This is a genomic window from Delftia sp. ASV31, assembly GCF_016428765.1.
GTDB lineage: Bacteria > Pseudomonadota > Gammaproteobacteria > Burkholderiales > Burkholderiaceae_C > Comamonas > Comamonas acidovorans.
In genome coordinates, this window is sequence record NZ_JAELTK010000002.1 from 1 (window position 1) to 114557 (window position 114557).

Sequence of the window (114557 nt, forward strand, 5' to 3'; positions counted from 1 at the left end):
CCCCCCCCCCCCCCCCCCCCCCCCCCCCCCCCCCCCCCCCCCCCCCCCCCCCCTTTTAGATGTGTATAAGAGACAGATCGAGGGCAGTGTGCAGGGGCACCGCGACGGACATGGCTTCGTCATCCGCGATGACGGCGAAGGCGACATCTTCCTTCCCCCCAACGAAATGCGTGCCGTGCTGCACAAGGACCGCGTGAAGGTCCGCATCGTGCGCCAGGACCGCCGCGGCCGGCCTGAAGGCCGGGTGGTCGAGATCATCGAGCGCCCTGCGCACAACATCATTGGCCGCTTCTTGCAGGAAAGCGGTGTGTGGCTGGTGGCGCCCGAGGACAAGCGCTACGGCCAGGACATCCTGATCCCCGCCAATGCCACAGGATCGGCCAAGATCGGCCAGGTGGTGGTGGTGGAACTGACCGAGGCGCCTGCGCTGTTCGGCCAGCCCGTGGGACGCATCATCGAAGTGCTCGGTGAAGTCGATGATCCCGGCATGGAGATCGAGATCGCGGTGCGCAAGTACGGCGTCCCGCACGTGTTTTCCGATGCCTGCCTGGCGCAGGCCAAGGCGCTGCCGGACAGGGTGCGGCCTGCCGACTGCAAGAAGCGCATCGACCTGACCGATGTGCCCCTGGTGACCATCGATGGCGAGGACGCGCGCGATTTCGACGATGCCGTCTACTGCGAGCCCGCCAAGGTCGGGCGCAGCAAGGGCTGGCGCCTGCTGGTTGCGATTGCCGATGTGAGCCACTACGTGACCACGGGCAGCGCCATCGACATTGATGCCTATGACCGCGCCACCAGCGTCTATTTCCCGCGCCGCGTGATCCCCATGCTGCCCGAGAAGCTGAGCAATGGCCTGTGCTCGCTCAACCCCGATGTGGACCGCCTGTGCATGGTCTGCGACATGCTGATCACCGCCAAGGGCGAGATCCATGCCTATCAGTTCTATCCGGCGGTGATGCACAGCCATGCGCGCTTCACCTATACCGAGGTGGCGGCCATCCTGGCCAATACGCGTGGCCCGGAGGCTGCCCGGCGCTCGGAGCGCGTGGGTGACTTGCTCAATCTTCATGGCGTCTACCAGGCGCTGCTCAAGTCGCGCGAGGCGCGCGGCGCCGTGGACTTCGAGACCACGGAGACGCAGATCGTCTGTGACGAGAACGGCCGCATCGAGAAGATCGTGCCGCGCACGCGCAACGAAGCGCACAAGCTGATCGAGGAGGCCATGCTGGCCGCCAATGTCTGCAGTGCGGACTTCATCGAGCAAAGCGGTCGCGTCGGCCTGTTCCGCGTGCACGACAAGCCCTCGCTGGAAAAGCAGGACATTCTGCGCAACTATCTGAAGGCCATGGGGGTCGGTGTGGCGTTGAGCGAGAACCCGGCCACGTCCGAGTTCCAGGCCATTGCCAACGCCACCAAGGACCGTCCCGACGCCCAGCAGATCCACACCATGCTGCTGCGCTCGATGATGCAGGCCTTCTACACGCCCGAGAATTCGGGCCACTTCGGCCTGGCATTCGACGCCTATACGCACTTCACCAGCCCGATCCGCCGCTATCCCGATTTGCTGGTGCACCGCGTGATCAAGGCCGAGCTCGAAGGCACGCACTATCGCCTGCCCGAACTGCCCACCCCCGGAGAAGCCGAGGCCAAGCTGGCCAAGCGTCTGGCATCACGCGTCAGCCCGCCCGGCCAGAAGCCGCGCAAGCGCGCGCCCGCTGCCGAGGTCCAGGCCTGGGAGGCCGCCGGCCTGCACTGCAGTGCCAACGAGCGCCGGGCCGACGAGGCCAGTCGCGATGTCGAAGCCTGGCTCAAGTGCAAGTACATGCGCGAGCATCTGGGCGAGGAGTTCGGCGGCATGGTCTCCGCGGTGACCACCTTCGGCATCTTCGTCACGCTCGACGCCATGTATGTGGAGGGGCTGGTCCACATCACCGAGCTGGGTGGCGACTATTTCCGATTTGACGAGGCGCGCCAGGAACTGCGCGGCGAGCGCTCGGGCATTCGCTATGGCATCGGCACGCGGCTGCGCGTGCAGGTCAGCCGCGTGGACCTGGATGGCCGGCGCATCGATTTCCGCCTGGTGCGCGATGGCGAAGAGCAGCCGGCCTCGGGCCGGCCCGGCAGGGCGCCGGCGCGCACGGAAGCCCATCAGGGCGAAAAATGGGGCCGCCGCGATGCCAAGGAAAAGCGGGCGCAGCGCAACGCGGGAGGCTCCGGCGGTGCAAGGCCTGAGTCTGATGCAGCGGCGTCGGCCGGCAAGCAGGGGCGCAAGGTGTCTAAAAAGGCCATGGTCAAGGGTGTGAACCTGGCCGCGCTGGAAGCTGAATATGCGAATGCCCAGCCGCGCCCGGCTACCTCGGCGCGGCAGAGCGACATGGGCGAGGCGGTTGCGGAACCATCATCCGCTGGCTCCGCTGCGCGACCCCGCAGAGGCCGGGCGTCCGAGGCGCGCAAGTCCGAGGCACGCAAGCCTGCGGCCACGGATGCTGCTGCCCACGGCCTGCCGCAGCTGCCTCCACCGTCGCCGGTGCAGGCACTGCGCGCCTTGGGCAAGAAGGCCTTGGGTGCCGTCAAGTCCAAGGTGACGGGCAACACATCCAAGCCCCGGCGCAAGTCCTGAGGGTTTTTATGCTCCGAGCTGCTGGGCTAGCGCGCTGGCGCTGAACGGGATGTGCGCGGGCCAATGGTCTGCCGCAAATCCATGGCGCCAGGCCGCCAGGGCTGCTGCCTGCGTGGGCTCCAGGCCCTGGGCCCACAGCGCGGCAATCAGCCCGGCGAGCACATCGCCGGTTCCTCCGGTCGACAGGCGGGCGTTTCCCGTGGGATTGATCCAGCAAGGCGGTGCATCACTCTCTCCCTGAGGTCCGGCGATCACGGTGCCGGAGCCTTTGAGTAGCGCGGTGCAGTCGAAGCGTTGCGCCAGCTGCCTGGCGGCGTGCAGCCGCTGTGCCTGGACCTGTGCGGTGTTCGTCTTCAGCAGGCGGGCGGCCTCCAGCGGGTGGGGTGTCAGCACCGTGTGCAGGTTGCGCTGGCGGCGCTCTTTCAGGAGCGAGGCCAGCGATTCATCTTCGGCAACGGCATTCAGTGCGTCTGCATCCAGCACCAGCCTGGGGGCTTGTTCCAATATCTGGGGCAGCCATGCGCGCACCGCCACGCCGCCCCCGCATCCGCAGGCCACGGTGGTGCTGCGCCAGTCCTGCGCTTCAGGGCTGCGCAGCATGATTTCGGGCCAGGGCGCGGTGGCCTGGCCTGACCCGGCCGAGGCATCGAGCAGAGCTAGCATCACGCGCCCCGCGCCACCATGCAGCGCGGCCAGGGCAGCCAGCCAGGCGGCGCCGGTCATGGAAAGGCCGCGCTGTCCCAGCCCCTCTCCGCCAAGGATGGCCACGTCGCCAAAGCTTCCCTTGTGGCTGGCGTGCGGGCGCGGGGCGCTGGCGCCTGGTGAAAACAGTTGTGCGCAGGGCAGGGGAGTGAGGATTGGCTCGCCTTTCGCCAGTCCCGTGTCCAGGTCATCCCACCATATCTGGCCGCAGGCATCGCGGCCACTTCCTGTGAACAGTCCAGGCTGCAGCGTCAGCAGCGCCAGTGTGTGCCGTGCGCTGGCTGGGGCGTTCGGGGGTGCGAATCCAGGCAGGTACTGCCCGGTGTCGGCATCCAGTCCGGAGGCTATGTCCGCGCAAAGGACCGGGCTGTTGCTGGACTGCAGGCTGCGCAGCAGAGTGAGCAGGCGCTCATTCGTGCCGGTGCGTGGGCTTGCGGCATCTGGCTGGCGCAGGCCGATGCCCAGCAATGCGTCAATGCACAAGTCCTGTGGTCCCATGTCGGCGGGCATGTGTTCGGTCCATTGCACGCCGGCTTCGTGGGCGGCGTCCCAGGCGGCGCGTGCATCGGTGGGCATGTGGGCGCGTTCGCGCACGCAGCTGACCAGAATGCGGCAACTGCGGGCCTTTTCTGGCGCCGCATTCAGGCTTTGTTGCAGCCAGGCGGCTGCCTGCAAGCCATCGCCGCCGTTGTTGCCGGGGCCACAGGCTATCCAGATGCAGCGTGCATGGGGAGCGATGGCGCGTGCCAGGCGTGCCAGGCCCGCGCCTGCGCGTTGCATGAGGCTGTGCGCGGGCAGTTTGGCTGCCGCCTGCTGTTCCAGGGTGCGAGTGGCTGCCGTATCAAACAGCGGCAAGGCGGTGGATGTGGGAATGCGCAGCATGGACCGAGCATAGCGGTCCGCCGCCCGGTGGTGGATAGGGCGATCAGCCGAAGCGGCGCGGGTCGAGCAGTGCGCTGTCCAGGAAGCTGGCGCGGTTGTCCATCAGGTCGCTCAGCATGCTCGCGCACCCCTGCGCGATGGCGGCGCCGCAGCTGCCGTGTCCCAGGTTGAGCCAGATGCCGGGCAGTCCGCTGGCGCCCACCAGCGGCAGTCCATCGGCCGTGCACATGCGCGTGCCATGCCAGATCTGTACGCCCGAGGCCAGCACCGCGCTGCCGGGGAAAACCATGTTGAGGCGGTGATACATGCGCTGCAGCGTGGCCTCATGCATGGGGCTGCGGCGGCCCAGCTCTGCGCCGGCCACGATGCGCATGCGCTGGCCCAGGCGGACCAGGGTCATCTGCTCACTCCAGTCCACGATGGCGTGGCGGGGTGCATAACCTTGTTCGCGCAAAGGGGCGCTGACGCCATAGCCGTGCAGGGCGATCATGGGTGGGCGCAGGCCCAGCGGCGTGAGCAGGCCCGTGGCCTCGGCGCCGGCGCAGACGACGATGGCGTCGTGCGAACGGGGGAGGTCTTCGCCCAGCAGCTGCAGGCGTGCGGTGCGCCCGGCGCCGCCGGGCTGCAATCTCTGCACCAGGCGCTGCGTTTCGAATCGTGTTCCTGCCGACTGCGCAGCCTGGCGTTGCATCAGCGTGGCAAGGCGGCCATTGGCTGCGCCTGCCTGTGGGAAATACAGGGCGCCTGCGAGCGTGGTTTCCTCGCCCAGAGCGGGTTCGCGCAGCCGGGTCTGGGTGGCATCCAGTGCCTCGCAGCGCGTGCCGGCCTCGGCCAGTGCGTCCAGCGCAGGCTTGAGTTGTTCGTGCTCGGCCTCGCTGCCCAGCAGCACCAGGCTTCCGGCGACATATTCCGGGTCAAACTCCCATTGCCGCCACAGCGATTGCTGGAACTGCTGGCTGCGCTGCGTGAGCGCCTCCAGCGCCGCCATGGCGGCTGTGGGCACGTTGCCTTTGCGCAGTTGCCGTCCGGCCTGGCGCCATTGCCATAGCCAGCGCAGCTGGGCTGCGAGGTTTCCGGGGCCCATGCGCGGCAGGGCCTGCCGGCCGGGAAGGGCGGGGGAGCGTTCGGCGGTCGAAAGGCCGGGGATGCTCCAGGGCTGGAGCAGGCTGGGGCCCAGCCAGCCGGCATGTCCGAAGCTGGCTTCTTCGGCTGCGGTGCCGTGACGCTCGTAGACGGTGACCTCGTGGCCGGCCTGTGCCAGTGCGTGGGCTGTCGCAACGCCAATGCTGCCGGCGCCCACAATCGCGATGTTCATTTTGGGGTGGAATCTGCTGAAGTGCCCGGATTATCAAGCGGATGCAGCTATCACTACAGGAGTGTGTGCATCTTGTGCAACTGCCGTGGCCGTGAGGGGTGGTGAGAGCTCTTTGAGCGCGAAGCCTCGGTTGAGGGGTGGCGTGTGCTAGAATCTTGCGGCTTTGCTAGGGGTTCCCCCTGATTTTCTCCGGGATTACCGGGGGTCAGGCGAAAGCTTTTGGGTGCGGAGTGTTCGTCAAGAACGCCTGCCCATGCTTGGGGATCCTGCGCAAAGTCAATCGCAAACCAGTCCCTTCAAGGTGTTGCGCCCTGTGTTTCAGGGGGCAATTGTCGGGCTGGATTTTAGACCTAACCTTTGAGGTATTCATATGTCCGTCACTATGCGCGAGATGCTGGAAGCAGGCGTCCACTTCGGTCACCAGACCCGTTTCTGGAACCCCAAGATGGCCCCCTTCATCTTCGGTCACCGCAACAAGATCCACATCATCAACCTGGAAAAGTCGCTGCCGATGTTCCAGGACGCCCAGAAGTTCGTCAAGCAACTGGCGTCCAACGGCGGCACGATCCTGATGGTCGGCACCAAGCGCCAAGCCCGCGAGATGGTGGCTGCAGAAGCCCAGCGCGCTGGCGTGCCCTTCGTTGACCAGCGTTGGCTGGGCGGCATGCTGACCAACTTCAAGACCGTCAAGACGTCCATCAAGCGTCTGAAGGAAATGAAGGCCCAGCAAGAAGCCGGCCTGGAAGCCATGAGCAAGAAGGAACAGCTGATGTTCGTTCGCGAACTGGAAAAGCTGGAAAAGGACATCGGCGGCATCCAGGACATGAACAGCCTGCCCGACGCCATCTTCGTGATCGACGTGGGCTTCCACAAGATCGCCGTGGCCGAAGCCAAGAAGCTGGGCATCCCCCTGGTTGGCGTGGTTGACTCCAACCACAACCCCGAAGGCATCGACTATGTCATCCCCGGTAACGACGACTCTGCCAAGGCTGTGCAACTGTACGCCCAAGGCATCGCCGACGCGATCCTGGAAGGCCGCGCTGCTGCACTGACCGACGTGGTCAAGGCTGCATCCGGCGAGAGCGGTGACGAGTTCGTGGAAGTGGAAGAATCCGCTGCCTGATTGAGCTTGTCCGGCTGAGCGACCTCGTCGCTGAATAAGAAGCGGGGCTCAGGGTAGCCCCGTTTTTTTAGCCGAAATCCTGTAACGAATCGAACTGACATTGGAGAAATACGATGGCTGCAATTACCGCAAGCATGGTGGCTGAACTGCGCGCAAAGACTGACGCGCCCATGATGGAATGCAAGAAGGCCCTGACCGAAGCCGAGGGCGATCTGGTCAAGGCTGAAGAGCTGCTGCGCGTCAAGCTCGGCACCAAGGCTGGCAAGGCTGCCTCGCGCGTGACCGCCGAAGGCGTGATCGCCGCCTTCATCAATGGCAACCAGGGTGCCATGATCGAAGTCAACAGCGAAACCGACTTCGTGTCCAAGAACGACAGCTTCATCGCGATGGCCAATGCCGCCGCCAAGCTGGTCGCCGAGCAAAACCCCGCTGACGTGGCCGCGCTGAGCGCCCTGGCCTATGAGCAGGACGGTTTCGGCCCCACCCTGGAAGATGTGCGCAAGGGCCTGATCGGCAAGATCGGCGAGAACATGTCCTTCCGCCGCTTCAAGCGTTTCGACGGCACCAGCCTGGCTTCGTACCTGCACGGTTCGCGCATCGGCGTGGTCGTCGAGTTCGACGGCGATGCAACCGCTGCCAAGGACGTCGCCATGCACGTGGCCGCCATGAAGCCCGTGTCCGTGACCAGCGCTGACGTGCCTGCCGAGCTGATCGAAAAGGAGCGCACCGTTGCTGCCGCCAAGGCTGCCGAATCTGGCAAGCCTGCCGAGATCGTCGCCAAGATGGTCGAAGGCTCGGTTCAGAAGTACCTGAAGGAAGTCTCGCTGGCCGACCAGGTCTTCGTGAAGGCTGCCGACGGCAAGCAGACCGTGGCCCAGATGCTCAAGGCCGCCAACACCAACGTCAAGGGCTTCACCCTGTACGTGGTCGGCGAAGGCATCGAAAAGAAGGTGGACGACTTCGCTGCCGAAGTGGCTGCCCAAGTGGCCGCTGCCAAGGCCGGCGCCTGATTCGTCTGAGCGCCTGAACCGTTCCCTTCACCATCCACCACCATCCACCTTTCGGAGAAACACCATGTCCAACGCCGCACCGGCCCACAAGCGCATCCTGCTCAAGCTGTCCGGTGAGGCGCTCATGGGCGACGACTCGTTCGGCATCAACCGTGCCACCATCGAGCGCATGGTCTCCGAGATCGCCGAAGTCACCCGCGTGGGTGTCCAGGTGGCCGTGGTGATCGGTGGAGGGAATATTTTCCGTGGCGTGGCTGGTGGTTCGGTCGGAATGGACCGCGCCACCGCCGACTACATGGGCATGCTGGCCACCGTGATGAATGCCCTGGCCCTGGCAGATGCCATGGACAAGCAGGGCCTCATCGCCCGTGTCATGTCGGCCATTGCCATCGAGCAGGTCGTGGAGCCCTATGTGCGCCCCAAGGCCCTGCAGTATCTCGAAGAGGGCAAGGTGGTGGTGTTCGCCGCCGGCACCGGCAACCCGTTCTTCACGACCGATACGGCCGCGGCACTGCGCGGCGCGGAGATCGGTGCCGAAGTGGTGCTCAAGGCCACCAAGGTCGATGGTGTCTACACCGACGACCCGATGAAGAATCCCAACGCGACCCGCTATCACAAGCTGGCTTTCGACGAGGCCATTTCGCGCAACCTGGGCATCATGGACGCCACTGCCTTTGCGCTGTGCCGCGATCAGAAGCTGCCTATCCGGGTGTTCTCCATCATCAAGCCCGGCGCGCTCAAGCGCGTGGTCATGGGCGAGGATGAGGGCACGCTGGTGTACGCTTGAGCGTTTTGATCCCGCGTTTCACAGCTCTTCAAGGAACAAGAACATGACGATTGCAGACATCAAGAAGACCACCGAGTCCAAGATGGGCCAGTCCATCGAAGCGCTCAAGAACAATCTTGCGCGTGTGCGTACCGGCCGTGCCAACCCCTCGCTGCTGGACTCCATCCATGTGGACTACTACGGCTCCATGGTGCCGCTGTCCCAGGTGGCCAACGTGAACCTGCTCGATGCGCGCACCATCAGCGTGCAGCCCTGGGAAAAGAGCATGTCCGCCAAGGTGGAGAAGGCCATTCGCGAAAGCGATCTGGGTCTGAATCCTGCCTCGCTGGGCGATCTGATCCGCGTGCCCATGCCTCCCATGAGCGAGGAACGCCGCAAGGAAATGACCAAGCTGGCCCGCAACGAAGGCGAAGCTTCCAAGATCGCCGTGCGCAACCTGCGCCGCGACGCCAACGAAGCCGTCAAGAAGCTGGTCAAGGACAAGGAAGCCTCGGAAGACGACCAAAAGCGTTGCGAAGCCGATGTCCAGAAGATGACCGACAAGCACATCACCGAGATCGACGCGCTGGTGGCTGCCAAGGAACAAGACATCATGGCGGTCTGAGGCGTTCTGCCTCGCTTGCCTCAGGGCCTGTACCTTTGACAAACCAAGACTCCGGCGCGGTGCCGCGCCATATTGCCGTCATCATGGATGGCAATGGACGCTGGGCCAATCGCCGCTTTCTGCCGCGACTGGCCGGCCACAAGCAGGGCGTGGAATCGCTGCGCCGCTGTGCCCGCGCCTGCGTCCAGCGCGGCGTGCAGGTCCTGACCGTCTTCGCTTTCTCTTCCGAGAACTGGAACCGCCCCGAAGAGGAGGTTTCCGGTCTCATGGGCCTGCTGGCCAATGCCCTTGCCAAGGAAGTGCAGCAACTGAGCCGCGATGGCGTGCGCCTGCACTTCATCGGCGACCGCAGTGGCCTGAGCGAGAAAGTGTGTGCAGGCCTGGCCCAGGCCGAGCAGGTCACCGCACACAACAACCGCCTGGTGCTCAATGTCTGCTTCAACTACGGCGGGCGCTGGGACATTGCCCAGGCCGCAGCCCGGCTGGCAGAGCAGGGCGAGCCCATCACCCCGCAGAGCCTGGACCGCGCACTCGCGCTGGCCCATGTGCCCGACCCGGACCTGCTGATCCGCACTGGCGGGGAGATGCGCATCAGCAACTTCCTGTTGTGGCAGGCCGCGTATTCAGAGCTCTTCTTCAGTGCCAGCCTGTGGCCTGATTTCGACGAGGCCTGCCTGGACGAGGCCATTGCCGCCTTCACTTCGCGCGAGCGGCGCTTCGGCCAGACCTCCGCGCAAGTACACCAATCACAATCGAAGTCGTCCCATCAACAGACGACCTGAACAAGGGGGAGCCATGCTCAAGCAGCGAGTCATCACCGCCCTGATCCTGCTGGCCATCTTGCTGCCTGCGCTGTTCTATCCGACGGGCGTTCCGTTCGCCGTGGTGGTGCTCGTGCTCATGGCAGCGGGTGCCTGGGAATGGGGCCGTCTCAACGGCTTTGGCTCCGCTGGTGCCATCGGCATAGGTGCCATCTGCACGGCGATGTGCGTGGGGACCTGGGCCGCGGGCTGGCTGGAGCGTCCCCTGGCCGCGGTCTGGGTGGTCGCTGGCTCCGCCTGGGTGCTGGGCGGCGCGGCGCTGCTGCGCGCAGGCGTGGCCGGCTGGCCGCGCATTGCGGGGCCTGTGCGACTGGTTGGCGGAGTGCTGGCCCTGTGGCTGGCCTGGGTGGCCGTGGTGCAGGCGCGCATGACGGGCATCAACTTCCTGCTGTCGGTGCTGGTGCTGGTCTGGGTGGCCGATGTCTTTGCCTATTTCGCAGGCCGGACCCTGGGCCTGAAATTCACCAAGTCCAAGCTCGCGCCGTCCATCAGTCCCGGCAAGAGCTGGGAAGGCGTGTGGGGCGGCATGGCCGGCGTGCTGGTGCTGGCCTTGGCCTGGGTCTGGGCGGACCGCCACTACGCGGTGGCCGTGCCCAGTTTCTATTCGTTGCTGTTGGCGCGCGGGGCCTGGTTCCTGCTGCTGGCGGTTGTGTTCATGGCCGCGATGAGCGTGGTCGGCGACCTGGTCGAATCCCTGGTCAAGCGCAGCGTGGGCGTCAAGGACAGCAGTGGTCTGCTGCCCGGCCATGGCGGTGTGCTTGATCGCGTCGATGCCCTGCTGCCGACCCTGCCGCTGGCCATGATGCTTTCCTCTTTCGCGCATTCATGAAGCAGAAAATCACCGTCCTGGGCTCCACGGGCTCCATCGGTACCAATACGCTGGACGTGGTGGCGCGCCACCGCGAGCACTACGAGGTCTTTGCACTCAGCGCGGCCACGCAAGTGGACCTGATGCTGCGCCAGTGCGCCGAATTCAAGCCCGCCTATGCCGTCATGGCCAGCGCGCCACACGCGAAGCTGCTGGCTGAGCAACTGCGCAGCAATGGGCTGGCGACCGAAGTGCTGCAGTCGCCAGACGCGCTGGAGCAGATCGCCTCGCATCCCGAGGTCGATGCCGTCATGGCTGCCATCGTCGGTGCGGCGGGCCTTGCGCCTTGCCTGGCGGCCGCGCGCGCGGGCAAGCGCCTGTTGCTGGCCAACAAGGAGGCTCTGGTCGTTGGCGGCGCACTCTTCATGGACACGGTCAAGCGCCACGGCGCGACTCTGCTGCCCATAGACAGCGAGCATTCGGCCATTTTCCAGTGCCTGCCGGAAGACCGAGCCAGCTGGCCCGATCGCGTGGACAGTCTGCTGCTCACGGCGTCGGGCGGACCCTTTCGCCTGCGCGATCCGGCCACCTTGTCCGAGATCACGCCGGAGCAGGCCTGCGCGCACCCGAACTTCTCCATGGGGCGCAAGATCTCCGTGGACTCGGCGACCATGATGAACAAGGCGCTGGAGGTGATCGAGGCACGCTGGCTGTTCGACATGGCTCCCGACAAGATCAAGGTCGTCATCCACCCGCAGCAGATCGTGCACTCCATGGTGCAGTTCAAGGATGCCTCGGTGCTGGCACAACTGGGCACGCCCGACATGCGCGTGCCCATCGCCTGCGGCCTGGCTTGGCCACGGCGCATCGCCAGCGGCGCGGCGCCCCTGGATTTCGCGAAGCTGTCGGCCCTGACCTTTGAAGAGGCGGATGCCGTGCGCTTTCCGGGCCTGCATCTTTCCTGGCAGGCGCTGCTCGCCAGCGAGGGAACTACGGCGGTTCTCAATGCTTCCAATGAAGTCGCCGTTGCCGCCTTCCTGGAGCGACGCCTGGCATTTGACCGTATCCACGCTGTGAATTTGCGCACTCTCGAAACCTTGCTGCCGCCTACACTGGGCAGCTTGGACGATCTGCTGGCCCTGGACGCCCAGGCCCGCGAAATCGCGCACACCGTGGCGCGGCAGTGGCAGCTGTAATGCCGGCTTCGCGGGCCAGACCGGGTTTCTCGGTGGGCCTGCGGCGGTATCCAGGTGCGCATTGGATTCAAAGGAGTATCAATTGTTGCTGACCGTAGTTGCATTCGTGGTCGCGCTGGGCGTGCTGATTGCCGTCCACGAGTGGGGCCACTACCGCGTCGCTGTGGCCTGCGGCGTGAAGGTGCTTCGGTTTTCCGTCGGCTTCGGTCGCCCCATCCTGCGCTGGAAGCGCAAAGGTTCGGACACGGAATTCGTCATCGGTGCACTGCCGCTTGGCGGCTATGTGCGCATGCTCGACGAGCGTGAGGGTGAAGTCCCTGCCGACCAGCGCCATCTGGCATTCAACACCCAGCCGCTGCGGTCACGTGCGGCCATCGTGGCGGCAGGCCCGGTGGCCAATCTCGTGCTGGCCATTGCGCTGCTGGCCATCGTCAATTGGATGGGCATGCAGGAGCCCGTGGCGCGATTGGCCACGCCGCCGGCGGGCACGGTGCTGCAGATGGCGGGCGTGCAGGGCGGTGATCGCGTGCTGCGCATCGCCTTGGGCGACCAGGAGTGGGAAGAGGTCCGCTCCATCAATGATCTGCGCTGGACACTGACGCGCGCCGCGCTCGATGATGAGTCGGTGCGCATGGAAGTGCTCCAGGGCCGGCGCACCGCTCCGTCCGAACTGCGGCTGGCGCTGGCCGGGCAGGTGCAGGGCGAGCCCGATGCCGCCTTCTTCGAGCGCCTGGGCCTGTTGGGACCCTGGACGCAGCCCGTGCTGGACAAGGTGATTGCCGGTGGTGCCGCCGAAAAGGCCGGCCTGCGCCAGGGCGACCTGGTGCTGCGCGTGGGCAGCACCCCGGTGGATGATGGCACCCAACTGCGCAATCTCATCCGCAAGATGGGTGCATCGGGCCAGGTCCAGCAGCAGGTCTGGCTGGTGGAGCGCGATGGCAGGCAACTGCAGATTCCCGTGCTGCCTGATCTGGGCCGCTCGGAAGATGGCAAGGAGAGCATTGCCCGCATCAGTGCCTACATCGGCAGCGCTCCCGAGATGGCTCTGGTGCAGCGCGGTCCGCTGGAAGGCCTGTGGGCTGGCGTGCAGCGCACCTGGGAGCTTTCGTCGCTGACGCTGCGCATGATGGGCCGCATGGTGATAGGCGAGGCATCGCTCAAGAACATCAGCGGCCCCTTGACCATTGCCGACTATGCGGGGCGCTCGGCCAGCATGGGCCTGGTTCAATACCTCTCGTTCCTGGCGCTGATAAGCATCAGCCTGGGGGTTCTCAACTTGCTCCCCCTGCCGGTGCTCGATGGCGGGCACCTGATGTATTATCTTTGGGAGGGCGTGACTGGCCGAAGCGTGTCGGAAGTCTGGGCCGGGCGCTTGCAGCGTGCAGGCGTGGCGGTTTTGATGATGATGATGTCCGTCGCCTTTTTCAACGATATCAACCGGCTTTGGGGCTAACTTTTCAGCCGTTTTCGGCAAGCCGCAGCGGCGGCAAATCCATTCATGACTAAACGTATCAATCGCCTGGGCGTGCGCGCTGCATCGACCCTGGCTGCCATGGTTTTGGCTGCCAATGCAGCCTGGGCGCTGGAGCCCTTCCGGGTACAGGACATCCGCATCGAAGGCCTGCAGCGCGTGGAGCCGGGCACGGTCTTCGCATCCATCCCGCTGCGCGTGGGCGACCAGTATGACGATGACAAGGGCGCAGCTGCGATCCGCTCGCTGTTCGCGCTGGGATTGTTCAAGGACATCCGCCTCGAAGCCAATGGCAACGTGCTCGTTGTCGTCGTCGAAGAACGACCGACCATCGCCGAGGTGAACTTCGCCGGCACCAAGGAGTTCGACAAGGAAACCCTGCAAAAGGCCATGCGCGATGTGGGCCTGGCAGAAGGTCGTCCCTTCGACAAGGCCCTGGCCGACCGTGCCGAGCAGGAACTCAAGCGCCAGTACATCAACCGCAGCCTTTATGGCGCGGAGGTCGTCACCACGGTCACGCCCATCGAGCGCAACCGCGTCAACCTGACCTTCACGGTGACCGAGGGCGATCCGGCCCGCATCAACGAGATCCACATCGTCGGCAACAAGGCCTTCAGCGAATCCACGCTCAAGGACCTGTTCGATCAGGACACCGGCAACTGGATGAGCTGGTACACCAAGTCGGACCGCTATGCGCGCAACAAGCTCAACGCCGACCTGGAAACGCTGCGCTCGTACTACCTGCAGCGTGGCTACCTGGAGTTCCGCGTGGACTCCACCCAGGTGGCCATCTCGCCCGACAAGCAGACCATCTCGCTGACCCTGAACATCCATGAAGGCGAGCGTTTCGTCGTCTCCGGCGTCAAGCTGGAGGGCAACTACCTCGACCGCGACGACGAGTTCAAGTCCCTGGTCAAGATCAAGCCGGGCGAGCCCTACAACGCCGACCAGGTCACGGCGACGACCAAGGCCTTCACCGAGTACTTCGGCAACTTCGGCTTTGCCTTTGCACGCGTCGAGGCCGTGCCGGACATCGACCGTGCGACCAACCGCGTGGCCTTGGTACTGCATGCCGAGCCGTCGCGCCGCGCCTATGTGCGCCGTATCAACGTCAGCGGCAACAATCGCACGCGTGACGAAGTGATCCGCCGCGAATTCCGCCAATACGAAGCTTCCTGGTATGACGGCGACAAGATCCGCCTGTCGCGCGACCGCGTGGACCGCCTGGGCTTCTTCACCGAAGTCAATGTCGAGACCCAGGAGGTGGCGGGCTCGCCTGACCAGGTGGATCTGGTCATCTCGGTGGCTGAAAAGCCCACGGGTTCGCTGCAACTGGGTGCGGGCTTCTCCAGTGCCGAAAAGGTTTCGCTGTCGTTCGGCATCAAGCAGGAAAACGTGTTCGGCTCGGGCAACTACCTGGGCGTGGACGTGAATACCAGCAAGTACCGTCGCACCATGGTGCTGTCCACCACGGACCCGTATTTCACGGACACCGGCATCTCGCGCACCTACGACCTGTACTACCGCACCGACCGTCCCTACTACGACGATGCGGCCTACAAGATCGTCACCTCGGGCGGCAGCGTTCGCTTTGGCGTGCCCTTCAGTGAGATTGACACCGTGTATTTCGGCGGTGGCGTGGAGCGCTCGGAAATCAAGCCCGGTACCTACCTGCCCCAGGCGTACAAGGACTATGCCGACAAGTACGGCTATGCCAACACCGGCATTCCGCTGACTCTGGGCTGGTCGCGTGACAGCCGTGACAGCGCGCTGGCGCCCAATTCGGGTCTCTACCAGCGCCTGAACACCGAATGGTCGGTGGGTGGCGAGGCCCGCTATGTGCGAGCCAACTACCAGATTCAGCAGTACATCCCGCTGAGCAAGAAGTACACGCTGGCCTTGAACGGTGAACTCGGTTATGGCAAGGGCCTCAATGGCCGTCCGTTCCCGTTGTTCAAGAACTTCTTCTCGGGTGGTCTGGGCTCGGTGCGTGGCTTCGAGCAGGGCTCGCTGGGTCCGCGCGACTCCGCAGAGAACATTGCCCTGGGCGGCTCCAAGAAGGTGACTTTGAACGCCGAGTTCATGGTTCCGTTCCCCGGAGCCGGCAATGACAGGACTTTGCGTCTTTTTACATTCCTCGATGTGGGTAATGTCTACGGCGCCAACCAGAACTTCGATCTCGGGGAGCTGCGTGCTTCCACGGGCCTTGGCATCAGCTGGATTTCCCCGCTGGGCCCCCTGCGTCTCGCCTTTGCTCAACCCATCCGCAAGCAGACCGGGGATAAAATCCAGCGACTGCAATTCCAAATCGGAACCTCTTTCTAATGAAATCTCTATCTAGCCATTTTTCCCTGGCTGTGCTGCTTGGCGCCATGGCTGTTTCTGCGCACGCTCAAGAGTTCAAGGCCGGCTTTGTGAACACGGACCGCATCTTCCGTGAAGCGTCGACTGCCAAGGCTGCGCAGTCCAAGCTGGAGCAGGAATTCTCCAAGCGTGAGAAGGAACTGGTCGACCAGGGCAATACGCTCAAGAGCGCTTCGGAGAAGTTCGAGCGTGAAGCGCCCACCATGGCCGAAAGCCAGCGCGTCTCCCGCCAGCGTCAGCTGGTGGACCAGGACCGCGAGTTCCAGCGCAAGCGCCGTGAGTTCCAGGAAGACCTGAACTCCCGCAAGAACGAGGAACTGGCCCAAGTGCTGGAGCGCGCCAACAAGGTGGTCAAGCAAGTTGCGGAAGCCGAGAAGTACGACGTCATCCTCCAGGAAGCCGTCTACATCAATCCCAAGTACGACATCACTGACAAAGTGATCAAGGCGCTGAACGGCGGCGGCAAGTAAGCCAGCGTCCAGGGCTGCATGCCGTGAGCGTATTGTTGGGTCAGATCCTCGATGCACTTGGTGGCGAACTGGTCGGTGGCGACAGGGAGATGCCCATCTCCCGCATCGCGCCGCTGGATTCCGCCGGGGCCGGGGATCTCAGTTTTCTGAGCAACCCCCGCTACCGCCAGCAACTGGCCGCCTCCGAGGCGGCCTGCGTTATTGTGGCGCCCGCCATGCGTGAGCTGGCGCAGCAGCGGGGTGCCTGCATCGTGGTCCCTGACCCGTATGCCTACTTCGCCAGGGCCACGCAGTGGTGGAAGCGGAACTGCAGGTCTGTGGCGCCGGCCGGTATTCATCCAAGCGCGGTGGTGCATGAGAGTGCCATCGTTGATGCCTCTGCCACGATCGGCCCGCTCTGCGTGGTTGAAGAGGGTGCCACCATCGGTGCCCACACCGTGCTCAAGTCGCGCGTCACCATTGGCGAGAACTGCCATGTGGGGGCGCGCTGTCTGCTGCATTCCGGCGTGGTGCTGGGAGCGGACGGCTTCGGGTTTGCGCCCGAGAACGGAGCATGGGTGAAGATCGAGCAGCTCGGTGGCGTGCGGATCGGCGACGATGTGGAAATCGGCGCCAATACCTGCATAGACCGCGGAGCGCTGGACGACACGGTGATCGAGGACGGGGTCAAGCTCGACAACCTGATCCAGATCGGTCACAACGTGCACGTCGGCAAGCATACGGCCATGGCCGGTTGCGTGGGGGTGGCCGGCAGCGCGCGCATTGGCGCGCATTGCACCGTGGGAGGCGGCGCCATCGTGCTGGGCCATCTGCAGCTGGCCGACAGGGTGCATATTTCGGCAGCGACGGTAGTGACCCGTTCGCTGACACAATCAGGTGTTTACACGGGCATGTTTCCCGTGGATGAAAACGCCAAATGGGAAAAAAATGCTGCGACGCTGAAGCAGCTGCACTCCATGCGCGATCGCATCAAGGCCCTGGAGCGGCAACTGCAGCAATCGGCGGATCAAGGCCATAACGGAACGCAATGATGGATATTCACGCAATTCTCAAGCAACTGCCCCACCGCTACCCCTTCCTGCTGGTGGACAAGGTCACGGAGCTTGAGCGCAATACACGCATCAAGGCGATCAAGAACGTCACGTTCAACGAGCCCTATTTCATGGGCCATTTCCCAGGCCGTCCCGTCATGCCGGGCGTGCTCATCCTGGAGGCGCTGGCGCAGGCTGCCGGCCTGCTGGCCTTCGATGCCATGGGCCAGGTTCCCGACGAAAACAACATCTACTACTTCGTGGGCATCGACGGTGCGCGCTTCAAGCGCCCCGTGGAGCCGGGCGACCAGTTGGTGCTGGAGATCACCATCGACCGCGTTCGCGGCGGCATCTGGAAGTTCAAGGGCGTGGCCCGCGTCGAGGACGAAGTGGCTTGCGAAGCCGAGCTGATGTGCACCATGCGCAACGTGGGCTGACGGGCGCATGGCTGGCATTGAACGCATCCATCCCACGGCACTGATAGATTCCGCTGCACAGCTGGATTCATCGGTGTCGGTCGGCCCCTATGCCGTCATCGGGCCGCATGTGGAAATCGGCGCCGGCACCACGATTGGCGCGCATTGCGTTGTCGAAGGCCATACCCGCATTGGTTGCGACAACCGGATTTTCCAGTTCGCGTCCCTGGGCGCGCAGCCTCAGGACAAGAAGTACGCAGGCGAGCCCACGCGGCTTGTCATCGGTGACCGCAACACGGTGCGCGAGTTCTGTACCTTCAACACCGGCACCGTGCAGGACCAGGGTGTCACGGCCATCGGCGACGACAACTGGATCATGGCCTATGTGCATGTGGCCCACGACTGCGTCGTGGGCAGCCACACCATCCTGGCCAACAATGCCACCCTGGCCGGCCACGTGCATGTGGGCGACCATGTGATCCTAGGCGGCCTGACGGGCGTGCACCAGTTCACCAAGGTGGGCGCCCATGCCATGGCGGGCTTTGCCAGCCATATCTCGCAGGATGTGCCGCCCTTCATGATGGTTGATGGCAATCCCCTGGCCGTGCGTGGCTTCAATATCGAAGGCCTGCGCCGGCGCGGATTCGGGCCGCAGCGTATCCAGGCCATCAAGCAGATGCACCGTCTGCTGTATCGCCAGGGGCTGACCCTGGAGGCCGCGCGCGACGCCATTGGAGCGCTGGCTGGCGAGCAGCCCGAGGCCGCTGCCGATGTATCGCTGATGCTGGATTTTCTGGCCGCTTCGACCCGGGGCATTGCGCGCTGATCCGGCGCGCGAAAGGACGGCATGACAGAGAACGCGGCGCCATTGGCGCGCCTGAGTCCATCGATTGCCATGGTCGCCGGGGAAACCTCAGGCGACCTGCTGGCGTCCTTGCTCCTGGGTGGGCTGCAGGCCCGCTGGCCCGAGGCTTCGGCCTTTGGCATCGGCGGGCCCCAAATGCAGCAGCGCGGTTTTGAGGCATGGTGGTCCTGCGAGCGGCTGGCCGTGCATGGCTACAGCTGGGAAGTGTTTCGCCGGCTGGCCGAGATTCTGAACATCCGCCGGCAGTTGCGCCAGCGCCTGCTCAAGCAGCCGCCAGCCGTTTTTGTCGGCATCGATGCGCCCGACTTCAACCTGGGCCTGGAGGCCGATCTGCGGGCTGCGGGCATCAAGACCGTGCATTTCGTCTGCCCCTCGATCTGGGCCTGGCGTGCCGATCGCGTCGAGAAAATCCGGCGTGCGGCCGACCATGTGCTGTGCATCTTTCCCTTCGAGCCCGAGTTGCTGGCCCGTCACGGCATAGATGCCACCTACGTGGGCCATCCCCTGGCCAGCGTGATTCCGCTGCAGCCCGACCGTGCCGCCGCGCGCCGTCGGCTGGGTCTGCCGGAAGATGGTCTGGTGCTGGCCGTGCTGCCCGGCAGCCGACGCTCCGAAATCCGCTATCTTGCAGCCCGTTTCTTTCAGGCTGCAGCTTTGGTCCGGAAGGCGCTGCCAGCTATTAAAATAGTAGTGCCTGCCGTGCCTTCGCAACTGGACGAGTTGCGGCGCATTGCCCAGGAGTCCGGCATGGCCTCGTCGCTGCACATCGTGCGCGGCCAGTCCCATGATGCATTGGCAGCCTGCGACGTGACGTTGATCGCCAGCGGCACGGCTACGCTGGAAGCCGCGTTGTACAAGCGTCCCATGGTGATTGGCTACAACATGCACCCCTGGAGCTGGCGCCTGATGCGTGGCAAGCAGTTGCAGCCCTGGGTGGGCCTGCCCAACATCCTGTGCGGCGATTTCGTCGTGCCCGAGCTGATCCAGGATGCGGCAACGCCCCAGGCGCTGAGCGCGGCTGTGCTGCAATGGCTGCAGGCGTGCGAACATTCCCCTTCAACCGTCGAGGCGCTGGTACAGCGCTTCACAGCGCTGCACCATGAATTGCGGCGCGATACTGCCGAACTGGCCGCCCATGCGATCGAGAAAATCATTGCCCCCACTGCCGCCTGAACAGGCGTGCCTGCCCTGGCATCCGCCGGGGTTGGTTGCGGGCGTGGACGAAGCGGGCCGCGGCCCGTTGGCCGGCCCTGTCGTGGCCGCTGCTGTCATTCTTGACGATCTCAATCCCATCGAGGGCCTGAACGATTCCAAGAAGCTCACGGCTGCGCGCCGCGAGGCACTCTATGACGAGATCCGTGCCAAGGCGCTGTGCTGCAGCATTGCCGAGGCCTCGGTCGAAGAGATTGATCGCCTGAACATCCTGCAGGCCACGCTGCTGGCCATGCGCCGCGCGGTGCTGGGCCTGCGCCTGAAGCCGGTGCTCGTGCTGGTGGATGGCAACCAGCTGCCCGTGCTGGATGTGCAGGCCGAGGCCATCGTCAAGGGGGACTCGCTGGTGCAGGCCATCTCGGCCGCCTCCATTCTGGCCAAGGTCACGCGTGACCGCTGGTGCGAACGGCTGCATGAGCAATATCCGGAATACGGCTTCGACGGCCACAAGGGCTACGGCACGGCGGCCCACCTTGCGGCGCTGCGCCTGCACGGTGCCTGCGAGGAGCACCGGCGAACCTTCGCGCCGGTGGCCCATGTCGTGAGCATTGCCCGCATGGCCGAGCCTCTGGCCGCTGCCCGCGTGGCAGCTGCGGCGCAGGGCGCGCAAGCCTTGCTGCTGTCGGCCTGAGCGCCTTGCCGTTTCTTTCTGCGCCCGTGGCGCGCTGTTCCCTTTGCCCGAAAGCCTCACCATGAGCCGACAACCCGCCGCCACATTGATCCAGTCCCGTGACAACGTCCTGGTCAAGGATTTGCGCAGGCTTGTCCAGGACAGTGGGGCCTACCGCAAGCAAGCGCGCGTCTGGCTGGAGGGAGACCATCTGTGCCGTGCCGCGCTGGCGCGTGGCATGCAGCCCTCCGTGGCCGTGGTGGCTGAATCCTTCTGGCCGCTGGTGCCGCTGGAATGGTTGCAGGGCGCGGGCAAGTGCGTGGTGCTGGCGGATGCCCTGTTTGCCGAAGTCAGCGGCCTGGAGTCCCCGGCGCGCATCGGTTTTCTGATGGACTGGCAGGCATCGGCGGTCATCCGTGCCGGCGTGGCCACGGTGGTGTTGGATCGCGTGCAGGACGCAGGCAACGTGGGCTCCATCCTGCGCAGTGCCGCTGCCTTCGGTTTCAGCCAGATCGTGGCCCTGAAGGGCACGGCTGCGCTGTGGAGCCAGAAGGTGCTGCGCGCCGGCATGGGGGCGCATTTCGGTCTGCAACTGGTCGAGTCGGCCTCGCCCGAAGACCTGGATGCGCTTGGCTTGCCCCTGATCGTGACCAGTTCCCATCAGGGCGAACTGATCCAAAATGCCGCGCTGCCCTGGCCTTGTGCCTGGGCCATGGGCCATGAAGGGCAGGGCGTTGGCGAGGCGCTGATGCAGCGGGCAGCGCAGCATGTGCGCATCGGCCAGCCGGGCGGTGAGGAGTCGCTGAACGTGGCTGCTGCAGCGGCGATATGCCTGCACGCAAGCAGCGTGAGTGCCGGCTCACGTCAAGGGTAATCCCGCCTCCTGTCAGGAGGCTGAAGCACGACCAGCCTATAATGGGCGGCTTTCAAGCATTCCACACTACGCCTAGCGACGCTTCCTCGCCACCCCCTGCAGACAAGCTATAACCCGCCCGGATCCGTCCGTGCGGCACGCTGGGCGTAACCGTAATTAGAACCGGAGAACCCAGTGCTTTTGTCTCTCAAGGGAGCATTCCCATCCGCCATCCTGGCGCTCGCAGACGGCACGGTCTTTGTTGGCAACTCGATCGGTGCGCAAGGCACCACGGTTGGTGAAGTCGTTTTCAACACGGCAATCACCGGCTACCAGGAAATCCTCACCGACCCCAGCTACTGCCAGCAGATCGTGACGCTCACGTATCCGCACATCGGCAACTACGGCGTCAACGCAGAGGATGTCGAGGCTGGCAAGGTCCATGCGGCGGGCCTGATCATCAAGAACCTTCCGCTGCTGGCCAGCAACTTCCGCAAGTCCGAGACCCTGCCCGACTACCTCACGCGCAGCGGCACGGTGGCGATTGCCAACATCGACACGCGCAAGCTCACACGGCTGCTGCGCGACAAGGGCGCACAAAACGGCGCCATCGTCGGTTTGGCCGCTGGCGAAGAAGTGACCCAGGCGCGCATCGACGAGGCACTGGCTGCGGCCAAGGCGGCCCCCAGCATGAAGGGCCTGGATCTGGCCCAGGTGGTGAGCGCCGCCCAACAGTACGAATGGACGGAAACCGAGTGGAAGCTGGGCGAAGGCTACGGCCAGCAGCAGGCCCCGCGTTTCCATGTGGTGGCCTATGACTTCGGCGTGAAGTTCAACATCCTGCGCATGCTGGCCGAGCGCGGCTGCAAGCTGACCGTGGTGCCGGCCAAGACGCCCGCCAAGGATGTGCTGGCACTCAACCCCGACGGCGTTTTCCTGTCCAACGGCCCTGGTGACCCGGAGCCCTGCGACTACGCCATTGCCGCCACCAAGGAGCTGGTGGAGTCCGGCAAGCCCGTCTTCGGCATCTGCCTGGGTCACCAGATCATGGCCCTGGCCGCCGGCGCCAAGACCTTCAAGATGGCCAACAGCCACCACGGCGCCAACCATCCCGTCAAGGACCTGGACAACGGCCGGGTCAGCATCACCAGCCAGAACCACGGTTTTGCCGTGGAGATGGAGTCCCTGCCCGACACGCTGCGCGCCACGCACATCAGCCTGTTCGACGGCACGCTGCAAGGCCTTGAGCACAAGGACAAGCCTGCGTTCTGCTTCCAGGGCCACCCCGAGGCTTCGCCCGGCCCGCACGATATCGCCTACCTGTTTGACCGCTTCACGGCGCTGATGGAGAAACACAAAAATGCCTAAGCGCACCGACCTCAAAAGCATTCTGATCATTGGCGCCGGTCCCATCGTCATCGGCCAGGCCTGCGAGTTTGACTACTCCGGCGTGCAGGCCTGCAAGGCGTTGCGCGAAGAGGGCTACAAGGTCATCCTGATCAACAGCAACCCTGCCACGATCATGACCGACCCGGCCACGGCCGACGTCACCTACATCGAGCCCATCACCTGGCAGACGGTCGAGAAGATCATCGCCAAGGAGCGTCCCGACGCCATCCTGCCGACCATGGGCGGCCAGACCGCGCTGAACTGCGCGCTGGACCTGTGGCGCAACGGCGTGCTGCACAAGTACAAGGTCGAGCTGATCGGCGCAACTCCCGAGGCCATCGACAAGGCCGAGGACCGCCTCAAGTTCAAGGATGCGATGACGCGCATCGGCCTGGGTTCGGCGCGCTCGGGCATCGCCCATTCGATGGACGAAGCCTGGGCCGTGCAAAAGGAAATGGGCTTTCCCACCGTCATCCGCCCCAGCTTCACGCTGGGCGGCACGGGCGGCGGCATTGCCTACAACCCCGAAGAGTTCGAGACCATCTGCAAGCGCGGCCTGGAAGCGTCCCCGACCAATGAGCTGCTGATCGAGGAATCGCTGCTCGGCTGGAAGGAGTACGAAATGGAAGTCGTCCGCGACAAGGCGGACAACTGCATCATCATCTGCTCCATCGAGAACCTGGACCCCATGGGCGTGCACACCGGCGACTCGATCACCGTGGCACCCGCGCAGACGCTGACCGACAAGGAATACCAGATCATGCGCAACGCCTCGCTGGCGGTGCTGCGCGAGATCGGTGTGGACACGGGCGGCTCCAACGTGCAGTTCTCGGTGAATCCGAAGGACGGCCGCATGATCGTCATCGAGATGAACCCGCGCGTGTCGCGTTCCTCGGCGCTGGCCTCCAAGGCCACGGGCTTCCCCATCGCCAAGGTCGCTGCCAAGCTGGCCGTGGGCTACACGCTGGACGAACTCAAGAACGACATCACGGGCGGCAAGACGCCTGCGTCGTTCGAGCCCTCGATCGACTACGTGGTCACCAAGATCCCGCGTTTCGCGTTCGAGAAGTTCCCCGCTGCCGACAACCGCCTGACCACGCAGATGAAGTCCGTGGGCGAGGTCATGGCCATTGGCCGTACCTTCCAGGAGTCCTTCCAGAAGGCGCTGCGCGGCCTGGAAGTCGGCGTGGACGGCATGAACGAAAAGACCCAGGACCGCGAAATCCTCGAAAAGGAACTCGGCGAGCCAGGTCCGGACCGCATCTGGTATGTGGGCGATGCCTTCGCTGCCGGCTGGACGCTGGACGAGGTGCACAACATCACCAAGATCGACAAGTGGTTCCTCGTGCAGATCGAAGAGATCGTGAAGATCGAACTCGAGCTGGACCAGGTCTACGAGGAAAAGGGCGATGCCGCGCTGGCCGCACTGGACGCCACCACGCTGCGCACGCTCAAGCAAAAGGGCTTCTCCGACCGTCGCCTGGCCAAGCTGCTGCACAGCAATGAAAAGGCCGTGCGCGAGGCCCGCAAGGCACTGGGCGTGCGCCCCGTGTTCAAGCGTGTGGACACCTGCGCTGCCGAGTTCGCCACCGACACGGCCTACATGTACTCCACCTATGACGAGGAGTGCGAAGCCGAGCCGACGAACAAGAAAAAGATCATGGTGCTGGGCGGTGGCCCGAACCGCATCGGCCAGGGCATCGAGTTCGACTACTGCTGCGTGCATGCTGCGCTCGCCATGCGCGAGGACGGCTATGAAACCATCATGGTCAACTGCAACCCCGAGACCGTGTCCACCGACTACGACACGTCGGACCGCCTGTACTTCGAGCCGCTGACGCTGGAAGACGTGCTCGAAGTCGTGGCTGTCGAAAAGCCTGTTGGCGTCATCGTGCAGTACGGCGGCCAGACGCCCCTGAAGCTCGCCCTGGGTCTTGAAAAGGAAGGCGTGCCCATCATCGGCACCACGCCCGACATGATCGACGCGGCCGAAGACCGCGAGCGCTTCCAGAAGCTGCTGCATGAGCTGGGCCTGCGCCAGCCGCCCAATGCCACGGCCCGTACCGAGCCCGAAGCGCTGGAAAAGGCGGCCGGCCTGGGCTACCCCCTGGTCGTGCGTCCCAGCTACGTGCTGGGTGGCCGTGCCATGGAAATCGTGCACGAGCAGCGCGACCTGGAGCGCTACATGCGCGAAGCCGTCAAGGTCAGCAACGACTCGCCCGTGCTGCTGGACCACTTCCTGTCCAACGCCATCGAGTGCGATGTGGACTGCGTGCGCGACCGCGAAGGCGCCGTCTTCATCGGCGGCGTGATGGAGCACATCGAGCAGGCTGGCGTGCATTCGGGCGATTCCGCCTGCTCGCTGCCGCCTTACTACCTCAAGCCCGAGACCGTGGCCGAGATCAAGCGCCAGACTGCCGCCATGGCCAACGCGCTGAGCGTGGTCGGCCTGATGAACGTGCAGTTCGCCATCAAGGAAACGGCCGACGGCGACGTGATCTACGTGCTGGAAGTCAACCCGCGCGCCTCGCGCACCGTGCCCTTCGTCTCCAAGGCGACCGGCATCCAGCTGGCCAAGGTGGCTGCACGCTGCATGGCCGGCGACACGCTGGCCCAGCAGGGCATCACCAAGGAAGTCACGCCGCCGTACTTCAGCGTCAAGGAAGCCGTCTTCCCGTTCGTGAAGTTCCCTGGCGTGGACACCATCCTCGGCCCAGAGATGAAGTCCACTGGCGAAGTCATGGGCGTGGGCAAGACCTTTGGCGAAGCCTTCGTCAAGAGCCAACTGGGCGCCGGCGTCACGCTGCCGACCCAGGGCAAGGTTTTCCTGACCGTGAAGAACGCCGACAAGCCGCGTGCCGTGGCCGTGGCCAAGGAACTGGCAGCGATGGGCTTCGTGCTGTGCGCCACGCGCGGCACGGCAGCGGCCATCTCCGAGGCCGGCATCGAGGTGCAGCTCGTCAACAAGGTGACCGAGGGCCGCCCCCACATCGTGGACATGATCAAGAACGGCGAGATCGCCATGGTCATCAACACGGTGGAGGAGCGCCGCAACGCCATCGCCGACTCGCGTGCCATCCGTACCAGCGCCCTGCTGGCGCGTGTGACCACCTTCACGACCATCTTCGGTGCAGAAGCTGCCGTCGAAGGCATGAAGTCCATGGGCAACATGGACGTGCACTCGGTCCAGGAATTGCACGCCCAACTGCAGGCTGCCTGAGATCCTTCCATTGCCGCTGCGCCTGTTTTTTGATGGCGCGCAGCGAGCGGCACTGTCCGACAGTGCCGCCGGGTTATCCCACCATTTCGGGTGGGTAAACACGGCATAATGGAACGAATCATTCGATGAAACCGCCGCGCGGCAACGTGCGGCGGTTTGCTTTTGGGGTGCAGGTCCAGCCGCAAAGTCGCCGGCCCGCCTGTACCAAAGAAACCGCGCAGCGCGCGGCGTTCGCTGAACATGGAGACTTTTCAATGGCCACCATTCCCATCACCAAGCGCGGAGCCGAGAAGCTCAAGGACGAACTGCACCGCCTGAAAACCGTGGAGCGTCCCTCCATCATCCAGGCCATCGCCGAGGCACGTGCTCAGGGCGACCTGAGCGAAAACGCCGAATACGAGGCCGCCAAGGACCGCCAGGGCTTCATCGAAGGCCGCATTGCCGAGGTCGAGAGCAAGCTGTCGGCTGCCCAGATCATCGATCCCTCTTCCGTGGATGCCGGTGGCCGCGTGGTCTTCGGTGCAACGGTGGAGCTCGAGGATGAAGACAGCGGCGACACGGTCAAGTACCAGATCGTCGGCGAGGACGAGGCCGACCTCAAGCTGGGCCTGATCAACGTCTCCAGCCCCATCGCGCGCGCGCTGATCGGCAAGGAAGAGGGCGATACCGCCGTCGTGCAGGCACCGGGCGGCGAGCGCCGCTATGAAGTGGTGTCGGTGCGCTACCTCTGATGCGTCAGCGCCTGTGCCTCGATCATTGAGGAAGGCCTAAGCCCATGAGCAACCTGTACGAACGCGTTCCCCTGCTGGCTGCTGCCCTGTGGTGGGGCAGTCTGTCGGCCATCGGCTTCATGGCCGTGCCCATGCTGTTCGCCCAATTGCCCACGCCGGCTGTCGCGGGCTTCATGGCAGCCAAGCTGTTTGCCGCGCAGACCTGGGTGTCCATCGCCTGCGCGGCCGTGCTGCTGGTCCTGTCCCGGCGCAACAAGGAGCAGGTCTTGCAGCCCTGGGCCAAGGCCTGTCTGGGCTTTGTGATCGCAGGCATGCTGCTGGCATTTCTGGTCCAGTACGGCGTGTCGCCGCGCATCGTGGCACGCGACAACCTCAAGCTGTGGCACAGCGTGGGCACGGTGATGTATGCGCTGCAGTGGCTGTGTGCGCTCGTCGTGCTGTGGCGCATAGGCAGTCCGTCTCAAGTGAAAGCCGAGGCCACGGCCTGAGCCCGGTCCTGCCGGTTCGGCACCATCCCAAACGAAAACGCCCGCAAGCGCGGGCGTTTTTTTGTGGGTCGAGCTGCTCACTCGTGCCAGTGCTCGGCCACCCAGGTGGCAGGCCGGATATAGCGAAAGCGCCGATTGCGCCGGCCGGCCAACGCGTCAGGCGGGTTGCATTCTCCGTGGAAGATCACCACGCGTGCACCCTCCGGCACGAAGGGCGGCTTCCAATAGTTTGTCGGCCATGCGGGAATGCAGTGGTACTTGAAGCTGGGGCACCAGGCCTGCGGCCAGTACTTGAGCTTGCCCTGCTTGTGCAGCATGTCGGACAGGTAGGCCTGTTCGTTACGGAAGCTGCTGCGGATCTCTTCGAAATGCGTGCGGAAGTAGTCCAGTACCTCGGGGTGGGCACCCAGCTCGAAGCGGTACACCGAGGAATTGCCCGTGATGCGCCAGGGACGCTTGTAGTCGTGGATGATCAGGAATTCGCCGGGCTCGGTGAAAAAATCGTCCAGCGGCCCGGTGATGACCACGTCCACGTCAAGAAACAGCGCCGTGCCGCGCAGGCCATGCAGGTCGGCACTGAAGGTGGCCAGCTTGTTCCAGCCGCGCTCGGGAATGCCGGCTGGCAGGTTCAGCGGCGGAATGGGCAGGCATTCGACTTCGTCACGAATCCCCACGCCGTCATCGGTCAGGCAGACAAGGCGAAAATCGCCCTTCAGATGCCGACGCACCATGGCGTAGAGCCTGTTGACATACTCCGGACCGTACTTCTTGCCCCACTTCATGCAGATCACGAAGCGCTGCTGCGCAGAGGGGGAGGCGGAGGGCGGTTGCGCGGCCTGGGCCACGCTGGCGGCATGGGATGCTACGGTCATGGATGCGGCGGACTCAGTCTGCCTGGCGCTTCTTGACCGACTTCTGCTTGGGCTTGGCGCGCTTGACCTGGCCACCTGCCGTCAGGCGCTGGTTGCCCAGCACGCGGATCTGCTTGACCTCGGGCTTTTGGCCGGAGCGCTTGCTGAACTTGAGCAGCTTGACATCGCGAGGACCGGGCATGCGGTTCTCGTCGACGGCTTTTTCCTTTTCTGGCATGGGGCGCCAGAGCACCAGCAGCTTGCCGATGTGTTGAATGGGTGCAGCGCCAAGTTCGTCGCACAGCTGCAGATACATCTGCTCGCGTGCGGCGCGGTCGTCGTTGAAGACACGGACCTTGATCAGGCCATGTGCGTTAAGGCCGGCGTTGACCTCCTTTTGCACGGCAGCCGTCAGGCCGTCACCTCCGATGAGGACCACGGGGTCCAGGTGGTGTGCGTTGGCGCGGTGTTCCCGGCGCTCGGCGGGAGTCAATTGAATTTGGGGCATGGCCGTATTATCGAGGCTGAAAGAATCCAGCATGAAAGTCAACACAAAAAGCAAGAAGGTCAACAAGGCTTGGCTCAACAGCCACGTCAACGATCCTTACGTCAAAGCCGCCCAGAAGGACGGCTACCGCGCTCGCGCGGCCTACAAACTCAAGGAGATAGACGAGCAGCTCAAGCTCATCCGGCCGGGTGCCACGGTGGTGGATCTGGGCTCTACGCCAGGGGCGTGGAGCCAGTATGTGCGCCGCTGCCTGTCGCCGGAAGGCGCGGCGGTGGGCGCGCTCAATGGCCGGATCATCTCGCTGGATCTGCTGCCCATGGAGCCCATCGAGGGCGTGCAGTTCATTCTGGGCGATTTTCGCGAGGAGCCGGTGCTGGCGCAGCTGCAGGAAGCGCTGGGCGGCGGCAAGGCCGATGTGGTGGTCTCCGACATGGCTCCCAACCTGTCGGGCAACGGTACGACGGATGCGGCGCGCATTGCGCTGCTGGTGGAGCTGGCGGTTGATTTTTCCATCCACCATATGAAACCTGAAGGGGCCTTGGTCGTGAAACTCTTCCACGGCGGGGCCTACGACGACCTGGTGGCGCTGTTCCGGCAGACCTTCAAGGTGGTCAAGCCGATCAAGCCCAAGTCCTCGCGTGACAAGTCTTCAGAGACGTTTCTGGTGGGCATGGGGCTCAGGTAGCCCTGCACAGCCGCCCGGCGCGGCCCTGACGCGGGTCAAGACCGCATTCAAGCTATGGCTGCTATAGAGGGATATAGGCGACCAGCCAGCTTGAAACACCTAAAATGAACCGCAAATACGCTTCGAGCACGCTGGAAGTCGTTTTATCTGTATCCCCATTGGAGCCCCGCTTGAACAATCAGTGGTTTTCAAAAATTGCCGTCTGGCTGGTCATCGCCATGGTGCTGTTTACGGTGTTCAAACAATTTGACACCCGTGGCGGCGCTGGCGCGTCCCATGTCGGTTACTCCGAGTTCCTGGAAGAGGTGCGAAGCAACCGCATCAAGAGCGCCACCATCCAGGAAAGCCCCGGCGGCACCGAGATCGTGGCTACGACCAACGATGACCGCAAGGTGCGCACTACAGCCACCTACCTGGATCGCGGGCTCGTGGGTGACCTGATCAACAACAACGTCAAGTTCGACGTCAAGCCCCGCGAAGAAGGCTCGGTCCTGATGACCCTGCTCGTCAGCTGGGGCCCCATGCTGCTGTTGATCGGCGTGTGGGTGTACTTCATGCGCCAGATGCAAGGCGGCGGCAAGGGCGGTGCTTTCAGCTTCGGCAAGAGCAAGGCGCGCATGCTGGACGAGAACAACAACACCGTGACCTTTGCCGACGTTGCAGGCTGCGACGAAGCCAAGGAAGAGGTCAAGGAAGTCGTGGACTTCCTGAAGGACCCCAACAAATTCCAGAAGCTCGGCGGCCGCATTCCGCGTGGCCTGCTGCTGGTCGGGCCTCCGGGTACCGGCAAGACGCTGCTGGCCAAGTCCATTGCGGGCGAGGCCAAGGTCCCGTTCTTCAGCATCTCGGGCTCCGACTTCGTGGAAATGTTCGTGGGCGTGGGCGCTGCCCGTGTGCGCGACATGTTCGAGAACGCCAAGAAGAATGCACCCTGCATCATCTTCATCGATGAAATCGACGCCGTGGGCCGCCAGCGGGGCGCAGGCCTGGGCGGTGGCAACGATGAGCGTGAACAGACCCTGAACCAGATGCTGGTCGAGATGGACGGCTTCGAGACCAACCTCGGCGTTATCGTCGTGGCTGCAACCAACCGTCCCGACATCCTGGATGCGGCGCTGCTGCGCCCCGGCCGTTTCGACCGCCAGGTGTATGTGACGCTGCCCGACATCCGCGGCCGCGAGCAGATCCTCAATGTGCATATGCGCAAGATTCCTGTCGGCCAGGACGTGAATCCGGGCGTGATCGCCCGCGGCACGCCCGGTATGTCGGGCGCCGATCTAGCCAACCTTTGCAACGAAGCAGCCCTGATGGCCGCGCGCCGCAATGCGCGTACCGTGGAGATGCAGGATTTCGAGAAGGCCAAGGACAAGATCATCATGGGCCCCGAGCGCAAGAGCATGGTCATGCCCGAGGAAGAGCGCCGCAACACGGCCTACCACGAGGCGGGCCATGCGCTGATCGGCAAGCTCCTGCCCAAGTGCGATCCCGTGCACAAGGTCACCATCATCCCGCGCGGCCGTGCGCTGGGCGTGACCATGAGCCTGCCCGAAAAGGACCGCTACTCCTATGACAAGGAGTTCATGCTCAACCAGATCGCCATGCTGTTCGGTGGACGCATTGCCGAAGAAGTGTTCATGAACCAGATGACCACGGGCGCGAGCAACGACTTCGAGCGGGCCACGCAGATCGCACGCGACATGGTCACGCGCTACGGCATGACCGACGCGCTGGGTCCCATGGTCTATGCGGAGCAGGAAGGCGAGCCTTTCCTGGGCCGCTCGATGAGCAAGACCAACAGCATGAGCGAGCAGACGATGCAGAAGGTGGACCAGGAGGTTCGCCGCATCATCGACGAGCAGTACGGACTGGCGCGCAAGCTGATCGAGGACAACTCCGACAAGATGCACGCCATGGCCAAGGCCATGCTCGACTGGGAAACCATCGACGCCGAGCAACTCGATGACATCATGGCCGGCCGCGAGCCGCGTCCTCCCAAGGACTGGGTGCCGCGCAACCCGCCTTCGTCCGGCGGCGGCAACTCGTCCGGCGGCACGCCGGCAGTGGATGCCGACCCTGCGCCTACCACGGCTTGATCTGCTTGCCGCAGAATCTGTCAATCCCATGCAAAGGGCCCCGAGGGGCCCTTTTGCTTTGCTTGCAGGATGTGCTCAATCGCCCGCAGCGGTGGCCGAGCGAGGGACCAGGTCCGGCAAGCGCCTACCTTCAGGAAACCCCATGCCGCATCAATGGCAGACTTCTCGCTTTGTTCTAGACCTTCAGCGTCCACTGGTCATGGGCATCGTCAATGTGACGCCCGATTCGTTTTCCGACGGCGGGCGGCACAACACGGTGGAGCGGGCCTTGCGGCATGCAGAGCAGCTGGTCGGTGAAGGCGCGCACATCCTCGACATCGGCGGCGAGTCCACCAGGCCCGGGTCACCAGCCGTGCCGCTGGACGAGGAATTGCGGCGCGTGCTGCCCGTGGTGCAGGGCGCGGTGCAACTGGGCGTGCCTGTCTCCGTCGATACCTACAAGCCCGAGGTCATGCAGGCCGTGCTGGATCTGGGGGCCGACATCGTCAACGACATCTGGGCGCTGCGCCAGCCGGACGCGCAGCAGGTGGTGGCCGCGCACCCGCGCTGCGGCATCTGTCTCATGCACATGCATGGCACGCCGCAGGACATGCAGACCACGCCCATGCAAGGCGATGCCTTGCCCGCCGTGCGCGATTTCCTGCAGTTGCACAGCGATGCCCTGCTGGCTCGGGGCGTGGCGCGCGAGCGCATTGTCTGGGACTACGGCATCGGCTTCGGCAAAAGCGTGGCACAGAATTTTTCGCTGCTTGCGCGCCAGCAGGAATTGCTGGGCCTAGACTTTCCGCTGCTGGCGGGCTGGTCGCGCAAGGGCTCGCTTGGGCAGGTCAGTGGCCTTGCGCAGGGCCAGCGCATGGTGCCCAGTGTGGCGGCGGCTCTGCTGGCGGTGGAGCGGGGCGCGCGCGTGGTGCGCGTGCACGACGTGGCCGATACGGTGGCGGCATTGACGGTCTGGCAGACCATGCACGACAACAACTGAACAACAAAGGAGCACTATGGCACGCACATATTTTGGTACCGATGGAATTCGCGGCCTGGTGGGCCGATCGCCCATCACCCCCGACTTCGCGCTGCGCCTGGCGCACGCCGTGGGCCGTGTGCTGCGGCGCAAGGAAGCCCGCCCGATGGTGCTGATCGGCAAGGACACCCGGATCTCGGGCTACATGCTGGAAAGTGCCCTGGAGTCCGGTTTCAACTCGGCCGGCGTGGACGTGATGCTGCTCGGTCCCCTGCCCACCCCGGGCGTGGCCTACCTGACGCGCGCCCAGCGCGCCAGCCTGGGCGTGGTCATCAGCGCCAGCCACAACCCTTACTACGACAACGGCATCAAGTTCTTCAGTGCACAGGGCACCAAGCTGCCCGATGCCTGGGAGGAAGAAGTCGAGCAGGCGCTGGCCGAGGAGCCTGTCTGGGCCGACTCCGCTGCGCTGGGCAAGGCGCGGCGCCTTGAGGACGCGGCGGGCCGCTACATCGAATTTTGCAAGAGCACCTTTGACCACGCGCTCACGCTCAAGGGCGTGAAGATCGTCGTCGATGCGGCCCATGGCGCGGCCTACCAGATCGCCCCCAAGGTCTTCCATGAACTGGGGGCCGATGTGGTGGCCATTGGCTGTGCACCCGATGGACTGAACATCAACGAAGACGTGGGTGCCACGCACCCCGAGGCCCTGGTGCTGGCCGTGCGTGCCAACAAGGCCGATTTCGGCGTGGCGCTGGATGGCGATGCCGACCGGCTGCTGCTGGTCGATGCCGCAGGGCGGCTCTACAACGGCGACGAGCTGCTGTATCTGCTGGCAGCCGACCGGCTGGCGCGCGGCGAGGCCGTGCCGGGCGCCGTGGGCACGCTGATGACCAATATGGCCGTGGAGGTGGCGCTGAAGTCCCAGGGCGTGGGCTTTGTGCGTGCCAAGGTCGGCGACCGCTATGTGCTGGAGGAGCTGCACCGCCAGGGCTGGACCCTGGGCGGTGAGGGCTCGGGCCATTTGTTGGCGCTGGACAAGCACACCACGGGCGACGGCCTGGTCAGCGCGCTGCAGGTGCTGCAGGCCTGCGTGCGCTCGGGCAAGAGCCTGTCGCAGTGGCTGTCGTCAGTGCAGCTGTTTCCCCAGGTGCTGCTCAACGTGCGGCTGCAGCCGGGCCAGGACTGGAAGCGCAACACCCAGTTGGAAGAGGCCACCGAGGCCGTCAAGGCCGAGCTGGGCGATACGGGCCGTGTGCTCATCCGCGCCAGCGGCACCGAGCCTTTGCTGCGCGTGATGGTGGAGGCGCGCGATGGCGATCAGGCCAGCCGCTGTGCCGAGCGCCTGGCCAGCGTGGCCAAGAATTCGCCGGTTGCCTGAGCGGCTGCGCGCTCCTGTGCATGGAAGGCCGAGGCTTCATGCCTCGGCTTTTTTGTCTGGATTCCGGTGCACGAGGTGATGCGATGCGCGCGGTGATGCGGCCCGGTCAGCCCTGGCTGCGCAAGAAGGACTCCAGCGCCTCTGGTGCCAGCGGGCGGCTGAAATGGTAGCCCTGGGCCTCATCGCAGCCTTGCTCGCGCAGGAACTCCAGCTGTGCCTCGGTCTCCACGCCCTCGGCCGTGGTCTGCATGCCCAGGGCCTGGGCCATGCGGATGATGGCGCTGACAATGGCGCGGTCGTTGCTGTCGTGGTCCAGGTCCTGGATGAAGGACTGGTCGATCTTGAGCTTGTAGATCTGAAAGCGCTTGAGCTGGCTCAGGGATGAATAGCCGGTGCCGAAGTCATCCATGGCCAGGCGCACGCCGTGCTCGCGCAGCCGGTCCATGGTGGCTGTCGCCTGGCGCGGATCATGGATGGCCACGCCCTCGGTCAGCTCCAGCTCCAGAGAATCGGCCGGCAGGTCGCTGTCGAGCAGGATGCGGTTGATGATCTCGGGCAGTTGCTGCTGATGGAACTGGATGGCCGAGAGATTCACGGCCACCTTCAGGTCGCACAGGCCCGCATTGCGCCAGACCTGCAACTGCTGCATGGCGCTGCGCAGCACCCATTCGCCGATCTGCAGGATCTGGCCGCTGTCCTCGGCCACGGGAATGAACTCGGCCGGTGAGACCGAGCCCAGTTCCGGGTGCTCCCAGCGCAGCAGCGCCTCCACGCTGCGCACGCGGCCCGTGCTCAGCGTGATCTGCGGCTGATAGTGCAGATACAGCTGATTGCGCTCCAGCGCCCGGCGCAGCGCGTTCTCCAGCTGCAGGGCGCGCAGGGACTGGGCCTGCATCTGCGGCGTGAAGAAGCGGTAGGTGTTGCGGCCGGCCTGCTTGGCGTGGTACATGGCCGCGTCGGCGGCCTGGGTCAGCGAGTCGATGTCGTGGCCGTCGCGCGGGTACAGCGCAATGCCCATGGACGGCGCAATGGTCAGCTCATGGCGGTCGATCTGGTAGGCCTGGCGCGACGCCTCCTGCAGCTTGCCGGCCACGCGGGCCGCGCCCTGGGCATTGGCGCCGGGCAGCAGCAGCACGAATTCGTCGCCGCCGATGCGGGCCACCGTATCGCGGTCGCGCACGACGGCACGCAGGCGGCGGGCAATCTCCACCAGCAGGGCATCGCCCACGCGATGGCCCAGCGAATCATTGACATGCTTGAAGTGGTCCAGGTCCAGGAACATCACGGCCAGCGGCGTGTCGTTGGCCTTGGCCAGCTCGATGGCGCGGGCACTGCGCTCGGCCAGCAGCGTGCGGTTGGGCAGGCCGGTGAGCGCGTCGTAGTGCGCCATCCAGTAGATGCGTTCCTGGTCCAGCTTGCGGTCGGCAATCTCCCGGTGCAGGTTCTCCACCGTGGCGCTGAGTTCGCGTGTGCGGTCGCGCACCTGCTGCTCCAGCAGTTCGTGGGCCTGGCTCAGGGCCTGCTGGGCACGCAGGCGGTCGTCGATATCGCTCACGATCCAGATCGATCCCTCGCGCGCATCGCCCGGATTGATGAGCCGCCCCGTGAGCTCTCCCCAGAACAGGCTGCCGTCCTTGCGGCGCAGGCGGCGCTGCGTGCGAAAGGACAGGCCGGCGCTCAGCGTGCGGTAGGCCTCGCGTCCCAGGCTGCGCAGCTCATCGCGGCTGGGATGCAGATGTTCGCTGTTGATGCCCACCAGCGCATGCTCGCCCGCGTAGCCGAAGATGTCTGCGTAGCACTGGTTGCAGCGGACGATGACGCGTTGGCGAATGAAGACGATGCCGACGCCGGCATTGTCGAGCAGGGCCTGCTGCTCGCGCAGGCTGCGTTGCAGGGACGCCGCCATCATCGAAGACGGACGTTCGAGTACAGGGTCGTACGCAATCGTCGGCGCGGACATGGCGAAACGGTGGGGCGGTTATGGAGGGAGGGTGGGAAGCTTACAAAGTGTAGCACTTGTGTGAAAAACACTCCATCGGCCTTCCCTGACGCAAGCAGGCCTGCGCCGTCATGGGACGTCATGGGCCGGGTGCCACTTGCCTGCGCCTGTGTTTTCCGGAGGCTTCGGCATCCAGCCGATCAGCCAGCTCATACAGCACGCCATGCCGCAGGGCGCCATGCGTCACGCGCATGCGCTCGATGCCCAGGCTGGAGAAGATCGCCCGCATCACGCTCATGCCGCCGCCGATCATGGGACGCAGTTCTTCCTTGAGCCCGTCCATGTTCACGCGGCTGACATGCCCTGCACGCAGCAACTGCGCCTGCAGCCAGTCCAGTCCCTGCCGCGTGATCCAGCCGGCCGTGCCATTAGGTGCATGGGCCAGCACCTTGACGATGGCACCGGCCGTGCCCGAGGACCCATAGGCATGGCTCCACTGCCCGGCGGCAAACCGCGCGGCTTCGGGCGCAATGATGTCGGCCACCGCCGCTTCGGCCTGGGACAGTGCCTTGGCCGACAGCTCTCCATCGGGAAAGTGGCGCAATGCCCAGGTCACGCTGCCGAAGGCGAAGGAGCGTGCCTGCAGCACCTGCCGCTGCTGGCCAAGGCACAGCTCGGTCGATCGGCCACCGATGTCCACCACCAGCCGCCGCTGGGGACCGGGTGGGAGCAACTGGGCGACGCCGCGATAGATCAGGCGTGCTTCTTCCTCGCCGTCGATGACTTCGATGGAGCAGCCCAGGATGCGCTGGCCCTCGTCCAGGAAGACCTGTCGGTTCGATGCCTCTCTCAGCGTCTGCGTGGCCACGGCACGAACGCGGTGGCGGGGCAGGTCGCCCAGCACCTGCGCATAGCGCTCCAGGCAGGCCCAGCCACGCTGCATGGCCTCCAGGCTCAGGGCTCCCTGTGCGTCCAGGGCGCTGCCCAGGCGTATGGCTTCCTTGCGGTGGCTGAACAGCTGTACCTTTGCGCCGTCGCTGCGGGCCATGGCCAGCAGGCAGCTGTTGGAGCCAATGTCGATGGCGGCCAGGCGGCTTTCGGGGGGATTGGAAGAGGGCATGCGCGAAAGGCGGACGACGACACGGCTGCGGCAGGTTTGCAGCAGCCAACGCCATCCAGGGGGATGGCAGTGAGCTTAGCACCCTGGCGATACAGCGTGGCCCTCGTGGCTGCGTGTCCTGGTCATGACCTTTGCATGACAGCGCCAGCGCAGCCATTCCTTGCCGGGAGTCGCTTGTATGACAGGTGTCATGCGTGGACTGGATTTATGTCATGAACATGTCACAAACCCGGGGCAGACTGCCCGAATCCCCGGTCCACGGGGTGACTACCGGGTCCTGCACAGGCCGGGCCCCTGCATCCATGCCCCAGACATTCACGCCGATTCCCGCCAGCGCCTCTGCCGCGCCTGCCGAACCAGAACATGAACAGGGGCTGCGCACCACCATGCCCGCAGGGCCGGCCTCGCTGGGCATGGCCCGCGAGACAGCGCCCATACCCGTCTCTGCACCCTTGAATGTCCCGATGATGCCCCTGGCCAAAAGCCTTTCCACCGCCCTGCTGGAATTGCAGGGCCAGGCGATGCCGGCGTCTGCCCCGGTCTCTGCTGCGGGGCTGGCCGCTGCGGCATACACTGGCCTGTACGCCACAGCCGAAAGCGGTGAAGTGCAACAGCAACAGCAGCAACAACAGTTTCTGGACCGCGACCATTGCATCCTGGCGTTCAACGAACGCGTGCTGGACTGGGCCGTGCGCGAGGATGTGCCGCTGCTGGAGCGGCTGCGCTACCTGTGCATCGTCTCTTCCAATCTCGACGAATGGTTCGAGGTGCGCTGCGCCCCCCATGTGACGGCGGCCAAGGCCGGCGACGCCAAGGGCCTGTATACGCTGCAGAGCTTTCGCTCGCTCATGGACAAGGCGCATGAGCTGGTATTGCGCCAGTACACGCTGTACAACCAATCGCTGATTCCTGCCTTTGCGGGGCAGGGCATACGCGTGGTCTCCCATGGCGAGCGCAGCAGCGCCCAGCGCAAATGGGTGCGCGAATACTTTCTGCGCGAAGTCCAGCCCCTGCTCATGCCGGTGGGCCTGGACCCATCCCATCCATTTCCCCAGGTGGCCAACAAGGCGCTGAACTTCATCGTGCGCCTCAAGGGTGTCGATGCCTTCGGCCGCGCCAACGAGGTGGCCATCGTCAAGGTCCCGCGCGCCTTGCCTCGCCTGGTGCGCCTGCCGGAGAAGATCGCGGGCAAGCAGCGCCTGTTCGTGAGCATCTCCAGCATCGTGCGCGCCCATCTGGTCGAGCTGTTCCCGGGGCGTGAGGTGGCGGAGTTCGCGCAATTCCGCGTCACCCGCCATTCGGACCTAGCGGTGGATGAGGACGATGTCAGCGACCTGCGCATGGCGCTGCGCCAGGGCCTGCACCACCGCCACTACGGCCAGGCCGTGCGGCTGGAGGTGTCCTTTGCCTGCTCGCCCATGTTGTCCGACCTGCTGCTGGGCCAGTTCGGCCTGCCGACCGAGGCATTGTTCCGCGTCAAGGGGCCCGTGAACCTGGTGCGCCAGTCGCAGCTGGTCGATCTGGTCGATGACCCCGCGCTGCTGTTCCCGCCGTGGCGGCCGGCATGGCCGCGCCAGCTGCAGCCGGGCCGCTCGGTGATGGCCCAGATCCGCAAGCGTGATGTGCTGATCCACCAGCCTTTCGAGAGCTTCGACGGCGTGCTGGAGCTGCTGCGCGAGGCCGTCAACGACCCCGAGGTGCTGGCCATCAAGCAGACCATCTACCGCACCGGGTCCGACTCCGAAATCATGCAGCTGCTGGCCGAGGCCGTGCGCCGCGGCAAGGAGGTGCTGGCCGTGCTGGAGCTCAAGGCCCGCTTTGACGAAGAGGCCAACATCAACTCCGCCGAGAAGCTGGAGGCGCTGGGCGCCCAGGTGGTCTACGGCGTGCTGGGCCTGAAGACGCACGCCAAGATGCTGCTGATCACGCGCCGCGAAAAGCGCAGCGGGCAGCTCAAGCGCTATGGACACCTGTCCACCGGCAATTACAACGTGCGCACGGCGCGCCTGTACACGGACATCAGCCAGCTGACCTGCGATTCGCAGATCACGGCCGACATGGATGCCGTATTCAGCCACCTGTCCAGCCACAACCGCCTGCCCAAGCTGCACCAGCTGGTGATTGCGCCGTTCCAGCTGCACGACCGCATGCTGGCGCTGATCAACCAGGTGGGCGAGGCGGCGCAGCGCGGCGAAGAGGCGCGCATCGTGCTCAAGATGAATGCGCTGACCGACGAGCTGCTCATGCAGGCCCTGGTGCGTGCCGGCCAGCAGGGCGCGCGCATCGATCTCATCGTGCGCAGTGCCTGCATGCTGCCGCCGCAGCGCAAGGGCTGGACCGACAACATCCGCGTGCGCTCCATCATCGGCCGTTTCCTGGAGCACTCGCGCGTCTTCTACTTTGCTTGGGGCAAGCAGGAGGAACTGCTGCTGTCCAGCGCCGACTGGATGAACCGCAACATGATGCGCCGGGTGGAACTGGCCTGGCCCGTGCGCGACCCCGTGCTGCGCCAGCAGGTGATAGACGAATGCCTGGTCGCTGGCCTGTATGACAACCGCGATGCCTGGACCCTGGAGGCCAATGGTGCCTACCAGCGTGCACCCTATCCGACCACGGGCCTGGGTGCGCAGCGCGCCTTGATGGAGCGCTACGGGCCCCAGGTCTGAGCTGCGTCACGGCCGGCCCCCCCGCGCCATCCCGGCGCAAGCCGAAGCGGGTGGCCGTGCTCAGTGCAGATGCAGCTGCAAGGTCCAGGGCGTCTTCTGCCATGCCACGGCCTCGGTGCGCAGCAGCTGGGCGGACTGGGGATAGCTTTTGGCCCAGCCTTCCGGCACGGTCAGGTGAAAGACGCTGTCCGAGCGATGCAGGCGCATGCCCTGCAGATCGGGGTCTCGCCGGGCATGGCACAGCTGCACGGCCAGCCGCAGTGCGAGCAAGGGCCAGGCCACGGCCTGGTCCTCGATGGCGGCTTCCAGCTTGCGCAGCTTGCCCTGGTGGCCGAGCACGAGCTGGGTGATGCGCGCGCGCAGCTCCACAGGCCATGTCGCGGCACCGCAGTGCTCGGTGATGTAGGCGCCGTGCCGGTGGTAGGCGCTCAGGGAGATGCGCATGCCGATCTCGTGCAGGCTGGCAGCCGTGTCCAGTGCATGCGTGGACAGGGCATCGGGCGGTTGTTGCGCGTGCAGCGATTGCCAGGCCCAGCGTGCCACCTTGCGCACGCGCAGCGCATGCGGGGCGTCAATGCCGAAGTCCTGCTGCAGCGCGGCAATTTCGGCTGCCTCGCGGTCGGCGGGGGGCTCGTGCTCCAGCAGGTCGTGCAAAACGCCCTGGCGCAGCGCGCCCTGGGCGACTTCCAGTTCATTGATGCCCAGCAGGCCCAGGGCCGCAATCAGGATGCTCAGGCCTCCGGCGATGACGGCGCGGCGGTCTTCCTTGAGTCCGGCCAGCCGGATGCGGTCCACATGGCCGGCCTCCATCAGCTGCTCATGCAGCCAGCGCAGGCTGTCGGGCGTGATCAGCCCGCCGGAATATCCGTTGGCAGCCAGGATGTCGCCCACGGCGTTGGCCGTGCCCGACGAGGCATAGGCGCAGTCCCATGCAGTGGCCGGGTAGGCCGAGACGGTCTGGGTGAGGGCCGCCTGCGCAGCCTTGATGGCGGCCGAGAAATGTGCGCGCGACAGCGTGCCTTCGCCAAAGAACTGCGTGCTCCAGGCGACGCTGCCTATGGGGTAGGAGGCCACCTGGCGCGCCTCGCCATGCTGGCCGATGATGACTTCGGTCGAGCGGCCGCCAATGTCCACCACCAGGCGCCGCTGCTGCGAGGGTGGCAACAGGCTGGAGACGCCGCGATAGATCAGCCGGGCTTCCTCCTCGCCCGAGATGACCTCGATGGGAAAGCCCAGCAGGGCGCTGCCGCGTGCGATGAAGACATCGCGGTTGCGGGCCTCCCGCAGGGTTTGTGTGGCCACGGCGCGGACCTGGTCGGCAGGAAAGCCGGCCAGGCGCTCGCCAAAGCGTGCCAGGCAGTCCCAGCCGCGTTGCATGGCCTCGTCGGTCAGCTCATGGTGCTCGTTGAGCCCATTGCCCTGGCGCACGGTCTCCTTGAGATATTCCACGCGCTCTATGCGCTGGTGGCTGCCGACGCGGCCTATTTCCAGGCGAAAGCTGTTGGATCCGAGGTCAACGGCGGCGAGCAGGGATTCTGGTGCCATGAAAGAAACGCCAATCAAGATTCGTCGAGCAGGAGTGCGCAGCGGTGCCGGGTGGCAGGGCTGCGCTTGTCTGGTGCCGGCTCGTGCGAGGCACAAGACTAAGACGGAATTGTGACACCGCGATGACCTGGGTCTTACAGACTATGGCCCAGCATTTGTGACGCCTTTTCTTCGTGTCACATCAATGTCACAAAGCCTTCTTACAGTCCAGCCATCGCATCTTTCAACCCCTAAGAGGTCTGTACATGAAGTTGTCTGTGATTCACATTCTGGTGGCTGGTGCTCTGTCTGCGGGCGGTATGGGCCAGGCCCTGGCCCAGCAGGAAGCCACCGGCGCCGGCGCCAGCTTCCCTGCGCCGCTGTACTCGAAGTGGGCCGCCGATTACCACAAGGCCACCGGCGTGAAGATCAACTACCAGTCCGTGGGCTCCAGCGCCGGCATCAAGCAGATCGAAGCCAAGACCGTGGACTTCGGTGCTTCGGACGAGCCGCTCAAGGACGACGAACTGGCCAAGAAGGGCCTGGTGCAATTCCCCACCGTGATCGGCGGCATCGTGCCCGTGGTCAACATCAAGGGCATCCAGCCCGGCCAGCTCAAGCTGACCGGCCAGGTGCTGGGCGACATCTACCTGGGCAAGATCACCAAGTGGAACGACGAGGCCATCAAGGCCCTGAACCCCGGCGTGACCCTGCCTGATGCCACCATCGCTCCCGTGCGCCGTGCTGACGGCTCGGGCACCACCTTCGGCTTCACGAACTACCTGTCCAAGGTCAATGCCGAGTGGAAGGAAAAGGTTGGCGAAGGCAAGGCCGTGAACTGGCCCACAGGTGCCGGCGGCAAGGGCAATGAAGGCGTGGCCGCCTTCGTGGGCCGCCTGCCCAACTCCATCGGCTACGTCGAGTACGCCTATGTCAAGCAAAACAAGCTGACCTACACACAGCTGCAGACCGCTGGCGGTGCCTTCGTGTCGCCCGACGACGCCACCTTCAAGGCCGCTGCCGCCGGTGCCGACTGGGCCAAGAGCTTCTACCAGATCCTGACTAACCAGCCCGGCAAGGATGCATGGCCCATCACCTCGGCCACGTTCATCATCATGCACAAGGCCCAGGACAAGCCCGCACAGGCCGCTGCCTCGCTGAAGTTCTTCGAGTGGGCCTACAAGTCCGGCGACAAGACCGCCACCGACCTGGACTACGTGCCCATGCCTGACGCCGTCAAGAACGTGATCTTCCAATCCTGGGGTCAAGTCAAGGATGCCTCGGGTACCGCGATTTCCCTGAAGTAAACCCTGAAAAGGGGCCGTGGCGCACCGCCGGCAGGTGCATCATGGCCCCCCTGATCTCCCCACAAACCGCGAATAAAGGCGCCTCACGTGTCCACAACGTCGCCCTCGAACTCGCTGGCCGCCTCTGCACAGGCTTCCCAGCGACGCACACCTTCTCCGCTACGCCCCCCGATGCTGTCGGGGCGCGTGGCGGATCGCTTGTTTGGCGCTCTCGCGCGTCTGGCCGCGCTGCTGACGCTGGGCCTGCTGCTGGCCATCCTGGCTTCGCTGCTGGTCGGCGCCTGGCCCGCCATCTATGAATACGGCCTGAGCTTTCTGGGCCGCAGCGTCTGGGACCCCGTTCGCAACGAATATGGCGGCCTGGTCATGATTTACGGCACGCTGGCCACTTCGGCCATCGCGTTGCTGATTGCGGTGCCCGTGAGCTTTGGCATCGCCCTGTTCCTCACCGAGCTGTCGCCCGCCTGGCTCAAGCGCCCGCTGGGCACCGCCGTCGAGCTGCTGGCCGCCGTGCCCTCCATCGTCTACGGCATGTGGGGCCTGATGGTCTTCGGTCCCGTGCTCTCCACCTATGTGCAGCAGCCGCTGCAAAAGCTGTTTCAGGGCGTTCCTTATCTGGAAGCCTTCGTGTCCGGCCCGCCCGTGGGCATCGGCATCCTGTCGGCCGGCATCATTCTGGCCATCATGATCATCCCCTTCATCGCCTCGGTGATGCGCGATGTGTTCGAGGTCACGCCGGCCCTGCTCAAGGAGTCGGCCTACGGCCTGGGCTCCACGACCTGGGAAGTGGTCTGGAAGGTCGTGCTGCCCTACACAAAGACCGGCGTGCTCGGTGGCGTGATGCTGGGTCTGGGCCGTGCGCTGGGCGAGACCATGGCCGTCACCTTCGTGATCGGCAACATGAACCAGCTCAACTCTCTGTCGGTCTTCGAGGCTGCCAACAGCATCACCTCGGCGCTGGCCAACGAGTTTGCCGAAGCGGGCGAAGGCCTGCACCAGGCTTCGCTGATCTATCTGGGCCTGGTGCTGTTCTTCATCACCTTCGTGGTGCTGGCCTGCTCCAAGGTGCTGCTCAACCGTCTGCAGAAGAATGAAGGAGCCCGCTCGTGAGCAGCACCTCCACCAAGATGATCAATGCCGCCGAACTGACGCGCGTGCGCCAGGCCAAGTACGCCAAGCGCAAGCGCGTGAACCAGGTGGCGCTGACCCTGTCGCTGGCTGCCATGGCCTTCGGCGTGTTCTGGCTGGTCTGGATCCTGTGGGAAACCATCACGCTGGGTATCGGCGGCCTGAGCCTGGCGCTGTTCAGCGAAATGACGCCTCCGCCCAATGAGGCGGGCGGCATTGCCAACGCCATCTTCGGCTCGCTGATCATGGTGGCGCTGGCCACCTTCGTCGGCACGCCCATCGGCGTGATGGCCGGTGTCTACCTGGCCGAATACGATGCGCGCGGCTGGCTGGCCAATACCACGCGCTTCGTCAACGACATCCTGCTGTCGGCGCCTTCCATCGTGATCGGCCTGTTCGTCTACACCGTGGTCGTGGCGCGCTTCAAGAGCTTTTCCGGCTACGCGGGCGTGGTGGCGCTGGCGCTGATCGTGATTCCCGTGGTCATCCGCACCACCGAGAACATGCTGGTACTGGTGCCTGCCAGCCTGCGCGAAGCGGCCTATGCACTGGGCACGCCCAAGTGGAAGGTCATCATCATGGTGACGCTGCGTGCAGCGCGTGCCGGCGTGATCACCGGCGTGCTGCTGGCCGTGGCCCGCATTGCCGGGGAAACCGCTCCGCTGCTGTTCACGGCGCTGAACAACCAGTTCTGGAATGCCGACCTGTCCAAGCCCATGGCCAGCCTGCCGGTGACGATCTTCAAGTTCGCGATGAGCCCCTACGAGAATTGGCAGCAACTGGCCTGGGCCGGCGTGTTCCTGATCACCGTGGCTGTGCTCGGTCTCAATATCCTGGCGCGGTTCCTGACCCGCCAGAAGTAATGCAGCAATAAGCAATCAACAAGGACAAGGATCACGCAATGACTGCGACCTCTTCCACCGCGCTGAACTCCTCCAAGCTGACGGTTCGCGACCTGAACTTCTACTACGGCAAGTTCCACGCCCTCAAGGGCATCAACCTGGACATCCCCGAAAAGAAGGTCACGGCCTTCATCGGCCCGTCGGGCTGTGGCAAGTCCACGCTGCTGCGCACCTTCAACCGCATGTTCGAGCTGTACCCCGAGCAGCGCGCCGAAGGCCAGATCATGCTGGACGGCGAGAACCTGCTGACCAGCAAGCAGGACGTGGCGCTGATCCGCGCCAAGGTGGGCATGGTCTTCCAGAAGCCCACGCCGTTTCCCATGTCCATCTACGACAACATCGCCTTCGGCGTGAAGCTGTTTGAAAACCTCAGCTCCTCCGACATGGACGACCGTGTGGAATGGGCACTGCGCAAGGCGGCCCTGTGGGGCGAGGTCAAGGACAAGCTGCAGCAAAGCGGCTCGGGCCTGTCCGGCGGCCAGCAGCAGCGCCTGTGCATCGCGCGCGGCATTGCCATCAAGCCCGAAGTGCTGCTGCTCGACGAGCCCTGCTCGGCCCTGGACCCGATCTCCACGGCCAAGATCGAGGAGCTGATTGCCGAGCTGAAGAACGACTACACCGTCGTCATCGTGACGCACAACATGCAGCAGGCAGCGCGCTGCAGCGACTACACGGCCTACATGTACCTGGGCGATCTGGTGGAATTCGGAGACACCGAGCAGATGTTCTTCAAGCCCCAGCGCAAGGAAACGGAAGACTACATCACAGGCCGCTTCGGCTGAGCAGGAGCAATCGATGAACGAAAAACACCTTTCCAGCCAGTTCGACAGCGAACTCAACCGCGTCTCTGCGCGCGTCATGGAGCTCGGCGGCCTGGTCGAGTCCCAGATCCGCCAGGCGGTCTATGCGCTGTCGCGCTTCAGCATCGAGGCCGTGGAGCAGGTCGATGCCGCGGAAAAGCGCGTCAACGCCATGGAAGTGGAGATCGACCACGAGCTCTCGTCCATCATCGCCCGGCGCCAGCCCACGGCGCGCGACCTGCGCCTGCTGATCGCCTTCTCCAAGGCGACGGCCAATCTGGAGCGCATGGGTGATGAAGCGCACAAGATGGCTCGCATGGTCAAGTCCATCATCGAAAGCGGTGCTGCGCGCTCCCTGCCCACGGGCGACCTGCGCACGGCGGCCGAGATGGCCTCGGGCCTGCTGCGCAAGACGCTGGACGCCTTTGCACGCCTGGACACCAAGGCGGCCGTGGCCATCCTGAAGGAAGATGATCTGATCGACCAGGAGTTCGACGGCTTCGTGCGCAAGCTCATCACCTACATGATGGAAGACCCTCGCACCATCTCGGCCAGCCTGGACCTGCTGTTCCTGGCCAAGGCCATCGAGCGCATCGGCGACCATTCCAAGAATGTGGCCGAGCTGATCATCTATCTGGTGGAGGGCAAGGATGTCCGTCACCAGACCATGGATGCCATTGAGTCGGCAGTGCTGTAAGTGCCGGAGGCGAACAACGGATGAAGAAGATGCCCATGGTCCTCATCGTCGAGGACGAGCCCGCCATCGCGGAGCTGATCGCTGTCAACCTGCGGCACAACGGCTTCCAGCCGGTCTGGGCCGAGGATGGCGTGACGGCTCAGCGCGAGCTGGATGCCGTGCTGCCCGACGTGATCCTGCTTGACTGGATGCTGCCCGGCGCCAGCGGCCTGTCCCTGGCGCGCAAATGGCGCGCGGACGGCCGCACCAAGGCCGTGCCCATTCTGATGCTCACGGCGCGCGGCGATGAACCGGACAAGGTGGCGGGGCTCGATGCGGGCGCCGATGACTACATCACCAAGCCCTTCTCGACCCAGGAGCTGCTCGCGCGCATCCGTGCCGTGCTGCGGCGCCGTGCACCCGAGCAGATCCAGGACAAGGTCAATATCGGCGAGCTGGTGCTCGATGCCGCCGCGCACCGCGTGAGCTGGCAGGGCGACATGATCAAGGTGGGGCCCACCGAGTTCAAGCTGCTGCACTACCTGATGAAGCACCCCGAGCGCGTGCACAGCCGTGCCCAGTTGCTGGACAAGGTCTGGGGCGATCACGTCTTCATCGAGGAGCGCACGGTGGACGTGCACGTCAAGCGGCTGCGCGAGGCGCTGGGAATGGCTGGTGCATTGATCGAGACGGTACGCGGCGCCGGCTACCGGCTCAGCGCGCAGGCGCTGGCCTGAGGCCGCTTTTTCCGCATGAATCCACGCATGGCCTTCACGGGTCATGCCAGGGCGCCGCTGCCCAGGGCAGCGAATACAACGCAAAGAAGGCGCAAGTATGGGTTGGCGAGGTTTCCGCTTGTTGGCGTCCCAGATCGCGGGCGCATTGCTGGGTTGGTGGCTCTGGGGCGTCATGTCCGCCTCCAGCCCCGGCATGGCCGCCCAGGCCGTGGCGGCCCTGACCGGGGCGCTGTGCGCGGGCTGGATCTGGTGGCTGGTGGACAGCTGGAACGCCATGCGCCTGCTGTCCTGGCTGCGCCAGTCGGAGCTGCGGGAGGCGCCCGAGCTCAGCGGCATCTGGGGTGAGGCCAGCGTGCGCATGCGCCGGTGGCTGCGCCAGAGCGTGCAGCAGGTGCAGCAGGGCGATCAGCGCCTCAACGACATTCTTTCCGCCCTGCAGGCCAGCCCCAATGGCGTGGTCCTGCTGGACGCCGATGGGCGCATCGAATGGTGCAACCAGATCGCGGCGCGGCAGTTCGGCTTCGATGCCGAACGCGACCTGCTGCAAAGCATTGGCAACCTGGTGCGCGACCCCGAGTTCAGCGCCTATTTCGCCACCCAGGATTTCTCACGCGACCTGGTCATGCAGGGCCGCGAAAGCACGGCCTCGCGGCCCGTCAAGCTGTCGGTGCAGCTGTATGGCTATGGCGAAGGGCGCAAGCTGCTGCTGGCGCGCGATGTCACTGCGGTGGAGCAGGCCGAGGCCATGCGCCGCGATTTCGTGGCCAATGTCTCGCATGAAATCCGCACGCCGCTGACCGTGCTCGTGGGCTTTGTGGAGACGCTGCAGAACCTGCCGCTGGAGCCCGAGGAGCGCAACCGCTACCTGGGACTGATGGCCCAGCAGGCCGAGCGCATGCAGCATCTGGTGGAAGACCTGCTGGCGCTGTCGCGCCTGGAGGGCAGCCCCTTGCCCAGCAGCAACGAATGGGTGCCCGTGGCCCAGCTGATGCAGCGCTGCGAGAACGAGGCGCGCGGCCTGTCTTCCATGCTCACGCGCAAGCAATCCCTGCCGCATGCGCTGAGCTTTCCGTCGGCAGAGATGCTGGCGCAGGCCGGTGAGGTGGCCGGCGCCAGCGCCGAGCTGCAAAGCGCTTTCTCCAACCTGCTGGCCAACGCCATGCGCTACACGCCGGCAGGCGGGCGCATCGAGGTGACCTGGGAGAGCCTGCCTGATGGATCGGCACGCTTTGCCGTGCAGGACTCCGGGCCCGGCATCGAACCCAAGCACCTGGCGCGTCTGACAGAACGCTTTTACCGTGTGGACCGCAGCCGTTCGCGCGACACCGGCGGCACGGGCCTGGGCCTGGCCATCGTCAAGCATGTGCTGCAGCGCCATGGCGCCAAGCTGGGCATCACCAGCGCGCCGGGCCAGGGGTCGGAGTTTTCCGTGACCTTTCCGGCCAGCCGCGTCCGCATCGCGGCCCCAGGCACACGCGAAGTCGGCGAGGCCCGCGAAAGCCGCGCCGCATAGGCGTGGTCGCGTGTCAACGGCGGTTGCCGTTCAGCGGCTTGTGGCTTTGCGCACGATGGCGCTGAACACCAGGGCCGTCACGAGCAGCGCACAGGCACTGCTGGCCCAGAACGGGGCGGGCGTGCCATGGTGCAGCCAGGCGGGCAGGGCGCTGTCCGTGCCGTAGGCCAGCCAGTATCCGCCGGCCAGTCCGCCGCCCCACAGCAGCAGGCAGTAGATGACCAGGGGCGCCACGGTGATGCGGTAGCAGCGCAGCACGAAGAGGCAGAAGGTCTGCACGGCGTCGGCCACATGGTAGGCAGCCACCCAGGCCAGCAGGCTGGCGGTAGTGGCCACCACCTCGGGGTTGCTGCTGTAGATGCGGGCCAGGCCCTCGCGGGACAGGAACAGTGCCGAGGCCAGCACCAGTCCACCCGTTGCCGCAAGCCGCCAGCCCATGGTGACAAGGCGGCGCGCCATGGCCTCTTCCCCCGCGCCGCGCCAGTAGCTGATCCGCGCGCTCGTGGCAATCGCCAGCGACAGGGGCACCATGTAGCACAGCGCCGCAAGATTGGCAGCAATCTGGTGGCTGGCCGAGGACAGCGTGCCCTGGCGCGCCACGAACAAGGCCATCAGCGTGAACGAGGTCACCTCCACCAAAATTGCCAGCCCTGCAGGAACGCCCAGTCGAGCGAACTGCGCCAGTTGCGGCCAGTCCGGGGGCTCCATGCGCTGCCACAGCGCCAGGGGCGCATACAGGCGCTGGCTGCGCATCAGCACGAATGCGAGGGCAACCATGGCGTAGTTCACCACCAGCGTGGCCCAGGCACAGCCCTCGGCGCCCAGCGCAGGCAGGCCGGCGCCGCCAAAGGCCAGCCAGATCGACAGGGGGATTTTCAGCAGCAGCGACAGCAACTGCAGCCAGGTCACCAGCAGGGGATGGCCCAGCGCCTGGTTCAGTGTGCTGTAGATGCGAAACAGCAGCGCGGCCGGAAGGCTCCAGGCCAGCACCGAAAGATAGGCCCGCACCTCCACCTGCAGCGGTGGCGGCACATCGGCCCAGCGCAGCAGAGCATCGGGAAACAGCAGCACGCCCATGCCCAGGGCGCAGGCGGCCAGCAGCATGTACATGGCCTGGCGCAGCGTGCGGCCTATGGCCTCGGGCTGTCCGGCCCCGCGATGCTCGGCCCACAGCGGCAGCAGGGCCTGGAAGATGCCCATCAGCGAGACATAGACACTCACGAAGATGGCCGAGCCCACGGACAGCGCTGCCAGCGCCTCTTCGGCGTAGCGGCCCGCCACGATGGTGTCGGTCACGCCGAAGGCCATCACCGCCAGCTGCCCGGCCAGCACGGTCAGCGCGTGCTGGGCGATGGTGCGTCGTTCGGTGCCCAGGGGCGCGCGTGCGGGCTGGTTCATGGCCTGGCCTGGGCGCGGCTCGCCTCGGGCCTGCGCTTCAAGACCAGCAGGAAGTCCTTGCGATCGGTGGGGCGCACCACGCGGGCCACGGTTTCCCAGGTGCCCTGCAGGCGCGCACTGTGCGGGTCCAGCCAGGTTTCTTCCTCGGCCACCATCCAGTCGCAGCGGGCGGCGCCGGCCATGCTCAGGCGTTGGGTGTCGATGTCGCCGTAAAAGCGCAGCGCCGCAATGTGCGCGCGGGGCAGGCCATAGGTTTGCACGCAGCTGCCGTCCTTGGGCAGTTCGGCCAGCACCTGTCGCATCTGCGGCTCGAAGCTGCGCGCGTGGTCCAGCAGCGGCAGCCACAGCGTCATCAGCAGCAGCCAGCCCAGCGTGGCGCCGCTGGCCGGCAGCACCAGGCTCTTCCAGATGGCGGCGCGGTTGCGCGATGTGCGCCAGGCGACGAGCACGCACCAGGCCAAGGTGGCGGCAACCGCCACGGCGAAGGAGAGCACCGAGAATTCCGGCGTGAACTGCGGAGCCAGCCTGGCCACATTGGCGGCCGGCTTGGCGGGAATGCCTGTCTGCAGCGAGAGCCAGATCACCCAGATGGCAATGGCGGCGGCGCTGAAGAACAGCAGGGTGAACCAGTCGATCAAGGCGCTGATGCTGCGGCGCAGCGTCGGCAGGGCAAAGGCTGCCAGCGTGGCGATGGCGGGCAGGCCCAGCAGCAGGGCACGGTCCGCAGGCAGCGTGCTCAGCGAAGCGATCACCGGAATGACGGCGAACCACAGCGGCAGCGCCAGATGGGGATAGCGGCGAGGCGCGGCGATCTGGCGGCGCCAGACCCACAGGGTCCACATGGCCAGCGGCCAGGCCGGCCAGCTGAACCACAGCAGCAGCCTGACCAGGCTTTGCCATTCCTTGGCGGTGCCGCTGTCCACAAGGCGCCAGGCCCATTGGTCCAGCCACCAGGACAGTGCAGCCGCCAGCAGCGTGACCCCCAGCCACAGCGCGGTCCAGATGCGCGCCTCGCGCGGCGCGGGCGAGGGCTCATCACCCCAGGTGCGCGAGAAAAACGCCATGGTCGCACCGCCCAGGCCGAACAGCGTGGCCACGGTGGGCGCGCCGCTCAGCGCCAGGCCCGGCAGGCCCAGCAGCAGCGCCAGCATGGCGGTGCGGCCGTGGTAGGGCATGGCTGCGGCGGCAAAGAACAGCAGGGCCGCGCAGCCGAGCTGGGTCATGTAGCTGGTGGTTTCATGGGAAAGCTGGGCCAGGCCCAGGCAGGCCACCAGGGCCAGCAGGCCGCCATCGGCCATGGCGCGCGCATAGTCGGTGGGCTGTGCCTCGCCGCCGAAGGCGAAGGCCACGGGGCGCGCGCCCGGCGTGCGCGCCAGGTAGTACACGCCCCACCAGGTGGCCGTCAGCGTAAGCACCAGCATGGCGATGAAGGGCAGGCGTGCCGCCATCTCCAGATGCAGCCAGGAAGGCGCTCCCTGCATGGCCAGCGCGCCAAGCCAGTACGACAGCAGGCCCTCGGATTCGGGCAGCAGGCCCGCCATGCGCGGTGCCAGCCACGAGGTATGGCCCAGGGCCAGCTCCCGCATGTAGCCGAAGGCCTCCATGTCGGCCATGCGCCAGGGGCTGCGCCCCACATATCCGGGCACGACATAGGCCAGGCACAGCAGCAGCAGCGACCAGCGGGGCAGGCGGCGCACGGCGCTTTGGGCAACGATGGCAGGGGTGGGCTGGTTCACTCACAGGACTTTCTGCAACGGAGGGCGCAAGAATACGCGAAGCAAGGGCCTCGAAAAGCGTGGAACATGGCTGGCCGGCAGGGATTGGCCGGACTGCGAAAAACAAAAGGGCAGCGCGGTTGCCCGTGCTGCCCTTCTGGCCGGAGAAGCAGGATTTACTTCTTGCCGAAACGGTTGCGGAAGCGCTCCACACGGCCGCCCATGTTGTCCACCGACTTTTGCGTGCCGGTGTAGAACGGGTGCGACTCGGACGAGGTGTCCAGCTTGAACAGGGGGTAGTCCTTGCCTTCGAAGGTTTCGGTTTCCTTCGTGTTCACGCAGGAGCGGGTCACGAACTTGAAGCCGTTGGACAGGTCCACGAACAGAACTTCGCGGTAGTTGGGGTGGATGCCTTCTTTCATGATCTTTCCTTCTGATGCAAGTGCGGTAGCCGTGCCTGACCCGCTGCAACCTTTGTAGCGGTTCAAATCAAGCGTACTTTCCGCAAGAAAAAGCCCTGCATTATCGCATAGTGCTCAGTTGCGTGCCAAGCCGGCGGGCCTGGGGCCCGTGTACGCCGCGCGTGGCCGAATGATCTGCCGTGTGGCGCGCTGCTCCAGCGCCTGTGCCAGCCAGCCAGCGCAGCGGCCCAGCGCGAACAGCCCGAAGGCGCTGCCCGCCGGCAACTGCAGGTGCCGCCGCAGGGCCACCAATGCGAAATCGACCGAAGGGGCCAGGCCAGTGAGTGCCATCACTTCGGCCGCCAGGGCCGCCGCCGGTCCCTGCCTGGGCAGCATTTCCAGCAGCAGGGCGGCGCGCACATCGCCTTCGGGGTAGAGGTGGTGGCCGAAGCCGGGCAGGGTCTCGCCGCGCGCCAGGCGCTGGCGCAGGCGTGCCGGGGCCTGCGCCTCGCCCAGCTCGTCCCAGAGCGCCTCGACGCGCGCGGTCGTGCCGCCGTGGCGCCCTCCCGTCAGGGCGGCAAGTCCTCCCACCACGGCCGCCCGCAGGCTGGCGCCCGTGGACGCCACGCAGCGCGCCGTGAAGCCGGAGGCGTTGAGTTCATGGTCGGCGCACAGCACCAGGGCCATGCGCACCAGGTCGGCGCCTTGTGTGTCCAGCGCCCAGGCCTGGGCGCATTGCAGGTGGATGGGGGCCTTGTCCGGCGCCGTGCCCAGCAGGCAGGCCGCCAGCAGGCGCAGGAGCGCTCCGCAGCCTGCCGCCAGCCGTTCGGGCGATTGCTGCCATGCGGCAGTGGCCGCGTCATCGCTGGCGACGGTGAACAGGGCCAGCAGCGTGTTTTCGCAAGGCTGGCCGGCCATGCGCTGCTGCAGGTCGGCCAGCACAGGGGCGGCCTCCACGGCGTGTGCGGCGAAGGCGGCATCGGCCGGGTATTGCCAGAGCAGGGCGGCGGTCTCTTCCAGCGTGTGCGAGCGTGCCCAGTCCACGGCGTCCTCGCCACGGTAGTAGAGGCGGCCCTGTTCTATCAGCGTGATCGATGACTCCAGCACCGGCAGTCCCCAGTTGAGCGCGGCCTGGGCGACTTCGCGGGGTTTGCGGCCCTGCCCGCGCTGGCGCGCGAGCTGCTCGACCTCTTCGCGCAGGTAGCGGCTTTCGCGCGGCGTGTCTGCCGCGTGGGCGTGCAGCAGTCCTCGGCTGACATAGGCATACAGCGTGGCGCGGCTCACGCCCAGCAGTGCGGTGGCTTCGGTCGAGTTCAGGTAGTCGGGCATGGATGTGATGATATGTTGATTTATTCAATCAATATTGACAATATTTTCTGGAAATCTATGGTGCGAGTTCCAACCCTTGTTTCCGTTGCCAGGAGTGCTCCATGTCCAGTCTTCCGTCCCCTTGCGCTTTTGATCACTGCGCCGCCCAGATCTGGGCGGCACTGGAAGGTGCCCAGGGCGCGCTGCACCGTCTGGAGATGTGCGGGCGAGGCGCCTTGGCCTCGGTGTTTCCGGTCTCCGATCTGGCGGCGGCCAGCCTGGGTGTGGCAGGCCTTGCCATCTCCGAGCTGGTGGCCCAATGCGGCGCTGCCGCGCCGCAGGTGGTGGTGGACCGCAGGCTCGCGTCCCTGTGGTTCGGCAGCAGCCTGCATCCATTGGGCTGGGAGATGCCCGCGCTGTGGGACGCCGTGGCCGGTGACTACCGCACGGCCGATGGCTGGATCCGCCTGCATACCAATGCGCCCCACCACCGTGCAGCGGCGCTGGCCGTGCTCGACAAGTCGGCCGATCGGGAGGCTGTAGCGACGGCGGTCAGGCGCTGGACGGCGCATGAGTTGGAGTCGGCCGTTGTCGCGCAGGGTGGCTGTGCCGCCGCCATGCGCGGGCTGGCTGCCTGGGCTGCGCATCCGCAGGGGCAGGCCGTGCAGCAGGAGCCTTTGCTGGCGTGGCAGATGCATCCGCAGCCGGGCCAGCCCTTCAGTTTCAGTGCTGGTGCGTGGCAGCCATCGGCGCAGCGGCCGCTGCAGGGGCTGCGCGTGCTGGATCTGACGCGCATCCTGGCCGGTCCCGCCGCCACGCACTGGCTGGCGGGCCATGGTGCCGAGGTGCTGCGCATCGATCCGCCCGGTTGGGAGGAGCCGGGTACGGTGCCTGAAGTCACGCTGGGCAAGCGCTGTGCCCGGCTGGACCTGCGCGCGCCCCAGGATCGTGCCGTGTTCGAGCAACTGCTGGCCGGCGCCGACGTGCTGGTCCACGGTTACCGGGACGGTGCGCTGGAGGGGCTGGGATTCGGGGCCGCGTGGCGCCGTCGGCTGAATCCCTCGCTCATCGATGTGTCGCTCAACGCCTATGGATGGAGCGGGCCCTGGCAGCAGCGGCGCGGCTTCGACAGCCTGGTGCAGATGAGCGCCGGCATTGCCGATGCAGGCATGCACCGGCTGGGCCGTGACCGGCCCACGCCCCTGCCGCTGCAGGCGCTGGACCACGCCACCGGCTATCTGATGGCTGCCGCCGTGGTGATGGCGCTGGTGCGGCGCATGCAGGGGCAGGGCGGCAGCACGGTGCGCGCCTCGTTGGCGCGCACGGCGCATCTTCTGGCGGGGCATGGCGTGGGCGACCCGGATGCCTGCCCGCTGGCGCCGGTGAACGGTGCCGAGGATTTCAGCGCGGCGATCGAGGCGACCTCCTGGGGCGCGGCGCGGCGCCTGCGGGCGCCGGTGGAGGTGGCGGGTGCGCCCATGCACTGGGAGCGCGCGGCCTGTGCGCTGGGCACGTCTGTCGCAGCGTGGTGAGACGGGCGGCTGGAATGCAAAACGCCCCGCGTGAGCGAGGCGTCTGTAGGGGCCGTGGGCTGGATCTCTGAGATCAGCCGCCGCGGCGCATCATGTCGAAGAAGTCCACGTTGGTCTTCGTGGCCCGCATGTTCTTGATCATCAGCTCCATGGCCTCGATCTCGTCCATGTTGTACATGAACTGGCGCAGGATGCGGGTCTTTTGCAGGATCTCGGGAGCCAGCAGCAGTTCTTCGCGGCGTGTGCCGCTCTTGTTGAGTTCGATGGCGGGGAACACGCGCTTTTCGTAGAGACGGCGGTTCAGGGCCAGTTCGCTGTTGCCCGTGCCCTTGAACTCTTCGAAGATCACTTCGTCCATGCGGCTGCCGGTATCGACCAGGGCCGTGGCGATGATGGTCAGCGAGCCGCCTTCTTCCACATTGCGTGCCGCGCCGAAGAAGCGCTTGGGGCGCTGCAGGGCGTTGGAGTCCACGCCGCCCGACAGCACCTTGCCCGACGAGGGCACGACGTTGTTGTAGGCGCGGGCCAGGCGGGTGATGGAGTCCAGCAGGATGACCACGTCCTTCTTGAGCTCGACCAGGCGCTTGGCGCGCTCGATCACCATCTCGGCCACGTGCACGTGGCGCGTGGCGGGCTCGTCGAAGGTGGAGGCGATGATTTCGCCCTTGACCGAGCGCTGCATCTCGGTCACTTCTTCGGGGCGCTCATCGACCAGCAGCACCATCAGGTGCACGTCGGGATGGTTGGCCGTGATGGAGTGGGCGATGCTCTGCATCATCATGGTCTTGCCGCTCTTGGGCGGTGCGACGATCAGCGCGCGCTGGCCGCGGCCGATGGGGGCGATGATGTCGATGATGCGGCCGGTGATGTTCTCCTCACCCTTGATCTCGCGCTCCAGGCGCAGCTGCTGGGTGGGGAACAGGGGGGTCAGATTCTCGAACAGCACCTTGTGCTTGTTCTGCTCGGGCGAGCCGCCGTTGACGGAGTCGAGCTTGGTCAGTGCGAAGTAGCGCTCGCCATCCTTGGGCGTGCGCACTTCACCTTCGATCATGTCGCCGGTGTGCAGGTTGAAGCGGCGGACCTGGCTGGGCGAGATGTAGATGTCGTCGGTGCTGGCCGTATAGCTGGTGTCGGGGCTGCGCAGAAAGCCGAAACCGTCCGGCAGGATTTCCAGCACGCCGTCGGCGAACACTTGTTCGCCTGCCTTGGCTCGCTTTTTGATGATGGCGAACATCAACTCTTGCTTGCGCATGCGACCGACGTTTTCGATCTCAAGCGCTTCGGCCTGCTTCAGGACTTCAGACACGTGCAGTGCCTTGAGTTCATTAAGGTGCATGGAGTGACTCCAGAACGGAGTGGAAAGAAACCAGGGGAAGGCGTTGAGCCAAGCGAAACACTGTGGAAGTGGGCTGGCTTGCCTGAGGGTCTCAGCGCGGCCTTCAATGCATAAGGCCGGTGATGAAGGGCATTATGACAGGAAAAAATCCGAAGGTCACAGGGAAATTTGCGCTGGCGCCTCGTTTATGTGCCAGTGCGATGCGGTGCTGCGGCCAACGCCGGCCCGCATCTGTGACGGCCCCGTGTGCGGGGCCGTCGGGGGAATCAGGCCAGGTGCTGTTCCAGGAAAGCGGACAGCTGTGCCTTGTTGAGGGCGCCCACCTTGGTGGCGGCCAGCTGGCCATCCTTGAACAGCATCAGCGTGGGAATGCCGCGGATGCCGAACTTGGCGGGGATCTCGCGGTTCTCGTCCACATTCATCTTGGCGATGGACAGCTTTTCCTTGTAGGTCTGCGCTGCTTCGTCGAGGATGGGGGCGATCATCTTGCAGGGGCCGCACCATTCGGCCCAGTAATCGACCAGCACCGTGGTGCCAGGCTGCAAGACGTCGGCTTCAAAGCTTGCGTCGGAGATGTGTTTGATCAGTTCGCTGGCCATGGGTGGAGTCCTTGATTTTTCGCAATGAGGAAGGCGCAGGAAAATCCGCACCGCAAAAAGATTGTGACAGAAACCTATCACCTGCTGCACCGTATGGGCGGTAGCTCAATGCTATGACTGTCATAGCTGTTTATGGGGTGGCGACAGGGTTGCCGGGACTCCGGGAATTAGTGGCGCCTGCGCGCAGACCGGCCTGCGGCAGGGTATTCTGCGCGCCCGCGCTGCAGGCATATGTGCCGGCCGGCAGCGCCAAGTTGAATGCGAGCATGGAATGGAAACTGATGTGATGGATGCTTTTGAACCCGGTGCGGCAGCGCGCACGATGGACTGCGATGTGGCGGTGATCGGTGCGGGGCCTGCGGGCCTGATGGCGGCCGAAGGGCTGGCCGGCAAGGGGCTGGATGTCCATGTGTTCGAGGCCAAGTCCTCCGCTGGGCGCAAGTTCCTCATGGCAGGCAAGGGCGGGCTCAACCTGACCCATTCCGAAAACCTGCCCGCCTTTGTCTCCCGCTACGGCGAGCGCAGTGCCGAGGTGTCGCGCTGGCTGGAGCTGCTGTCCCCGGATCAACTGCGTGCCTGGACCGGTGAACTGGGCGTGGAAACCTTTGTGGGCAGCTCGGGCCGCGTATTCCCCAAGGACATGAAGGCTGCGCCCTTGCTGCGTGCCTGGCTGGTGCGTCTGCAGACCCAGGGCGTGGTGCTGCACACGCGCCACCGCTGGGTGGGCTGGCAGGACGGCGATGCGCTGGGCTTTGATACACCCGAAGGGCGGCTGCAGGTGCGTGCAAGGGCCGTGGTGCTGGCATTGGGCGGTGGCAGCTGGGCGCGCCTGGGCTCGGATGGCGCCTGGCTGCCCTTGCTGGAGCAGCGCGGTGTTGAAGTCGCTGCGTTGAAGCCTTCCAACTGCGGGTTCGATGTGGGCCTGGATGGCGCGGCTTCGGGCGGACAGATCGATCGCCGGGAGTTCATGGCCGAGCTGCTGGGCGCCAGCCCCCAGCCTGCGCGCGGCTGGAGTCCTTATTTCACCGAGCGCTTTGCGGGCCAGCCGTTCAAGTCGGTGGCGCTGTCCTTTGATGATGGCAAGGGCCATGTTTTCTCGCGCAAGGGCGAATTCATTGCCACGACCACGGGCGTGGAAGGCAGCCTGATCTATGCCGTCTCTGCGGCGCTGCGCGAAGCGATTGCGCGGGACGGGCAGGCCACCGTCCATCTCGACCTGCTGCCCCAGTTGACGCCCGAGCGCGTGCTGGTGGAAGTGCGCCATCCACGCGGCTCGCGCAGCCTGGCCAGCCATCTGAAGGGGCGCCTGGGCCTGGACGGCATCAAGGCCGCCGTGCTGCATGAGGTGCTGGGCAAGGAAGGTGTGGCCGACCCTGTGCGGCTGGCCCATGCCATCAAGGCCCTGCCCATCACCGTGGTGGCGGCCCGACCCATTGACGAGGCCATCAGCACCGCAGGCGGCGTGCGGCTGGAAGCTCTGGACGCCAACGGCATGTGCGCAGCCGCTCCTGGCGTTTTCTGCGCCGGCGAGATGCTGGACTGGGAGGCTCCCACGGGCGGCTACCTGCTGACGGCGTGCATGGCCAGCGGCCTGCAGGCGGCGCAAGGCGTTGCGCGCTATCTCAAGGTGGATGGCGCAGAGCGTTAAGGAGGAGAGGGTGCCGCAGCGGGCCTGGACGGGGCAGGCGCCCGCAGGGCCTGCTGTTCAATGAAGGTGACGAGCCTTGCCCTCGGCACTGGTTTCACGGTTAGGGCTGCTTGGTTCCCCACCTGACCCGGTTGGCCGCTTCCCCATGCGAGGAGGCCCGTCACTCTCGATTATAGGGGCAAACACCGGGCCGCCCGGACGACATGGCCGGCCAAACCCGGGTCGCCTCGGGCAAGGGCGCCCAGCCCCGTAGAATCGCGGGATGTCTTATCTTGTGCTGGCCCGCAAATACCGCCCCCGCAATTTCTCTGAAATGGTGGGGCAGGAGCATGTCGTTCAGGCGCTCACCAATGCCCTGACGCAGCAGCGCCTGCACCATGCCTATCTGTTCACCGGCACGCGCGGCGTGGGCAAGACCACGGTCTCGCGCATTCTGGCCAAGTCGCTCAACTGCCAGGGCGCCGATGGCCAGGGCGGCATCACGGCAACGCCCTGCGGCGTCTGTGCGGCCTGTACCGAAATCGACAGCGGGCGCTTTCCCGACTACACGGAGCTGGACGCTGCCTCCAACCGTGGCGTGGACGAGGTGCAGAGCCTGCTGGAGCAGGCTGTCTACAAGCCGGTGCAGGGACGCTTCAAGGTCTTCATGATCGACGAAGTGCACATGCTCACGAACACGGCCTTCAACGCCATGCTCAAGACGCTGGAGGAGCCCCCCGAATACCTGAAGTTCGTGCTGGCCACCACCGATCCGCAGAAGGTGCCCGTGACCGTGCTCAGCCGCTGCCTGCAGTTCAACCTGCGGCCCATGGCGCCCGAGACCGTACTGGAGCATCTGGGCCAGGTGCTGGGGCAGGAAGGCGTGGCCTCCGAGCCCCAGGCCCTGCGCCTGCTGTCGCGCGCCGCGCGTGGCTCCATGCGCGATGCGCTGTCGCTGACCGACCAGGCCATTGCCTTTGGCAGCGGACAGCTGCAGGAGGCCACGGTGCGCCAGATGCTGGGCAGCGTGGACCGCAGCCATGTGTTCCGCCTGATCGAGGCACTCGCCCAGGCCGATGGCCAGGTGGTGGTGGAAACCTCCGAGGCGCTGCGCCGCAATGGCCTGTCCGCTGCCTCCACGCTGGAGGAAATGTGCGCCGTGCTGCAGCGCATGGCTGTGGCACAGGCCGTGCCGCAGCAGATGGCCGCCGACGCCAGCGATCCAGAAGCCGCAGAGATCGCCCGCCTTGCGGTGCTGATGCCGCGCGACGAAACCCAGCTGCTCTACAGCATCTGCCTGCATGGCCTGGCCGAACTGGGCCTGGCACCCGACGAGTACGCGGCGCTGACCATGGCGCTGCTGCGGCTGCTGGCGTTCAAGCCGCAATCTGCAGAGCCCGCCCCGGGCGCGGCTGAAAAAAAAACTCCAGCGCTGACCCCCTCCACGGCGAAGCCTGAATCTCCCGCGCCCGTTGCGCAGGCGCGGCCCGCACAGCCCGCTGTGCCTGAGGCTCCCGCTGTGCCCGAGGCTCCCGCTGCCCCAGCCAAGGCGGCCATGCCCGTCCCGGTCGCGCCTCCTGCTCCTGTCGCGCCTGTCGCATCTCCCGTGACCGCTGCGCCCGCCGTGGTCGCTCCCGTGGTGCAAGCCGTTGCGGCTGCAGCGCCTGTTCAGGCGCCCGTGGCCGTGGCCGCGGTTGCCAGGCCGGAACCCGTGCTTGCGCCTGTCCAGGAGGCCAGGCCTTCCGCTGCTCCAGAGGTGCAGCCGGCCGCCCGTGTCGCCCAAGGGCCCCTGGACGAGCCTGTGGATGAGCCCGTGGACGATGTGCAGGAAGACGAAGACTCTTCTGCCGATGAGGCGCCGCAGGCGCAGGATGCCGATGCACCGGACGAGGGTGCCTGGGCCGGGATGCCCGATGAAGGCTGGGCCGACGAAGGCCGCTGGAGCGATGACGGAGATCTGGCCCTTGAGCCGCCTGCCGCTGCCGTGGCACGGCAGTCCGAACCGCAGATCGACACTCAGATCGATGTGCAGGACTTCGCTCCCGAACGTGGCCGCCAGTCCCCCGGTGCGCCACCCGCGCCGACCGTGGAGCGCACGCCCGAGGGCGATGTCTGGCACGCTGCCGTCCAGCAACTGGTGCAGGCCGAGGCCGTCACGGCGCTGGCGCGGCAGCTGGCGCTGCAGTCGCAACTGGTGGCGCGCGATGGCGATGCATGGACGCTGCGCGTGGAAAGCAGCTCGCTGGCCCAGCCCGCCACGCGTGAGCGCCTGCGTGCAGCGCTGGAGGCTGCCGGCCTGGCCCGGCAACTGCATGTGGAGCAAGGCGCCGTGGTGGACAGCCCCGCGCGGCGCAATGCGGTGGCCAGCCATGAGCGCCAGCGCATTGCAGAAGACATCGTGATGAATCATTCTCTGGTGCAGACCCTGATCCGCAGCCATGGCGCGAAAATCGTGCCCGGCAGTATCAAGCCCGTATCCATTCAGCCCTGACACGCTCCAGAGCGTTTCGTTTTTACCCTACAGAAGAAGGAACTCACATGTTCAACAAAGGACAACTGGCCGGCCTGATGAAGCAAGCCCAGGCCATGCAGGACAACCTCAAGAAGGCTCAGGATGAACTGGGCAACATCGAGGTGGAAGGTGAATCGGGCGCGGGCCTCGTGAAGGTGGTCATGACCTGCAAGCACGACGTCAAGCGCATCACCATCGACCCCAGCCTGCTGGCCGAAGACAAGGACATGCTGGAAGACCTGGTGGCTGCCGCCTTCAACGCCGCCGTGCGCAAGGCCGAAGAGACTTCCAACGAGAAGATGGGCAAGCTCACGGCCGGCATGCCCGGCCTGCCGGGCGGCATGAAGTTCCCGTTCTGAGGCAGGCCCCAGCGGTTGTGCCGAACAGCCTGGAGAGGCCATGCCGGCTTCTCCAGCTGCCCACTCGTGTGGAGTGGCCATCGAGCGATCTGCCCCTGCAGATCGCTTTTTTTCTGAGACCCTTCTCCATTGAAAGGAAGCTGCCATGTCGGACGTGCAATCGCTCGATGGCCTGATCGAGGCCTTGCGCAGGCTCCCGGGTGTGGGCATCAAGTCGGCGCAGCGCATGGCCTTCCATCTGCTGCAGCGCGACCAGGACGGCGCGCGGCAACTGGCCCGTGCCCTGACCACGGCCGTGGAGTCGGTCACCCACTGCGAGCGCTGCCATACCTTCACCGAAGGCCGCATCTGCTCCATCTGCCAGGACGAAGGGCGTGACGCGGCCCGGCTGTGCGTGGTGGAGGCGCCCGCCGATATGGCGGCCATGGAGCGCACGGGTGCCTACCAGGGCTATTACTACGTGCTGATGGGGCGGCTGTCGCCACTCGACGGCATAGGTCCGCGCGATCTGAACCTGTCATCCCTGCTGGAGCGTGCCGGCGACGGCAAGGTGCAGGAGGTGATCCTGGCCACCAGCTTCACGGCCGAAGGCGAGGCCACGGCCCATGCGATCAGCGAGGCCCTGAAGGCGCGCGGCATCCATGTGACGCGGCTGGCGCGCGGCGTGCCCATAGGCAGCGAACTCGAATACGTGGACCTGGGTACGATCGCCCATGCGCTGGTGGACCGCCGGTAGTGGCCGAGGCGGCTGGCGTTTCTTGTCTATTCATCAGGAGCCTGTATGCCGACCTCTGTCATCCTGCCGCCCGGCGGCTTCTCCATAGCGCATTGGTGCCTGCTGGTGGCGGCCCTGCTGCCGCTGGCCTGCGCCTACATCGCCAAGGCGCCCGGCATGAAGCACCGGCCGGGGCAGCGCGGTTTCGACAACCACGAACCCCGGGCCTGGCTGGCGCAGCAGACGGGCTACCAGGCACGGGCCAACGCGGCGCAGGCCAATAGCTTCGAGTGCCTGCCGTTCTTCATTGGCGCCTTGCTGGTTGCCTGGCAATTGGGTGCACCGTCCGCGCGTGTCGATGGCCTGGCCGTGGCCTTTGTTGTGTTGCGCATTGCCTACATCGCCTTCTATGTGACGGACCGCGCCACGCTGCGCAGTCTGGCCTGGGCGCTGGCGCTGGTGGTGAATCTGCTGCTGTTTTTCGCGGGCTACCGCTGAGGCCTGGGTGAGACCTGGGTGAGGGCCGGGCGCGTGTTCACCGCGCACCGTGCTGGCCCTGAAGCCTACGGTGTTTCACATACGGGCAAGCACCGATGCTGTGCATGCGGGCTCTGGGCATGATCGTGCTGCACTGCAGCAAAATAACCACCATGTCTTCCCACGTGCTTGATCGCCGAACCTTGTTGAGCCTCATGGGGCTGGGTTCCCTTTGGTCGTTTCCTTCCCTCGGTTCGGCCGAGCTGGTGACGATTTCCGTGGGCGGTCAGGGCCTGCTGTATTACCTGCCGCTGGTGATTGCCCAGCAACTGGGGTACTTCGAGGCCGAGGGCCTGACCGTGCGCATCGATGACTATCCGGGCGGGTCGCAGTCGCTGCAGGCGCTGGAATCGGGCGCCGCCGATGTGTGCGCGGGTGCCTATGAACACACGCTTGTCGCGCAGCAGCGCGGCAGTGTGCTGCGTGCCTTCGTCGTGCAGGGGCGTGCGCCGCAGATTGCGCTGGGCGTGTCCTCGCGCTGGATGCCGCGCTACCAGACGCTGGCCGACCTGCGCGGGCGGCGCGTGGGCGTGTCCTCGCTGGGCGCATCCACGGCCCGGGCCGTGCAACTGATGCTGCTGGGCGATGGTCTGGAGGCCGATCTGGTGCAACTGGTGGGTGTGGGCTCGGGGCCTGACGCCATGGAGGCGCTGCGCACCGGGCGCGTGCATGCGCTGTGCCATGCGGACCCTCTGATGAGCGTGCTGGAGGACAAGGGTGCCGTGCGCATCGTCAGAGACCTGCGTGATCTGCGCAGCAGCGCGCAGCTGTACGGCGGCTCCATGCCCTCGGGCACGCTGTACGCGACCCAGGCCTTTTTGCGCAAGAACCCGGCCAAGGCCCAGGCGCTGAGCAATGCCATGGTCCGATCGCTCAAGTGGCTGCAGACCGCCGCGCCCATGGATGTGCTCAGGGCCGTGCCTGCACCCTATCTGCTGGGCTCGCGGCGCGCCTATCTGTCGGCCTTCGAGCACATGCGCACTACCATCTCGCCCGATGGCCTGATGCCCGATGACGGGCCTGCCACGGCCCTGCGCGCCCTGGTCCGGCTCAACCCTGCGCTGGCGCGCAGCGGTATCGACCTGGAGCGCTCGTTCACCAACGAATTCGTGCGGCAGTCCCGCCAGCGTTTCCACACCTGAGCCCCCGGGCCGCACGCAAAAGAGCCCGCGAAAGCGGGCTCTTTGGAGTGGGGCAGTGGCGGTGCCTTCAGCGCCTTCAGCGCTTTTTCACCTTGGATGGCTTGCCCCCACGCGGCGCCGTGGTGACCGACACCTTGGCGTTGCGGTTTTGCGGCTGCACGGCCACCTTGCGCGCGGTTCCGGTGGACTTGGCCGCCCGGGCATTGCCGCCGCTGCTGGCGCGCACCGGCAGGTAGGCCACCAGCGATTGGCCGGCATGCAGGGTGGCGGAGGACTTCAGGTCATTCCAGTCCGCCAGGTTGGATGCGCTGACGCCGTAGCGGTTGGCCACGCTGATCAGCGTGTCGCGCTTGCGGGCCTTGATGGTGGTGCGGCGCGTGACGATCTCGGGGGCAAAGCTGATCTGGCCGTTGTCGGCCACGTGGCCGGCCACGTCGGCACGCACGTTGGCGCCGCGCGGCACCATGAGCGCGGAGCCGGCCTTGATCAGCATGCGCGGCGGGATGTTGTTGAGGGCGCGCAGGTCGGACTCGCCCAGGCCCACGCGCTGGGCCGCCTCGGCCACGCTGATGGTGGAAGGCACGGTCCACACGGTCCAGCTCGCGTACTGGCCTTCGTCGAAGGCCTGCATGTTGCGGCGGAACACCTTGGCGTTGTCCCAGGGCAGCAGGATCTCCGGCGTGCCGGCCGCAAAGATCACCGGCTTGCGGAAGCTGGGATTGAGCGCCTTGAAGTCATCGGTCGACACGTCGGCCAGCTTGGCCACCAGTTCCACGTCGATGTCACGGGTGATGGTGACGGTCTGGAAGTAGGGGTGGTTCTCGATCAGCGGCAGCTCGGTGTTGAACGCATCGGGGTTGGCCACGATGTTCTTGACGGCCTGCAGCTTGGGCACGTACATGCGGGTCTCGGCCGGCATCTGCAGGTCGGTGTAGCCCGTGGGCAGGCCCAGCTTCTCGTTGCGCTTGATGGCGCGGCCCACGCTGCCTTCGCCCCAGTTGTAGGCGGCCAGGGCCAGGTGCCAGTCGCCGAACATGTCGTAGAGCTTTTGCAGGTAGTCCAGCGCGGCGCGCGTGGAGGCCAGCACGTCTCGGCGGTCGTCGCGGAAGGCGTTTTGCTTGAGGTCGAAATAGGTGCCGGTGGCCGGCATGAACTGCCACATGCCGGCCGCCTTGGCGGTGGAGACGGCCTGCGGGTTGAAGGCGCTCTCGATGTAGGGCAGCAGCGCCAGCTCGGTGGGCATGTTGCGCCGCTCCAGTTCCTCGACGATGTGGAACAGGTACTTGCTGGAGCGCTCGGTCATGCGCTGTATGTAGTCGGGCCGGCTGGCATACCACTGCTCGCGGTCCTTGACCAGATCCTGGTCCAGGTCGGGCATGGCGAAGCCCTGGCGGATGCGTACCCACAGATCGCCCGTGGTCTCCAGCGAGGCCACGCCGCCGTTGCCGGCGCTGCCTGTGCCCAGCGGGCTCAGCGGTCCGTTGGGGTACATCGGGGAATGCGGTGCGGTGCTGGGGGCGGGGGCCGTGCTGGCCAGGTCCGGGCTGCTGGTGGTGGCGCAGCCCGCAAGAGCCAGCAGGCTGCCCAGCAGCAGGGTGTGTAGCAGTTTCATCAGAAGACGTTTTTCCATTGGCGCAGGCCGGCCAGCACGCTGGCGGGGTCCTGCTGTCTCACCTGTGCGTCGAAGCCTGCGGCGGCGGCGGCCACTGCGGATTCGCGCGTTCTAAGAAAGGGATTGATGGAGCGCTCGGTCTCCATCAGGGAAGGCAGCGTGGGCCGGCCGGCCTCGCGCAACGCCTGACAATGCCTCTGGTAGTGAGCCAGGGCCTGGTTGTTTGGTTCCACGGCCTGCGCAAAGCGCAGGTTGGACATTGTGTACTCATGTGCGCAGCAGACCAGGGTGTTGTCCGGTAGCGCGGCCAGATCGTCCAGCGATTGCTGCATCTGCTGCGGCGTGCCTTCGAACAGGCGCCCGCACCCCCCTGAAAACAGCGTATCGCCGCAGAACAGCACGGGCTGCGCCTGCGCCGCCGTGCTGTAGAAGGCGATGTGGCCGCTGGTGTGGCCGGGCACGTCAATGACCTGCCAGGGGCCGCCCAGGGCCTGCACGGTATCGCCACCGTGCACGCGCTGCACGGGTTCGGGCAACTGCTCGTAGGCGGGGCCCCAGACCTGGGCGCCCGTGGCCTGGCGCAGCTGCGCCACGCCGCCGACATGATCGGCATGGTGGTGGGTGACTAAAATGCCCTGCAACTGCAAGTCCAGCTGGCGCAGGCTGGCCAGCACGGGCGCTGCATCGCCGGGATCGACGACCAGGGCCTGCCCTGCGTCGTACAGCAGCCAGATGTAGTTGTCGGAAAAAGCGGGGATGGGCAACAGGTTCATGAGCAGCAAAATTATAGGGACGCATCACTGGACGCAATCTGCCCTCGGCCACTACCTGCTGGAATGGGAGCAGCAGCGCTGCGACGAGGCGGTGGCCGATATTTTCGGCTATCACAGCCTGCAGTTGGGCATGCCCATGCTCCAGGGCCTGCGCGCCAATCGCATGCCGCACCGCTGGCTGGCCCTGGATTCCATGCAGGATGCGGCGCCAGCCGAGGCAGTGCCGCCGCTGGAGGTCCCCGTGGCGCTGCTGGCCGATCCGGCAGCGCTGCCGTTTCCCGAGGCCAGCCTCGACCTCGTCGTCATGCCGCACACGCTGGAGACCTCGCCGGACCCGCATGCCGTGCTGCGCGAGGCGGCCAGGGTGCTGATGCCCGAGGGCCGTATCGTCGTGTGCGGGCTCAACCCCGCCAGTCTGCTGGGCGTGCAGCGCCGCGCCGAGCGGGGCGTGTATCTGCCCGATGTGGGCTGGGGCGTGGGCTACTGGCGGCTGCGCGACTGGCTGCGATTGCTGGCCTTCGAGATCGAGGCCGTGCAGTTCGGCTGCTATCGTCCTGCCGTGCAGACGGATCGCTGGCTGCGGCGCTGGCAGTTCATGGACCGCGTGGGGCGGCTGGGCTGGCCCATGCTGGGCGGCGTGTACTGCGTGGTGGCCGTCAAGCGCGTGCCGGGCGCGCGCATGCTGGAGCCTGCCTGGCGTGGCCGCGCAGCCGTGTCGGGCGCCTCCGTGCCTGTGGCCCACCGCATGCCGGCGCATGCCGGCGCAGGCGGTGCAGGGCAGCGATCCGCATTCCAACCGGCCTGAAGGCCGGGCCATTCAACCCAAGGAAATTTTTTGAATCAAGTTGTTATCTACACGGACGGCGCCTGCAAGGGCAATCCGGGTCCCGGTGGCTGGGGCGTGGTGCTGGAGGCCGGCAGCGCCAGGAAAGAGCTGTTCGGCGGCGAGCTGAACACGACCAACAACCGCATGGAGATGATGGCCGTGATCGAGGCGCTGTCCGCGCTCAGGCGGCCCTGCGATGTGGTGCTCTACATCGACAGCCAGTACGTGCTCAAGGGCATCACCGAATGGATCCATGGCTGGAAGGCCAAGGGCTGGAAGACGGCCTCCAAGGAGCCCGTCAAGAACGTGGAGCTGTGGCAGCGGCTGGACGCCCTGGTGCAGGGGGGCGGGCACCGCATCGACTGGCGCTGGGTCAAGGGCCATGCGGGCGATCCCGGCAACGAGCGCGCCGACGCGCTGGCCAACATGGGCGTGGATCAGGCGCTGGGACGCTGAGCGCCTTGCGCGGGACAGGTGCAATGCCTGTCCCTTGCTTCCATCTCCCGAGACCTACCTACAACGCGGTAGATGAAAACCCCAGAACCAGAATTCGGCCCGCGCAGCTAATATTTCCATAAGTGGAAATTAGTTCGCGCCTTGCCAGGCATCTTCCGTGGCGTGGTGTTAAAAATTGCCACTTGTGGAATTTTTTTACCCATCTCACGATGAAAGAGCCTTGCGATGAAATACAAAGCAATTGCCGCATTGGCGATGCTGGGCGGCGCGGGAGCGGCGCTGGCCCAGAGTTCGGTGACGCTGTACGGCAGCATGGACCTGACCATGCCCTGGATCAGCGATGTTCGCGGGAGCCGGCTGACGCGCATGGATTCGGCCATTTCCCAGCCTGACCTCTGGGGCCTGCGCGGGTCGGAGGACCTGGGCGGCGGCCTGAAGGCCTCGTTCCAGCTGGAGAACGGATTCCTCACGGACATCGGCTCGCCGATCTCGCCGACCAGCTACTTCAACCGGGCTTCCTGGGTGGGTCTGGACAGCGCGTCGATGGGCTCGGTGCGGCTGGGTCGCCAGGTCGATTTCACGGCCGGCACGCTGAGCCAGTGGGGCAACGGCTACCAGCTCTACAACTTCTATCTCTACCACCCCGGCAACCTGGACGGTCTGTCCAGCCAGTTTCCGGTGGACAACTCCGTGGTCTACCTGACGCCCAGCATGGGGGGCATGCAGTTCGGCGCGCAGTACGGCTTTGGCGAGGTGCCGGGCCGCTCGCAGGCCAACCGCACCTACAGCGTCATGGGCAGCTATTCCAGTGCCAAGCTCAATCTGGCCGTGGCCTACACCGATGCGCGTGGCCGTGCCTTCGATATCGCCGGGCGCACGGGCCTGGCGAACGCGCTGGGCCAGGACCTGGTGGCCGGCCGGCCGCTGGTGCTCGATACCTTCCAGGTGCTGGGCATCGGCGGCGGTTACCAGCTCGATGCGCTTCCGGTCCGGCTCAACGCGCTGCTGACGCGCTCCACGCTCAAGTACGGCGGGGCCTCCAGCAACATGAGTGCCCTTGACCTGGGCCTGGCCTGGCAGACCAGCCAGTCCGTGACCATCAACACGGGCTACTCCTTCAGCCGCTTCGAGCAGACGAAGTGGAACCAGCTGCACCTGGGCGCACGCTATGCCTTGTCCAAACGCACGCAGCTGCATGCCTCGGTCACGCACCAGCGCGCCTCGGATGGCGTGGCGGCGATGAATTCCGTGGGCGTTGCCAGCGGGCGCACGCAGACCGTGATTGCGGCAGGCATACACCACTCGTTCTGAGAGGCATGAGACATGCAGCCCGGTTGATGCGGGCGCATTGGAGACCCCACGATGAAATTCACCCTCAATTCCCGAAGCGTGGCCTTTGATGGCGACGGGCAGACCCCGTTGCTGTGGGTGCTGCGCGATCACTTCAAGCTGCCCGGCACCAAGTTCGGTTGCGGCATCAGCATGTGCGGGGCCTGCACGGTCCATGTCGATGGCGAGCCTGTGCGCTCCTGCGTGCTGCCCGTCTCGACGGTGGGCGGCAAGGCGGTCACGACCATCGAAGGGCTGTCCAGCAACCGTTCCCACCCCATCCAGAAGGCCTGGATGGACAAGGACGTGCCGCAGTGCGGCTACTGCCAGTCCGGCATGGTCATGGCCGCTGCCGCGCTGCTCAAGACCCATCCACAGCCCACCGATGCGCAGATCGACGAGGCCATGACCAATCTGTGCCGCTGCGCCACCTACCACCGCATCCGGGAGGCCATCCATGCCGCAGCGTCCAAGCAATGAACGGGGCCGCACGGCCGGCTCTGCCATCTCGCTGCGGCGCAGGCATCTGCTCCAGAGCGCTGCCGCGCTGCTGGTGGCGCCTGCTGCCGGCAGCCTGCTGATTCCGCTGGCGCAGGCCGCGCCAGCGGAGGCCGGTGCAGCGGCAGCAACGGCTTCCTCCATCGGCGATTGGGTCTGGATCGAGCCTTCGGGGCAGGTGGTGATCGGCGTGTCGCAGTGCGAGGTGGGCCAGGGCATCTACACGGGCCTGCCCCAGGTGCTGGCCGACGAGCTCGATGCCGACTGGGCCAGCGTGACCGTGCGCTTCGTCACGGGGCGCGACGCCTATCGCAACGATGCGGGCGAGATGCCGTTCCAGCAGTTCGTGGGCGCGTCGATGTCGATGAACTATTTCTACGAGCGCATGCGCCTGGCCGGTGCCCAGGCCCGTGATGTGCTGCTGCGTGCCGGCGCGGCCCGGCTGGGCGTGCGGGCATCCCAGTGCAGCACGCGCGCCGGCCGCGTGCTGCACTCCGCGACGGGTCGCAGCGTGGGCTACGGCGAGATCGTGGCCGATGCCTCCAGGCTGTCCATCGCCGCGCGCCCGCGCATGAAGTCGGCTTCCGAGCAGGGCCTGATCGGCCGCAACCTGCGCCGGGTGGACACCCCGGCCAAGGTCGATGGCAGCGCGGTCTTCGGCATCGACGTCGAGGTGCCCGGCATGCTGATCGGCGCCGTGCGCATGGCGCCCAGCGTGACCGGGCGCATCGTGCGCATCCGCAACGAGGCAGAGGTGCGCGCGCGCCCCGGCGTACATGCCGTCGTGCGCACCACGCAGTGGCCCGACCCCGAGCCCAGCACCGTTGTCGTGGTGGCCGATTCGTACTGGATCGCCAAGCAGGCCGCCGACGCGCTGGACATCGAATTCGACGCCGGCGCGGCGGCCGGCGTGGACAGCGAGCGCATCCATGCGCAGTTCGTCGCAGGCCTGGCCAGCGACAAGGCCGTCGTTGCCCGCAGCCTGGGCAAGCCGCGCGAAATGCTGGCGGCGGGCAAGCCGATCACGGCCGACTACCACTCGCCCTACATCACGCACGCCACCATGGAGCCACTGGCCGCCACTGTCCATGTGCGCGACGGCGAGGTCGAGACCTGGGGGCCCTACCAGGGCCAGGACTTCCTGCGCGGCGAACTCGGCAAGGCCTGCGGCGTGCCTGCGGACAAGGTCATCGTGCACACCACCTTCCTCGGAGGCAGCTTCGGGCGCAAGTACATGCCCGACTTCGCCTTGCATGCGGCAGCGGCATCCAAGGCCGTGGGCCGGCCCGTCAAGGTCATCCGCTCGCGCGAGGACGACATACGGCATTCCTACTACCGGCCCGGCGCCTCGGGGCGGCTGAGTGCCGTGCTGGGCGCCGACGGCCTGCCTGCCGCGCTGCATGCGCGCATCTCGGGCCAATCGCTGTACGGCGCCATCAACCCCAAGAAGATGGCCGATGCCGGCGGCTGGGACGAGACCATGGTCGAGTCCATCTACGACCTGATCTACGGCGTGCCCAATCTGCTGGTGGATGCCGTGGACGTGCAGCAGCCCATACCGCTGAGCTATCTGCGCAGCGTGGGCACCACGTCCAGCGTGTTCTTCCTGGAAAGCTTCATCAGCGAGCTGGCCCACACCGCAGGCGTGGACGACTACCAGTACCGGCGCCGTCTGCTGGCCGGCCAGCCGCTGGCACTGGGCGTGCTGGATGCGGCGGCGAAGGCCGCGCGCTGGGAGCAGCCCGCGCCGGCAGGCCTGCACCGCGCCATGACCTTCAACGTCTACACGGGGCGGGGCGAGAGCTTCCAGACCTTCGTCGCGCTGGTCATGGAATTGCGTGTTGTGGAAGGCCGCGTGCGGCTGGAGCGCGCCATCTGCGCCATCGACGCGGGCCGCGTGGTCAACCCGGGACTGGTCCAGGCCAATGTCGAAGGCGGCATCGGCTTTGCGCTGACCAACACCTTCAAGAGCCGGCTGGGCTTTGACAAGGGCGTGGTGCAGCAAAGCAATTTCCACGACTACCCGCTGCTGCAACTGGCCGAAATGCCCCGCGTGGAGGTGGTCCTGGTCGAAAGCGACCGGCCGCCCCAGGGCTGCGGCGAAGTGGCCCTGGGCCCCACGGCGCCTGCCGTCGCCACGGCCCTGTTCCATGCCACCGGCCGCCGGTTCCGCTCCATGCCGCTGCCGCAGGACATCGCGTCCACCTGATCACCACCCCAACCCCGCTTTTTTCGAGAAAAGGAATTTCATGCAAGTCGAACACATCACCCCGTGCATAGGATCGGAGATCTACGGCATCGATCTCTCGGACCCGGCGCAGGTGCATGACCATGCGGACGCGCTGCGCCGGCTGCTGGCCGAGCGCCAGGTCATATTCTTCCGCGACCAGACGCTGGACCCTGCGCAGCAGGTGCGCGTGGCCCAGGTGTTCGGCAAGGTAGAGCCCGTGTCCTCCACCTTTCCCTCGCACCCGGACGATCCCCATGTCGAGCTGCTGATCAGCCAGGGCACGCGCACCGGCACCGACATCTGGCATGCCGACCTGACCTGGCAGACCAAGCCGCCCGCCGGCGCCTGCCTCTACGCCGTGGACGTGCCGCCCACGGGCGGCGACACCATGTGGGCCAGCATGACCACGGCCTTCGCCTCGCTGGCGCCCGAGCTGCAGGCCTATCTGCGCGAGCTGCGCGCCACCCACAACTGGGAGGCGCCAGCGCTCAGGCAAAGCCTGATGCGCCGAGATCCGTCTGGCGAGGCCTATCGCGCCACCCGCCTCAAGCATCCGCCGCTGGAGCAGCCCGTGGTCCTCGAGCACCCGGTCACCGGGCTGCCCGTGGCCTTTGTGAACTCGCTCTACACCACGCACATAGAAGGCGTGACCAGCGACGAGAGCGCGGCCCTGATCGCCATGCTCAGCGGGCTGGCCAAGGTGCCTGAATGGCAGGTGCGCTTTCGCTGGCGCAAGGGCTCGGTGGCCATCTGGGACAACCTGGCCACGCAGCACTACGCGGTCAATGACTACCACCCCGCAGCGCGGCGGATGCACCGTGTGGCGATACGCCAGGCTTGAGCCCGGCAACGACCTTTGCTGACAATGAAAAAACCACGATGAAAGCCCTCTCCATGAAAGCGAAACGCAGAACGCTCGCCCTGGGCGCGGCCATGGCCCTGGCGCTGCTCGCCGGTCCGGCGCAGGCCCAGACCTACCCCCACAAGCCGGTCACCATCGTCGTGGCCTACCCCGCTGGCGGCGATACCGACGCGCTGGCGCGGCTGCTGGGCGAGAAGCTGTCGGCCCGCATCGGCCAGTCCGTGCTCGTGGACAACCGCGCGGGCGCCAGCGGCACCATAGGCAGCAGTTTCGTCGCCAAGGCACCGGCCGATGGCTACACGCTGCTGCTGGCGCCCAATACCTTTGCCATGGCCCAACTGGTGCTCAAGCTGGGCACGGGCCACGGCTACGACGTGCTCAATGGCTTCACGCCCGTGATCGAGGTCGGCTCCACTTCGCTGTTCCTCGTCGCCGGGCCTGGTGCGGGCGTGCGCAGCTTCAAGGAGGCCATCTCCTCCAGCCAAGGCCGCTCGCTGGGCTATGCCACGCCGGGCAATGGATCGCCCATGCACTTCCTCGGCGAGATGGTCCGGCGCGCCACGGGCGCCCGCTTCGAGGCCATTCCCTACAAGGGCGTGGCGCCGGCCGTCACCGATGTGGTGGGCGGCCATGTGCCCTTCACCTACAGCACGCTGGGCTCCATTGCTCCCTACCTGCCCGGCGGCAAGCTGGTGGCGCTGGCCGTGGCCGATGCCCAGCGCTCACCGCTGGCGCCCGACGTGCCCACGCTGGCCGAGCTGGGCTACAAGGACGTGGAGCTGACCGCCTGGTATGGCCTGTTCGGCCCCAGGAACATGCCCACCGAGGTGGTCAAGCTGCTGAACACGCAGCTCAACGAGATCCTCAGGATGCCCGACGTGGTGGCGCGCATGGCCACGCTGGGAACCGTCCCTGTGGGCGGCCCGCCCCAGCGGCTGGGCAAGACCAATGCCGGCGATTTCGAGCGCTTCGGGCGGCTGGTCAAGGAACTGGGCATACAGCCGGACTAGATTGAACAGGCGCTGAACGAAAGGAGGGAGGAAGCAGCGGGCGCCGGCGCAAGTCATCCCGGGTGGTGGCCCGGGGAAGGAGGGTGGTCTTGCGCCGGCGCATCCTGCCTGATGCGCTCGGCCAGCAGATGGGACATGAAGCGCAGGTAGCGCTCGATCTGCTGGTCTGCCTCGGGTCCCTCACCGAACAGCTCGGCCAGCAGCGGCCGTGCCGTGGGCAGGAAGGCCGAAATGCTGAGAATGGCCAGGTGGATGAAGCGCGGGTCCACCTGTGCCGGGTGGCTGGCCTGCGCTCCGTCCATCAGCATGGTCGAGGTCAGCTCCAGCCCGCGCCGCGTGATGCGCTGCAGCGGCGTGCCCGAGGGCGGCGGCTCTTCTTCGCTTTCGTAGTGGTAGATCTCGGAGAGCGCCAGCCGCTCGAACTGCGGGTGCTCGCGCATGAAATCCAGCCGCAGCAGCAGGCGCTGGTAGACGCGCTCTTCCACCGTGCCCTGCGTCCTGAGCGCCACTTCCATGCGGTTTTGCAACTCGCGCATCAGGGACTCCGTCACCTCCTGCAGCAAGCCCTTGAGGCTGCTGAAGTAGTAGCGCACCAGGGCACGCGTGACACCGGCTGCCGCCGCGATTTCCAGAATGCTCAGCTGCTCCGGCGTGCGGGTCTTGAGCAGGTTGACCGTGGTCTGCAGGATGATGTCCCGTCCCACGGCATCGTCGGCCAGCGGGCGGCCGCTGTTGCGGCGGGGCTTCTTGGGCGCGGATTCGGTTGGCTTCTTTTGAGGCGGCATGCGGGCCATTGTCGGCGATACACAGGCAGCGGCCGCGCCGCAAGTGTCAGGGCTGGGCGGTGATGCGGGCCAGCGCGTCCGCGATCTCGCGGGCCTGCTGGGGCCGCACCAGCCTTTGCACCTCCTGCCCGTCACGCAGAAAGATCAGGGTGGGCCAGAGCTTGACGCGGTAGCTGCGACCCAGGGCCCGGCCGGGGCCGTCTTCCACCTTGATGTGGGCCACCTGCGGGGCGGCCTCCAGCGCCTGGGCAATCAGCGGTTGCGCGCCCTGGCAGTGGCCGCACCAGGCGGTGCCGAACTCCAGCAAGGTAGCGCCGGGCAGCGTGTCGACGGTGCTGCGATCGGGGGCGTCGGTCAGGTGCTTGGACTGGAAGGGCATGGGAATCTCCTGTCAGGGAAAGGCCTGCAGCGGCAGGATGGACACGGCTTCGCCGGCTTGCACGGCACCGCGCTCATGTTCGAGCACGATGAGGCAGTCCGCCTCGGCCATGGAGCGCAGCACGCCCGAGCCCTGCGGCCCGGTGGTGCGGACCAGGCAGCGGCCATCGGCGCCTGTGGACAGAAGGCCGCGCTGGTACTCGGTGCGGCCCGGCCGCTTGGACAGCGCATGGGCAGCCACGGCCTGGGGCAGGGCAGCCGGCCCGGCAGCCGCCTGCGCAGCGCCCATGAGCTGCAGCAGCGCCGGACGGACAAAGACCAGAAAGCTGACCATGGCAGCCACGGGATTGCCAGGAAGGCCGATCAGCACCGTGGTGCGTGCAGGCGTGCGGCTTGCGGCAAACGGCGTGCCCGCATCGGGCTGCAGCAGGCCCACGGCCAGCGGCCGGCCGGGCCGCATGGCCAGTCGCCAGAAGTGCACGCAGCCCATGCGCTGCAGCATGGCGCGCGTGTGGTCGGCCTCGCCTGCGCTGATGCCGCCGCTGGTCAGCACCACGTCGGCCAGGGAGGCGGCTTCGCGCAGGCGCTCCTGCAGAGCCTCGGGCTCGTCGGCCACCACGCCCAGGTCCAGCACCTGCACGCCCATGCGCTGCAGCAGGCCGATGAGGCTGAAGCGGTTGCTGTCGTAGACCGCACCCTCGCGCGGCACCGTGCCGGGGTGGAGGATTTCATCGCCCGTGGAGAAATAGGCCACGCGCAGCCGCCTGCGCACACGCACCTGGGGCTGGCCCAGGCTGGCGATCAGGCCCAGGGCCGCGGGATGCAGGCGCTGACCCGCCGCCAGGGCCACGCGGCCCAGGCTCAGGTCCTCGCCGCGCAGGCGCCGGTTGTCCCCGGCACGCACGCTGCCTGCCGGAATGCCGATGTGGTCAGCGCTTGCGGACACGGTGCGTTCATGCGCGATCACCGTGTCCAGCCCGCTCGGCAACACGGCGCCGGTCATGATCTTGATGCACTCGCCGGCCTGCACGGTGCCATGCCAGGGTTTGCCGGCCAAGGCCTGGCCGACCACGCGCAGCACCAGCGGTGCAGCGGGCGAACCGGCGTGAGCTGCCTGCAGCTGGCCGCCATCGAAGGCATAGCCATCCATGGCGGCGTTGTCATGCGCTGGCACATCGACGGGGGAGACGATGTCTTCGGCCAGCACGCGGTCCAGCGCATCGGCCAGCGCCAGCGTCTCCAACTCTGCCACCGGGCCCAGGGGCTGCAGCAGGCTGGCCAGCTGTGTCAGGGCCTGATCGACCCTCAGGTCCTGGGTGGATGCGGTGGTGGGGGATGCGGGCTGGAAGGATGCGGTCATCAGAACGGAATCCGGTTGGGCAAGGCGGCGTGCGGGCCGGCGGCGCGGGGCACTACGACGGGGTGGCTGCGGCGCGCGCCAGCGCCTGCAGCTCCTGCTGCGTGTTGGCGTTGGCAAAGGCCAGCGGGCTGTCGCCTGCGCGGTTGAAGAGGGCCGTGGCGCAGCGGTGCTGGCCCGTCCATGCATCGATCTTGCGGCCGCCCGAACGTATGAACGATTGCAGACTATCACGCAGCGATGACCGCATCAGGCAGAACACGGGCTGGGCCCGCAGCAGGGATTGATCTGCGTCAAGCGAGTGCTCCCAGCCATGGGCGACGACGATGTCGGCCGCAGGCTGCTGCGACAGCGCCGCCTGCACAAGCCGCTCCACAAGGTCCAGCGGGAACAGCGGCGTATCGCAGGGCACGCAGACCAGCCAGGGCGTCCGGCAGTGCATCAGGCCGCTCAGGAAGCCGGCCAGCGGGCCGGGATAGTCGGGTTCGGCATCGGGCCAGACCGGCGCACCGTGGGCCGCGCCCAATTGCGCATAGGCCTCGGCATGGCGATTGGCGTTGATCAGCAGATGCCCGACCTGGGGCGCCAGGCGGTCCAGCGCATGGGCCGCCAGCGGCTGGCCCAGAAAGGGCTGCAGCCCCTTGTCGATGCCGCCCATGCGCATGCCGCGCCCGCCTGCCAGCACGCAGCCCGTGATGTCGTTCAGGGGCAGGGGGGCGGGCTGAACAGCGGGCTGGGAAGAAGGAGGCATGTGGGGCGGGAGGGAGCAGCGGGAAAAGGAGTAGAGGGGCGGGGCGGCGATGGCAGGGCGCCGACGCCCCGCGCACGCCGCACGGATCAGCCGCCGATGTAGCTCATCTCGATGCGCCTGCGCTGCGTGCCCGTGCTGGCCGGCAGGCTGGCGCGCAGTTCGGAGTAGCGGTCGCTGCGCTGCTGCCAGATGGGGGCCAGCGCGGAGGCGACCTCTGCATCGCTGGCGCCGCTGCGCAGCAGGCTGCGCAGGTCCCAGCCTTCGGAGGCGAACAGGCACAGGTATAGCCGGCCTTCGGTGGACAGGCGCGCGCGGTTGCAGTCGCCGCAAAAGGCATGGGTGACGCTGCTGATCACGCCGACCTCGCCCAGCGACGGGTCGTGCAGGCCGCGCGCGTCGGCATAGCCCCAGCGCACGGCCGTCTCGCCGGTGGCGCTGGGCTGCAGCGGCACCAGGGGCAGTTCGGCGCGCAGCCGGGCGATGACCTCGTCGGAGGGCAGGACCTCGTCCATGCGCCAGCCGTTGGTCGCGCCCACATCCATGTATTCGATGAAGCGCAAGGTCACGCCCGTGCCCTGGAAGTGGCGCGCCATGGGCAGGATCTGGTCTTCGTTGGTGCCGCGCTTGACCACCATGTTGACCTTGATGTTGGTCAGGCCTGCAGCCTGGGCCGCCTCGATGCCGGCCAGCACGTCGGAGACCGGGAAGTCCACGTCGTTCATGCTGCGGAACACCGCGTCGTCCAGCCCGTCCAGGCTCACGGTGACGCGGTTCAGGCCGGCGTCCTTGAGCGCGCGGGCCTTGCGGGCCAGCAGGGAGCCGTTGGTGGTCAGCGTCAGGTCCAGCGGCTGGCCGCCGGGCGTGCGCAGGGCGGAGAGCTGCTCCACCAGCGTTTCCACGTTCTTGCGCAGCAGCGGCTCGCCGCCCGTCAGCCGGATCTTCTGCACGCCGTGCTGCACGAACAGGCGCGCCGTGCGCGTGATTTCCTCGAAACTCAGCAGCGAGCCGTGCGGCAGGTAGCTGTAGTTCTTGTCGAAGACTTCCTTGGGCATGCAGTAGCTGCAGCGGAAGTTGCAGCGGTCGGTGATGCTGATGCGCAGGTCGCGTAGCGACCGGCCAAGCCTGTCCTGCAGATCGCCGGTGGGCGTCTGCAGCAGACTTGGCACGGCGGCCGGGCGCGTGGGGGCGCGCTCGTCAACCAGGGGGATCACTCGTTCTGCCATGCCCGCGATTTTGCCCGAATGCCTATGTCCAGGCACTGCGCAAGCCTGCAGTTCTTGATCTGTGTCTAGACGCAGCGCGCTCCGTCCACCTCGATGCAGGTGCCGCTGATGAAGGCGGCCTCGTCGCTGGCCAGATACAGCGCGGCATTGGCCACGTCCCCTGCGGTGGAGAAGCGGCCCAGCGGAATGGTCGCCAAAAAGCGTGCGCGGCGTGCTTCGTCCACCGGGCCGCCGGCAAACTCGGCGGCCAGGCCGGTGTCCGGGTTGAACACGGGGTTGATGCAGTTGACGCGGATGTTCTCGGGCCCGAGCTCGGCCGCCATGGACTTGCTGGTGATGATGACGGCACCCTTGGAGCCGTTGTACCAGGTCAGCCCCGGCCGAGGGCGCAGGCCGGCCGTGGAGGCGATGTTGATGAAGCTGCCGCCGCCAGGGCGGCCATCGGCCAGCGCCGGGTTGGCGCGCATGGCGGGCACGCCGTGCACGGCAGAGAGGTAGATGCTCTTGACGTTGATGGCGTAGACGCGGTCGAACTCGGCCTCGCTGACTTCGAGCATGGGGCGGTTGCGGTGCGTCCAGCCCGCGTTGTTGACGAAGGCGTCGAGCCGGCCATGCGCCTGCAGCGCGGCCTCCACCAGGGCCTTGACCTGTTCGCTGCTTGTCATGTCCGCCTGCACGAAAAGTGCCCGGCCGCCTTCGGCGGTGATGGCCTGTGCCACGCGCGTGCCCGCCTCGCGGTCGATGTCGTTGACGATGACCCGGGCACCTTCGGCGGCCAGCCGCTTTGCGATGCCGGCCCCGATGCCGCTGCCGGCGCCTGTGACGATGATGGATTTGTCCTGGACACGCATCGGGCTTTGCTCCTCGATCGGGGGTCAGGCCCCTTGGGTTTCGGTGGTTGCTGTGGTTGCTGTGGACGCCGGGATCGGGGTCGCGCCGCCTGTGCCGGGCTGCCAGCCCACGAATTGCGGGTAATAGCGGGCCACGCCGGGGCCGTTGAAGTCCCAGCCCAGGCACTGGCCCAGGTGGCGTGGCGGCTGGCTGGGGTCGGCATCGCCAAAGACGCCCGGCACGGACTGGAAGGCGGCCGTGGCCATGTTGAACAGCAGCTCGCGCAGATGCGTGCAGCTGGCCACGCCGCCCAGGTTCTCGTTGATGGCCTTGCGCCAGCCGCGCGCCATGCTGCAGCCGACCATTTTCTGCAGGGCCCGCGTGGCTTCGGGGCAGTGGCCCAGCGGATGGGAGTCCATGACGACCTCGATGGCCTGCACCACCAGGCGCGCATCGACCGTGGTGCGTATCCACATGTGGTGTATGGCCGTGCCGGCGGGCATGTGGCGGCCGCCGCTCAGTTCGATGTCATGGGTCTTGCTGTCGCGCAGCTCGCCTTCGATATCCCAGAGGCCGTCGGCGCGGGCGTAGCTGCGGTAGCGCACGTCGCGTTCATGCTGGGGCGTGCGGTCGGGAATGGGGGACAAGGGCATGGGGGAAGCTGTTCTTTCTGTCGCGGGCTGCCGGCTGGCGCTGGGCATCCCGCGATTTTCCGTCATGCGCAAAGATCAGCCATGCCGTATGGCGACGGTCTTCAGCGTGGTAAAGCCGTAGAGCGCCTCAAAGCCCTTTTCGCGGCCATGGCCGCTGGACTTGACGCCGCCGAAGGGCAGCTCCACGCCGCCACCGGCGCCGTAGTTGTTGACGAAGACCTGGCCGCAGCGCAGGCGCCGCGCCAGACGCAGCTGGCGCGCGCCGTCGCGCGTCCACAGGCCGGCCACCAGGCCGTAGGCCGTGCCGTTGGCCAGTTGCACGGCATGGTCCTCGTCATGGAAGGGCATGGCGCAGAGCACGGGGCCGAAAATCTCTTCCTGCGCCAGCCGGTGCTCGGGCGGCACGTCGCGCAGCAGGGTGGGCGCCTGGTAAAAGCCGCTGTCGGGCGCATCCTCGACGATCTGGCCCTGCGCCACCACGGCAATGCCGGCCACCTGGGCGTCGGACAGGAAATCCCAGACGCGCTGCTGCTGGCTGGCGCGGATCAGCGGCCCCAGGTCCAGATCCATGGCGGCCGGGCCCACGCGCAGCGCCTCGAAGGCCTGGCCCAGGCGTTCGAGCAGCGGCTCGTAGATCAGCGAGTCGATCAGCACGCGCGAACCTGCCGAGCAGGTCTGGCCCGCGTTCTGCACGATGGCGTTGACGATGGCGGGCACGGCGGCGTCCAGATCCGCATCCGCGAACACGATCTGCGGGCTCTTGCCGCCCAGCTCCAGCGTGACGGGGCAATGGCGCTCGGCAGCCGCCTGCTGTATCAGCGTGCCCACGCCGGGGCTGCCCGTGAAGCTCAGGTGGTCTACGCCGGGATGGCGCGCCAGGGCCTCGCCCACCTCGTGACCCAGGCCGGTGACCACGTTGAAGGCGCCGGCTGGAAAGCCTGCCTCGGTGGCCAGCCGCGCCACGCGCAGCACGGACAGGCAGGCGTCTTCCGAGGGCTTGACCACACAGGTATTGCCCGCGGCCAGCGCCGCGCCCACGCTGCGGCCCAGGATCTGCATGGGATAGTTCCAGGGCACGATGTGGCCGGTCACGCCGTGGGGCTCGCGCCAGGTCAGGGCGCTGTAGCCCTGCTGGTAGGGCAGGGTCTCACCGTGCAGCTTGTCGCAGGCGCCGGCATAGAACTCGAAGTAGCGCGCCAGCGCCAGCACATCGGCACGGGCCTGGCGCGTGGGCTTGCCGCAGTCGCGCTGCTCAATGGCCGTGAGCTCATCGGCATGCTGGAGCACGCTGCCCGACAGGCGCATCAGCAGGCGACCGCGCTCTGCGGCAGAAAGCTTGCTCCAGACGCTGTCCTGGCACTCGCGCGCCGAACGCACGGCCAGGTCGATGTCCTGGGGCGAGCCGCGCTGCAGCTCGTCGAAAGCCTGCCCGTCCGACGGGTCCAGCACGGGGATCGTGCGTCCCGACTCCGTGGGCACGGACGCATTGCCGATGTAGTGGTATTGCATGGAGCCCGATTGTGGGGTGCCCGCGCCGCTTGTCCAGTCCCGGGCGTTGCTGCGTCCCCTCGATCGCCCTGGTGGGTCCAGAGGCTTCAGTGGCTTCAGTCCTCGGGCCAGCCCGCGTCGCGCAGGCCCTGCCGGTCCAGCACCTCCATCTTGCCGCGCCGCAGTTGCAGGCAACCGGCCTGCTGCAGCTCCTGCAGGATCTGGTTGGTCGTCTGGCGCGACAGGCCCAGCATGCGCGCCAGCTGTTCCTGGGAAACATCCAGCTCGCGGCGCCAGCGCTGGCGGCCCTGGCCGTCCGGCTGCCACTGGTCAAAGCCTTCGGCCATGCGCACCAGACGCCGCGCCAGGCGCTGCGGCGCAGGCAGCAGCGTGTGCTCCTCCAGCGCCATCAGGCACACGCGCAGCTTGTCGGTCAGCAGCAAGGCCAGCACCTGCCAGTGTTCGGGATGGGCCGCCAGCCATGCCTGCAGTGGGGCCTGGGGCACGTGCAGCACGGTGCAGGCCGTGGCTGCCTGGGCATCGTGGGTGCGCTCGGCTCCATCGAACAGCGCGATTTCCCCCAGCCACATGGGAGGCTCCACCAGGGTCAGCAGCGCCGTGCGGGCCTGCTCGCCGCAGGCGGCCGTTCCCGAGATGCTGAGCGCACCACGCGCTACCGCATACAGGCCGCAGGGCGGGTCGCCGCGCCGGAACAGCCAGTCGCCTGCCGCCAGCGTACGGGGCTGGGCCAGTGCCTTGAGCTGTGCACCCAGCTCCGGCGGCAGGGCGTGGAACCAGCGGCCCGCCTCGATGGTGGCCCAGAGATCGGCCATGCCCGGCGGGCCGGCCGCAGCACGGCGCCGTACGCCGCGCGGGGTGGCGTGGGCTGCCGGAGCTGCCGGAGCGGGTGCGGGTAAGCCCGAGGTGCGCGATGAGGCTTGTGTCGGATCCATGACAGACGCCAATCCTTGATGACACCACCATGGTTGCGCAACATCCACCGCAGGTGCAGCCTATGAAAACCCTCATCGACCAACTGTCCCAGTACGCGGACTATCACCGTGATCCACGCAACATCCTCACGCACTTCGTCGGCGTGCCGCTGATCATGTGGGCGGTGGTGATTTTGCTGGCCCGCCTGCAGTGGGCTGCCCCCTTGGGCGACGGCCTGCCCGAGCTGCCATTGAGCCTGGCCCTGCTGGCGGCACTGGCGGCAGGCATCTACTACTGTCTGCTTGACCTGCGCTACGGCATCGCCATGGCCCTGGTGCTTGCCCTGATGCTGGCGCTGGCCCAGCCCATCGCCATGCTGCCGATGGGGGCTTGGCTGGGCTGGGGCCTGGGCATCTTCGCCGTGGGCTGGGTGATCCAGTTCGTGGGCCATTACTACGAGGGCCGCAAGCCGGCTTTCCTGGATGACATCGTGGGCCTGGTCATCGGGCCGCTGTTCGTGCTGGCCGAGCTGGGCTTTGCCCTGGGCCTGCGCCGCGAAGTGCAGCATGCGGTGGAGCAGCGCAGCGGTCCCGTGCAACGGCGCGCGGGCAGCGCACACGCCTGAAAACGGCCCGGGCGCTGCAAGCTTGGCGCAGGCTTGCCGCCGTAGCATGGCAGGCGTTCCTGCGGAGCCATCCGTGGGGGCGTGTGCCTGCGCCTAAAATCACGCTGCTATCCCCCTGCGGGGGCTTTTTTGTTTCAACTCTCCTCATCCATCATGTCTTTCGACAAAGTCACACCGGGCAAGAACGCTCCTGAAACCTTCAACGTGGTCATCGAGATCTCGGCCAACTCCGATCCCATCAAGTACGAAGTGGACAAGGAAAGCGGCGCCGTCTTCGTGGACCGCTTCATGGGCACGGCCATGCACTACCCGGCCAACTACGGCTATGTGCCCCAGACGCTGTCCGGCGACGGCGATCCGGTGGACGTGCTGGTGATGACGCCCTTCCCGCTGCCCCCGGGCGTGGTCGTGGCCTGCCGCCCCATCGGCATCCTGCTGATGGAAGACGAGTCCGGCGTGGACGGCAAGGTCCTGGCCGTGCCCACGCAAAAGCTGCTGCCCGCCTACGACAAGATCAACACGCTGGAAGACATCCACGAGATCACCCTCAAGCAGATCCAGCATTTCTTCGAGCACTACAAGGACCTGGAAAAGGGCAAGTGGGTCAAGGTGCTGGGCTGGAAGGGCGTGGACGAGGCCAAGAAGGAAGTCGTGGACGGCATCGCCAACTACAAGGGCTGATCCCTTTCACTCCCGTTGAGGGAGTCTCAACTGCGCTGAGGTAAATGCCCGCTTCGCAGTTGATACAATTTGAAACGCACCCGTTGCCTACGCGCCGGGTGCGTTTTTTGTTTTGTCGTGGATCAGGGTTTGGGCAGATCAATCAGGCGCTGGTGCGAGCCATCAGCCCGGGAGCGAGCAAATGAAGTTGGCAGATTGGCGCATGGGCACGAAGCTGGGCATGGGATTCCTCGTCATGGTCCTGTTCTCTGCCATCCTGGGGGCGGTGGCCTGGTTGCAACTGGCGCAGATGCACCGCAACGCATTGCATTTGTCGGATGTGGCCCTGCCCAGCATGTTCCATGCGGGCGCCATGCGCTCCGAGTACAACCGCCTGCGCCGCCACGAGGCCGGCATTGCCTCGGCCCGCAGCCTGGGCGAGGTCGATGGCTTTGCCAAGCAGGTGCAGGACCGGCTGCAGACCATCGGCGAGCACGAGACGGCGCTGCGTGCGCTGATCGACCAGCAGGCCCTGCGCGCGGCCTTTGACGACTACCTCGGCTTCAAGCAGCAGTTCCTGGCCATGCATGCGCGCCTGCTGGAGCGCGCGCGTGCCGGCAACTATTCGACCACCGAGGAGCAGGCCTTCATGGCCGACGAGATGGGGCTGATGTTCGCCGGCGAATCCGAGGCGCAGTTCGGCAAGCTGGCCGAAAGCGCCGGCCGCCTGCTGACCCTGCAGCGCGAGGCGGGCGAGCAGGCACGCCAGCAGGCGCAGGCCGGCTTTGACCTCGCCCGCATCTGGGTGCTGGGCACGCTGGCCGTGGTGGTGGCCATTGCTGCCCTGGTGGGCTGGGCCATCACGCGTGCCGTGACCGGCCCCGTCGCCCAGGCCGTCCATGTGGCGCGCAACGTGGCGGCCGGCCATCTGGAGACGCCGGTCACCAGCCGCCGCCGCGACGAAATGGGCCAGCTCATCAACGCGCAGGAAGACATGCGCCGCAAGCTCGCCGAGCTGGTGGGCGAGGTGCGCGGCAACGCGCAGGGCGTGGCACTGGCCGCTGGCGAGATCGCCCAGGGCAACGCCGATCTGTCGGCGCGCACCGAAAGCCAGGCCAGCGCGCTGGAGGAAACGGCAGCCTCCATGGAGGAACTGGGCGCCACTGTGCGGCAGAACGCCGACAGCGCGCGCCAGGCCAACCAGATGGCGGCCTCCGCATCGGGCATCGCCGCGCGTGGCGGCGAAGTCGTGGCCCAGGTGGTGGACACCATGAAGGGCATCAACGACAGCAGCCGCCAGATCGCGGACATCATCGGCGTGATCGACGGCATTGCCTTCCAGACCAATATCCTGGCGCTGAACGCGGCCGTGGAGGCGGCCCGCGCAGGCGAGCAGGGCCGGGGCTTTGCCGTGGTGGCGGGCGAGGTGCGTTCGCTGGCCCAGCGCAGCGCCGAGGCGGCCAAGGAGATCAAGGCGCTGATCCAGGCCAGCGAGCAGCGCGTGGAGCAGGGCACGCAACTGGTGGACAAGGCGGGCGAGACGATGTCGGAAATCGTCACCGCCATCCGGCGCGTGACGGACATCATGGGCGAGATCAGCGCGGCCAGCAGCGAGCAGAGCGCGGGCGTGGCACAGGTGGGTGATGCCATCACGCAGATGGACCAGGCCACGCAGCAGAACGCGGCCCTGGTGGAGCAAAGCGCCGCCGCCGCCCAGTCGCTGCAGCAGCAGGCACAGGCCATGGTGGCCTCGGTCTCGGTATTCCGCACGGCGGCTGCCGATGCGCCAGTTGTCTCTGTGGCGACTGCCGCAGCATCGCGCGCAACGGTTGTTGCCTCCCTGGCATCGCGTCCGGCCCTGGCTCCCATGGCCGCCAGGCCAGCGCAACAGATCGCTGCGGCCACCCCGGCCAAGGCCCCCAAGACCACCAAGACGACCACCGCCGACGATGAGGAGTGGGCCGCGTTCTGAGGCCTCACGCGCAGTTCAGCTTCCCTTTCTGGCGGCTCCATGCTTTGCATGGGGCCGCTTTCCTTTTGCGTCTGGCGCTGAGCTGGTGCAAGACGGCAGCGAGAGGCTGTGGCGCAAATCTGCCAGTGAAGGTTTCTGCCTACTACCAGTACCTGAACTTGTCCTGAACAATGCCTGGATACTGGCAGAATGTAAGTGGGTGTAGTCCTATTCTTACAGTGTGAACAATGGCGGCTTCTGGCGCCGCTCCCTAGGAACGAAGGGTATCCCGTGATCACCTTGTTCTCATGGCCGCCACGCCTGGCGGCAATCAGTCTTCCAGCAGACCGCGCCACCGCGGTGGCTCTCCCCCTCCAATCCCTGCCAACAAGCCGACTTGCGCGGTTGCGGCAGATCTGTTTTTGCGAAGTCCGCGCCGGGCCTGGCTGACGCCTGTCCATGGCGCAACACAAAGCTAGGCACAACAAGATGGCAGGACTTCGACAAGAAAGATGAACGTGAAAAACCTCAAGATCTCAACGCGCATGCTGGGCACCTTCGGCCTGCTGGTGCTGCTGCTGCTGGCCGTGGTGGCCGCAGCCCTGGTGCAACTGCGTTCCATGCGCGCCAGCATGGAAGTCATCACGGGCAACGCCATGCCCAGCGTGGAAGTGATCAACCAGATCGGCACCGATGTCGTGCGCACGCGCCTTCTGGAAGTGCGCCATGTCAACAATGACGATGCCGCCTACAAGACCGATTCGGAAAAGCAGCTGGAACAACTGCAGCGCCGCCTGGCCGAGCGCAGGAAGGCCTATGAGCCGCTGCTGTCATCGGACGAAGAGCGCAGGCTCTACGCGCAACTGGTCCAGGAACGCGAGCGCTACCAGCAACTGAGCCAGCAGGTGCTGGCGCTGTCGCGCCAGGGCGAGAAGGAAAAGGCCCAGGCGGTGCTGGGCGGCGAGTCGCTGAAGCTCTACAACGATTCGTCGAACACGCTGGATCTGCTGGTCAAGCTCAACAGTGATGCCGCCTTGCAGGAAAGCCGCAATGCCGAGGCCGTGTACGGGCGCTCGGTCGTCGTCCTCAGCGTGGCGGCGCTGGCTGCCGTGCTGCTGGCCGTGCTGGCCGGCCTGTGGCTGACGCGCTCCATCCGCGCGCCGCTGGCGCATGCGGTCGATGCCGCAGACCGCGTGGCCAACGGCGACCTGGGCGGCACCATCCGCATCGACCGCAATGACGAAACCGGCCTGCTGCTGGGCGCGCTGCAGCGCATGCAGTCCAGCCTGGTGCAGACCGTGCGCAGCGTGCGCCAGAACGCCGAAGGCGTGGCCTCGGCCAGCGCGCAGATTGCCTCCGGCAATGCCGACCTGTCCAGCCGCACGGAAGAGCAGGCCAGTGCCCTGGAGCAGACGGCAGCCTCCATGGAGGAGCTGGGCTCCACCGTGCGCCAGAATGCCGACAACGCACGCCAGGCCAATCAGCTGGCGCTCAATGCATCCAGCGTTGCGCGCCGTGGCGGCGAAGTGGTGGCCGAGGCCGTGGAGACCATGAAGGGCATCAACGACAGCAGCCGGCGCATCGGCGACATCATCGGCGTGATCGACTCCATTGCTTTCCAGACCAACATCCTCGCGCTCAATGCCGCGGTGGAGGCAGCCCGCGCAGGTGAGCAGGGCCGGGGCTTTGCCGTGGTCGCGGGCGAGGTGCGCTCGCTGGCCCAGCGCAGCGCCGAGGCGGCCAAGGAAATCAAGGCGCTGATCACGGCCAGCGTGGAGCGTGTGGAGCAGGGCTCGCAACTGGTGGACCGCGCAGGCACGACCATGACCGAAGTGGTGGCCGCCATCGGCCGGGTCACCGACATCATGGGCGAGATCAGCTCGGCCAGCACCGAGCAGAGCTCCGGCGTGGCCCAGGTTGGCGAAGCCGTCACGCAGATGGACCAGACCACGCAGCAGAACGCGGCCCTGGTCGAGGAAAGCGCGGCCGCCGCTGCCTCGCTGCGCAAGCAGGCGCAGGACCTGGTCGAGGCCGTGGCCGTCTTCCAGTTGCCCCGTGGCGCCACGGACAGCCATGCGCATGTGCCGCACAGGGTGGCGGCACCGGCCAGCGCAGCAGCACGCCCCGCAGCCCCGCCTGTCCGGCCCGCCCCACCCGCCAGCCCTGCGCGGCCTGCGGCCCTGGGCGGCGGCGGTGCGCCTGCAGGCGGCGAGACGCTGGCCCGCCGGCTTGAGCGCGATGCCACACCCCCCATCCGGCCCCGCGCCGGACCCACGCAGGCCAGCAAGCCGGCACCACGCCAGCCTGGTCAGCCTGGTCAGCCCGGTCAGGGCGATGACGACTGGGAAACCTTCTGAGCCTTACCCCTGGCGCAGCGGGCTGTGGGCCTGCAGCTCCTGCAGATAGCCGGCCATGCCCTCGCCCTCGCGGTCCAGAAAGCGCGAGATGGCATCGGCAAAGGACGGGTGGGCAATCCAGTGGGCGCTGGGAGTAACCACGGGCAACAGTGCCCGTGCCATCTTGTGCTCGCCCTGGGCGCCTCCCTCGAAGTGCGCAATGCCGCGCTCTATGCACCAGGCGATGGGCTGGTAGTAGCAGGCCTCGAAATGCAGGCAATCCACGCGCTCCAGTGCGCCCCAGTAGCGGCCGTAGGCCGTTCCCTGCGGGGCCTGCGGCGCATGGGCGCGCCCGCCCGTATGGCCCGCTGACAGCCTTGCGGCCGCAGCATCCAGCGCGATCAGGCTGCAGGCCATGGGCTGGCCGTCGCGCTCGGCGATGAACATCAGCCAGGCCTCGGGCATCTGGCGCGCCATGGCCTCGAAGAAGGCCGGTTCGAGGTACGGGGCGTTGCCATGCTCCAGGTAGGTTCGCTCGTGGCAGCGGTAGAAAAAGGCCCAGTCCTGTGCGCCCATGTCCGGCCCGTGCAGGGCGCGAAAGCGCACGCCGGCCTCATGCACCTTGCGCCTTTCCTGGCGTATCTTCTTGCGCTTTTCCTGGTTCAGCGTCGCCAGAAAGTGGTCGAAATCGCCGTGCCCGGCGCCATCGGCGCCCTGGTTGCTCCAGTGGAACTGCACGGTGCTGCGCTGCATCCAGCCGTCGGCATCGCAGGCGGCCAGATCCTCGGCATCGCTGAACAGCAGGTGCAGCGAAGACAGCTGCTGCGCCTGGGCCCATTCGCGCACCGCGCGCACCAGGGCTGCACGCAGCAAGGGCGTGCGCGCCAGCAGGCGGCTACCCGGCACGGGCGTGAAAGGCACGGCCAGCACGCCCTTGGGGTAGTAGTCCAGCCCATGCTGGGCGTAGGCACGTGCCCAGGCAAAGTCGAACACGTACTCGCCATAGGAGTGCGCCTTGGCGTAGACCGGGCAGGCGGCGACCAGCTCGCCGCCCTGCCAGAGCGTGACCACGCGGCCGGCCCAGCCGGTTTGCGGCACGGCGCTGCCGCTGGATTCCAGCGCGCTCAGGTACTCGTGGCGCATGAAGGGAGTGGGCGCGGCCTGCGATGCCAGCAGCGCATTCCAGGCCTGGGCATCGAGCTGCTGCACGCTGTCCAGCACGCGGGTGATAATTGCGGTTTCAGCCATGCCATTCCTTGCAGGCCGGTGTGACGCGCGCTGCCGCCTTTCGCTGTGGGGTGGCCTTGTCGGCCCTGTTGGCTCCATTGCATTCCATGACGCTCTCCATCTGCACTGCCCAGCTCAACTTTGTCGTGGGCGACCTGCCCGGCAATGTCCAGAAAATCATTGCCGCAGCCCGTGAAGCTTATGCCACGGGAGCACGCTTGCTGCTGACGCCCGAGCTTGCCCTGTGCGGCTATGCGGCCGAAGACCTGTATCTGCGCCCCGCCTTTCTGGATGCCTGCGACCAGGCCGTGCAGCAGCTTGCGCTGGAGACCGCGCAATGGCCGGGCCTGGCGCTGGTGATGGGTCATCCCTGGCGCGACCCGGGCGCCGGTGGCGCGTTGCGCAATGCGGCCAGCGTGCTGCGCGACGGGCGCGTGGAATGCAGCCATGCCAAGCAATGCCTGCCCAACTACGGCGTGTTCGACGAGCAGCGCTACTTTGTGGCCGGCCAATCGCCCTGCGTGATCGAAGTGCAGGGCGTGCGCGTGGGCCTGCTGATCTGCGAGGACGCCTGGCATCCCGAACCCGCACGCGCCGCCGCCCAGGCCGGTGCGCAATTGCTGGCCGTGATCAATGCCTCGCCCTTCCATGAGGGCAAGCAGGCCGAACGCGAAGCCACGCTGGCCGCGCGTGCGCGCGAGACCGGCCTGCCCCTGGCCTACGCACATCTGGTTGGCGGCCAGGATGAAATCGTCTTTGATGGCTGCTCCTTTGCCGTGCAGGCGGACGGCTCCATTGCCGCGCGCGCGCCGGCCTTTGCCGAGGCCTTGCCGCAGGTGGAGGTCCGCACGGGCGGGCATGCGCTGGTGCTGTCAGGCGAGGTGATTGCGCAGCCAGGGCACCTGCCGGCGCTGTGGTCCGCCCTGGTGCTGGCCGTGCGCGACTACGTGGGCAAGAACCGTTTCCCCGGCGCACTGCTGGGCCTGTCGGGCGGTATCGACTCGGCCCTGGTGCTGGCGATTGCAGTCGATGCCCTGGGAGCGGACAAGGTGCATACGGTGATGATGCCTTCGCCCTATACGGCCGACATCAGCTGGATCGACGCGCGTGACATGGCCGAGCGCGTGGGCGTGCGCTATGACGAAATCTCCATCGCACCGCAGTTCGAGGCCTTCAAGGCCGCCCTGGCCCCGGCCTTCGCGGGCCGCGCCGAGGACACGACCGAAGAAAACCTGCAGGCCCGCATCCGTGGCACCCTGCTGATGGGCCTGTCCAACAAGTTCGGCTCCGTGGTGCTGACCACCGGCAACAAGAGCGAGATGTCCACCGGCTACTGCACGCTCTATGGCGACATGGCGGGCGGCTTTGCGGTGATCAAGGACGTGCTCAAGACCGAAGTCTTTGCGCTGGCGCGCTGGCGCAATGCCAACGATCCGTTCGGCACGGGGCTGGACCCCATTCCGGATCGCATCATCACGCGCCCGCCCAGCGCCGAACTGCGCCCTGACCAGAAAGACCAGGACAGCCTGCCCGCTTATGAGGTGCTCGATGCCATCGTGCGCCGTTACATGGAAAATAACGAAAGCATCGCCTCCATCGTGGCCGACGGATACGCCAGCGCCGATGTGGAGCGAGTGACGCGCCTGATCCAGATCAACGAGTACAAACGCCGCCAGGCGCCCGTGGGGCCGCGACTGACGCGCCGCAGCTTCGGCAAGGATTGGCGCTACCCCATCACCAACCGCTTTCGCGCTTGAAGCACCTGAGGCGGCGGGGTTTCCCGGCCAGCCGTCTTGCCCCGTATTGCATGCACTGAGGAGTTCACCCCATGAAAATGATCACCGCCATCATCAAGCCGTTCAAGCTGGAAGAGGTCCGCGAGGCACTGGCCGACTGCGGCGTCAACGGCCTGACCGTCACCGAGGTCAAGGGCTTTGGCCGCCAGAAGGGCCATACCGAGCTTTACCGCGGTGCTGAGTACGTGGTGGACTTCCTGCCCAAGGTGAAGATCGAGGTCGTGGTCCGCACCGAGGACGTGGACCGCTGCGTGGATGCCATCGTCAACGTGGCGCGCACGGGCAAGATCGGTGACGGCAAGATCTTCGTCACGGCCGTGGAGCGCGTGGTGCGCATCCGTACCGGCGAGCTCGACGACGGAGCCATTTGAGTCCGAGAGCAGGGCAGGGCGCATTCGGCGCCCTGCATTCCTGATATCTCGACGCTGGCGGCCATCCTCTCAAGGGTGGCCGTTTCCGTTTCCGCTTGTGTTCAGATCACGGCGCGCAAGGGCGCAGTCTCCAGGCCCGTGCCGGCGTTCTGCACCAGGGATTGCAGCAGCGTGGGGATGTCGCTGCCGCTTTCGATCAGTCCCATCTGCCACTCACCCATGAAGCCATGGCCCACGCAGGTCTGCAGGAACTGCAGCATGCTGTCGTAGTAGCCATCCACATTGAGCAGGCCGATGGGCTTGTCGTGGTAGCGCAGCTGGCGCCAGGTCCAGACCTCGAACAATTCCTCGAATGTGCCTATGCCGCCGGGCAGGGCGACGAAGGCATCGCTGCGCTCGGCCATCATGGCCTTGCGCTCGTGCATGGTCTGGACGATGTGCAGCTCGTCACAGGCATGGTTGGCCAGTTCCTTGTCCACCAGCGCCTGCGGGATCACGCCCACGACGCGGCCGCCGGCCTGCCGCGTGGCCTCGGCCACCTCGCCCATCAGGCCGCTGCGGCCGCCTCCATAGACCAGCTGGCCGCCGTGCTCGCCGATCCAGCGGCCGGTGGCGCGGGCCGCCTCGATGAATCCGGGCTGGTCGCCGGGGCGCGAGCCGCAATACACACAAATGGAAAACGTGGGATTTGTCATGCAATGAACCGTTGATAGAGGGCGGCCAGCCAGACGCCGGCGCACAGCAGCAGCGCCAGCATCACGGCCGCGCTGCCCATGTCCTTGGCCTGCTTGGACAGAACGTGCCATTCGGGGCCTATGCGATCGACCACGGCCTCGATGCCGCTGTTGAGCAGCTCCACGATCAGCACCAGCAAGACGGTGCCCGCCAGCAGTGCGACCTCGATCCAGCTGCTTCCCAGCCAGAAGGCGGCAGGGATCAGCACGATGGCGGCCAGCGCTTCCTGGCGGAAGGCTTTTTCATTCCATCCGGCGCGAAGGCCTGACAGCGAATAGCCTGCTGCGTGCCAGACACGCGTCAGGCCTGTGCGGCTTTTCTGGGGGTTGACAGGTGCACTGTCGGTCGGGTCGGGAGATGCGGCGGGCATGCTTGCGAGTGTAGGAGATGCGACGCTGCCTCTGGGCCTGTCAGCGCTTTTTCCTGGGTGCCGGGGCCTGGTGGATCAACTGGGTGCCGGCCCATGCGTCATGCCAGAACTGGCGGCGCGGATGAAAGCGGCTCAGAAGTGCCCACAGCGCCACCCACAGCACCAGCAGCATCAGCGTGGTCAGTGCAGGCACGCCGGTCGAGTAAGCCGCCAGCGGCGGCAGCAGCCAGATCCAGCTGAACACATAGCGCCGCAGCGCGCGCAGCTGGCTGACGGGCTGGCCTGCCGCATCCACCAGGCGGATGTGCCAGGTCTTCATGGCCAGCGTCTGGCCCTTGGACCAGAACCAGACGAAATAGATGCCCAGCACCACGAACATGAAGGCCTGCAGCGCATGGCGGTTGTCCATGGCATTGCGTGTCTGCGACAGGGTGCCGAACAGATAGCCTGCAATGAAGACCACGCCGAACAGCAGCATGCCCTCGTAGAGCCAGCAGGCCATGCGCCGCGCCAGTCGCGGGGCCATCTGTGGGGAGGCTGCGATTGCGGCTGCCGTGGTGGAGGTGGGGGATGAGGCGTTCGTCATGCGGACGGGGAGATCGGTGCGTCAGTGCGTCAATGCGTCAATGCGAGAGGGGCGCCTCGCCGTGCGATGGCTGGGATGCAGCATCGGGGCTGTCATGCAGTTCCATGGGCGGCAAAGGCATGGGCGTGGCCGAGGGCACTTCCACCGGCGCCGTCTCCACCAGCGCCGGCGGGCGCACGGGATGGGTTTCCACGGCCGCAGGGGATGAGGCCGGGGGTACCGGAGGCGGCGGGTTGTAGATGGTGGCGGGCGGAATCTTCGGCGGATTCGGAATGGTGGCCGGAGCCACCGAGGCCGCCGGAATCCGCGCCAGCCGCTTGGGGGCCACGGGCTCTATGGCGGTGGCGGCGCCCTTGGCCTTGGGCGCGGCGCGCGCGGCCAGCAGGCGTTTTTCCTCGTCGCTGAGCGCCTGGTAGGCCTCCCACTGGGCGCGCTTGTCCGTGGCCAGGCGGTTGGTCAGGGCGAAATTCAGGCGGGCCTGGCTGCGCTGCTGGGCGCTGAGGCTGGACCAGGTCTGCATGCGATCGCGCAGCTTTTCCTGCTCTTTCTCGCTGAGCTTGTCCCAGCCCTCGGCCAGCGCCATCCAGCGGCGCTTTTGCAGCGCGTCCATCATGGACCAGCGCTCGGACAGGGGTTCAAGCACGCTGCTCTGCGCCGGTGTCAGCTCTGCCCAGCGCGGGCCGGAGGCCAGGTCCGTGGCGCGCTGGCGTGTGGCTGCATCACCGTGCAGGGTCTTGGAGGCTGCGATCGTGGCCGGCGAGACGGTGCTGGGTGCCAGCCGTACCTGCTGCACGACGCGCCAGCCGGTCCAGGCCAGCGCCATCAACAGCACCGCCGCCAGGATGGCGGCGGCTGAGCGGTGGAACGCGGCGCGTGAATCAGTGGGCATGCAGGCAGGCAAGGCGGGGATCAGCGTTCCGTGTTGGTGGCCGAAGTCTTCAGGTACTGGATGAAGCCGGGGTCGGCGTAGGCGGCGGGCGGCAGATCATCGGTCAGCAAGGCGGTATCCACCTCGGCAACCTCGGTCAGACCTGTCTGGTCCGTCTGCACGTTGACGACCACCAGGCCAACGATCAACGCCAGCACCGGCACGGCCGAGATCAGCGCGCGCCACCAGGTGCCGCCCTCGTCGCCCGAGCCCAGCGTCAGCGTGCCGACCTGGGCCTGGGTTGCGCTGGCGGTCTGCAGCGGTGCAGCGCGCAGCTCGCGCCGGCGAACGGACAGGGCGCGCTCGCGCCCAGCGCGCAGCCGCTCGGTGATGTCGTATGGCAGCAACGCCTCGCCGTCACCCAGGCGCGCGGTGATCCGGCGTGCGATGCGGTCGGCCGCCATTTCGCTGTGGAGAGTGAGAGTGGGCGCAGTCTTCATAGCTCGATTCCTTTGGCCTTCAGTGCCTTGCTCAATGTCTGGATGGCGCGGAAACAATGTGTTTTTACACTTCCTTCGGAACACCCCATCGCGGCAGCGGTCTCCGCGACGTCCATCTCTTCCCAATAACGCATCAGGAAAGCTTCGCGTTGACGTGCTGGAAGCTCCTGTATCTCTTTTTCAATGCTTTGCAAAATCTGGGCCCGCTCGGTCAGATCTTCGGCGCTGCGGGCGGTTTCGCCGTTCTGGCCGGAGTCGGCATAGGTTTCGAGCCAGTCGAAGTCCGCATCGTCGCCGGCCGAGGCCTCCAGATCGCTCATGCGGGTGAAGAGGGCGTTCTGCGTTTTTTGCCTGCGAAACCAGTCCAGCGTGCTGTTGGACAGGATGCGCTGGAACAGCATGGGCAGCTCGTTGATGGGCTTGTCGCCATAGTGCTGCGCCAGCTTGAGCATGCTGTCCTGCACGATGTCCAGCGCCGCCTCCTCATCCCGGACGTGAAAAAAGCTGCGCTTGAAGGCTCGCTTTTCTACGCTTTTGAGGAAGTCGGATAGTTCTTGCTCGGTTGCCAAAAGGAACGCAGGCCCGGATGAGGGGCTCGTTGATGAGGGGCTGAACGGGTGCGGGGCCTGATTATCGCACCGCACTGTCAATTTTTTTCGCAGGATGGCGCGAAGGCTTGTTGCAGTGCGATAATGTCTGCTGCAATTCAAAAAGGCAAACGGGTCACGGTCCGGCGTTTACTCACTCGCCCATGTCTGTTGGTCCTAAGTCCCGCACCGGCCTCACAAGGGCTTCAGGCAAGGGGCACCCAAGGTTTTTCGTTAGAGAAATTCACAAAGGTTGATCATGGAAATTTCCAAAGCCGAGTACTCCAGCGCGGCAGCAGCAGCGGCGTCGCAGTCCCATGCATCCCAGGAGCTGATGGGCTCCGAGATCCTCGTCAAGTCCCTGCAGGCCGAAGGTGTCAAGCAGCTTTGGGGCTATCCGGGCGGCGCGGTTCTGTACATCTACGACGCCCTCTACAAACAAGATTCCATTCAGCATGTGCTGGTGCGCCATGAACAGGCGGCCGTGCATGCGGCAGACGGTTTTGCCCGTGCCACGGGTGAAGTCGGCGTGGCCCTGGTGACCTCGGGTCCCGGCCTGACCAACGCCGTCACCGGCATTGCCACCGCCTACACCGATTCCATTCCCCTGGTCGTGATCAGCGGCCAGACCTCGACGGCCTACATCGGCACCGATGCGTTCCAGGAATGCGACACCGTCGGCATCACCCGCCCCATCGTCAAGCACAACTTCCTGGTGAAGGATGTGCGCGAGCTGGCGGACACGATGAAGAAGGCCTTCCACATCGCGCGCACCGGCCGTCCCGGCCCCGTGGTGGTGGACATTCCCAAGGATGTGTCCTTCAAGAAGGCGCTCTACGCAGGCTACCCCGAGAAGGTGGAGATGCGCTCCTACAACCCGGTGCGCAAGGGCCATGCCGGCCAGATCCGCAAGGCGCTGCAGTTGCTGCTGGCCGCCAAGCGTCCCTATATCTACACGGGTGGCGGCGTGCTGCTGGGCAATGCCTGCAACGAGCTGCGCACCCTGGTGGACATGCTGGGCTACCCGGTCACGCATACGCTGCTGGGCCTGGGCGCCTATCCGGCCAGCGACCGCAAGTTCCTGGGCATGCTGGGCATGCACGGCACCATCGAAGCCAACAATGCCATGCAGAACTGCGACGTGCTGCTGGCGGTGGGTGCACGCTTCGATGACCGCGTGATCGGCAACCCCAAGCATTTCATGTCGGTGGAGCGCAAGATCATCCACATCGACATCGATCCCTCTTCCATCTCCAAGCGCGTGAAGGTGGACGTGCCCATCGTGGGCGACGTCAAGGAGGTGCTGACCGAGCTGATCTCCATGATCCGCGAGGCAAGTGCCCGTCCCGACGCAGCGGCCCTTGGCCAATGGTGGGAGACCATCGAAGGCTGGCGCAGCCGCGACTGCCTGCAGTACAGCCGTGGCGATGGCTCGGTCATCAAGCCGCAGTATGTGGTGGAGACGCTGTGGAACATGACCCGCGACGCCGATGCCTACATCACGTCCGACGTGGGCCAGCACCAGATGTGGGCTGCGCAGTACTACCGCTTCGACGAGCCGCGCCGCTGGATCAACTCCGGCGGCCTGGGCACCATGGGTGTGGGCCTGCCCTACGCCATGGGCATCAAGCTGGCCAAGCCTGAGTCCGAGGTGTTCTGCATCACGGGTGAAGGCTCCATCCAGATGAATATCCAGGAGCTGGCCACCTGCCTGCAGTACAACACGCCGGTCAAGGTGGTGTCGCTGAACAACCGCTACCTGGGCATGGTGCGCCAGTGGCAAGAGATCGAGTATTCGGGCCGCTACAGCAGCAGCTACATGGACTCGTTGCCCAACTTCGTGAAGCTGGCCGAGGCCTATGGCCACGTGGGCATGCTGATCGAGCGCCCCGAGGACGTGGAGCCCGCCCTGCGCGAGGCACGCAAGCTCAAGGACCGCACGGTGTTCATGGACTTCCGTACCGATCCCACCGAGAATGTGTTCCCCATGGTGCAGGCCGGCCGTGGGATCACCGAGATGCTGCTGGGAGCTGACGACCTCTGAGCATGGTCCCTTGCGGGATCTGCCCGGGTTCATTCCTGCCGCATCCGTTCCAGTGAGCCGTCCTCGAGGCGGCCCCTTTGACGAATCTATTGCCTGCCAAGCCCGACGTTTACCGGCGCCGGGGGAGGGCAGCGAAAAGAGGAATCTTTCTTTCATGAAACACATCATTGCCGTGCTGCTCGAAAACGAGCCGGGAGCCTTGTCGCGCGTGGTGGGCCTGTTCTCGGCCCGCGGCTACAACATCGAATCGCTGACCGTGGCCCCCACGGAAGACGCATCGCTGTCGCGCATGACCATTCAGACGAATGGCTCCGAAGACGTGATCGAGCAGATCACCAAACACCTGAATCGCCTGATCGAAGTCGTCAAGGTCGTGGACCTGACCGAAGGCTCCTATACCGAGCGCGAACTCATGATGGTCAAGGTCCGCGCCGTGGGCAAGGAACGCGAGGAGATGAAGCGCATGGCGGACATCTTCCGCGGCCGCATCATCGACGTGACCGAAAAGAGCTACACGGTCGAGCTGACCGGCGACCAATCCAAGAACGATGCCTTCCTGCAGGCGCTGGACCGCACGGCCATTCTGGAAACCGTGCGCACCGGCTCCTGCGGCATCGGCCGCGGCGAACGCATCCTGCGCGTTTGATGCGCTGCAACGCACCTGAAACCTGTCCCCTTCCCCTTTTCAACCCCTACACACACGAAGCCTGGAGCCAACATGAAAGTTTTCTACGACAAGGACTGTGACCTGAGCCTGATCAAGGGCAAGACCGTTGCCATCATCGGCTACGGCAGCCAGGGCCACGCACACGCGCAAAACCTGAACGAAAGCGGCGTGAAGGTCGTGGTCGGCCTGCGCAAGGGCGGCGCTTCCTGGGACAAGGTCGCCAAGGCTGGCCTGACCGTCGCGGAAGTCGATGACGCCGTGAAGTCCGCCGACCTGGTCATGATCCTGCTGCCGGATGAGAACATCCCCGAGGTCTACAACAACAACGTGGCCCCCAACATCAAGCAAGGCGCCACGCTGGCCTTTGCCCACGGCTTCAACATCCACTACAACCAGGTCGTGCCCCGCGCCGATCTGGATGTGATCATGGTCGCCCCCAAGGGTCCTGGCCACACCGTACGTTCCGAGTACCTGAAGGGCGGCGGCGTGCCTTCGTTGATCGCTGTGTACCAGGACAAGTCCGGCAAGGCCCGTGACCTGGCCCTGTCCTATGCCATGGCCAACGGCGGCGGCAAGGGCGGCATCATCGAGACCAACTTCAAGGAAGAAACCGAGACCGACCTGTTCGGCGAGCAAGCCGTTCTGTGCGGCGGCGCGGTGGAACTGGTGAAGATGGGCTTCGAGACCCTGACCGAAGCCGGCTACGCTCCCGAAATGGCCTACTTCGAGTGCCTGCATGAGCTCAAGCTCATCGTGGACCTTATGTACGAAGGCGGCATCGCCAACATGAACTACTCGATCTCGAACAACGCCGAATACGGCGAGTACGTGACGGGTACCGAAGTCATCAACGACAAGTCGCGCGAAGCCATGCGTGCTGCCCTCAAGCGCATCCAGACCGGCGAATACGCCAAGATGTTCATCCAGGAAGGCCGCACCAACTACCCGAGCATGACGGCCCGCCGCCGCATGAACGCCGACCACGCCATCGAGAAGGTCGGTGGCCAGCTGCGCGCCATGATGCCCTGGATCTCCAAGAACAAGCTGGTTGACCAGAGCCGCAACTGAGATTGCTGCATTCCATCTTGCCTGGGTCGCGCAAGCGGCCTACGCAAGGTGCAGGACAAGGCCACCCCGATGGGTGGCCTTTTTCGTGCAGGGAAGGGGTGCGGCGCGCAGGTACACTGACCCTTTCGGGGCGGCGCGGTCCGCTCCCTTAGAATACTATCGTTTTAATAGCTGCCCGCGCCCGTAGGCGCTGTGCTGGAGGCTGGATTGATGCAAAACCACAATGAGTCCAACGAGATTGAGGGCGTGGTGGTGCGCAAGCGCCGCAAGGGTATCTACATCCTGCCCAACCTGTTCACGCTGGCTGCGCTGTTCGGTGGCTTCTACGCCATCGTGATGGCCATGAATGGCCGCTTTGAGCTGGCTGCCGCAGGCGTGTTCTGCGCCATGGTGCTCGACAGCCTTGACGGCCGCGTGGCACGCATGACCAATACGCAAAGCGCCTTTGGCGAACAGATGGACTCGCTGTCGGACATGGTGTCCTTCGGCGCCGCTCCCGCCTTGATCGCCTATGAGTGGGCGCTCAAGGGCATTGGTCGCTGGGGCTGGATCGCCGCCTTTGTCTATTGCGCCTGCGCCGCACTGCGGCTGGCGCGTTTCAATGTGAATACCGGCACTGTGGACAAGCGCTGGTTCCAGGGCCTGCCTTCGCCTGCGGCGGCGGCACTGGTCACGGGCTTCATCTGGCTGCTGGACGAAGCGGGCCTGCTGCGCGGGCAGGATGCCTGGCTGAGCTGGACGCAGATCACCTGGATCATGTTCTTCCTGACGCTGTACGCGGGCCTGACCATGGTCACCAATGTGCCGTTCTACAGCTTCAAGGACGTGCACTTCAAGAAGAGCGTGCCGTTTGCCGCCATCGTGCTGATTGCGCTGGGCATTGCCATCATCAACATCCACCCGCCCATCGTGCTGTTCGGCGTGTTCCTGCTCTACGGTTTCTCGGGCTATGGCGTCTACGCCTGGCGCAAGGCCAAGGGCCAGCGCACCAGCGTCATCAGCACCTCGACCGACGAGCCCGAGGAGCGCGGCCTGCACAAGTGATGCGGCGCAGCATCTTCACAGCCTTTGTGAACCTGTGCTAAAGTCGTTCGAATGCAATACCTGTCGCTAGCTCTACTACTGATGTCCAACGGGCAGAGACAGTAGCGCGCGCGTACATACCTACTTTCACGGCCCGTTTGCACCAGCGACGGGCCGTTTTGCATTTGTGGGGTCGCTGGAGCAGGTGGGTCTTGTTTTTACCTAGACGATAGAAAGCACTTCAGCCATGTTGCAAAACCCTTCGACCAAGTACCGTCCGTTCGCTTTCGCTCCCGTGCGTCTGCAAAATCGCAGCTGGCCCGACGCGACGATTACCAAGGCTCCGATCTGGTGCAGCGTGGATCTGCGCGATGGCAACCAGGCGTTGATCGAGCCCATGGACATCGATCGCAAGATGCGCATGTTCGAGCAGCTGGTGAAGATCGGCTTCAAGGAGATCGAGGTCGGTTTTCCCTCCGCTTCGCAGGTGGAGTTCGACTTCATGCGCAAGCTCATCGAGGAAAACCGCATTCCCGATGACGTGACCATCCAGGTGCTGACCCAGGCGCGCGAGCACCTCATCCGCCGTACCTTCGAAGCGCTCGAAGGCGTGCCCCGTGCCATCGTCCATCTGTACAACGCCACCGCGCCCGTGATGCGCCGCGTGGTGTTGAACATGAGCGAAGACGAGATCGTCGAGCTGGCCACCACCAATGCCCGCATGTTCAACGAGATCGCTGCCGGCTACCCCCAGACGCAATGGACCTTCCAGTACTCGCCCGAGATGTATTCGGACACCGAGCTGGAGTTCTCCAAGCGCGTCATCGATGCCGTCACCGATGTATGGCAGCCCACGCCCGAGCGCAAGTGCATCATCAACCTGCCCACCACGGTGGAGCATTCCACGCCCAATCTGTTTGCCGACATGGTGGAGTGGACGCACCGCCATATCCAGCGCCGTGATTCCATCGTGCTGTCCGTCCATCCCCACAACGATCGCGGCACGGGCACGGCGACGGCCGAGCTCGCGCTGATGGCCGGTGCCGACCGCCTCGAAGGCTGCCTGTTCGGCAACGGCGAGCGCACGGGCAACCTCGACGTGGTCAACGTGGCGCTGAACATGTACATCCAGGGCGTGTCGCCCGGGCTGGATTTCTCCGATATCGACGGCATCCGCAGCACGGTCGAGCATTGCAACCAGTTGCCCGTGCACCCGCGCCATCCCTATGTGGGCGATCTGGTCTACACCTCGTTCTCTGGCTCGCACCAGGATGCGATCAAGAAGGCCTTCGCCGACCGCAAGGAAGGTGACGTCTGGGACATGCCCTATCTGCCCATCGATCCCAAGGACCTGGGTCGCAGCTATGAAGCCGTCATTCGCGTCAACAGCCAGTCGGGCAAGGGCGGCATCGCCTATCTGCTTGAAAGCGAATATGGCCTCCAGTTGCCGCGCCGCCTGCAGATCGAGTTCAGCCAGGTCGTGCAGCGCGAGATGGATGCCAGCGGCAAGGAATTGGCTGCCGCCGACCTGTGGAATCTGTTCCAGCGCGAATACGGCCTGCAATCCGTGCAGGCGCCGCACTACCGGCTGAGCGAGAACGATGGTGTGGTCAGCCTGTCGGCCGACCTGGCCGTCGAGGGCGGCAAGCGCACGATTGAGGCCGAGGGCACGGGCCCGATCGATGCCTTCGTGCAGGCGCTGAGCGAGCACAGCGGCCGCGCGGTGCGCGTGCTGGACTATGCCGAGCACGCCATTGGCGAAGGCGCCAACGCCAAGGCCATCGCCTATGTGGAACTGCGCGTGGACGAGTCCCACGTGTGCTACGGCGTCGGGGTCGATGCGAATATCGTCTCTGCCTCGTTCCGGGCCATCATGTCGGGCTTGCAGCGTGTTCCCTCTGCCGAGAATGCGGTGGAGCAGGAGGCGGTCGCCGCCTGAATTTCGTTCCCGAGCCGGTGCAGCCACAAGCGCACCGGCTTTTTTCATCGCCTGCCCGTGGGCAGGGGCTTCGCATCCACAAGAAAGACGAGACTCCCCATGACCGACCAATTGATCATTTTCGACACCACCTTGCGTGACGGCGAGCAGTCGCCCGGTGCCTCCATGACCCGCGATGAGAAGCTGCGCATCGCGCGCCAGCTCGAACGGCTGAAGGTCGATGTGATCGAGGCCGGTTTTGCGGCGAGCTCCAACGGTGACTTCGAGTCGGTACAGGCCATTGCGCGCGCCATCAAGGACTCCACCATCTGCTCGCTGGCGCGGGCCAATGACCGTGACATCGCCCGTGCGGCCGAAGCCCTCAAGGACGCCAACCGCGCGCGCATCCACACCTTCATTGCGACCAGCGCGCTGCACATGGAGAAAAAGCTGCGCATGACGCCCGATCAGGTGCTTGAGCAGGCGCGCCAATCCGTGCGCTTTGCGCGCAACCTGATTGCCGACATCGAGTTCAGCCCGGAGGACGGCTACCGCAGCGACCCGGATTTCCTGTGCCGCGTCATCGAGACCGTGATCGCCGAGGGCGCAACCACGATCAACGTGCCCGACACCGTGGGCTATGCCATTCCCGAGCTCTACGGCGCCTTCATCAAGAACCTGCGCGAGCGCGTGCCCAACAGCGACAAGGCGGTCTGGAGCGTGCACTGCCACAACGACCTGGGCATGGCCGTGGCCAACTCGCTGGCCGGCGTCAAGCTCGGCGGCGCCCGCCAGATCGAATGCACCATCAATGGCCTGGGTGAGCGCGCCGGCAACTGCTCGCTGGAAGAGGTGGTGATGGCCATCAAGACGCGCAAGGACTACTTTGGCCTGGACGTCAACATCGACGCCCTGCACATCGTGGCCGCCAGCCGCATGGTCAGCCAGACCACCGGCTTCGTGGTGCAGCCCAACAAGGCCGTGGTGGGGGCCAACGCCTTCGCCCATGCCTCCGGCATTCACCAGGACGGCGTGCTCAAGGCGCGCGACACCTACGAGATCATGCGTGCCGAGGACGTGGGCTGGAGCGCCAACAAGATCGTGCTGGGCAAGCTCAGCGGCCGCAACGCCTTCAAGCAGCGCCTGCATGAACTGGGCGTGGAGCTGGACAGCGAAGCCGCGATCAATACCGCCTTTGCCGCCTTCAAGGAGCTGGCCGACCGCAAGAGCGAGATCTTCGACGAGGACATCCTGGCCCTGGTGACCGAGCAGGACGCGCATCAGCAGGCCGATCCCTTCCAGTTCATCTCGCTGGCCCAGCAAAGCGAGACAGGTGAGCGCCCACACGCGTCGGTGGTGTTCAGCCGCGACGGCCGAGAGATCAAGGCCCAGTCCGACGGCAATGGCCCGGTCGATGCCTCGTTCAAGGCCATCGAGTCCGAGGTGAAGAGCGGTGCCGAGATGCTGCTGTACTCGGTCAACGCCATCAGCGGTTCCACCGAAAGCCAGGGCGAAGTGACCGTTCGCCTGCAGCGCAGCGGGCGCGTGGTCAACGGCGTGGGCGCCGACCCTGACATCGTCGTGGCTTCTGCCAAGGCCTACCTGAGCGCGTTGAACAAATTACACAGCAATGCAGAGATCGTGGCTGCACAGGGGTAAGCACTCGCCTTATAATTTCACTTAAATTATCGAAAAGTCGCACAAGTTATTGTCACAGTGCGACTTTTTCGATTAATGTAAGGTCTAGTCACAAATTCTTGCTGCTTGGAGCATTTCTCATGCCCACCCTACGCCGTGCCCGCCTCGGTCGATTTGCTCAGGTCATGTCCTTTCTGGCCCTGAGTTGTGCTCTTGCTGCTCCGGGCGCACATGCCGCGCCCGCCAAGAAAGTTGCCAAGAAACAGGTGGCCGTGGCCCCTGTCAAGAAGAAGGCGGTGAAGGAGCGCGCCACGGCCGCTCCCCAGGGCAAGCGCGTTGCCAAGAGCGCGCGCCAGCCCAGCCGCGTCGCTGCACGCAGCGTGGCCAGCCCCATTCGCGCCGTTGCCTACGAGCCACGCCTGTCCTTCGGCCAGATGGCCGGTCTGCATGCGGTGGCCGATCCTCTGGATCTCAAGAGCAGCGTGGCCCTGGTCCTGGACCAGGACACCCATGAGGTGCTGCTGAGCAAGAACGACCACGCCGTCTTGCCCATCGCCTCGTTGACCAAGCTGATGACCGGCCTGCTGATTTCCCAGGCCCATCTGCCGATGGATGAAACCATCACCATCACGCAGGACGACGTGGATACCGAAAAGGGCAGCAGCTCGCGCCTGGCCGTCGGCACCACGCTCACGCGCGGTGAAATGCTGCACCTGGCCCTGATGTCCAGTGAAAACCGCGCTGCCCATGCCCTGGGCCGCACTTTCCCTGGTGGCCTTGATGCCTTTGTCCAGCAGATGAATGCCAAGGCGCGTCTGCTGGGCATGACCGATACCCGCTACGTGGAGCCCACCGGGCTGTCCAGCCGCAACCAGTCCAGCGCCCGTGATCTGGCCGTGCTCGTCAATGTGGCGCACAGCGATCCGCTGGTGCGCGAGTACACCACCTCGCCCGGCTATGAGGTGGCCGTGGGCCGTCGCACGCTGCAGTACAACAACACCAACCGCCTGGTGATGAGCCCCACCTGGGACATCGGTCTGCAAAAGACCGGCTACATCTCCGAGGCAGGCCGCTGCCTGGTCATGCAGGCGCAGGTGGCTGGCCGCAAGATCATCATGGTCTTCCTGGATTCGGCTGGAAAGTTCAGCCGCCTCGGCGATGCCGAGCGCGTGCGCCACTGGGTGGAGTCCATGGGACAGGTGGCTGGCGATCCCATGATCCACAAGGTCAAGGGCTGAGTTTTCTTTCCCCTCACGACAAAGGCGCCGATGGCGCCTTTGTTGTTTCTGGTGGGCAGAGGTCTGTGTAGCCAATGGCCCCTTGCCAATGCCAACGGGGCCGACGGCCGTTCAGTGGCTGCTGCGCGCGTAGGGGTTGGGAGGCGGTGCAGCCGGGCGGGTTGCATTGAAGCCCAGGGCGCTCGAGATCTCCTGTGCGGTGGATTGGAGCTTGGACATCCAGCTTTCGTCCAGCCGGTCGGCGGGAGCGGAGATGGACAGGCCGGCCACCAGCTTGCCCTGGTCGTCGTAGATGCCGGCGGCCATGCAGCGCACGCCCAGCTCCAGCTCTTCGTTGTCGCGGGCCACGCCATGGTGGCGTACCTTGTCCAGTTCGTTTTCCATGTCGGCCAGCCGCGTGATGCTGAAGTGCGTCTTGCCGGGCAGGCCGGTGCGCGTGGCGTAGGCGCGGACCTGTTGCGCATCGTCCGCCGCCAGGAACAGCTTGCCGTTGGATGTCAGGTGCAGCGGCGCATGGCCGCCGATGGCGCGCACCACCTGCATGCCGGAGCGCTCGCTGTAGGCGCGTTCCACATAGACGATTTCATCGCCCTGGCGCACGCTGAGGCTGACCGGCTGCTGGATCTGCTTGTGCAGCTGGCGCATGGGGATCAGGGCCGCTTCGCGCACGCTCAGGCGGGCCTTGACCAGATTGCCCAGCTCCAGGAAGCGCATGCCCAGGCGGTAGCTGCCCGATTCGGGGCGATCGACAAAGCGGCCGATGGCCAGATCGTTGAGGATGCGGTGCGTGGTGGAGGGGTGCAGGCCGGTGCGCTCGCTGATCTCCTTGAGCGATACCGCTTCCTCGCGCGAGGCCAACACGTCGATCAACGTGAACATGCGTTCCAGGACCTGGACGCTGGGCTTGGGGGAGGCCGCGTTATCGTTTTTTTTCATGAGGCGGAGTGGAGTTTCGGCATTCGGTCATTCTAGCGGCGGCCATGGCATGGCGGCATATGTGCCGCCAGCAAACAGCGGCTATGCGCATAAGAAATGTCGCTGAAAAGGCGTGGAGTGACGCTGTATCAGCGCGGCAGCTGATCCACGCGCTGCCAGCGCTCGTCAACGCGCACCTCATGGGGCAGGAAGCGCGCCTTGTAATTCATCTTCTGGCTGTCGGCGATCCAGTAGCCCAGGTAGACATAGGGCAGGCTCATGGACCGGGCCTGGTCGATCTGCCACAACACATTGAAGGTGCCGTAGCTGGCGGGGTCGTTGGGTTCGTAGAAGGTGTAGACGGCAGACAGCCCGTCTTCCAGCACATCGAGGATGGAGACCATCTTCAGCGTGCCGATGCCGCCATCGGCCGCGGGCGTGCGGAACTCCACAAGGCGCGAGTTGACGCGGCTTTGCAGCAGGAACTGGGTGTACTGGTCCACGCTGTCATGGTCCATGCCTCCGCCGCTGTGGCGGCTTTGCTGGTAGCGCAGGTACAGCTGGTAGTGCTCGTTCGAGTAGTGCAGGCGCTGGATCGATGCCGTGAGGTCGGCATGGCGCGCGGCGGCGCGGCGCTGGCTGCGGTCAGGGCGGAAGTCGTGGACCAGGATGCGCATCGGCACGCAGGCGCGGCATCCGTCGCAATACGGCCGGTAGGTGAACATTCCGCTGCGGCGAAAACCCAGTGAAACCAGCTCGGAATAGGCGCTGTTCTGGATCAGGTGGCTGGGCGTGGCCACTTGCGAACGCGCCAGCCTGCCATCCAGATAGCTGCAGGGGTAGGCGGCGGTGGCATAGAACTGCAGGGCCTGCAGCGGAAGATCGTTCGGGTGCGTCATGGTGTGCTGGCGGCAGCCGGTGATGTGTCGCCAGCCTCGCCGGACGGTGGCAGCAACGCGTCCCAGTATACGTTTTCGAACTGCCAGCGCATGGGCGGCAGCTGGCTTTGCTCGGCCACGGTTTGCAGGAACCGGGCGCGCGGCATTTCGCGCGCCCCCAGCGAGGCCAGATGCTGCGTGGCCTGCTGGCAATCGATCTGTACGGCGCCTTGGTGTCTGCAAAGCGCAACCAGGGCCGCCAGCGCAATCTTGGATGCGTCGGTGGCATGCGCGAACATGGATTCGCCAAACACGGCGCGGCCCAGTGCCACGCAATACAGGCCGCCCACCAGGCGTCCGTCCACCCAGGTCTCCACGCTGTGGGCTGCACCCTGGTGGTGCAGTTCGGTATAGGCGTCAAGAATTTCCTGCACGATCCAGGTGCCATCCTGGTCGTGGCGCACCGTCTGGGCGCAGTGCTGCATCACGGTCTCGAACGCACTGTCGATGCGGATCTCGCAGCCCGGCGTGGCGCGAAAGCGCTGCAATGTCTTGCGCAGGCTGCGGTGCAGCCGGAATTGCGATGTCTGCAGCACCATGCGTGGATCGGGCGACCACCACAGCGTGGGCTGGCCTTCGCTGAACCAGGGAAAAATCCCTTGGCTGTAGGCGATGCGCAGGTGCGCCGCATCCAGCGTGCCGCCTGCGGCCAGCAGGCCCGGGATAGGGTCGTTGGGGCCCCATGCCGTTTCCACAGGGGGGAAGGCCTGGTGGGGGATGAGCCATGGGAGGGGATGGGACATGATCGGGTGCGGACGGAGGAAATGGATTCGTATTCTCTGCAGCCGCAGTCTTGCACAAACCATGCGCAAGAGGGCTGCGTGGATGCGAGGGCATCGCCTGGCCGGGGTAAGTGAACCTCCTACGCGGCCTTGTCGCGCCAGGGGACAGTGTCGCCTGGCAGGCTTGGGCTATGCTGGTTCCGTCTTCTTGCGGATGCTTGGCTTTCGCTGTGAAGGCATCGAAGGAGGATGAGCGATGTTTTTCAGCAAAATCTTTGGCGCAAGCCTTGCCGAGCCGCGCTATATCCGTCGCACCCGGGCCTACCTGCAGGAAGCCCGCATGGCGATGCTCGAGCACACCATTGCCGCGGAGTACTACAAGTCCTCTGCTGACATGTATGCGGAACGTGCCGCACGGCTGGAGGAAGAGCTCCGCGCATGGGAAGAGGGCGTCGAGCAATCCCGCGCTGCCCATGTTTCGCGCCGCGCGCATGCCCGGCACAGCAAGCCCGTCACCGTGGAGCCCGCCGCAACTCCATCGCCACCGAACACGCCCACCGTGGGCATGGTGCGTGCAGCCTGACCCAACAAAAAAGCCCGCATGCGTTGGCATGCGGGCTTTTCATCTGGCTCCTCAACCTGGGCTCGAACCAGGGACCTACGGATTAACAGTCCGGCGCTCTACCAACTGAGCTATTGAGGAATATGTTGGCGTTGGGTCTTGTGCGATTGCAAGGCCACTGAAATTTGGCTCCTCAACCTGGGCTCGAACCAGGGACCTACGGATTAACAGTCCGGCGCTCTACCAACTGAGCTATTGAGGAATACACGTCTATCGACAGAGATCTTGTGCGGTTGCAAGATCTTGAAATTCTTTTGGCTCCTCAACCTGGGCTCGAACCAGGGACCTACGGATTAACAGTCCGGCGCTCTACCAACTGAGCTATTGAGGAACAAGACCTAGATTATATGACGTAAAAAACACGTCACAGAAAACTCGGGGGAATTTTTTCAGGAAGGCCTGCTGCAGGCCTTCATTCTCACGGCTCGGGCCTGAACCACAGCCACACCAGCACGCAGCCCATGGAGGTCAGCGCCACGGCCTGCACCCAGGCGGGCGGGCGTGTCCACAGCAGTATGACGGCGCACAGGCTCATCATGGCGCTGGCGCTCCATTTGGCGCGCCGGCTCACGCAGCCGCCCCGTGCCCAGTTGCGCAGCATGGGGCCGAACAGGCGATGGCGCCACAGCCAGGTGTGCATGCGCTGCGAGCTGCGCGCCGCGGCCCAGCCGGCCATGAGCACGAACACCGTGGTGGGCAATCCTGGAATGAAGATGCCGGCAATGCCCGTGGCCAGGCTCAGGCAGGCAAACAGCTGCAGCGCCCAGCGCAACGGGGCGGCCGGCATGCGGTGCAGGGGAGGGGGATCGTCATCATGGAAGGCCGGCGCCGTGCCTGCCTGCGCAGTGGCCTCGGGCTCCAGGGTCTGTGCCGTGGGTATTTGCTGCGCGCCTGCCTCACGGTCCTCTGGGGACGCGGTGGATGACTCTCTGGCGGTGCTGGGCATGCTGCGATTGTGCCAGCGCGCTGTGGCCATGGCGGCCAAGAGGTAGCCAAGAGGTGGCCAGGGGGCGGCCGGGAGCCGGGCGGCCGCTATGCTTGGCAACCCGCATTTACATGCATAGCCTTGCACTGCCATGACTGTCCGCACCATTTTGAAGATGGGCGATCCGCGCCTGCTGCGCGTCGCCCAGCCCGTGACCGAATTCGACACCGACGAACTGCACCTGCTGCTCAGCGATTTGCTGGACACCATGCATGCAGCCAACGGCGCGGGGCTGGCCGCGCCGCAGATTGGCGTGGACCTGCAGATGGTGGTGTTCGGCTCCGGCCTGCCCAATCCGCGCTACCCTGATGCGCCCGTGGTGCCGCGCACCGTGCTCATCAACCCGGTCATCACGCCCATGGGCGAGGATGAGCAACTGGACTGGGAAGGCTGCCTGTCCGTACCCGGAATGCGCGGCATGGTGCCGCGCTGGAACCATATCCGCTACACGGGCTTCGATGTGTTTGGCGATGCCATCGACCGCACGGTGGATGGCTTTCATGCGCGCGTGGTCCAGCATGAGTGCGATCACCTCTGGGGAAAGCTCTATCCCATGCGCATGCGTGACTTCAGCCAGTTCGGCTTCACCGATGTGCTGTTCCCCGGCATCAGCGCGGCCGAGGACGACTGAGCGGGCGGGCGCTGCCCGTATTCAAGGATCTTCGGTCAGGTCTTTGTATACAAATCGGTAGACAATTTTTCCATGCTGGCGCCGTACATTGGCACTTCCCGCCAAGGCGGGGATTGTGTGCGTTCGCCCGCCAAGAGCTGCCAAGCAGCCACCGGGCTTCGCGATGCAGGATGCAGGAGAGCGCGGCCTATCGGGTCGGCGGCAAAAGGTGCGCGGGGGCGCGCCTGCCGCCATCCGGCTGCCGCGTACTTGTCCGGCGTTCTGTGAACAAGAGGACAAGGAGACAGCGATGGAAAAAAGTTCTGGCAATGCGCCGGCCCTGGGTACAGACATCCGCCCGGAGGACGAGCAACTCGGCCTCACGGCCAACACCCTCTATGGTTTGCAGCATGTGCTGACCATGTACGGAGGCATCGTGGCCGTGCCCCTGGTCATGGCCAATGCGGCCGGCATGTCGGCGGCCGACACGGGCCTGCTGATCACGGCCTGCCTTTTCATGGGCGGGCTGGCCACGCTGCTGCAGACGCTGGGCATTCCGTTCTTCGGCTCGCGCCTGCCGCTGGTGCAGGGCGTGTCCTTCTCGGGCGTGGCCACCATGGTCAGCATCCTGCACACAGGCGGCGGCATGCAGGGCGTGCTGGGCGCCGTGCTCTTTGCCTCGGTGTTCGGCCTGATCATTGCGCCCATTTTTTCCAAGCTCACCCGGTTTTTCCCGCCGCTGGTCAATGGCTGCGTGATCACCATCATCGGCCTGTCGCTGATGCCGGTGGCGGCCCACTGGGCCATGGGCGGCAATCCCCAGGCGGCCGACTACGGCAGCATGGGCAACATCGGGCTGGCGGGCCTGTCGCTGGTCATCGTGCTGGCACTGAGCAAGCTGGGCAACGCCATGATCTCGCGCCTGTCCATCCTGCTGGCCATCGTCATCGGCACGGCGGTGGCGGCCATGATCGGCAAGTCCGACTTTTCCGAGGTGGGCAGCGGCGCCTGGTTCGCCGTGCCCATGCCGCTGCACTTCGGCTGGCCGACCTTCAGCCTGGCGGCGACCCTTTCCATGTCCATCGTGATCCTGGTGACCCTGGTGGAAACCTCGGCCGATATCCTGGCCGTGGGCGACATCGTGGGCACCCGCGTGGATTCGCGCCGCCTGGCCGACGGCCTTCGCGCCGACATGCTGTCCAGCGTGGTGGCGCCGTTCTTCGGCTCGTTCACGCAGAGCGCCTTTGCCCAGAACGTGGGCCTGGTCGCGGTCACGGGCATCAAGAGCCGTTATGTCGTGGCCTTCAGCGGCCTGATCCTGATCGCCTTCGGCCTGCTGCCCATCATGGGGCGCATCGTGGCCTGCGTGCCGCCCTCGGTGCTGGGCGGCGCGGGCCTGGTGCTTTTTGGCACGGTGGCGGCCAGCGGCATCCGCACGCTGGCCAAGGTGGACTATCACAACAACATGAACCTGATCATCGTGGCCGCGTCCATCGGCATGGGCGTGCTGCCCATGGTCAAGCCAGACTTCTATCACCACTTCCCGGACTGGTTTGCCACCATGTTCCATTCGGGCATCAGCTCCACGGCGGTGACCGTGCTGCTGTTGAACCTGGTCTTCAACCACTTCAAGCAGGGCAACCCCGAGGAGCCTTCGGTGTTCGGCGCAGGTTCTGAGCGCGTGCTCAGCGAGGCCGTGCTGTCTGCCCTGGCCGATGGCGACCGGGTGGTCGACGGCAAGCTCTATGACCGCGAGGGCAAGGAAGTGGCCACGGTGTCGGCGCCTGCGGCCGCCATGCACTGACGGCCGCACCCGCGCCGGAGCCTGGATGCAAAAGGCCCGCCCTGGTTGACAGGGCGGGCCTTTTTTCTCCACAAGTTCAGATCGCCAAGGCCTGCAGCAGCTCGGTTTCTATGAGCAGCTGGCGCTGGTTGTTCTGCAGTTCGGCGCCCTCGATCAGAAAGCTGTCTTCCACGCGCTCGCCCAGCGTGCTGACCTTGGCCAATTGCACGCTCAGGTGGTGCTGCGCCAGGATGCGCGCCACGGTGTAGAGCAGGCCGGCGCGGTCCGTGGCCGAGATGGACAGCAGCCAGTGCTGGGCTTTTTCGTCTGGCTGCAGCGTGACGCGCGGCGCAAAGGGAAAGCTTTTGACGCGGCGCGACAGGCGCCGGGGGGATGGCTCGCGCAGCGGCCCGCCCTGCATCAGCGCGGCGACCAGGTCGTTCTCAACCATGTGCATCAGCTCGCGGTACTGCTCCTGCATGGCGGGCGCGACCACCTGGAAGGTGTCCAGCGCATAGCTGTTGTGGGCCGTGTGCACGCGCGCATCCAGAATGGAGAAGGCCGCCCGGTCGAAGTAGCCGCAGATGCGCGCGAACAGATCGGGCTGGTCAGGCGCGTAGACCAGCACCTGCAGCCCCTCGCCGGCCAGGGAGCGGCGCGCGCGCACCACGGGGCGGGTGGTGCCCACGTGGCGCGACAGGTGGCGCGTGTGCCAGGCGATGTCGGCCGCCTCGTGGCGCATGAAATAGTCCACGCCCAGCGTGTCCCAGAGCTTCTTGTGCGATTCGAAGGGCTGGGCTGTCAGTGCCAGCTGCACCAGGGCCTCGCGGCGGCGGGCCTCGATTTCGGCGGCTGCATCGGGCGCGCGTCCGCCCATGACGCGCAAGGTCAGGCGATAGGTGTCCTCCAGCAGCTTGCCCTTCCAGGCGCTCCAGACCTTGGGGCTGGTGCCGCGGATGTCGGCCACGGTCAGCAGGTACAGGGCCGTGAGGTTGCGCTCGTTGCCCACGCGCTCGGCAAAGGCCTGGATCACCTCGGGGTCCGACAGGTCCTGCTTTTGCGCGACCTGGCTCATGGTCAGGTGCTCGCGCACGAGGAATTCGATCAGCTCGGCGTCGGCGCGCGCAATGCCGTGGGCGCGGCAAAAACGCTTGGCCTCCACGGCGCCGATGATGGAGTGGTCGCCGCCGCGGCCCTTGCCGATGTCGTGGAACAGCGCGGCCACGTACAGCAGCCAGGGCTTGTCCCAGCCGCTGGCCAGCTGGGAGCAGAACGGGTACTCATGCGCATGCTCGGCCATGAAAAAGCGCCGCACATTGCGCAGCACCATGAGGATGTGCTGGTCCACCGTGTAGACGTGGAACAGGTCATGCTGCATCTGGCCCACGATGCGCCGGAACGGCCACAGGTAGCGCCCCAGCACCGAGGTCTGGTTCATCAGCCGCATGGCGTGCGTGATGCCGCTGGGCTGCTGCAGGATCTTCATGAAGGTGGCGCGGTTGACCGGGTCGCGCCGGAAGGCCGCGTCCATCAGGTCACGCGCGCCGTACAGCGCGCGCAGCGTGCGCGCCGACAGGTCGGTGAGGCCCACATGGGTCTCGTACATCAGAAAGGTTTCGAGGATGGCGTGCGGCTCGCGCTCGTAGAGATCGTCGCTGGCCACCTCGATGGTGCCGGCCTTCTCGTAGAAGCGCGAGTTCAGCCGGATGCGCGGCGTGGGTCGCGGGTTCAGCCGCTCCTCGATGTTCAGCCGCAGGATCTGGCACAGCTGGGTCACGGCCTTGGCCGCCCAGTAGTAGTGGCGCATCAGCGTCTCGCTGGCGCGCATGGCCAGCTTGCGCCCCTCGGCCGAGGTGGAGCGGTAGCCAAAGGCCTCGGCCACGGCGGTCTGCTGGTCGAAGACCAGGCGGTCCTCATGCCGGCCCGCCACCGCATGCAGGCGCGCCCGTATCAGGCTCAGCAGGGCTTCGTTGTCCTCGAGCTGCCGGCGCTCGAAATCGGTGATCAGCCCCTTGCCGGCCAGGGCCTGCCAGCTGCTGCCCAGGCCTGCGGCACGGGCCAGCCAGATCATGGTGTGCAGATCGCGCAGGCCGCCGGGCGATTCCTTGCAGTTGGGCTCCAGCGAGTAGGGCGTGCTCTCGTACTTGTTGTGGCGCTGGCGCATTTCCAGCAGCTTGCCGGACAGAAAGGCGTGCGCATTCATCTGGGCCTGATAGCGCGTCTGGAACTCGGCGAACAGCGGCTCGCTGCCGCAGATGCGGCGTGATTCCAGCAGGGCGGTCTGCACCGTCAGGTCGCGCTCGGATTCCTCCAGGCATTCGGCCAGCGTGCGCACGCTGGAGCCGATCTCCAGGCCCGCGTCCCAGCAACTGCCAATGAATTTCTCGATGCGCGAGGCCAGCTCGGCATCTGCCGTGCCGGCGGCTGGCAGCAGCACCAGCACGTCGATGTCGGAATAGGGAAACAGCTGGGCGCGCCCGAAGCCGCCCACGGCGGCCAGGCAGGCCTCGGGCGGCATGCCGGCGCGATGCCACAGCGCGCGCAGCAGCGTGTCGGCCAGATCGCTCAGGTGCTGCAGCACCAGGCGCACGCCGCGCCGGCCCATGGTGGGCGCCAGCAGCGAGCCTATCCAGCGCCCGCGATCCCGGGCGTACTGCGCGCGCAACTGCTCCAGCGAGTCCGGGGCAGAGGGCGCAGCGTGGGAAGGAGTGTGGTCAGTGGTCTGTTTCATGCGCGGCGAGGGCAGGGAAGGCGCCGGGAGCGGGTGCCCCGGACGCCATGCCATTTTGCCTGCGCATCACGCAAGAAACATGCCGAGCCTCAGCAGCTCGTGGTGGTAACGAAGGGGGGCAGCGCGGGCGAGCCGGCCGACAGGGTCATGACTTCGTAGCCGGTCTTGGTCACCACCAGGGTGTGTTCCCACTGGGCCGAGAGGCTGTGGTCCTTGGTCACGATGGTCCAGCCGTCCTTGCCCAGTTCCTTGATCTCGCGCTTGCCCAGGTTGAGCATGGGCTCGACGGTGAAGACCATGCCTTCTTCCAGCACGGTGCCCGTTCCGGGGCGGCCGTAGTGCAGGATCTGGGGCTCTTCGTGGAACTTCTGGCCGATGCCGTGGCCGCAGAACTCGCGCACCACCGACAGGCCGTGGCCTTCGGCAAAGGTCTGGATGGCGTTGCCGATGTCGCCCAGCGTGGCGCCGGGCCTGACCTGCTGGATGCCCAGCCACATGGCGTCGAAGGTCAGTGCCGACAGGCGCTTGGCTGCGATGGAGCACTCTCCGATCATGAACATGCGGCTGTTGTCGCCGTACCAGCCGTCCTTGGTGATGACCGTGACGTCCACATTGACGATGTCGCCCTTCTTGAGCGGCTTGTCATTGGGAATGCCGTGGCAGACCACATGGTTGACCGAGGTGCACAGGTGTCCGGGGTAGGGAGGGTAGCCGGGCGGCTGGTAGCCGATGGTGGCGGAGACCGTGCCCTGCTGTGCCATGCATTCGGCGCCCAGGCGGTCGATCTCGGCCGTGGTGATGCCGGGCTTGATGTGGGGGGTGATGTAGTCCAGCACTTCCGAAGCCAGGCGGCAGGCCACGCGCATGGCTGCGATGTCTTCAGCGCTCTTGATGGTGATGCTCATGCCCGCAATTATCCCATTGCGCCTTCGGGCGTGCAGGGGTAAGGGGCGGCTGTCGCCATCGGGACGGCTCAGCCCGGTAAAATAGCGGCCTCACCGATTCAGCGCCTTGCAGCCAGCCCCCGGAGGGCGGGGCCGCAGGGCGCTTTTCACAAGCCTCCTCACCCAACAGGCCGCCACGTGACCTTGCATCTGACACAGTTGGAGGGTGGAAACGCTCTCAGCTCGTTCCGCGCCCAGCAGCTCCTGACCGAACTGGTCTCCATCCATCCCAAAATCACCGGCATTGCCGCGCGCTTCGTGCACCTGGTGGCCACGGACGCCGCACCCACGCCCGCATTGCAAGAGCGCCTCCAGGCGCTCTTGACCTATGGAGACCCCTATGAAGGCCCGGCCGACGGTGCTGCCCTGGTGGTCACGCCGCGCCTGGGAACGATCTCCCCCTGGGCCTCCAAGGCCACGGACATTGCCCGCAACTGCGGCCTGGGCGTGTTCCGCGTGGAGCGCATCACCGAATACCGCATCGCCTTCAAGACCGGCCTGCTGAGCAATGTGCTGGGCAGCGCGCCTGAGCTTTCGGCCGAGCAGACTGCACGGATCGCCGCCTTGCTGCACGACCGCATGACCGAGTCGGTCTTCGCCACGCGCGCCGAGGCCGAGCAACTGTTCTCCGCCCTGGACGCCGCTCCCATGGAGTTCGTCGATGTGCTGGGCGGCGGCCGCGCCGCGCTGGAGACTGCCAACCGCCAATGGGGCCTGGCCCTGGCCGACGACGAGATCGACTACCTGGTCGATGCCTTCAAGGGCCTCCAGCGCAATCCCACGGACGTGGAGCTGATGATGTTCGCGCAGGCCAACAGCGAGCACTGCCGCCACAAGATCTTCAACGCCCAGTTCACCATCGACGGCGTGGCCCAGGACAAGAGCCTGTTCGGCATGATCCGCAACACGCACCAGGTCTCGCCCCAGCACACGGTGGTGGCCTACTCGGACAACGCCTCCATCATGGAAGGCCATGAGGTCGAGCGCTTCGTCGCCACCTTCGAGGCGGCCCTGGACAAGATCAAGGCGCCCAGCTACCAGAAGAAGCAGGCCGTCAACCACGTGCTGATGAAGGTGGAGACGCACAACCACCCCACGGCCATCTCCCCCTTCCCCGGCGCATCGACCGGCGCGGGCGGCGAGATCC

At 65.9% G+C, this 114557-nt stretch carries 101 protein-coding genes, 3 tRNA genes and 1 other RNA gene (1 of these 105 running past the window's edge); 64 read left to right on the forward strand and 41 right to left on the reverse strand.

The features are described 5' to 3' along the window. Positions 1 to 61 precede the first annotated feature (61 nt). Positions 62 to 2620, forward strand: coding sequence for a ribonuclease R (gene rnr / locus JHD82_RS00910; RefSeq protein ID WP_199135205.1), 2559 nt, complete (start codon positions 62 to 64; stop codon positions 2618 to 2620). Between the two features lie 6 nt (positions 2621 to 2626). On the opposite strand, the gene JHD82_RS00915 is transcribed toward rnr, so the two are convergent. Further along, a complete protein-coding gene (locus JHD82_RS00915) occupies positions 2627 to 4204 on the reverse strand; it encodes an NAD(P)H-hydrate dehydratase (RefSeq protein WP_199135145.1) in 1578 nt (525 codons plus the stop codon). 43 nt (positions 4205 to 4247) lie between these two features. After that, complete coding sequence (locus tag JHD82_RS00920) at positions 4248 to 5519, reverse strand: FAD-dependent oxidoreductase (RefSeq protein ID WP_199135146.1); 1272 nt, start codon at positions 5517 to 5519, stop codon at positions 4248 to 4250. 370 nt (positions 5520 to 5889) lie between these two features. Here JHD82_RS00920 and rpsB point away from each other — a divergent pair, with 370 nt between their 5' ends. From rpsB to JHD82_RS01020, 20 genes are all read left to right on the forward strand, one after another. Continuing rightward, positions 5890 to 6642 (forward strand): 30S ribosomal protein S2, encoded by a 753-nt coding sequence (gene rpsB, locus JHD82_RS00925; protein WP_012206747.1) that lies wholly within the window; start codon positions 5890 to 5892, stop codon positions 6640 to 6642. Between the two features lie 113 nt (positions 6643 to 6755). Next, positions 6756 to 7652, forward strand: a complete 897-nt coding sequence (gene tsf / locus JHD82_RS00930; protein ID WP_012206746.1) for a translation elongation factor Ts — start codon at positions 6756 to 6758, stop codon at positions 7650 to 7652. Positions 7653 to 7716: 64 nt separating this feature from the next. After that, entirely contained in the window at positions 7717 to 8439 is a 723-nt protein-coding gene (gene pyrH, locus JHD82_RS00935) for a UMP kinase (RefSeq protein WP_012206745.1), read from the forward strand. A 43-nt stretch (positions 8440 to 8482) separates the two neighbouring features. Next, positions 8483 to 9043 (forward strand): ribosome recycling factor, encoded by a 561-nt coding sequence (gene frr, locus JHD82_RS00940; RefSeq protein WP_012206744.1) that lies wholly within the window; start codon positions 8483 to 8485, stop codon positions 9041 to 9043. A gap of 35 nt (positions 9044 to 9078) precedes the next feature. Further along, entirely contained in the window at positions 9079 to 9825 is a 747-nt protein-coding gene (uppS, locus tag JHD82_RS00945) for a polyprenyl diphosphate synthase (RefSeq protein WP_034396177.1), read from the forward strand. Between the two features lie 13 nt (positions 9826 to 9838). Beyond that, the gene (locus JHD82_RS00950; protein WP_199135147.1) at positions 9839 to 10693 is read left to right on the forward strand and encodes a phosphatidate cytidylyltransferase; all 855 of its coding nucleotides are present in this window, start codon (positions 9839 to 9841) and stop codon (positions 10691 to 10693) included. Continuing rightward, positions 10690 to 11868, forward strand: coding sequence for a 1-deoxy-D-xylulose-5-phosphate reductoisomerase (ispC, locus tag JHD82_RS00955; protein ID WP_043819021.1), 1179 nt, complete (start codon positions 10690 to 10692; stop codon positions 11866 to 11868). Before JHD82_RS00950 ends, ispC begins: the two co-directional genes overlap by 4 nt. A gap of 82 nt (positions 11869 to 11950) precedes the next feature. After that, positions 11951 to 13321: an RIP metalloprotease RseP gene (gene rseP, locus JHD82_RS00960; protein ID WP_043795909.1), complete on the forward strand. Its 1371-nt coding sequence runs from the start codon at positions 11951 to 11953 to the stop codon at positions 13319 to 13321. 45 nt (positions 13322 to 13366) lie between these two features. After that, the gene (gene bamA, locus JHD82_RS00965; RefSeq protein ID WP_012206739.1) at positions 13367 to 15664 is read left to right on the forward strand and encodes an outer membrane protein assembly factor BamA; all 2298 of its coding nucleotides are present in this window, start codon (positions 13367 to 13369) and stop codon (positions 15662 to 15664) included. Further along, positions 15664 to 16173 (forward strand): OmpH family outer membrane protein, encoded by a 510-nt coding sequence (locus JHD82_RS00970; protein WP_012206738.1) that lies wholly within the window; start codon positions 15664 to 15666, stop codon positions 16171 to 16173. Before bamA ends, JHD82_RS00970 begins: the two co-directional genes overlap by 1 nt. Before the next feature lie 23 nt (positions 16174 to 16196). Continuing rightward, a complete protein-coding gene (gene lpxD / locus JHD82_RS00975; protein ID WP_012206737.1) occupies positions 16197 to 17204 on the forward strand; it encodes a UDP-3-O-(3-hydroxymyristoyl)glucosamine N-acyltransferase in 1008 nt (335 codons plus the stop codon). Further along, complete coding sequence (fabZ, locus tag JHD82_RS00980) at positions 17201 to 17641, forward strand: 3-hydroxyacyl-ACP dehydratase FabZ (protein WP_012206736.1); 441 nt, start codon at positions 17201 to 17203, stop codon at positions 17639 to 17641. The genes lpxD and fabZ overlap by 4 nt, the downstream gene beginning before the upstream one ends. Before the next feature lie 7 nt (positions 17642 to 17648). Beyond that, positions 17649 to 18446 (forward strand): acyl-ACP--UDP-N-acetylglucosamine O-acyltransferase, encoded by a 798-nt coding sequence (gene lpxA, locus JHD82_RS00985; RefSeq protein WP_199135148.1) that lies wholly within the window; start codon positions 17649 to 17651, stop codon positions 18444 to 18446. A 21-nt stretch (positions 18447 to 18467) separates the two neighbouring features. Further along, positions 18468 to 19658 (forward strand): lipid-A-disaccharide synthase, encoded by a 1191-nt coding sequence (lpxB, locus tag JHD82_RS00990; protein ID WP_199135149.1) that lies wholly within the window; start codon positions 18468 to 18470, stop codon positions 19656 to 19658. Continuing rightward, on the forward strand, positions 19621 to 20328 hold the full coding sequence (gene rnhB / locus JHD82_RS00995) for a ribonuclease HII (RefSeq protein ID WP_012206733.1): 708 nt from the start codon (positions 19621 to 19623) through the stop codon (positions 20326 to 20328). Before lpxB ends, rnhB begins: the two co-directional genes overlap by 38 nt. 61 nt (positions 20329 to 20389) lie before the next feature. Next, positions 20390 to 21181, forward strand: coding sequence for an RNA methyltransferase (locus tag JHD82_RS01000; RefSeq protein WP_199135150.1), 792 nt, complete (start codon positions 20390 to 20392; stop codon positions 21179 to 21181). 174 nt (positions 21182 to 21355) lie between these two features. Continuing rightward, positions 21356 to 22528 (forward strand): glutamine-hydrolyzing carbamoyl-phosphate synthase small subunit, encoded by a 1173-nt coding sequence (gene carA, locus JHD82_RS01005; protein ID WP_016447475.1) that lies wholly within the window; start codon positions 21356 to 21358, stop codon positions 22526 to 22528. Beyond that, positions 22521 to 25769 carry a carbamoyl-phosphate synthase large subunit gene (carB, locus tag JHD82_RS01010; protein ID WP_034396158.1) on the forward strand — a complete coding sequence of 1083 codons (3249 nt, stop codon included), beginning with the start codon at positions 22521 to 22523 and terminating at the stop codon, positions 25767 to 25769. The genes carA and carB overlap by 8 nt, the downstream gene beginning before the upstream one ends. Before the next feature lie 254 nt (positions 25770 to 26023). Continuing rightward, positions 26024 to 26500, forward strand: a complete 477-nt coding sequence (greA, locus tag JHD82_RS01015; RefSeq protein ID WP_012206729.1) for a transcription elongation factor GreA — start codon at positions 26024 to 26026, stop codon at positions 26498 to 26500. Positions 26501 to 26544: 44 nt separating this feature from the next. Next, on the forward strand, positions 26545 to 26988 hold the full coding sequence (locus tag JHD82_RS01020) for a DUF4149 domain-containing protein (protein ID WP_199135151.1): 444 nt from the start codon (positions 26545 to 26547) through the stop codon (positions 26986 to 26988). Positions 26989 to 27065: 77 nt separating this feature from the next. Here JHD82_RS01020 and JHD82_RS01025 read toward each other — a convergent pair whose 3' ends face one another. Together JHD82_RS01025 and JHD82_RS01030 are read right to left on the reverse strand one after the other, a co-directional pair. Then, positions 27066 to 27860 (reverse strand): glycosyltransferase, encoded by a 795-nt coding sequence (locus tag JHD82_RS01025; RefSeq protein WP_180319075.1) that lies wholly within the window; start codon positions 27858 to 27860, stop codon positions 27066 to 27068. A 13-nt stretch (positions 27861 to 27873) separates the two neighbouring features. Continuing rightward, on the reverse strand, positions 27874 to 28347 hold the full coding sequence (locus JHD82_RS01030; RefSeq protein WP_013801462.1) for a YhbY family RNA-binding protein: 474 nt from the start codon (positions 28345 to 28347) through the stop codon (positions 27874 to 27876). A 31-nt stretch (positions 28348 to 28378) separates the two neighbouring features. On the opposite strand from JHD82_RS01030, the gene JHD82_RS01035 reads away from it, so the two are divergent. The 4 genes from JHD82_RS01035 to glmM all read left to right on the forward strand — a co-directional run bounded on the left by JHD82_RS01035 (position 28379) and on the right by glmM (position 33464). After that, positions 28379 to 29032: an RlmE family RNA methyltransferase gene (locus JHD82_RS01035; protein ID WP_013801463.1), complete on the forward strand. Its 654-nt coding sequence runs from the start codon at positions 28379 to 28381 to the stop codon at positions 29030 to 29032. A 170-nt stretch (positions 29033 to 29202) separates the two neighbouring features. Next, positions 29203 to 31125 (forward strand): ATP-dependent zinc metalloprotease FtsH, encoded by a 1923-nt coding sequence (gene ftsH, locus JHD82_RS01040; protein ID WP_012206724.1) that lies wholly within the window; start codon positions 29203 to 29205, stop codon positions 31123 to 31125. A gap of 142 nt (positions 31126 to 31267) precedes the next feature. Then, on the forward strand, positions 31268 to 32104 hold the full coding sequence (gene folP, locus JHD82_RS01045) for a dihydropteroate synthase (protein ID WP_199135152.1): 837 nt from the start codon (positions 31268 to 31270) through the stop codon (positions 32102 to 32104). Positions 32105 to 32120: 16 nt separating this feature from the next. Beyond that, positions 32121 to 33464, forward strand: a complete 1344-nt coding sequence (gene glmM, locus JHD82_RS01050) for a phosphoglucosamine mutase (protein WP_199135153.1) — start codon at positions 32121 to 32123, stop codon at positions 33462 to 33464. A gap of 106 nt (positions 33465 to 33570) precedes the next feature. Here the strand turns inward: glmM and JHD82_RS01055 are convergent, their stop codons facing one another. Both JHD82_RS01055 and JHD82_RS01060 read right to left on the reverse strand, forming a co-directional pair. Further along, complete coding sequence (locus JHD82_RS01055) at positions 33571 to 35424, reverse strand: EAL domain-containing protein (protein WP_034396146.1); 1854 nt, start codon at positions 35422 to 35424, stop codon at positions 33571 to 33573. 118 nt (positions 35425 to 35542) lie between these two features. Then, complete coding sequence (locus JHD82_RS01060; RefSeq protein ID WP_199135154.1) at positions 35543 to 36523, reverse strand: Ppx/GppA family phosphatase; 981 nt, start codon at positions 36521 to 36523, stop codon at positions 35543 to 35545. Between the two features lie 212 nt (positions 36524 to 36735). Between JHD82_RS01060 and ppk1 the strand changes: the two genes are divergently transcribed. Continuing rightward, positions 36736 to 39189 carry a polyphosphate kinase 1 gene (gene ppk1, locus JHD82_RS01065; RefSeq protein WP_199135155.1) on the forward strand — a complete coding sequence of 818 codons (2454 nt, stop codon included), beginning with the start codon at positions 36736 to 36738 and terminating at the stop codon, positions 39187 to 39189. Between the two features lie 60 nt (positions 39190 to 39249). Here ppk1 and JHD82_RS01070 read toward each other — a convergent pair whose 3' ends face one another. Further along, a complete protein-coding gene (locus JHD82_RS01070) occupies positions 39250 to 40734 on the reverse strand; it encodes a Ppx/GppA phosphatase family protein (protein ID WP_065346082.1) in 1485 nt (494 codons plus the stop codon). Positions 40735 to 40979: 245 nt separating this feature from the next. On the opposite strand from JHD82_RS01070, the gene pstS reads away from it, so the two are divergent. The 7 genes from pstS to phoR all read left to right on the forward strand — a co-directional run bounded on the left by pstS (position 40980) and on the right by phoR (position 47776). Further along, complete coding sequence (pstS, locus tag JHD82_RS01075; RefSeq protein ID WP_012206717.1) at positions 40980 to 42020, forward strand: phosphate ABC transporter substrate-binding protein PstS; 1041 nt, start codon at positions 40980 to 40982, stop codon at positions 42018 to 42020. Between the two features lie 171 nt (positions 42021 to 42191). Next, positions 42192 to 43130: a phosphate ABC transporter permease subunit PstC gene (gene pstC / locus JHD82_RS01080; RefSeq protein WP_012206716.1), complete on the forward strand. Its 939-nt coding sequence runs from the start codon at positions 42192 to 42194 to the stop codon at positions 43128 to 43130. Between the two features lie 17 nt (positions 43131 to 43147). Beyond that, positions 43148 to 44011, forward strand: a complete 864-nt coding sequence (gene pstA, locus JHD82_RS01085; RefSeq protein WP_034398840.1) for a phosphate ABC transporter permease PstA — start codon at positions 43148 to 43150, stop codon at positions 44009 to 44011. A 38-nt stretch (positions 44012 to 44049) separates the two neighbouring features. Next, a complete protein-coding gene (pstB, locus tag JHD82_RS01090; protein WP_012206714.1) occupies positions 44050 to 44832 on the forward strand; it encodes a phosphate ABC transporter ATP-binding protein PstB in 783 nt (260 codons plus the stop codon). A 13-nt stretch (positions 44833 to 44845) separates the two neighbouring features. Next, positions 44846 to 45547, forward strand: coding sequence for a phosphate signaling complex protein PhoU (gene phoU / locus JHD82_RS01095; protein WP_012206713.1), 702 nt, complete (start codon positions 44846 to 44848; stop codon positions 45545 to 45547). 20 nt (positions 45548 to 45567) lie between these two features. Beyond that, the gene (gene phoB / locus JHD82_RS01100) at positions 45568 to 46263 is read left to right on the forward strand and encodes a phosphate regulon transcriptional regulator PhoB (protein ID WP_199135156.1); all 696 of its coding nucleotides are present in this window, start codon (positions 45568 to 45570) and stop codon (positions 46261 to 46263) included. 118 nt (positions 46264 to 46381) lie between these two features. Beyond that, the gene (phoR, locus tag JHD82_RS01105; protein ID WP_012206711.1) at positions 46382 to 47776 is read left to right on the forward strand and encodes a phosphate regulon sensor histidine kinase PhoR; all 1395 of its coding nucleotides are present in this window, start codon (positions 46382 to 46384) and stop codon (positions 47774 to 47776) included. 30 nt (positions 47777 to 47806) lie between these two features. Here phoR and JHD82_RS01110 read toward each other — a convergent pair whose 3' ends face one another. The 4 genes from JHD82_RS01110 to JHD82_RS01125 form a co-directional block, all read right to left on the reverse strand. Beyond that, complete coding sequence (locus JHD82_RS01110) at positions 47807 to 49174, reverse strand: MATE family efflux transporter (protein ID WP_199135157.1); 1368 nt, start codon at positions 49172 to 49174, stop codon at positions 47807 to 47809. Next, the gene (locus tag JHD82_RS01115) at positions 49171 to 50910 is read right to left on the reverse strand and encodes a hypothetical protein (RefSeq protein WP_199135158.1); all 1740 of its coding nucleotides are present in this window, start codon (positions 50908 to 50910) and stop codon (positions 49171 to 49173) included. The genes JHD82_RS01110 and JHD82_RS01115 overlap by 4 nt, the downstream gene beginning before the upstream one ends. Before the next feature lie 155 nt (positions 50911 to 51065). Beyond that, complete coding sequence (locus JHD82_RS01120) at positions 51066 to 51311, reverse strand: type B 50S ribosomal protein L31 (protein ID WP_012206708.1); 246 nt, start codon at positions 51309 to 51311, stop codon at positions 51066 to 51068. Positions 51312 to 51425: 114 nt separating this feature from the next. Further along, positions 51426 to 52619, reverse strand: a complete 1194-nt coding sequence (locus tag JHD82_RS01125; protein WP_199135159.1) for a citrate synthase family protein — start codon at positions 52617 to 52619, stop codon at positions 51426 to 51428. Positions 52620 to 52720: 101 nt separating this feature from the next. Here JHD82_RS01125 and JHD82_RS01130 point away from each other — a divergent pair, with 101 nt between their 5' ends. Next, the gene (locus JHD82_RS01130; RefSeq protein WP_199135160.1) at positions 52721 to 54130 is read left to right on the forward strand and encodes a CoA transferase; all 1410 of its coding nucleotides are present in this window, start codon (positions 52721 to 52723) and stop codon (positions 54128 to 54130) included. Positions 54131 to 54203: 73 nt separating this feature from the next. Here JHD82_RS01130 and rho read toward each other — a convergent pair whose 3' ends face one another. Together rho and trxA are read right to left on the reverse strand one after the other, a co-directional pair. Next, positions 54204 to 55466 carry a transcription termination factor Rho gene (rho, locus tag JHD82_RS01135; RefSeq protein WP_012206705.1) on the reverse strand — a complete coding sequence of 421 codons (1263 nt, stop codon included), beginning with the start codon at positions 55464 to 55466 and terminating at the stop codon, positions 54204 to 54206. A gap of 266 nt (positions 55467 to 55732) precedes the next feature. Continuing rightward, on the reverse strand, positions 55733 to 56065 hold the full coding sequence (gene trxA / locus JHD82_RS01140; protein ID WP_012206704.1) for a thioredoxin TrxA: 333 nt from the start codon (positions 56063 to 56065) through the stop codon (positions 55733 to 55735). A gap of 271 nt (positions 56066 to 56336) precedes the next feature. Here trxA and JHD82_RS01145 point away from each other — a divergent pair, with 271 nt between their 5' ends. Then, positions 56337 to 57713, forward strand: coding sequence for a TIGR03862 family flavoprotein (locus tag JHD82_RS01145; protein WP_199135161.1), 1377 nt, complete (start codon positions 56337 to 56339; stop codon positions 57711 to 57713). Between the two features lie 65 nt (positions 57714 to 57778). Here JHD82_RS01145 and ffs read toward each other — a convergent pair. After that, positions 57779 to 57875, reverse strand: an RNA gene (ffs, locus tag JHD82_RS01150) — signal recognition particle sRNA small type. A 100-nt stretch (positions 57876 to 57975) separates the two neighbouring features. Here ffs and dnaX point away from each other — a divergent pair. From dnaX to JHD82_RS01175, 5 genes are all read left to right on the forward strand, one after another. Then, positions 57976 to 60183 (forward strand): DNA polymerase III subunit gamma/tau, encoded by a 2208-nt coding sequence (gene dnaX / locus JHD82_RS01155; RefSeq protein WP_199135162.1) that lies wholly within the window; start codon positions 57976 to 57978, stop codon positions 60181 to 60183. A 47-nt stretch (positions 60184 to 60230) separates the two neighbouring features. Next, positions 60231 to 60563 (forward strand): YbaB/EbfC family nucleoid-associated protein, encoded by a 333-nt coding sequence (locus JHD82_RS01160; protein ID WP_012206701.1) that lies wholly within the window; start codon positions 60231 to 60233, stop codon positions 60561 to 60563. Between the two features lie 145 nt (positions 60564 to 60708). Continuing rightward, positions 60709 to 61299: a recombination mediator RecR gene (recR, locus tag JHD82_RS01165; protein WP_012206700.1), complete on the forward strand. Its 591-nt coding sequence runs from the start codon at positions 60709 to 60711 to the stop codon at positions 61297 to 61299. 45 nt (positions 61300 to 61344) lie between these two features. Further along, on the forward strand, positions 61345 to 61776 hold the full coding sequence (locus JHD82_RS01170; protein WP_012206699.1) for an MAPEG family protein: 432 nt from the start codon (positions 61345 to 61347) through the stop codon (positions 61774 to 61776). 95 nt (positions 61777 to 61871) lie between these two features. After that, complete coding sequence (locus tag JHD82_RS01175) at positions 61872 to 62957, forward strand: ABC transporter substrate-binding protein (RefSeq protein WP_012206698.1); 1086 nt, start codon at positions 61872 to 61874, stop codon at positions 62955 to 62957. A gap of 76 nt (positions 62958 to 63033) precedes the next feature. Here the strand turns inward: JHD82_RS01175 and JHD82_RS01180 are convergent, their stop codons facing one another. Together JHD82_RS01180 and gloB are read right to left on the reverse strand one after the other, a co-directional pair. After that, complete coding sequence (locus JHD82_RS01180) at positions 63034 to 64569, reverse strand: transglycosylase SLT domain-containing protein (protein ID WP_012206697.1); 1536 nt, start codon at positions 64567 to 64569, stop codon at positions 63034 to 63036. After that, a complete protein-coding gene (gene gloB / locus JHD82_RS01185; protein ID WP_199135163.1) occupies positions 64569 to 65342 on the reverse strand; it encodes a hydroxyacylglutathione hydrolase in 774 nt (257 codons plus the stop codon). Before gloB ends, JHD82_RS01180 begins: the two co-directional genes overlap by 1 nt. Here gloB and JHD82_RS01190 point away from each other — a divergent pair. From JHD82_RS01190 to JHD82_RS01220, 7 genes are all read left to right on the forward strand, one after another. Beyond that, positions 65341 to 66147, forward strand: coding sequence for a class I SAM-dependent methyltransferase (locus tag JHD82_RS01190; RefSeq protein WP_199135164.1), 807 nt, complete (start codon positions 65341 to 65343; stop codon positions 66145 to 66147). The two genes, gloB and JHD82_RS01190, sit on opposite strands and share 2 nt — an antisense overlap. Positions 66148 to 66177: 30 nt before the next feature. Further along, positions 66178 to 66624, forward strand: a complete 447-nt coding sequence (gene rnhA, locus JHD82_RS01195) for a ribonuclease HI (protein WP_016447441.1) — start codon at positions 66178 to 66180, stop codon at positions 66622 to 66624. 225 nt (positions 66625 to 66849) lie between these two features. Beyond that, entirely contained in the window at positions 66850 to 67935 is a 1086-nt protein-coding gene (locus tag JHD82_RS01200) for a porin (protein ID WP_012206693.1), read from the forward strand. A gap of 51 nt (positions 67936 to 67986) precedes the next feature. After that, the gene (locus JHD82_RS01205; protein ID WP_012206692.1) at positions 67987 to 68433 is read left to right on the forward strand and encodes a (2Fe-2S)-binding protein; all 447 of its coding nucleotides are present in this window, start codon (positions 67987 to 67989) and stop codon (positions 68431 to 68433) included. Further along, entirely contained in the window at positions 68411 to 70660 is a 2250-nt protein-coding gene (locus JHD82_RS01210; RefSeq protein WP_199135165.1) for a xanthine dehydrogenase family protein molybdopterin-binding subunit, read from the forward strand. The genes JHD82_RS01205 and JHD82_RS01210 overlap by 23 nt, the downstream gene beginning before the upstream one ends. Positions 70661 to 70700: 40 nt before the next feature. After that, entirely contained in the window at positions 70701 to 71522 is an 822-nt protein-coding gene (locus JHD82_RS01215; RefSeq protein WP_199135166.1) for a TauD/TfdA family dioxygenase, read from the forward strand. 53 nt (positions 71523 to 71575) lie between these two features. Further along, complete coding sequence (locus JHD82_RS01220) at positions 71576 to 72553, forward strand: tripartite tricarboxylate transporter substrate binding protein (RefSeq protein ID WP_043782505.1); 978 nt, start codon at positions 71576 to 71578, stop codon at positions 72551 to 72553. 53 nt (positions 72554 to 72606) lie between these two features. On the opposite strand, the gene JHD82_RS01225 is transcribed toward JHD82_RS01220, so the two are convergent. The 9 genes from JHD82_RS01225 to JHD82_RS01265 form a co-directional block, all read right to left on the reverse strand. Then, positions 72607 to 73338 (reverse strand): TetR/AcrR family transcriptional regulator, encoded by a 732-nt coding sequence (locus tag JHD82_RS01225; RefSeq protein ID WP_225970995.1) that lies wholly within the window; start codon positions 73336 to 73338, stop codon positions 72607 to 72609. A gap of 46 nt (positions 73339 to 73384) precedes the next feature. Next, positions 73385 to 73717 (reverse strand): thioredoxin family protein, encoded by a 333-nt coding sequence (locus JHD82_RS01230; RefSeq protein WP_012206687.1) that lies wholly within the window; start codon positions 73715 to 73717, stop codon positions 73385 to 73387. 12 nt (positions 73718 to 73729) lie between these two features. Further along, positions 73730 to 75076 carry a gephyrin-like molybdotransferase Glp gene (gene glp / locus JHD82_RS01235; protein WP_199135167.1) on the reverse strand — a complete coding sequence of 449 codons (1347 nt, stop codon included), beginning with the start codon at positions 75074 to 75076 and terminating at the stop codon, positions 73730 to 73732. Between the two features lie 52 nt (positions 75077 to 75128). Beyond that, positions 75129 to 75824, reverse strand: a complete 696-nt coding sequence (gene mobA / locus JHD82_RS01240) for a molybdenum cofactor guanylyltransferase MobA (protein ID WP_199135168.1) — start codon at positions 75822 to 75824, stop codon at positions 75129 to 75131. 86 nt (positions 75825 to 75910) lie between these two features. Continuing rightward, positions 75911 to 77047, reverse strand: coding sequence for a GTP 3',8-cyclase MoaA (gene moaA, locus JHD82_RS01245; protein ID WP_012206684.1), 1137 nt, complete (start codon positions 77045 to 77047; stop codon positions 75911 to 75913). Between the two features lie 65 nt (positions 77048 to 77112). Continuing rightward, a complete protein-coding gene (locus JHD82_RS01250; RefSeq protein ID WP_012206683.1) occupies positions 77113 to 77898 on the reverse strand; it encodes an SDR family oxidoreductase in 786 nt (261 codons plus the stop codon). Positions 77899 to 77922: 24 nt separating this feature from the next. Further along, positions 77923 to 78531 (reverse strand): DUF2889 domain-containing protein, encoded by a 609-nt coding sequence (locus tag JHD82_RS01255; protein WP_043782501.1) that lies wholly within the window; start codon positions 78529 to 78531, stop codon positions 77923 to 77925. A 75-nt stretch (positions 78532 to 78606) separates the two neighbouring features. After that, a complete protein-coding gene (locus JHD82_RS01260) occupies positions 78607 to 80040 on the reverse strand; it encodes an aldehyde dehydrogenase family protein (protein ID WP_047218958.1) in 1434 nt (477 codons plus the stop codon). Between the two features lie 95 nt (positions 80041 to 80135). Beyond that, entirely contained in the window at positions 80136 to 80972 is an 837-nt protein-coding gene (locus tag JHD82_RS01265; RefSeq protein ID WP_199135169.1) for a Crp/Fnr family transcriptional regulator, read from the reverse strand. Positions 80973 to 81034: 62 nt separating this feature from the next. Between JHD82_RS01265 and JHD82_RS01270 the strand changes: the two genes are divergently transcribed. From JHD82_RS01270 to JHD82_RS01285, 4 genes are all read left to right on the forward strand, one after another. Beyond that, entirely contained in the window at positions 81035 to 81577 is a 543-nt protein-coding gene (locus tag JHD82_RS01270; protein ID WP_199135170.1) for a DUF962 domain-containing protein, read from the forward strand. 153 nt (positions 81578 to 81730) lie between these two features. Beyond that, the gene (ppa, locus tag JHD82_RS01275) at positions 81731 to 82258 is read left to right on the forward strand and encodes an inorganic diphosphatase (RefSeq protein WP_012206678.1); all 528 of its coding nucleotides are present in this window, start codon (positions 81731 to 81733) and stop codon (positions 82256 to 82258) included. 181 nt (positions 82259 to 82439) lie between these two features. Beyond that, positions 82440 to 84209, forward strand: coding sequence for a methyl-accepting chemotaxis protein (locus JHD82_RS01280; protein WP_199135171.1), 1770 nt, complete (start codon positions 82440 to 82442; stop codon positions 84207 to 84209). A 491-nt stretch (positions 84210 to 84700) separates the two neighbouring features. Next, on the forward strand, positions 84701 to 86545 hold the full coding sequence (locus tag JHD82_RS01285) for a methyl-accepting chemotaxis protein (protein ID WP_199135172.1): 1845 nt from the start codon (positions 84701 to 84703) through the stop codon (positions 86543 to 86545). Between the two features lie 3 nt (positions 86546 to 86548). Here the strand turns inward: JHD82_RS01285 and JHD82_RS01290 are convergent, their stop codons facing one another. After that, on the reverse strand, positions 86549 to 87772 hold the full coding sequence (locus JHD82_RS01290; protein WP_199135173.1) for a GNAT family N-acetyltransferase: 1224 nt from the start codon (positions 87770 to 87772) through the stop codon (positions 86549 to 86551). A gap of 86 nt (positions 87773 to 87858) precedes the next feature. Here JHD82_RS01290 and JHD82_RS01295 point away from each other — a divergent pair, with 86 nt between their 5' ends. After that, on the forward strand, positions 87859 to 89508 hold the full coding sequence (locus JHD82_RS01295) for an NAD+ synthase (RefSeq protein ID WP_199135174.1): 1650 nt from the start codon (positions 87859 to 87861) through the stop codon (positions 89506 to 89508). A gap of 71 nt (positions 89509 to 89579) precedes the next feature. After that, positions 89580 to 89918 (forward strand): P-II family nitrogen regulator, encoded by a 339-nt coding sequence (locus JHD82_RS01300; RefSeq protein ID WP_012206673.1) that lies wholly within the window; start codon positions 89580 to 89582, stop codon positions 89916 to 89918. Between the two features lie 101 nt (positions 89919 to 90019). Here the strand turns inward: JHD82_RS01300 and JHD82_RS01305 are convergent, their stop codons facing one another. Genes JHD82_RS01305 through JHD82_RS01330 form a run of 6 tightly spaced genes read right to left on the reverse strand, consistent with a single transcriptional unit; the run spans position 90020 to position 93546 of the window. Beyond that, the gene (locus JHD82_RS01305; RefSeq protein WP_012206672.1) at positions 90020 to 90613 is read right to left on the reverse strand and encodes a TIGR00730 family Rossman fold protein; all 594 of its coding nucleotides are present in this window, start codon (positions 90611 to 90613) and stop codon (positions 90020 to 90022) included. Continuing rightward, positions 90610 to 91023 (reverse strand): diacylglycerol kinase, encoded by a 414-nt coding sequence (locus JHD82_RS01310; protein WP_043819740.1) that lies wholly within the window; start codon positions 91021 to 91023, stop codon positions 90610 to 90612. The genes JHD82_RS01305 and JHD82_RS01310 overlap by 4 nt, the downstream gene beginning before the upstream one ends. A 40-nt stretch (positions 91024 to 91063) precedes the next feature. Further along, positions 91064 to 91609 (reverse strand): RDD family protein, encoded by a 546-nt coding sequence (locus JHD82_RS01315; protein WP_199135175.1) that lies wholly within the window; start codon positions 91607 to 91609, stop codon positions 91064 to 91066. A 37-nt stretch (positions 91610 to 91646) separates the two neighbouring features. Next, complete coding sequence (locus JHD82_RS01320; RefSeq protein ID WP_012206669.1) at positions 91647 to 92498, reverse strand: DUF3106 domain-containing protein; 852 nt, start codon at positions 92496 to 92498, stop codon at positions 91647 to 91649. A gap of 20 nt (positions 92499 to 92518) precedes the next feature. Then, positions 92519 to 92977 (reverse strand): DUF3619 family protein, encoded by a 459-nt coding sequence (locus JHD82_RS01325; RefSeq protein ID WP_199135176.1) that lies wholly within the window; start codon positions 92975 to 92977, stop codon positions 92519 to 92521. After that, complete coding sequence (locus tag JHD82_RS01330; protein WP_013801505.1) at positions 92974 to 93546, reverse strand: RNA polymerase sigma factor; 573 nt, start codon at positions 93544 to 93546, stop codon at positions 92974 to 92976. The genes JHD82_RS01325 and JHD82_RS01330 overlap by 4 nt, the downstream gene beginning before the upstream one ends. 277 nt (positions 93547 to 93823) lie before the next feature. Between JHD82_RS01330 and JHD82_RS01335 the strand changes: the two genes are divergently transcribed. The 7 genes from JHD82_RS01335 to JHD82_RS01365 all read left to right on the forward strand — a co-directional run bounded on the left by JHD82_RS01335 (position 93824) and on the right by JHD82_RS01365 (position 103160). Continuing rightward, entirely contained in the window at positions 93824 to 95608 is a 1785-nt protein-coding gene (locus JHD82_RS01335) for an acetolactate synthase 3 catalytic subunit (RefSeq protein ID WP_199135177.1), read from the forward strand. Between the two features lie 154 nt (positions 95609 to 95762). Then, positions 95763 to 96254, forward strand: a complete 492-nt coding sequence (gene ilvN / locus JHD82_RS01340) for an acetolactate synthase small subunit (protein WP_012206665.1) — start codon at positions 95763 to 95765, stop codon at positions 96252 to 96254. A 72-nt stretch (positions 96255 to 96326) separates the two neighbouring features. After that, the gene (gene ilvC / locus JHD82_RS01345; RefSeq protein ID WP_012206664.1) at positions 96327 to 97343 is read left to right on the forward strand and encodes a ketol-acid reductoisomerase; all 1017 of its coding nucleotides are present in this window, start codon (positions 96327 to 96329) and stop codon (positions 97341 to 97343) included. Positions 97344 to 97553: 210 nt separating this feature from the next. After that, on the forward strand, positions 97554 to 98387 hold the full coding sequence (gene pssA, locus JHD82_RS01350; RefSeq protein ID WP_012206663.1) for a CDP-diacylglycerol--serine O-phosphatidyltransferase: 834 nt from the start codon (positions 97554 to 97556) through the stop codon (positions 98385 to 98387). A gap of 226 nt (positions 98388 to 98613) precedes the next feature. Beyond that, positions 98614 to 100305 carry a 2-isopropylmalate synthase gene (leuA, locus tag JHD82_RS01355; RefSeq protein ID WP_043819734.1) on the forward strand — a complete coding sequence of 564 codons (1692 nt, stop codon included), beginning with the start codon at positions 98614 to 98616 and terminating at the stop codon, positions 100303 to 100305. A gap of 99 nt (positions 100306 to 100404) precedes the next feature. Next, on the forward strand, positions 100405 to 101943 hold the full coding sequence (locus tag JHD82_RS01360) for a 2-isopropylmalate synthase (protein ID WP_034396043.1): 1539 nt from the start codon (positions 100405 to 100407) through the stop codon (positions 101941 to 101943). Between the two features lie 119 nt (positions 101944 to 102062). Beyond that, positions 102063 to 103160: a serine hydrolase gene (locus JHD82_RS01365; protein WP_043819733.1), complete on the forward strand. Its 1098-nt coding sequence runs from the start codon at positions 102063 to 102065 to the stop codon at positions 103158 to 103160. Positions 103161 to 103271: 111 nt separating this feature from the next. Here JHD82_RS01365 and JHD82_RS01370 read toward each other — a convergent pair whose 3' ends face one another. The 3 genes from JHD82_RS01370 to aat all read right to left on the reverse strand — a co-directional run bounded on the left by JHD82_RS01370 (position 103272) and on the right by aat (position 105756). After that, the gene (locus JHD82_RS01370) at positions 103272 to 104096 is read right to left on the reverse strand and encodes an IclR family transcriptional regulator (RefSeq protein WP_012206659.1); all 825 of its coding nucleotides are present in this window, start codon (positions 104094 to 104096) and stop codon (positions 103272 to 103274) included. A gap of 128 nt (positions 104097 to 104224) precedes the next feature. Continuing rightward, on the reverse strand, positions 104225 to 104974 hold the full coding sequence (locus JHD82_RS01375) for an arginyltransferase (RefSeq protein ID WP_012206658.1): 750 nt from the start codon (positions 104972 to 104974) through the stop codon (positions 104225 to 104227). Next, positions 104971 to 105756, reverse strand: coding sequence for a leucyl/phenylalanyl-tRNA--protein transferase (gene aat, locus JHD82_RS01380; RefSeq protein WP_199135178.1), 786 nt, complete (start codon positions 105754 to 105756; stop codon positions 104971 to 104973). The genes JHD82_RS01375 and aat overlap by 4 nt, the downstream gene beginning before the upstream one ends. 235 nt (positions 105757 to 105991) lie before the next feature. Here aat and JHD82_RS01385 point away from each other — a divergent pair, with 235 nt between their 5' ends. Continuing rightward, positions 105992 to 106318 carry a hypothetical protein gene (locus JHD82_RS01385; protein WP_012206656.1) on the forward strand — a complete coding sequence of 109 codons (327 nt, stop codon included), beginning with the start codon at positions 105992 to 105994 and terminating at the stop codon, positions 106316 to 106318. A gap of 44 nt (positions 106319 to 106362) precedes the next feature. Here JHD82_RS01385 and JHD82_RS01390 read toward each other — a convergent pair. The 4 genes from JHD82_RS01390 to JHD82_RS01405 all read right to left on the reverse strand — a co-directional run bounded on the left by JHD82_RS01390 (position 106363) and on the right by JHD82_RS01405 (position 107144). Continuing rightward, positions 106363 to 106438: transfer RNA gene (locus JHD82_RS01390), tRNA-Asn, on the reverse strand. A gap of 45 nt (positions 106439 to 106483) precedes the next feature. Further along, positions 106484 to 106559 (reverse strand) — tRNA-Asn (locus JHD82_RS01395). A 53-nt stretch (positions 106560 to 106612) separates the two neighbouring features. Beyond that, positions 106613 to 106688, reverse strand: a tRNA-Asn gene (locus tag JHD82_RS01400). An 87-nt stretch (positions 106689 to 106775) separates the two neighbouring features. Continuing rightward, positions 106776 to 107144, reverse strand: coding sequence for a YbaN family protein (locus JHD82_RS01405; protein WP_049801494.1), 369 nt, complete (start codon positions 107142 to 107144; stop codon positions 106776 to 106778). Positions 107145 to 107433: 289 nt separating this feature from the next. Between JHD82_RS01405 and def the strand changes: the two genes are divergently transcribed. Further along, positions 107434 to 107973: a peptide deformylase gene (gene def, locus JHD82_RS01410; RefSeq protein ID WP_013801513.1), complete on the forward strand. Its 540-nt coding sequence runs from the start codon at positions 107434 to 107436 to the stop codon at positions 107971 to 107973. Positions 107974 to 108262: 289 nt separating this feature from the next. Continuing rightward, complete coding sequence (locus JHD82_RS01415) at positions 108263 to 109756, forward strand: nucleobase:cation symporter-2 family protein (protein WP_012206653.1); 1494 nt, start codon at positions 108263 to 108265, stop codon at positions 109754 to 109756. A gap of 76 nt (positions 109757 to 109832) precedes the next feature. On the opposite strand, the gene JHD82_RS01420 is transcribed toward JHD82_RS01415, so the two are convergent. Further along, positions 109833 to 112466 (reverse strand): [protein-PII] uridylyltransferase, encoded by a 2634-nt coding sequence (locus tag JHD82_RS01420; protein WP_199135179.1) that lies wholly within the window; start codon positions 112464 to 112466, stop codon positions 109833 to 109835. An 89-nt stretch (positions 112467 to 112555) separates the two neighbouring features. After that, a complete protein-coding gene (map, locus tag JHD82_RS01425; RefSeq protein WP_034396030.1) occupies positions 112556 to 113371 on the reverse strand; it encodes a type I methionyl aminopeptidase in 816 nt (271 codons plus the stop codon). Positions 113372 to 113548: 177 nt separating this feature from the next. Between map and purL the strand changes: the two genes are divergently transcribed. Further along, positions 113549 to 114557, forward strand: the 5' end (the start) of a protein-coding gene (gene purL, locus JHD82_RS01430) for a phosphoribosylformylglycinamidine synthase (RefSeq protein WP_199135180.1). The gene runs 3026 nt beyond the window's last position; only the first 1009 of its 4035 coding nucleotides appear in the window; the start codon lies at positions 113549 to 113551; its stop codon lies off the right edge, out of view.

Coding starts and splice junctions, on each gene's coding strand:
- JHD82_RS00915 (WP_199135145.1), bottom strand. CDS start 4,204: ATGCTGCGCATTCCCACATCCACCGCCTTGCCGCTGTTTGATACGGCA.
- JHD82_RS00920 (WP_199135146.1), bottom strand. CDS start 5,519: ATGAACATCGCGATTGTGGGCGCCGGCAGCATTGGCGTTGCGACAGCC.
- rpsB (WP_012206747.1), top strand. CDS start 5,890: ATGTCCGTCACTATGCGCGAGATGCTGGAAGCAGGCGTCCACTTCGGT.
- tsf (WP_012206746.1), top strand. CDS start 6,756: ATGGCTGCAATTACCGCAAGCATGGTGGCTGAACTGCGCGCAAAGACT.
- pyrH (WP_012206745.1), top strand. CDS start 7,717: ATGTCCAACGCCGCACCGGCCCACAAGCGCATCCTGCTCAAGCTGTCC.
- frr (WP_012206744.1), top strand. CDS start 8,483: ATGACGATTGCAGACATCAAGAAGACCACCGAGTCCAAGATGGGCCAG.
- JHD82_RS00950 (WP_199135147.1), top strand. CDS start 9,839: ATGCTCAAGCAGCGAGTCATCACCGCCCTGATCCTGCTGGCCATCTTG.
- ispC (WP_043819021.1), top strand. CDS start 10,690: ATGAAGCAGAAAATCACCGTCCTGGGCTCCACGGGCTCCATCGGTACC.
- bamA (WP_012206739.1), top strand. CDS start 13,367: ATGACTAAACGTATCAATCGCCTGGGCGTGCGCGCTGCATCGACCCTG.
- JHD82_RS00970 (WP_012206738.1), top strand. CDS start 15,664: ATGAAATCTCTATCTAGCCATTTTTCCCTGGCTGTGCTGCTTGGCGCC.
- fabZ (WP_012206736.1), top strand. CDS start 17,201: ATGATGGATATTCACGCAATTCTCAAGCAACTGCCCCACCGCTACCCC.
- lpxA (WP_199135148.1), top strand. CDS start 17,649: ATGGCTGGCATTGAACGCATCCATCCCACGGCACTGATAGATTCCGCT.
- lpxB (WP_199135149.1), top strand. CDS start 18,468: ATGACAGAGAACGCGGCGCCATTGGCGCGCCTGAGTCCATCGATTGCC.
- rnhB (WP_012206733.1), top strand. CDS start 19,621: ATGCGATCGAGAAAATCATTGCCCCCACTGCCGCCTGAACAGGCGTGC.
- JHD82_RS01000 (WP_199135150.1), top strand. CDS start 20,390: ATGAGCCGACAACCCGCCGCCACATTGATCCAGTCCCGTGACAACGTC.
- carB (WP_034396158.1), top strand. CDS start 22,521: ATGCCTAAGCGCACCGACCTCAAAAGCATTCTGATCATTGGCGCCGGT.
- greA (WP_012206729.1), top strand. CDS start 26,024: ATGGCCACCATTCCCATCACCAAGCGCGGAGCCGAGAAGCTCAAGGAC.
- JHD82_RS01020 (WP_199135151.1), top strand. CDS start 26,545: ATGAGCAACCTGTACGAACGCGTTCCCCTGCTGGCTGCTGCCCTGTGG.
- JHD82_RS01025 (WP_180319075.1), bottom strand. CDS start 27,860: ATGACCGTAGCATCCCATGCCGCCAGCGTGGCCCAGGCCGCGCAACCG.
- JHD82_RS01030 (WP_013801462.1), bottom strand. CDS start 28,347: ATGCCCCAAATTCAATTGACTCCCGCCGAGCGCCGGGAACACCGCGCC.
- JHD82_RS01035 (WP_013801463.1), top strand. CDS start 28,379: ATGAAAGTCAACACAAAAAGCAAGAAGGTCAACAAGGCTTGGCTCAAC.
- folP (WP_199135152.1), top strand. CDS start 31,268: ATGCCGCATCAATGGCAGACTTCTCGCTTTGTTCTAGACCTTCAGCGT.
- glmM (WP_199135153.1), top strand. CDS start 32,121: ATGGCACGCACATATTTTGGTACCGATGGAATTCGCGGCCTGGTGGGC.
- JHD82_RS01055 (WP_034396146.1), bottom strand. CDS start 35,424: ATGTCCGCGCCGACGATTGCGTACGACCCTGTACTCGAACGTCCGTCT.
- JHD82_RS01060 (WP_199135154.1), bottom strand. CDS start 36,523: ATGCCCTCTTCCAATCCCCCCGAAAGCCGCCTGGCCGCCATCGACATT.
- ppk1 (WP_199135155.1), top strand. CDS start 36,736: ATGAACATGTCACAAACCCGGGGCAGACTGCCCGAATCCCCGGTCCAC.
- JHD82_RS01070 (WP_065346082.1), bottom strand. CDS start 40,734: ATGGCACCAGAATCCCTGCTCGCCGCCGTTGACCTCGGATCCAACAGC.
- pstS (WP_012206717.1), top strand. CDS start 40,980: ATGAAGTTGTCTGTGATTCACATTCTGGTGGCTGGTGCTCTGTCTGCG.
- pstC (WP_012206716.1), top strand. CDS start 42,192: ATGCTGTCGGGGCGCGTGGCGGATCGCTTGTTTGGCGCTCTCGCGCGT.
- pstA (WP_034398840.1), top strand. CDS start 43,148: ATGATCAATGCCGCCGAACTGACGCGCGTGCGCCAGGCCAAGTACGCC.
- pstB (WP_012206714.1), top strand. CDS start 44,050: ATGACTGCGACCTCTTCCACCGCGCTGAACTCCTCCAAGCTGACGGTT.
- phoU (WP_012206713.1), top strand. CDS start 44,846: ATGAACGAAAAACACCTTTCCAGCCAGTTCGACAGCGAACTCAACCGC.
- phoB (WP_199135156.1), top strand. CDS start 45,568: ATGAAGAAGATGCCCATGGTCCTCATCGTCGAGGACGAGCCCGCCATC.
- JHD82_RS01110 (WP_199135157.1), bottom strand. CDS start 49,174: ATGAACCAGCCCGCACGCGCGCCCCTGGGCACCGAACGACGCACCATC.
- JHD82_RS01120 (WP_012206708.1), bottom strand. CDS start 51,311: ATGAAAGAAGGCATCCACCCCAACTACCGCGAAGTTCTGTTCGTGGAC.
- JHD82_RS01125 (WP_199135159.1), bottom strand. CDS start 52,619: ATGCCCGACTACCTGAACTCGACCGAAGCCACCGCACTGCTGGGCGTG.
- JHD82_RS01130 (WP_199135160.1), top strand. CDS start 52,721: ATGTCCAGTCTTCCGTCCCCTTGCGCTTTTGATCACTGCGCCGCCCAG.
- rho (WP_012206705.1), bottom strand. CDS start 55,466: ATGCACCTTAATGAACTCAAGGCACTGCACGTGTCTGAAGTCCTGAAG.
- trxA (WP_012206704.1), bottom strand. CDS start 56,065: ATGGCCAGCGAACTGATCAAACACATCTCCGACGCAAGCTTTGAAGCC.
- JHD82_RS01145 (WP_199135161.1), top strand. CDS start 56,337: ATGGAAACTGATGTGATGGATGCTTTTGAACCCGGTGCGGCAGCGCGC.
- dnaX (WP_199135162.1), top strand. CDS start 57,976: ATGTCTTATCTTGTGCTGGCCCGCAAATACCGCCCCCGCAATTTCTCT.
- JHD82_RS01160 (WP_012206701.1), top strand. CDS start 60,231: ATGTTCAACAAAGGACAACTGGCCGGCCTGATGAAGCAAGCCCAGGCC.
- recR (WP_012206700.1), top strand. CDS start 60,709: ATGTCGGACGTGCAATCGCTCGATGGCCTGATCGAGGCCTTGCGCAGG.
- JHD82_RS01170 (WP_012206699.1), top strand. CDS start 61,345: ATGCCGACCTCTGTCATCCTGCCGCCCGGCGGCTTCTCCATAGCGCAT.
- JHD82_RS01175 (WP_012206698.1), top strand. CDS start 61,872: ATGCTGTGCATGCGGGCTCTGGGCATGATCGTGCTGCACTGCAGCAAA.
- JHD82_RS01180 (WP_012206697.1), bottom strand. CDS start 64,569: ATGAAACTGCTACACACCCTGCTGCTGGGCAGCCTGCTGGCTCTTGCG.
- JHD82_RS01190 (WP_199135164.1), top strand. CDS start 65,341: ATGAGCAGCAAAATTATAGGGACGCATCACTGGACGCAATCTGCCCTC.
- gloB (WP_199135163.1), bottom strand. CDS start 65,342: ATGAACCTGTTGCCCATCCCCGCTTTTTCCGACAACTACATCTGGCTG.
- JHD82_RS01200 (WP_012206693.1), top strand. CDS start 66,850: ATGAAATACAAAGCAATTGCCGCATTGGCGATGCTGGGCGGCGCGGGA.
- JHD82_RS01205 (WP_012206692.1), top strand. CDS start 67,987: ATGAAATTCACCCTCAATTCCCGAAGCGTGGCCTTTGATGGCGACGGG.
- JHD82_RS01210 (WP_199135165.1), top strand. CDS start 68,411: ATGCCGCAGCGTCCAAGCAATGAACGGGGCCGCACGGCCGGCTCTGCC.
- JHD82_RS01215 (WP_199135166.1), top strand. CDS start 70,701: ATGCAAGTCGAACACATCACCCCGTGCATAGGATCGGAGATCTACGGC.
- JHD82_RS01220 (WP_043782505.1), top strand. CDS start 71,576: ATGAAAGCGAAACGCAGAACGCTCGCCCTGGGCGCGGCCATGGCCCTG.
- JHD82_RS01225 (WP_225970995.1), bottom strand. CDS start 73,338: ATGCCGCCTCAAAAGAAGCCAACCGAATCCGCGCCCAAGAAGCCCCGC.
- JHD82_RS01230 (WP_012206687.1), bottom strand. CDS start 73,717: ATGCCCTTCCAGTCCAAGCACCTGACCGACGCCCCCGATCGCAGCACC.
- glp (WP_199135167.1), bottom strand. CDS start 75,076: ATGACCGCATCCTTCCAGCCCGCATCCCCCACCACCGCATCCACCCAG.
- mobA (WP_199135168.1), bottom strand. CDS start 75,824: ATGCCTCCTTCTTCCCAGCCCGCTGTTCAGCCCGCCCCCCTGCCCCTG.
- moaA (WP_012206684.1), bottom strand. CDS start 77,047: ATGGCAGAACGAGTGATCCCCCTGGTTGACGAGCGCGCCCCCACGCGC.
- JHD82_RS01250 (WP_012206683.1), bottom strand. CDS start 77,898: ATGCGTGTCCAGGACAAATCCATCATCGTCACAGGCGCCGGCAGCGGC.
- JHD82_RS01255 (WP_043782501.1), bottom strand. CDS start 78,531: ATGCCCTTGTCCCCCATTCCCGACCGCACGCCCCAGCATGAACGCGAC.
- JHD82_RS01260 (WP_047218958.1), bottom strand. CDS start 80,040: ATGCAATACCACTACATCGGCAATGCGTCCGTGCCCACGGAGTCGGGA.
- JHD82_RS01265 (WP_199135169.1), bottom strand. CDS start 80,972: ATGGATCCGACACAAGCCTCATCGCGCACCTCGGGCTTACCCGCACCC.
- JHD82_RS01270 (WP_199135170.1), top strand. CDS start 81,035: ATGAAAACCCTCATCGACCAACTGTCCCAGTACGCGGACTATCACCGT.
- ppa (WP_012206678.1), top strand. CDS start 81,731: ATGTCTTTCGACAAAGTCACACCGGGCAAGAACGCTCCTGAAACCTTC.
- JHD82_RS01280 (WP_199135171.1), top strand. CDS start 82,440: ATGAAGTTGGCAGATTGGCGCATGGGCACGAAGCTGGGCATGGGATTC.
- JHD82_RS01285 (WP_199135172.1), top strand. CDS start 84,701: ATGAACGTGAAAAACCTCAAGATCTCAACGCGCATGCTGGGCACCTTC.
- JHD82_RS01290 (WP_199135173.1), bottom strand. CDS start 87,772: ATGGCTGAAACCGCAATTATCACCCGCGTGCTGGACAGCGTGCAGCAG.
- JHD82_RS01295 (WP_199135174.1), top strand. CDS start 87,859: ATGACGCTCTCCATCTGCACTGCCCAGCTCAACTTTGTCGTGGGCGAC.
- JHD82_RS01300 (WP_012206673.1), top strand. CDS start 89,580: ATGAAAATGATCACCGCCATCATCAAGCCGTTCAAGCTGGAAGAGGTC.
- JHD82_RS01305 (WP_012206672.1), bottom strand. CDS start 90,613: ATGACAAATCCCACGTTTTCCATTTGTGTGTATTGCGGCTCGCGCCCC.
- JHD82_RS01310 (WP_043819740.1), bottom strand. CDS start 91,023: ATGCCCGCCGCATCTCCCGACCCGACCGACAGTGCACCTGTCAACCCC.
- JHD82_RS01315 (WP_199135175.1), bottom strand. CDS start 91,609: ATGACGAACGCCTCATCCCCCACCTCCACCACGGCAGCCGCAATCGCA.
- JHD82_RS01320 (WP_012206669.1), bottom strand. CDS start 92,498: ATGCCCACTGATTCACGCGCCGCGTTCCACCGCTCAGCCGCCGCCATC.
- JHD82_RS01325 (WP_199135176.1), bottom strand. CDS start 92,977: ATGAAGACTGCGCCCACTCTCACTCTCCACAGCGAAATGGCGGCCGAC.
- JHD82_RS01335 (WP_199135177.1), top strand. CDS start 93,824: ATGGAAATTTCCAAAGCCGAGTACTCCAGCGCGGCAGCAGCAGCGGCG.
- ilvN (WP_012206665.1), top strand. CDS start 95,763: ATGAAACACATCATTGCCGTGCTGCTCGAAAACGAGCCGGGAGCCTTG.
- ilvC (WP_012206664.1), top strand. CDS start 96,327: ATGAAAGTTTTCTACGACAAGGACTGTGACCTGAGCCTGATCAAGGGC.
- pssA (WP_012206663.1), top strand. CDS start 97,554: ATGCAAAACCACAATGAGTCCAACGAGATTGAGGGCGTGGTGGTGCGC.
- leuA (WP_043819734.1), top strand. CDS start 98,614: ATGTTGCAAAACCCTTCGACCAAGTACCGTCCGTTCGCTTTCGCTCCC.
- JHD82_RS01360 (WP_034396043.1), top strand. CDS start 100,405: ATGACCGACCAATTGATCATTTTCGACACCACCTTGCGTGACGGCGAG.
- JHD82_RS01365 (WP_043819733.1), top strand. CDS start 102,063: ATGCCCACCCTACGCCGTGCCCGCCTCGGTCGATTTGCTCAGGTCATG.
- JHD82_RS01370 (WP_012206659.1), bottom strand. CDS start 104,096: ATGAAAAAAAACGATAACGCGGCCTCCCCCAAGCCCAGCGTCCAGGTC.
- JHD82_RS01375 (WP_012206658.1), bottom strand. CDS start 104,974: ATGACGCACCCGAACGATCTTCCGCTGCAGGCCCTGCAGTTCTATGCC.
- aat (WP_199135178.1), bottom strand. CDS start 105,756: ATGTCCCATCCCCTCCCATGGCTCATCCCCCACCAGGCCTTCCCCCCT.
- JHD82_RS01385 (WP_012206656.1), top strand. CDS start 105,992: ATGTTTTTCAGCAAAATCTTTGGCGCAAGCCTTGCCGAGCCGCGCTAT.
- JHD82_RS01405 (WP_049801494.1), bottom strand. CDS start 107,144: ATGCCGGCCGCCCCGTTGCGCTGGGCGCTGCAGCTGTTTGCCTGCCTG.
- def (WP_013801513.1), top strand. CDS start 107,434: ATGACTGTCCGCACCATTTTGAAGATGGGCGATCCGCGCCTGCTGCGC.
- JHD82_RS01415 (WP_012206653.1), top strand. CDS start 108,263: ATGGAAAAAAGTTCTGGCAATGCGCCGGCCCTGGGTACAGACATCCGC.
- JHD82_RS01420 (WP_199135179.1), bottom strand. CDS start 112,466: ATGAAACAGACCACTGACCACACTCCTTCCCACGCTGCGCCCTCTGCC.
- map (WP_034396030.1), bottom strand. CDS start 113,371: ATGAGCATCACCATCAAGAGCGCTGAAGACATCGCAGCCATGCGCGTG.